The organism is Photobacterium sp. AWH4_225 (assembly GCF_056158405.1).
Genome location: NZ_JBSWTF010000001.1, coordinates 346,224 through 461,566, shown reverse-complemented (window position 1 = coordinate 461,566; position 115,343 = coordinate 346,224). Strand labels below are relative to the sequence as shown.

Sequence of the window (115,343 nt, the reverse complement as noted above, 5' to 3'; positions counted from 1 at the left end):
GCCGCAACACCAACCATCCACGTCTTGAGTGGCTACGCCAGTGTGTGGGCAATGCGGTTACCCAGCGGGTCGAAGTGCTTCGCAAAGCCAATTAGCAACCACAAAAAAGCGCAGAATCAACTGCGCTTTTTTCATTCCACAACCGATCACTTTTTCGATTCTGGCTCACTGATTTGGTAGAGCTTGTGTTCGTCACACGGCTCCTTGCAGCCGCATTCCTTGTCGACACCGACATTGGCCAGCCCGCCACAGCTTCCCTGGATCGCTTTCTTGCGAAATACCCAGCCGATGGCCATCGCACCAATCACCAGCAGAAAAATCAGTACTGTGAACAAATAGGTCATAGTTTCAAACCTCCAATCTTGGCCAGTCCCTGCAAGTTGGCATTACCGCTGACCGTCATACCAATTTTAGCGGGTTTCACGGTTTTCTTGCTGCCGCAGCCACAACCGCATGCGCCTTTCTCTCGCTTGCAAGGTCGGCCCTGTTCGGCAGACAGCAATGGCTCGCGGGTAACCTGGCCCATAAGGACGTCTTGAAGAGGTGCTCTATTTGGCACCCGAAACACCTCAAAGCCAGCGCCCAACAAACGGGCCAGCGAACGTTGGCCGACATTGCCTAGCAATAATGTCTTTACATTGTGGGCAGCTAACTGGGACTGGAGCTGCTTTTTATGTTTACAGCCAACGGCTTTGCGCCCTTGGTTAACCAATTCGGCGATCAGCTGCCCCTGCTCATCGTAAACAACAAAGCCGGCGGCTTTTCCGAAATGCCCAGCAACTTCATGGTTAGGGGTGACAGCAATAGCTATTGACATGATGGCTCCTTTTCTTGGTTTGGCCGGATCTGAGTATCCAGCTCTAATGCCATCCCCTTAACTAGGGCTGTTGCCACTTTGTGCCTTGCCGCTGACACGATATTGCCCAGTGTTTGGCGCGAGACGCCAAGCTCTTGAGCTGCGTCTTGCTGACTGAGTCCATTGAGATCAACCAGCCGCAATGCTTCTAGCTCATCGGCTGCCAACGGCAAGGCATCAAGCTCTGACATTGGCACCCCATTGGGTTTGAAACAACTGTAAGCTGGTCGGCATCTGATCCGACGCTGGATTTTCGGTCTAGGCATGGCTTGCTAATTAGTTGATGGCTAAAAAACGTTATTATTGGCATATGCCAATAATAATCTTTGATCCAAAGCAGCTTTCTTGCTGATCAGTCCAGTTATCACAATCAGCATTTTCCTCTATGTAGCACGACACCATACATTTTAACGCTTTCTTTTTTAGGCTGTTTTTTAACCGCTCAAACCGTTTTTTTTTACTAAATTTACCCAGTGATAATTCTAAGTATCTAAAAGTATTTAATTTAATGAATAAGATGCAGAAAAGGCTGAATAATATTCGCTCTCAACAACTTAATTCGCAAAATAAAACAAAAGAATAAATATCCAATTATCTCACCACAGAAAAAAGAATTAACAAATCTTTGGTTATTTAACATCCTTATTATGCTGAAGACATCACAAAAGCAACATGCGCATTGTTTTATAATTCATGCCGTCAAAAACAAAAGGAAAGGTTGGCTAACTATGCGGATGTTCAAACGCTACGTGCCCAAGATGATCGCAAAGCACGTAAGTCGTTTATTCAGTGGAAGGATCTACATTGACGGTCGAGGTGGCTATGAGTTCAATAACGGCCAGTTGCTAGTACCAGTGAAGGCGCAGCAACGCCATTACCAAACGGTAAGTGAAATCAATCAGGAAATTCGCCGCCTCAAAGACTGCTAATCTCGCAAGCAAAAGAAAAGCCCATTACGGGCTTTTCTTTTATCCGGCATCCGTAAAACGCTATTGGTTAATCATCATCTTCATCAACCAGATCTGAGTAGCCATCAGCATCGAGCAAATCCGCAAACTCACCCTCGTCTTCGACCTTGAGCTGGAACAACCAGCCATCACCGTAAGGATCGCTGTTGACCAACTCTGGCGAACCCTCCAAGTCTTCATTGATAGCAATCACAAAGCCTGATAGTGGTGCGTAGATATCCGAAGCCGCCTTGACCGATTCAGCCACAGCGCAGTCTTCACCCGCTTCTGTCGCGGCATCAATCTCCGGCAAATCAACAAACACCATATCACCCAGTAACGACTGGGCATGATCGGTAAGCCCAACGGTAAAGACCCCATCACCTTCGGGACGGACCCACTCATGGGTATTGGTATACTTCAACTCAGAGGGAATATCGCTCATAGTAAACTTCCTTATGAAAGCCTGCCTATCGCCACTCTCAATATGGGCCAGCAGTGTCAGTGATCGCACGGGTGAGCAAAAGCGAGTATCTCTGGTGGCTAACAAGCTGAAAACTAATGCCTGGACCGGTTACTGCCAGCTCTGTTTTTTCCTGATATTTAATGTAGGAGAAAATAGCAAAATTGGATAACAATTTTTTGTCATTTCCGTGAACCAAGCTAAGCCATCAATCTTAAATTATTGTTTTAAAGCAACTTAACAACCCTTTACCATAGTGATAAATGACACAAAAAAACCGCCTCGAAAGACGGTTTTCATTCATTGCCCAGCACTAAGGTTTGTCGGCCATTCGTATCAGTAACGAGCCAGCTCGGGCAGCTCTCCGCTTAATCCCAACGCACGGCGCATAAACTCATCCTTCAGGCCCGGCGCCTTGTCGGCAAACAGCATGCCCAAGTCCCGTACCAGCTTCTTGGCCGGATGACTACCGTCAAACAAGTCCCTGAAACCTTGCATCGCCGCAATCATTTTCGCCGCTTCCGCTTTACGCCAGCGCTCGTAGTGACGCAGGTGGTTCTGGCGACCGATATCTTTCTCTGCCAGCCATAACTGCTTGAGCTCCTGGGCCAAACTCGCAGCATCCAATAAGCCTAGGTTGACTCCCTGTCCCGCCAAGGGGTGAATGGTGTGGGCCGCATCACCGACCAGTGCCACACGCTCGCGGACAAAATCGCGGGCATAACGCATTTTCAGCGGGAAAGCCTGGCGTTCGCCTTCGACCTTACAAAGGCCCAAGCGGTTGTCGAATGCCGCAGTCAAACGCTTGTTGAACTCCTGCTCGGGCAACTCACACATCCGACTGGCTTCTTCTGGTGGCAGTGACCAAACGATAGAGCACAGATCCGGCTCAGCCAAAGGCAAAAAGGCCAATGGACCTTCCGGGCGGAAGATTTGACGGGCGGTATCTTGGTGCGCCTCACTACAGCGAATATTGGCGACTAAGGCACTATGACCGTAATCCCAGTGGGTCAGGGGGATGTCCAACTGCTGACGAACCCAAGAATTAGCACCATCAGCCCCCACCACCAGCTTGGCGGTAAGATTTTTGCCCGACTCCAAGCTCAGCCAGGCCTCGCTCTCGCCAAAGGCAATACTCTGACAACGCTCCGGCGCCAGCAGAGTGACATTAGGCAGCTGTTTAACACAGTCCATCAATGATAGCTGGATCACCCGGTTTTCAACGATATGCCCCAGATCCGGTTGCGCCAACCGCGCCGCATCAAAGGCAATATTTGCAAAGCTATCCTGCTCCCAGACCTGCATCTTGCTATACGGGGCCATCCGCCGGGCAGCTATCCCTTCCCAGGCGCCAACACGACGCAGGATACGCTCACTGGCGCGGCTCAGCGCCGATACGCGGACATCGGGAAGCGGTGCCAACTCAGGTTCTGGTAATTTACCTTCAATTACCGCTACCCGCAGTTCGGTATCCGCCAAGGCGGCCGCTAGAGTCAGACCGACCATTCCGCCGCCGATAATAGCGACATCAACACTTTGCATCATGATTATCTATCTACCTGTCCCATCGCCCGCCGAACCAGCGGGGCTTTCAATACATCTACACAGTCCATCGCCATCAGGCCAAGGTTACGGCCAGCAACGAAAGGCATGCTGTCATTGGCAAACACACCGACCAATCCCGCAGTCATCCCTACGGTAGCCTCGCGATCGGGCTCTCTGCGCTGGCGATAACAGCTCAAGGCTCGGGTATGTCCGGCATCCTTTGAGACAGCCCATTCCCGGCAAACCTCTTCGGCCAGGCTCATCACATCACGTAAGCCGAGGTTGAAACCTTGGCCTGCGATCGGATGTAGGGTCTGTGCCGCGTTACCAACCACTGCGATCCGGTGCGAAGTCAAACGTTGGGACTGGCGTAATAACAGCGGATATGCATGACGCACACCGGTTTGGCTCAAGCGCCCCAAACGCCAGCCGAATGCCTGCTGTAACTGAGCAAGGAATTCATCATCACTCCAGCCCATCACTTCAGCCTGAGCATCCGGTCGGATACACCAAACCAGAGAGCTGCGCCCTTCCGACATGGGCAGCAAAGCCACTGGGCCATGCGGGGTAAAGCGCTCGAACGCCCTGCCCTGATGTGCCTCGTCAGTGCTGACATTGGCAATCACCGCCACCTGTTCGAAATCGTGCTCACTACGGCCCAGCCCCAGCATCTCACAGACTGATGACAGGGCGCCGTCAGCCGCTACGACCAATCGGCTCTGCAGCGGCTCACCATTGTCCAGTACCAAATCAACACAGTGTTGGTGGCGATCGATCTCGGCGATCTTCGCAGGACAAAGTAGATCAACCTGATCCAACTCAGCCAATTTCTGGTGAAAGATCCGACCGGCATCGGCCAGCTCAACCACATACCCCAGGGCATCTACCGCCTGTTCACGGGCATCGAGGTGAACCATACCGGCATGACCACGATCGGAAACATGGATCTGTGAGATAGCTGTCGCTACAGCCGACAGTGTCTGCCAACAGCCAATACTGTCTAGCAGTTGCGCCGAGCCCAGTGACAGGGCAATGCTGCGCGCATCATAGCCGGGGTGGAGATCCAGTTTCGGTTCCACCGCTTCCACAACGGCAATCTTGAGCTTGCCGCCACCGAGTTTATCTAATGCAATTGCCAAGGTTGCGCCGGCCATTGCACCGCCGGCTATCACGACATCGTACTGCTTCACATCCGTCCCTTAACTGTCAATCCTGTGCTTAGTGGAGGGTAGGTTTGTCTGCGGCTTCGTCTTCAACATCACCGCGCTGGCTCAGGCCAACCAGACACGTCAGCACGCACTCCGGTACATAAGCCACCACGTTGTCGAACAGCATTGCCTGCTCCTGCATGTCTTCATCTTCGTCGATACCCAGCTGGGCAATCTCTTCCAGCGCTGCGACCGCTTCGGTCACATCGTCAGACAACTGCTTCTTGTCCATCCCCATCAGGCCAAGACCCGAAATAAAATTGGTCACCCACTCGCTTAGAGCTTCGCCACGCAGCATCAGCTCACTGCTTTCAGCTGGCAGCAGAAGCTCTACGGTGAACTCCATATCAGCCAGCTCTGCCGCCGTTGATGTGAACAGGGTTTGGGTCAAACCGCCCAACTCAGCCGAGGCTGCATCGAATACCGAGCGAACCACCATTTTCGCGCCATCGGTCAGCGTATCGCCCTGGTTGGCATAATCGCTAACCGGTGCCAGCCACTGCTCTCCGTCAACAGCCATACCACCGCAGATCATCCCGCAGAGAAGGCCATGCAGCTCCGACGGAGTCACGGCCAAACCTTGCTCTTTCAGCATTGGCTCCAGGGTTTCGTAGGCTGGAAGTTTTACGTCGCTCATGGGCTGTTCACCTTCATTGTCGTGGGTGTAAATCGTCTTTGTGGTATGCTACCACTTATACAAAAGATCAGTCACTCGCCATTTATATAGTCTGAGGCTGATGTTTGCCTCAATCTGGTTAATATCTGATTAATTAGACAGATTTAGGTCTAAAGCATGACGGGCCCGCTTGCATGTTGACAGGGCTTTTTCTATATTGGCCTCCTAGCGCATATCGCAGCAGAATGCCAAACTGGACGATCTGGCACGGAGCAGATTAAACATTTATGAGTAACCAGGCAGTAGAAATTCAGGTATATGGCCGCACCTTCAAGGTAAATTGCCCAGCAGGCCAGGAAGATGCCCTGCGCGCAGCAGCCGCCGATTTTGACCAACGCTTGAAAGATCTTTCAGAGCGCACCAAAATCACCAACGCCGAACAGCTGCTGATGTTTACCGGTTTGAACATTTGTAACGAGTTGCATAGCGAGCGCAATGAACAACAACGCAATGCTGAAAAACTATCCAATAGAATCAATGAGATGGAAGATTTATTGGAGAAAGCATTGCAATATCAGCCAAAGCGTTGATAATGAATTGACCCTGGGGTGTGCGTCAGCGGATTAACGTCCCCGAGCCGATAAGCAAAAACCCAGGATCAGCTTTGATTAGCTATTGAGCATGCTCGGCATGTACCGAGAAGCCTGCGGTTAATGTTGCTGATCCACCTTGAACATCTGGTTCAAGGGCCACAATTCGCAACGGCACCTTGGGGCATACCTTTTCAGATAAGGCCAGAAGCACAACCCGTGCTATGAGCCATCGACCTCTTTTCCACAGAACCTTTTGTCACTGGACGACCTATGAGATCTGCGGTACCTGCATCAGCCACCCGGCAACACCTTCGCAAGCAAACCAGAGAGCGCAGACGCCAGCTAACGTCTATCCAGCAAGCCGCTGCCGCACGGGATTTACTCGAACACTGCAAGCAGGCCACCAGCATTCTCAATGCCCAGCACATTGCCCTTTATCTTGCCAATGACGGCGAGCTCGATACGATGCCGATGATCGAATGGTTGTGGCAGCAAGGTAAAGATGTCTACTTGCCAGTCCTCCACCCTTTCAGCAAAGGACACCTGCTTTTTCTCCATTACACACCCACAACGCGCATGACCACCAACCGCTATGGGATCCAGGAGCCCGCGTTGGATATCCGGCTGGTCAAGCCAATCCCAGAACTGGATGTTATCTGCACCCCCTTGGTGGCGTTTGACAATACCGGCCAGCGCCTTGGTATGGGCGGCGGCTATTACGATCGTACCCTGAGCCTGTGGCACAGTGAGCAGCGTGGTCCGCGTCCGGTAGGTTTGGCCCATGATTGCCAGCAGGTCGACAGCCTGCCCTTCGAAGCCTGGGATGTACCGCTGCCGGAAATCATCACCCCGTCATACCATTTCCGCTGGTAAGTACCTGCTAACGGCACAGCCTTGCCAATATGTTGGTTGAATATCCCGCGCGCGACGCAAACGTTTGGTTTTTCTGTGCCACATTGCAGCACTTAACTCTATGTTATTAATAGAATTGTCTTTTTCTTCTCACTAAGGTTGCAGTTATCAAGCCAGATAGGGACTGACGCCAGACAGTGATTTGGCTATAATCAGCGCTCCGCGCAACGTTTGTCATCACTAGGAGATAAGCATGACACAAGATGAAATGAAAAAAGCTGCTGGCTGGGCTGCTCTAGAATACGTTAAGAAAGGCAGCATTGTCGGTGTCGGTACTGGCTCGACGGTTAATCACTTCATCGATGCTTTGGCTACCCGCAAAGAAGAAATCAAAGGTGCAGTATCAAGCTCAGTAGCTTCTACCGAGCGCCTTGAGCAAATCGGCATTCCTGTTTTTGATGCCAACGAAGTCTCTAGCCTTGATGTTTACGTTGATGGCGCTGACGAAATCAACGGCGAATACGACATGATCAAAGGTGGCGGCGCAGCCCTTACCCGCGAGAAAATCGTTGCTGCAATTGCCAAGCAATTCATCTGTATCGTCGATGACACCAAGCAAGTCGATGTGCTGGGTAAATTCCCGCTGCCTGTTGAAGTGATCCCAATGGCTCGCTCTTACATCGGTCGTGAGCTGGTTAAACTAGGTGGCGATCCGGAATACCGCGAAGGTTGCGTGACCGACAACGGCAACGTGATCCTGGATGTCCACAACATGGCTATCACCGATGCAAAAGCAATGGAAGACAAGATCAACGCCCTACCAGGTGTTGTGACCGTTGGTCTATTTGCCCACCGTGGTGCTGACGTATTGCTTGTTGGCAGCCCTGACGGCGTGAAAAAATTCGAAAAGTAATCGCCTAGCGCCTTTTTTGCCTTGGATCACCAGGGAAAAGGCGCTTTATGCGTTACCCACTTTCAAAACGGCATAATATATGCCGTTTTTTATTATCAATCCTGTAATATTCTTACCCATTCTGGTCATTTTTTGGTAACTTAACTGGCAGAGCATGTAAGCAAACGAATGTGGTGCTCATGGACAGCCCGTACACAGGAAATCTATTCCTTCCTTTTCCTGCCTCTGCCTGGCTCCCATGAGCCCCTCAGCCCCCAGCGTTAAGGATGAGTATCAATGGCTAAAGTTTCACTGGAAAAAGACAAAATAAAGATCCTGCTGTTAGAAGGCGTTCACCCTTCTGCAATTGAGGTACTACAGCAGGCAGGCTACAGCAACATCGAATACCACAAAGGCTCCCTATCCGGTGACGAGCTGCTTTCCGCCATTGAGGACGCCCATTTTGTCGGCATCCGCTCCCGAACCCAGCTGACCGAAGAAGTCTTCAGCGCCGCCCAAAAACTGATTGCGGTCGGTTGTTTTTGTATCGGTACCAACCAGGTTGATTTGGATGCCGCTGCCAAGCGCGGTATTCCGGTGTTCAACGCACCGTTCTCCAACACCCGAAGTGTGGCTGAGCTGGTGCTGGGGGAAATCCTGTTGCTACTCCGTGGGATCCCAGAGAAAAATGCCAAGGCCCACCGCGGCGAATGGTTCAAGTCAGCCGATCACTCCTTCGAAGCCCGTGGCAAGCGCCTGGGTATTATCGGTTATGGTCACATCGGTACCCAACTGGGTATCCTGGCTGAAAACCTCGGGATGAAGGTGTACTTCTACGACATCGAAAACAAGCTGTCACTGGGTAATGCCACCCAGGTACCATCGCTGACTGAGCTGCTCAACAAATGTGACGTGATCAGCCTGCACGTACCGGAAACGCCAGAAACCCAGGACATGATGGGCGCTGAAGAGTTTGCTCGCATGAAGCCTGGTTCAATCTTCATCAATGCAGCCCGCGGTACCGTGGTGGATATCGACTCTCTGTGCAGCGCACTGGAAAGCAATCATATTGCCGGTGCGGCTATCGACGTGTTCCCGGTTGAGCCGAAAACCAACAACGACCCGTTCGAAAGCCCATTAACAAAATACGATAACGTACTGCTGACTCCGCACATCGGTGGTTCCACCCAGGAAGCCCAGGCCAATATCGGTGTGGAAGTCGCAGGCAAGATGGCGAAATACTCTGACAACGGCTCGACTCTGTCTGCGGTTGGTTTCCCTGAAGTATCGCTGCCTGAGCATAAAGACTGCTCACGCTTGCTGCACATTCACGAAAACCGCCCGGGGATCCTAAACCAGATCACCACCATCTTTGCCGAGGAAGGGATCAACATCGCCGCCCAGTACCTACAAACCGGTCCTGAAATCGGCTATGTGGTTATCGATGTCGAAACCGAGCGCTCTGAGCATGCCCTTACCAAGCTAAAAGCGATCGACGGTACAATCCGCGCCCGTATCCTGCACTAAGCAAAAAAGACGGCCTAAACGACAAAGGAGAGCAGATGCTCTCCTTTTTGTTAGATCCTAGATACGAGTTCCTAGAACCTAGGCTCCAGGATCTAGGTTCTAGGTTCTATTACTCCTCAAGCTTAAACACTACCTCTACCCTATCGCGGATAGTGATTTCAGTATCCTGGTAGCTCACTGCACTCTCCGGCGCAGCGTCCATCGCCATACGCATCATCATCGGGCGTGGCTGGCTGGCTTGATAAGAGATCTGCCATACACCATCCAATGACTCGCCAAACCCTTTGGCCAGCGATTCTGCTTTGGCGATAGCATCTTTGATCGCAGCCTGGCGTGCTTGCTCTAAGTACTCGTCTTCGTTGCTGACTTTAAGCTCGATGTTGTTGATTCGGTTGATACCATCGCCCAACGCACTATCTAGGTAGGTGTTGAGGTTATCCAGTTCATTGACCGTCACCGTCACATGGCGGCTGGCACGGTAGCCCTTGAGCTCAGGCTCTTTGTCTTTCGGGTAATGGTACTGAGGCTGGAGGCTGATATTCGCGCTCTGGATCTGGTTACGCTCGATGCCTTCATCAAGCAAACGTGCAACGAAAGCTTCCACCGCTTTATCCACCGCTTGCTTGGCTTCTTTGGCTGTCGGACGGATTTCTTCTACAGCCACGGCAAATACTGCCATATCCGGCTGGGCAGTCACTTCACCGTTACCGGTTGTCTGCAAATGCGGAACACTGACCGAGGCCGCAGCGATACCACTGGTGCCCATTAAACCCAACCCTAACATCACTACGATAAGTTGTTTTTTCATCTGTCTTATTCCTGTTATCCGAGTCTGTTTTTTCATGCTTTGTCCATATGACAACAGGCCAAGACAAATAATTCCCTTAAATGAGATTTTTTTGTACATTGTTTTATTGGGGCAGTACCTTCCCTGCATATTGGGTCAGTTGCTCAGACAGATCTGACAATACCCCGCTCTCCAGTGCCCAGTGATGCCAGTACATTCGGCGGGTCAGAAAAATATCGGGGGTCAGATTGACCAGCGTGCCCGAATCGAGTTCCTGCTGAATTTGGATCCGTGGGATCAAACAATAGGCAATCCCTTCTACGGCCATCCTGACGAATGCCTCTGATGAACGTACGGTGTGTTTCATCACGCTGCCGAACGGCAAATTGAAATGCTGATGGATAAAACGCTCATGCATATCATCATGATGATCAAACGCCACCCCGGGTGCAGCCAGCAAGGTGTCGCGGTTTACCCCCTCAGCAAAATACTTGTCGGCAAAAGATGGGCTGGCAACACAGAGAAAGTCGACTCTACCGAGGTAATCGGCAACACAGCCCGGCATCGGGGTGGACTCCATGCTGATCGCCCCGACCACTTCACCACTACGTAGCTTATCCAGGGTACGGGCTTCGTCTTCAATCATTAAGTTGAGTTCAATTCGCCGTGAGCGCAGCAATGGACTGAGTGCCGGCAGCAACCAGGTTGCCAAGCTGTCGGCATTGGTGGCGATAGACACAGATAAGGGCTGGCTGCTGTCATCCGGTGTCAGTTCAGGTAACAACTCCTGTTCGAGTAACCTTACCCTGCGATACAGCCCCAGCATTTTTTGCCCTGCCGCAGTAGGCCGCGGCGGTTGTTCCCTTACCAGCATCGGCTGGGCCATTAATTTTTCCAGCTGTTTTATCCGCTGTGATACCGCCGACTGAGTGATACAGAGATACTCTGCCGCCCGCTCAAATCCCCGCTGCGATATCACCGCATCGAGCGCTTCAATCCACCGATAATCCAGTCCGCGCATCCTTTTTTTCCCCGTTTTATGGCTACAAAACCACCTCATTAGAAACTCTAATATTACATAAATTTTATTAGTTGTACTTAACAATAGAGGCAGGAGTATGCTTGCGCCATCACATTCACTACAGCCTCCCAGTGACGGGAGTTGCGGTAAAACACAAACGATAAGGTAAGCAGTAAAATGAGCATTTGGGCGTTATTACAAGGATTTGGACTCGGGGCATCGATGATTATTCCTATCGGGGCACAGAACGCCTTTGTACTCAATCAGGGGATCAAGCGTAACCACCATCTCACGACCGCAACGGTCTGCAGTATCCTCGATACCCTGTTCATCAGCCTGGGTATCTTCGGCGGTGGTGCGTTGCTATCAAGCAATGAAACCCTGCTGACCAGTGTGACAATCGGCGGTATCTTGTTCCTGACCTTTTACGGCTGCCTGTCACTGAGCAGTGCCCTGCGCAAGCCATCCGAGCAAGAGAAAAACAAAGAGGTGCTGGCCCGAGGCCGTCGAGCCGTAATTCTAGGAGCATTAGCGGTAACCGTATTGAACCCACATATGTACCTCGATACGGTAGTGATCCTCGGCTCAATCGGCGGCCAATTCGAGGGCAACGACCGTGTTGCTTTTGCCATCGGGACTATCATGGCCTCGTTTGTCTGGTTCTATACCCTATCGATGGGCGCCGCGAAATTAGGTCCGACATTATCAAAACCTAAGGTAAAGCGCGGAATTGATCTGGCCGTTGCCACTATGATGTTCTTCATCGCGATTCACCTGGCACAAGGATTATGGAGCCAATATGCAGCCTGAGAAAATAGAACACATCTACCAATCTAACCTGGAGTTATTCAGCCAAACCAATGTCAGCTACCAGCAATGGCAGCACGAGCCGATCCTAGACTTCGAAACCGACGAGAGGATCGGCAAGGAGCTCGGCTGGACAGCGGCCCCGACCAAAAGTCTGTTCATGAAGGTCAAAGGGGGCGGCCATTGCCTGCTGCTGACCCACCGTGACAGTCGACTCAACAGCAAATTGGTCAAGCAGGTACTGGGCAAGCGGGTATCAGTCTGTAGCCATGAAGAGATGATTGATGCCATTGGCTGCGCGCCGGGGGCAGTGTGTCCTTTCGGTCTACCTGCCGAGATCACCCTGCTGGTTGACCCTATCGTATACAGCTACCAGGACTTAATGTTCACACCGGGCAAGCCCGATATGACCTTTGCATTTGCCGCCTCAGATCTTGATAAGTTGCTGGAAGAACTGCCCAATACAGTGATCCCGTTACCGGGAGAATAGAGGCGAGAGGCGAGAGGCGAGAGGCGAGAGGCGAGAGGCGAGAGGCGAGAAAGTATATATACCAAGTGCCAAGTGCCAAGTGCCAAGTGCCAAGTGCCAAGTGCCAAGTGCCAAGCATGATCTGCACGAATAACCACACAAAAAAATGGAGCCTTGCGGCTCCATTTTTTATTGATACGTCTCTTACTGCTGTTCGAGAACCTTGTTGAGGTGGACATCCATCTGCGGATACGGGATCCCGATGTTTTCTTTGTCCAACTCTTCCTTGATAGCCTGCATCAAGTCGAAGTATACCGCCCAGTAGTCTACGGTATTCACCCACGGACGAACGGCGAAGTTCACCGATGAATCAGCCAATGCCAGTACACCCACGGTTGGCGCTGGATCTTTCAAAATACGATCATCAGCTTCAATCACCCGGTTCAATACCGCCTTGGTGTGCTTCAGATCGGCATCGTAAGACACACCAATCACCAAATCGATACGGCGGGTTTTATGACGTGAGTAGTTGGTGATCGGGCCACCAATGACGCCCGCATTCGGTACCACCACCATCTTGTTATCCGGGGTATTCAGAATAGTCGAGAACACCTGAATAGATTCGACCGAGCCAGACACACCGCCAATCTCGACAAAGTCACCGGACTTGAACGGGCGGAAGGCAACAATTAGCACACCGGCAGCAAAGTTTGACAGCGAGCCCTGCAATGCCAGACCAACAGCCAAACCGGCGGCACCGATCACAGCAACCACAGAGGCTGTCTGTACCCCAACACGGCCAAGAGCGGCGATTAGAACGATAACAAACAGCAGGTAGCGAACAAGCGAGTGCAAGAACTCAACGACCGCTTCATCCATGTCTTTTCTGCGCAGCACTTTGGCCACACCGTTTGCGATGCTCTTGGTAATAATATTACCGATAAACAGGATGACTAGCGCAGAGAGAATATTCACCCCGTACTGGATCAACAACTCCTGGTTGTCAGCGACCCAGGTACCTGCATTCAGCACACCTGTAGTTAGTTCATTATCCTTGATGGTATCCACCACCGTATCTGCAACACCGGTGACGGTATCCGTTACGGTATCTGTAACACTACTCTCACTCATACCTTTCTCATCCTGCAAATGTTATTTCCTTTCCCACAAAAAAATAGACCGCGGGAGCACAAATAATCATAGGCTCAATCATGTTAATTACTTATGCAATCACCACTATAACAGTGATTTATTAATTTTGTTGAGCCCTGAAAGCTCTTTTTCGCGCCGGATAATACTCCTAGGCTCAAAAAACGCCAACAAAAATTTGAGCGAGTTCACAAACAAATGACAGGCATAAAAAAACCCGCCGAAGCGGGTTTTTTACAAAGCTTTAAGCTAAACGTAACTTATAGTACGTCGATAGCATTAAGGTCTTTGAAAGCTTGCTCAAGACGGTTAACCATACCAACCTGACCAGCACGTAGCCATACGCGTGGATCGTAGTATTTCTTGTTAGGCGCGTCTTCACCAGTTGGGTTACCGATCTGACCCTGTAGGAAGTCACGGTTTTCAGCTTCGTACGCACGAACGCCATCCCATGTAGCCCACTGAGTATCAGTATCGATGTTCATTTTGATAACACCGTAGCCGATTGACTCTTCGATTTCTTCCTGAGAAGAACCAGAACCACCGTGGAATACGAAGTTCAGAGCGTTACCAGCGATACCGAATTTCTCAGCACAGTATGCCTGAGAGTCACGTAGGATAGTTGGAGTTAGAACAACGTTACCTGGCTTGTATACACCGTGTACGTTACCGAAAGAAGCAGCGATAGTGAAACGTGGGCTGATAGCGTTTAGTTTCTCGTAAGCGTAAGCTACGTCTTCTGGAGAAGTGTATAGCTCAGACTGATCCATATCAGTGTTGTCTACGCCGTCTTCTTCACCACCAGTACAACCTAGTTCGATCTCAAGAGTCATGCCCATCTTAGCCATGCGCTCTAGGTACTTACCAGAGATTTCGATGTTCTCTTCTAGAGACTCTTCAGAAAGGTCAATCATGTGAGAAGAGAATAGAGGCTTACCAGTTTGTGCGAAGAACTCTTCACCCGCGTCTAGTAGACCGTCGATCCATGGAAGAAGCTTCTTAGCAGCGTGGTCAGTGTGAAGAATAACTGGCACACCGTAAGACTCAGCAACAGCGTGTACGTATTTCGCACCAGCTACAGCACCCATGATCTGTGCTTCCTGACCTTCTAGTTTCAGACCTTTACCAGCGAAGAATGCAGCACCGCCGTTAGAGAACTGAACAACAACTGGTGCTTTAACTTTAGCAGCAGCTTCTAGTACAGAGTTTACAGAGTCAGTGTTAACAACGTTAACCGCTGGAAGAGCGAATTTGTTTTCTTTCGCTACTTCAAATACTTTCTGTACGTCGTCGCCAGAAATAACACCAGGTTTTACAAAATCGAAGATCTTAGACATAACAATAGTCCTATTTGCCTTGTTGTCTTATATAAATATAAATCTGTGCAATCGATTGCGATCGGCCATATTCTACAAAAACATGACCTTATTCACAATCAGATAAAAGGCGGAAGCTCTTTATTGGACGGAACTCCCGCACTCAAATTACTTAAGCTTTAGCACGCTCTTCTAGCATTGCAACCGCTGGAAGTACTTTACCTTCAACGAACTCAAGGAACGCACCGCCACCTGTAGAGATGTAAGAAACGTCAGCCTTGATACCGAACTTGTCGATAGCTGCTAGGGTGTCACCGCCGCCTGCTACAGAGAAGCCTGCAGATTCAGCGATTGCTTTAGAAATACCAGCAGTACCCGCTTCGAAGTTCTTGAACTCGAATACGCCTACAGGGCCGTTCCAAAGGATAGTTTTCGCGTTGCCGATGATTTCAGCAAGAGCAGCTGTTGACTCAGGACCTAGGTCGAAAATCATGTCGTCGTCAGCAACTTCAGTCACGCTCTTGATTTCAGCTTCAGCGTTCTCGTCGAATGCTTTTGCACAAGCAACATCAGTAGCAACTGGAATAGCACACTCTTTCATTAGCTTCTGAGCAGTTTCAACTAGGTCTGCTTCGTATAGAGACTTACCTACGTTGTGGCCTTCAGCTGCGATGAATGTATTCGCGATACCACCGCCAACTACTAGCTGGTCAGCAACTTTAGAAAGCGACTCAAGTACAGTTAGCTTAGTAGAAACTTTTGAACCACCAACGATAGCAACTAGTGGACGCTCTGGGTTGTCCATTGCTTTGCCTAGTGCTTCTAGCTCAGCAGCAAGAAGAGGACCAGCACATGCTACTGGTGCGTAAGTACCAACACCGTGAGTAGACGCCTGTGCACGGTGAGCCGTACCGAATGCGTCCATTACGAATACGTCACATAGTGCAGCGTACTGCTTAGAAAGTGCTTCTTCGTTCTTCTTCTCGCCTTTGTTGAAGCGAACGTTTTCAAGAACAACTAGCTCACCAGCGTTCAGCTCAAGACCGTCTAGGTAGTCTTTTGCTAGCTTAACTTCGCAATCTAGCGCGTCGTTTAGGTAGTTAACAACAGGCTGTAGAGAGAACTCTTCCGCGTACTCGCCTTCAGTTGGACGACCTAGGTGAGAAGTAACCATTACTTTAGCGCCAGCTTCTAGGCACTGCTTGATAGTAGGTAGAGACGCAAGGATACGCGCATCAGAAGTTACTTTACCGTCTTTCACAGGAACGTTTAGGTCAGCACGGATGAATACGCGTTTACCCGCAAGTTCCAGATCAGTCATCTTGATTACAGACATGGTTTGTCCTCTCAACATTAATTAATTTAAAATCAAAGTTTTTGTCGACCCAGCGTCACTGCCAAGCCCTAATAATTCTTTACTGCTTATCACTAACCGACGAGCTATTCTCACCAGCCGTATCGGCTAGTCCGGTTGCGTGCATTGCCAAAGCGGTATCTAGCATCCGGTTGGCAAATCCCCATTCGTTATCACACCAGACCAACAGCTTGATAAGGTGCTGGTTACTCACTCGGGTCTGGGTACCGTCAACAATCGCGCTATGGGGATCGTGATTGAAGTCTATTGAGACAAGCGGCGCTTCGGTATAGTCCACTATGCCATCTAATGTACAACGAGATGCCTCTGCCAGTGATTGATTTACGTCATTAACTTTCACATTTGTTTTTACAGTGACACTTAAATCCATCGCGGTGACATTAATTGTCGGCACGCGCACAGAGATGGCTTCAAATTTGTCAGAAAATTTCGGAAAGATACGACCAATACCCAGATGAAGTTTAGTATCAACCGGAATAATTGACTGACTGGCAGCTCGGGTTCGGCGTAAATCGCTATGGTAAGCATCAATGACCTGTTGGTCGTTCATTGCCGAGTGGATAGTGGTAATGGTGCCGGACTCTATGCCAAAGGCGTCATCCAGCAATTTGATCACTGGAACAATACAGTTGGTTGTACAGGAGCCATTGGAGACAATATGGTGGTCAGGCTTGAGCGAGTCGTGGTTAACACCATAGATAATGGTGTTGTCGATATCATTTGCAGCAGGGTGGGAAAACAACACTTTCTTGGCGCCCGCTTTGATATGGGCTTCGCCGTCAGCACGGCTACCGAAGATGCCGGTACAGTCCAGGACAATGTCTATGTCGAGGTCTTTCCAGGGCAATAGGTGAATGTCGCTTTGGTGGAGAATACGGATACTGTCCTTGTCGCCGTTTTCATGAGCAATAAACATGTGCTCCTGATCATGGCTGACAGGCTTGAAAAAGCGTCCATGGCTGGTGTCATACTGCAGCAGATGAGCCATTGCTTCCGGCTCAGCCAGTTCGTTGACCGCCACGACGTCGATGTGATGATCTTTACCGCTCTCGTACAGTGCGCGAAGCACACTGCGACCAATACGGCCAAATCCATTAATTGCGACTTTTAGTGTCATATCCGTGCTACAAAATTAATAAGCCGCGATAGTGTATAACAAGCCTTGCTGATAATCACCATAAATGTGAGCAGAATCACCCAACAGAACAAAAAGCTAATATTTCATAACCTTAGAGTTAAAACCTTGTATTTATGCTGGTCTTTGACAGCAAATTATGGCGTGACAGAGATCTCACTTCATATAAAAAAAGACCCCATCAAGGGGTCTTTTTTTCATCCTTCGAAATAAATCGCCTTGCGCAACGCGCTAAGCGGTTTAGTTCAGGCTAGGCTTATGCCAGCAACTCTTTGGCTGTGTTTACCACGTTTTCAGTGGTGAAACCGAACATCTTGAATAGCTCGCCAGCAGGTGCTGATTCGCCGAAGGTCGTCATACCGATGATACGGCCGTTGAAACCTACGTACTTGTACCAGAAGTCAGCAATACCCGCTTCGATAGCAACTCGAGCCGTCACATCTGATGGTAGAACCGCTTCACGGTAAGCCGCATCTTGCTTGTCGAATGCATCGGTAGATGGCATTGAAACAACGCGTACTTTCTTACCTTCTGCAGTTAGCTGTGCAGCCGCTTCTACCGCTAGCTCAACTTCAGAGCCAGTTGCGATAAGGATAAGCTCAGGCTTGCCTTCGCAATCTTTCAGGATGTAAGCACCCTTAGCGATGTCAGCAACCTGTGCTTCGCTGCGCTCCTGCTGAGCTAGGTTCTGGCGCGAGAAGATCAGAGACGTTGGGCCGTCTTTGCGCTCGATAGCCAGTTTCCATGCTACTGCAGACTCAACCTGGTCACATGGGCGCCATGTGCTCATGTTCGGTGTCAGACGTAGAGATGCCATCTGCTCAACCGGTTGGTGAGTCGGGCCATCTTCACCCAGACCGATAGAGTCGTGGGTGTAAACCTGGATGTTCTGCACTTTCATCAGTGCCGCCATACGCATTGCGTTACGCGCGTATTCCATGAACATTAGGAATGTTGCACCGTATGGTACGAAACCACCGTGTAGTGCGATACCGTTCATGATTGCAGTCATGCCGAACTCACGCACACCGTAGTGGATGTAGTTACCAGAGAAGTCGTTCGCTTCTAGCGACTTAGAACCAGACCACATAGTCAGGTTAGAAGGTGCTAGGTCAGCAGAGCCGCCCATAAACTCAGGTAGCATCTGGCCAAATGCTTCTAGTGCGTTCTGAGAGGCTTTACGAGAGGCGATGTTCGCTGGGTTAGCTTGCAGATCAGCGATGATTGCGTTTGCTTTTTCTTCCCACTGCGCTGGTAGCTCACCGTTTACACGACGCTTGTACTCAGCCGCTAGCTCAGGGTAAGCAGCTGCGTATGCTTCGAACTTCTCGTTCCAAGCCGCTTCTTTGGCTGCGCCTGCTTCTTTCGCATCCCACTCAGCAGCGATGTCTGCTGGGATTTCGAATGGGCCGTGATTCCAGCCTAGGAACTCGCGTGCAGCCGCGATTTCATCGTGGCCTAGTGGCGCACCGTGACAGTCGTGCGAGCCCGCTTTGTTTGGCGAACCAAAACCGATGATAGTCTTGGTACAGATAAGCGTAGGACGCGGATCAGCTTTAGCCGCTTCGATAGCCGCATTGATAGCGTCTGCATCGTGGCCGTCTACTGCTGGAATTACGTGCCAGCCGTATGATTCGAAACGCTTAGGCGTATCGTCAGAGAACCAACCTTCAACTTCACCGTCGATAGAGATACCGTTGTCATCCCAGAATGCGATCAGTTTGCCTAGACCTAGAGTACCGGCTAGAGAACACGCTTCGTGAGAAATACCTTCCATCAGACAGCCGTCACCCATGAACACGTAAGTGTGGTGGTCAACGATGTCGTGGCCTTCGCGGTTGAACTGGGCAGCAAGTGCTTTTTCAGCCATCGCCATACCCACACCGTTAGTGATGCCCTGGCCTAGTGGGCCAGTGGTTGTTTCAACACCCGGTGCGTAACCGTATTCTGGGTGACCAGGTGTTTTTGAATGTAGCTGGCGGAAGTTTTTCAGATCGTCGATAGACAGATCGTAGCCAGTTAGGTGAAGCAGAGAATAAATCAGCATTGAACCATGGCCGTTCGACAGGATGAAACGGTCGCGGTCAGCCCACTCAGGGTTTTGTGGGTTGTGGTTCATGTGGCCACGCCACAGTACTTCAGCGATATCAGCCATACCCATAGGTGCACCAGGGTGGCCTGAGTTAGCTTGTTGAACACCGTCCATGCTCAGGGCACGGATTGCATTAGCAAGATCTTTACGAGAAGACATGTCTGCTCCAGAAATTCGTAGACGTTGAATATTCGGCTCCCCTCACCGTCATTGGTTCAGGCAAGCCGCAGTTCGGCGGGCGGGTATTGTCGCAAAGACTAGGCTATGACTGCAAACGATTTCCTGAGAAAAATAAGTTCTATATCAAGGTAATGATGATATTAACCCCTCTATAAACAAGGCAACTAACTGTAATAAAAGCGTTACAGGGAAAACGTTTGCCTTGTGTTTTTGCGAGCAGCCCTACTTCTTGTAAGTTGATTTTCGAGCAACAAAGAGTATTATAGCCGTCTAGACGGAGGTAGCTCTATACATACAAACGTATATCCGTATGCAAGTATGTGACCATGGAACATGGTTTAGAGCCCGAGAACATCAACTAACACATAAATTTATGGGAGCGCTCATGTCGAAGCACCTGTTTACTTCTGAGTCAGTATCAGAAGGTCATCCAGATAAAATTGCAGACCAGATTTCAGATGCAGTATTGGATGCGATCTTAGAGCAAGATCCGAAAGCACGTGTTGCGTGTGAGACTTACGTAAAAACCGGTATGGTAATGGTTGGTGGTGAAATCACTACCTCTGCTTGGGTTGATATCGAAGAGCTAACTCGCGAAACCGTTCGCGAAATCGGCTACACCCACTCAGACATGGGCTTCGACGCTAACTCTTGTGCAGTACTAAGCGCAATCGGTAAGCAGTCTCCAGACATCAACCAGGGTGTTGACCGTGAAGACCCACGCGAGCTAGGTGCTGGTGACCAGGGTATCATGTTCGGTTACGCGACCAACGAAACTGACGTACTGATGCCAGCTCCTGTGACTTACGCCCACCGCCTAGTAGAGCGCCAGGCTAAAGTACGTAAGAACGGTGCCCTACCTTGGCTTCGTCCAGATGCGAAAAGCCAGGTGACGTTTGCCTACGACCAAGGCAAAATCGTTGGTATCGATGCAGTAGTACTATCTACCCAGCACTGCGACAGCATTGAACTACCAGTACTGCAAGAAGCAGTAATGGAAGAAATCATCAAGCCAGTTCTACCTTCAGAGTGGCTGAACAAAGACACCAAATACTTCATCAACCCAACCGGCCGTTTCGTTATCGGTGGCCCAATGGGTGACTGTGGTCTGACTGGTCGTAAGATCATCGTTGATACCTACGGCGGTGCTGCTCGTCACGGTGGCGGTGCATTCTCTGGTAAAGATCCATCGAAAGTTGACCGTTCAGCAGCTTACGCAGCACGCTACGTAGCGAAGAACATCATCGCGGCTGGCATGGCTGACCGTTGTGAAATCCAGCTTTCTTACGCAATCGGTGTTGCTGATCCAACATCTATCATGATCGAAACATTCGGTACTGAAAAAGTTTCTCACGACATCATCGTAGAAGCAGTACGCCAGCACTTCGACCTACGCCCATACGGCCTGATCGAAATGCTTGACCTTCTGAAGCCAATGTACAAGAAAACAGCGGCATACGGTCACTTCGGTCGTGAAGAATTCCCATGGGAAAAAACTGACAAAGCCGACATCCTACGCGACTTCGCTAACATCAAGTAAGCGTTTAGGCTCGGTAATAAAAAAGGAAGCTTCGGCTTCCTTTTTTGTTTTAAGTTCCAAGATCCTAGAAGCGAGTTCCTAGAATCGGAGGCAATATTCTCTCAAGGAACCTGAACCGAGGATCCAGGAACTAGGATCCCGAACCTAAACCACCTATACTCCACTGCTCCACCAGCCAGCCTTGGAATGAACATGACCACCCTGCAACACCAAGTAATCGACCGCGTTAAGCAATGTATTTCCCAGGCCAACCAACGCCTCAACAAGCGTTTGGTGATGCCTGACGTGCGCTTTACCCAACGCGGGAAGATTGCCGGCAGTGCTCGGTTGCAAGGTTGGGAGGTACGCTTCAATCCGGTACTACTGAAAGAGAATCCGGATGCTTTCCTTAATGAGGTAGTACCGCATGAAGTGGCCCACTTAGTGGTATTCAAGTTGTTTGGAAAAGTTCGGCCACATGGTCGGGAGTGGCAGGTCATCATGCAGGAAGTATTCGGGGTGGCACCACGTACCACCCACAGCTTCGATGTCAGCTCAGTTCAAGGCCAGACATTTCTCTACCGCTGCCAGTGCAGCGAACACCAAATGACGGTCCGCCGCCACAACAAAGTCCAGCGCGGCCAAGCCCACTACCGCTGCCGCCAGTGCGGTCACACACTGGCCTTCCAGCAGCAAGGAACACTTTAAGCTTGGTTACTCGCGACTGAAATCATCGCGGAAGAAAACCCGACTCTGAGCCTGTTGCACGCTTTTTACTATTGGCTTACCCGAAACAAAATACGATTGCGCCTCACACCAACCGGCACCAAAAGGTAATGAATCCGTTGTGTCATCGACACGGTTAAAGTCGGCGCTCAGATCACGTAATAAAATACGCTCAGCGACCTGCTTTGCCCTCGCCTTCACAAAACTATCAGCCAAACGGTCACGCTGCCCCCAACCTATCTTGTAATCATCACAATTAGGATCGGAAACTGTTGGCTCCACAAGGAATGCAACATCAGAAGTCGCTTGATATTCCTTATGCATCATAAAAGCCTCGAACAGCATGGCGACATCTTCAGCCTGACTGGAATAAGCGTAAAAATCAGCCGCACCATCAAACTCGAACTCGTTCCCCATAGTCGCAGCATCAAACTGAAGTTGTTCTTGGGTTGGCTTATCTCCACGGAAAGAGACTTGCGCCATTTGGTGAAGCATGGTCGAGCTTAGTGGTTGATCACGGTTGAGCTCACTGTTGACTGGGATCCGTCTCTGTATATTCCACCAAATCGTCTGGTTAGTATCCAAATCCACCAGTGTATCCTGTGGCAGATAGTCATTGGCATGTGCCAGTTCATGGGCCAGCAAGCGGTATAGCCCTCGGGTGATCTGGTCTAGATCCCGGCGGGCATTGTGATCCGCGTTGTAGCTATTGCTGGTCAGTACATAATCCCCATAGCGGTCGAGATATCGGTTGGCGGCGACAAAATTAAGCAGGGACTGATAAGCATCACGATAGTCATCTTGCTGATAAATATCCTGCCAATGGGAATGTGTTTGCCAGAGATAGCGCGGGTCAATATAGATACTGGCGGTACCTGAATGGTAAAACGAAGGACGAACCTCATAGCTCAGGACGATGGCATTGACCGAGCGAAACAGATTCAGCAGATCCTGAGGCATCTCACGCAAAGCCGCAATGAAGTTATCACCCATCCATTGGTGCGAAACTAACACTCGAGCTGCAATGTCATCAACAGTGATGTTCTCGCTATTTCCGTACCCTAGTGGGGCGATATCACTAACCAGACAAGATTGCTTCTGTTTATACAAAGTCACGCAATCAAGGCCCGCTGTCGCAATTAGGCTATCCGGCTGGTATGCATGCAAACTGTCGAGAGCGGGATCACCATTAACGTTAGAACGCTCCTGTGCTTTGTCACCTCCGCCACCACACCCTCCGAGCAACAGAAAACTGGTGAGCGTAGCAGCTATCCACGTCTTATCCATCTAAACATTCCTTGTTTTACAGATGCAATTACTCGCATATGCTACAAAAAAAGGACAGCTCCGCAACTAGCAAAGCGCAAAACTGCGATACCGCTAGATGCATCAAGTACGGTTTATTTCTCGTTTCCCCTTGTTTTTCTTCTTTCTGGCGTCCATTTCTTTATCCATGTACCTGCATGGTATGACCAACAACCTGCAATCAGCGGGAGAGTTGATATAATGCAGCCAGATTACAACCAACGGGTTACGAGATAGCCATGAGAATCCCACGAATTTACCACCCGGAGTTATTACCTAGCTCTGGAACCGTTATGCTCAGCGATGATGCTGCCAACCATGTCGGCCGCGTCATGCGTATGCAGGCTGGCCAGGAAGTCCTGCTCTTTGACGGCAGCAATGCCGAGTTCCCGGCCGTGATCACCAATGCCAGCAAGAAAAGTGTGGAAGTGGAGATCCAGGCCCGTAATGAAAACAGTGTCGAGTCGCCGCTGGATATTCATCTCGGTCAAGTGGTATCACGTGGTGAGAAGATGGAATTTACCATCCAGAAGTCAGTCGAGCTGGGCGTCAATACCATTACCCCGCTGATTTCAGAGCGCTGTGGCGTGAAACTCAATGCCGATCGTTTCGAAAAGAAACTCCAGCAATGGCAAAAAATCGCCATCAGTGCCTGTGAGCAATGTGGCCGCAATACCGTGCCGGAAATCCGCCCGATCATGAAACTGGAAGACTGGTGTGCCGAGCAATATGACGGCCTCAAGCTCAACCTGCACCCTCGTGCCCACTACTCAATCAACACCCTGCCAGCGCCTGTCAGTAAAGTACGTCTACTGATTGGCCCGGAAGGCGGTCTGTCTGCTGAAGAGATCAGCATGACCGAAGAATACAAATTTGACGAAATCCTGCTTGGCCCGCGCGTACTGCGAACCGAGACAGCCGCGATGACAGCAATCACAGCCCTGCAAGTCCGCTTCGGCGATCTAGGCTAACGCCCCCAAGGGAAGAAATTAGGAGAAAGCAATGATCAAACTGGGTATCGTGATGGACCCTATCGAGTCTATCAACATCAAGAAAGATTCCAGCTTTGCCATGATGTTGGAAGCCCAGCGCCGTGGTTGGGAAATTCACTACATGGAAATGAACGACCTGTCACTGGAGCAAGGCAAGGCCATGGCCCGCACCCGTGTCGTCAGCCTAAAGGAAGATCCAAATGGCTGGTTCGAATTCCATAGCGAGCAGGAAATCGCCCTGTCAGATCTAGATGCAGTATTGATGCGTAAGGATCCGCCATTCGACACCGAATACATCTACGCTACTTATATCCTTGAGCGTGCCGAAGATGAAGGCGCCCTTATCGTCAACAAACCACAGAGCCTGCGTGACTGCAACGAAAAGCTATTCACCGCTTGGTTCCCGGAACTGACACCGACGACAGTGGTTACCCGTCGTGCCGATAAGATCAAAGCTTTCCACCAGGAACACGGTGATGTGATCCTCAAGCCGCTTGATGGCATGGGTGGCTCGTCTATCTTCCGCGTGATGAAAGGCGATCCGAATGTCTCGGTGATCATCGAAACCCTGACCAACCATGGCGAAAACTACTGCATGGCCCAGACTTTCGTACCGGATATCAGCAACGGCGACAAGCGTATTCTGGTGGTCGATGGCGAACCGATGCCATACTGCCTGGCACGCATCCCGGCCAAAGGAGAAACCCGTGGCAACCTGGCAGCTGGCGGCCGCGGCGAAGCTCGCCCTATCAGCGAGACCGACCGCAAGATTGCCGAGACGGTTGCACCGGTTCTTAAAGAGAAAGGGCTGATCTTCGTCGGTCTTGATGTGATTGGTGACAAGCTGACTGAAATCAACGTTACTAGCCCAACCTGTATCCGCGAAATCGAAGCCGCTTTTGATATTTCTATCACCGGCAAGCTGATGGATGCTATCGAGCGCCGCATCAACGCATAATACGCTGATTCAATGCAGCCTGATCATTTCACCCTCTAGGTAAAATTGGTTAGGCTGCGTGAATAGTTAAAATCCTCTCCCTTTAATACCAATTCTGTTAATTAGTCGGCATACTGTAAGTAAGTCGATCGGTTGTAGGTATCTTCCCATGAACTTGACGAACCACTTTCTGGTAGCCATGCCGAGCATGCAAGATCCTAATTTCAAAGGAAGTGTTGTCTACATTTGTGAGCATAACGATGAAGGTGCAATGGGCATCGTCATCAACCTACCGATTGAAATTTCGGTAGGCAATATGCTCGACCAAATTGAAATTGAGCGTGAGTTACCCGTCAGGGATCACTCCTGCCTTGAGCAACCGGTATTCAATGGTGGCCCGGTATCTGCTGATCGCGGTTTTGTCCTGCACAACCGAGTCGGCCGTTTAAGCTCAAGCATCGATGTCACCGAAGAGGTTTCGATCACCACCTCTAAAGATATTCTCTCGTTGCTCGGTACCAGTGAATCACCTGATAACTTCCTGGTTGCTCTTGGCTATGCCGGTTGGGATGCGGGACAACTGGAACAGGAGCTCATTGAGAATGTCTGGCTGACAACAGAAGCCAACACCGATGTAGTGTTCAATACCCCGATAAATGAACGCTGGAACAAGGCCATTGCCCAGCTAGGTATCAGTGCCACTCACCTTTCCACAGAACAAGGACACGCATGAGTCAATCTCGCAGCGTACTAGCTTTTGATTACGGTACGAAAAGTATTGGTGTCGCTATCGGCCAAGAGCTGACCGGCACCGCTAGCCCGCTTGCCGCTCTGAAGGCACGGGATGGGATCCCTAACTGGGATGACATTGAAAAAATCCTCAAAGAATGGCAACCGGACTTGGTGGTTGTCGGCCTTCCGCTAGATATGCAGGGCGGCGAGCTGGAAGCGATCACGCCTCGGGCCAAGAAATTCGCCAACCGCCTGCATGGCCGCTTTGGCTGCCCGGTAGAATTGCATGACGAACGCCTGAGCACCGCCGAAGCCCGCTCAGATCTGTTTGATCGTGGCGGATACCGCAATCTCAGCAAAGGCAATATCGACTCGCAGTCTGCTGTCGTGATCCTAGAAAGCTGGTTCGAGCAGCAATACGGATAAATAGTAGAGCCTAGGTTCTAGATCCTGGAACCTAGGTATTTTTTCCCTCATTCCATACTCCTCACTACCTTCCAGCTCCAGCGTACAGCTTTTCCCTTTCTTATCACCAAAAAGCAATCGCCCGCCAAGATCTAGAATCATTGGCGCTATCTAGCCCACAAGGATCAAGGGATGATCAGCTTGTACAGCTTTTGGGCTATTTGAACCCAAAAGCTCATTTACCTGTACAACAAGATCAAAGCCATTTTAATAGCCTTTAATTTCAACGCCTTATTAAAAGTGATCAACAAAAAAAGCATTAGGATCATAGTAACCCCAATGCTTTTGGTTTATCGCTGGCTAATTAGTTGATTTAGCCCATATCGACAGTCACTCCGGACAGCGAGTTGTTGCTCAATTGGCTTTTACTACCAACTTTGATCATCAGGCGCAGATCATTAGCGGAATCGGCATGGTGCAAAGCATCCTGCTCGGTGATCTTACCCGTACTGTAAAGCTCATAGAGCGACTGATCGAAAGTCATCATGCCGGACTCGTTCGACTTGGCCATGGTCTCTTTGATCTCATGCAGTTCGCCCCGGCGGATCAAATCGGCCACCCGAGGCGTGTTGATCAAAAGCTCAAAGGCACCGTGACGACCAACACCATGGGCATCGGGGATCAACTGCTGGGCCAAGATACACTTGAGGTTCAGCGACAGATCAAACAAGAACTGCTCGCGCCGCTCCTTGGGTACCAAGTGCAGGATCCGCTCGAGGGCCTGGTTGGCATTGTTGGCGTGCAGGGTAGCCATGCACAGGTGGCCAGTTTCGGCAAAGTTCATCGCATACTCCATGGTCTCGGGCGTTCGGATCTCACCGATAAGGATCATATCCGGTGCCTGGCGCAGGGAGTTTTTCAGCGCGACTTCATAGCTTTCGGTATCCAACCCAACCTCACGCTGGGTGACGATACATTTGTTGTGCTTATGGACAAACTCAATCGGATCTTCCACCGTCAGGATATGCCCGCTACGGTTGGCGTTGCGGTAGCCGGTCATTGCTGCCATCGACGTCGATTTACCGGATCCGGTCGCGCCAACGACCAACACCAAACCGCGCTTGGCCAGCGCCATCTTCTGCATATCCATTGGCAGATTGAGCGAGAAAAAGTCAGGGATTTCGGTTTCGATACGGCGGATCACCATTCCTGGCAGTTCGCGCTGCCAAAAAGCACTGACCCGGAAACGAAACTCCCCTCTTACCAAGGCAAAGTTGGCTTCCTTGGAGGCACGGTACTCCGCTTCCTGTTCGCTATCCATTGCCTCGGTAAACATTTGCTCGACGGCTTTAAGATCAAGCGTTTCGCCAAGCGGGTGAAGATTGCCATCAATACGCAGCAAGCAAGGTGAATCTACCGTGATATAGAGATCCGACGCCTTGCGGCTGACCATCTCGTTGAGTGCATGTTGCAAAGTCATTGCTATCTATTCCCCGTTAAAACTGCGAAAAGCCAGAGTCGACCACGCGACGGCCTTCCTCGGCATCGACCAAGCCTTGGGCCACCAGCATCTTGACGCTCTGATCCATCGTCTGCATCCCCATCGCCGAACCGGTTTGGATCATCGAGAACATCTGGGCCACTTTGTCTTCGCGGATCAGGTTGCGGATCGCAGGCGTTGCCATCATCACCTCATGGGCGGCAATACGGCCACCACTGGTACATTTGAGCAGGTTCTGCGAGACCACGGCGCGCAGCGACTCGGATAGCATCGAGCGTACCATCGCCTTGTCGTTACCCGGGAACACATCGATGATCCTATCGACTGTCTTGGCCGCCGAGCTGGTATGCAGCGTGCCCAACACCAAATGACCAGTTTCGGCTGCGGTCAAGGCCAAGCTGATCGTTTCGCGGTCACGCAACTCACCCACCACAATGACATCCGGGTCTTCACGCAGCGAAGAGCGCAGGGCATTATGGAAACTATGGGTATCGCGGTGTACTTCACGCTGGTTGATCAGACAGCGTTTGCCGGTATGGACAAATTCCACCGGATCCTCGATGGTGAGGATATGGCGGTTGAAGTTCTCGTTAATGTAATCCACCAGCGCAGCAATGGTGGTGGACTTACCTGAACCGGTTGCCCCGGTGACCAGTACCAAGCCTCGCTGGCATTGTGCAATCTGATAGAACACATCGGGCACACCCAACGACTCTAGCGTCGGGATATTCACCGGAATAGTCCTAAACACTGCTGCACTACCACGGGCCTGCTTGAAAGCGTTGACACGAAAGCGACCGACATCGGGCAACTCGAACGAGAAGTCGACCTCCAACCTCTCTTCGAACTCCCGTCGCTGGGCGTCATTCATTATATCGAAGACCAAACGGTGTACTTCACCATGCTCGAGAGCCGGCAAGCTCAGCTTGCGCACATCACCATCAACACGGATCATTGGTGGAACACCCGCTGAAAGGTGCAGATCAGAGGCGTTATGCTTTACACTAAAGTCCAGTAGTTCGGTGATATCCATAAATTTTCCCCACAGAATCAATTATGAATAGTATCAAGCAAAATATTGAACAGGTCATCACCCAGATTGGCCTGGCAGCAGAAAAATGCGGTAGAGATGCCGAAACAGTGCAACTACTTGCGGTAAGCAAGACCAAGCCTATCGCCGCCATCGAGGAAGCGATTGCCGCTGGCCACACGGCTTTCGGTGAAAACTATGTCCAGGAAGGCGTCGAGAAGATCCAGTACTTTGCCACTCAGGACACACCATCCCCGCTGAGCTGGCACTTTATCGGCCCGATTCAGTCCAACAAGACCCGCCCGATTGCCGAGCATTTCGACTGGGTTCACTCGGTGGACCGCGCCAAAATTGCCCGTCGACTGAGCGAACAGCGACCAACAGAGATGGCACCGCTCAATGTCCTGCTCCAGATCAACACCAGCGGCGAAGACTCCAAGTCGGGACTGGCGTTCGATGAAGTCGCAGCACTGGCGGACGAAGTCGCAGCAATGCCGAACTTGGTACTGCGTGGCCTGATGTCTATCCCGCAGAAAGCCGATGATTACACCAGTCAGCTCGCGGCTTTCTCCAGCCTTGCCGAGGCGATGGAAAAGCTTAAGGCCAAGCACCCTCAGCTTGATACCCTATCAATGGGAATGAGTGGTGATCTCGATGCCGCTGTTGCTGCTGGCAGCACAATAGTCAGGATCGGTACCGCAATTTTTGGTGCCCGCGATTATTCAGCTAAACAGTAAGCTAAGCGCTGGCTATAATAGCCACACAATTATAACGTCTAGGAAGGACGTCAGCGTCCCTCCCGGCCTTGAATACACAGAGGATGTAACATGGAACAACGCTCGATTGCCTTCATTGGTGCCGGTAACATGGCCCGCTCTATCATCGCCGGCCTCGTTGCCAGCGGCTATGCGCCAGACAAAATCACCGCCACAGCACCAAGCTCAGCCCGTCGTGAACCGCTGGCCCGTGATTACGGAATCCACACCACAGACAACAACCTGAGCGCGGCATCAGACGCTGATGTTATTGTCCTGGCGGTGAAGCCCCAGCTAATGGAAGAAGTCTGCCGCCCACTACAGATCCTCGACTTTTCCGGCAAACTGGTGATCTCCATTGCCGCGGGCATCGGTGCCGAGCGCCTCAATGAGATGCTGGCCACCAACTTGAACCTGGTCCGCGTAATGCCAAATACCCCGTCGCTGATCGGCAAGGGCATGAGTGGCCTGTATGCGTCTAGCACCCTTAATCCTAACGACCGCCAATTTGCCGAAAACTTAATGCAGGCTGTCGGTGAAGTGTGTTGGGTTGAGCAAGAGTCTGGCATTAACAGTATTATTGCCGCTGCAGGTAGTGCCCCGGCCTATTTCTTCCTGTTTATGGAAGCGATGCAGGAAGAAGCTATCAAGCAAGGCTTCAGTGCCGAACAAGCCCGTACGCTGGTACAGCAATCTGCACTAGGTGCCGCAGAAATGGTGGTCGCCAACCCGGAAACCGACTTGGCAACACTCCGTGAACAGGTCACATCAAAGGGCGGCACAACCGCCGAGGCAATCCGTACTTTCAACGAATGCCAACTTAGTGATACCGTAGCAAAAGCAATGCGTGCTGCCGTTTCCCGCGCTGAAGAAATGGAAAAATTATTTTAAGGTTAGTATATGAACTCAATTGGTTTTCTAGTCAGTACCCTATTTGATCTCTACATTATGGTCGTGCTGCTGCGCATCTGGCTTCAGTGGGCGCGTGCCGATTTCTACAATCCGTTTTCCCAGTTTATCGTCAAGGCTACCCAGCCGGTGGTTGGTCCGCTGCGCCGCTTGATCCCATCTATTGGTTCCCTGGATGTCGCAACGCTTCTGTTTGCTTATGTCCTGAGCATGGGTAAATTCGTCCTCCTGCAGACGGTATTGGGTGGTGGCTTCATGTTCACCCCAGAATATTTCTGGATTGGTGCCCTATCGCTGCTTAAAGCTGCCGGTGGCCTGCTGTTCTGGGTATTGCTGCTTCGCGCAATCCTAAGCTGGGTCAGCCAAGGCCGCAGCCCGGTTGAATACGTCATGCATCAGCTAACTGAGCCAATGACAGCTCCGATCCGCCGCATTATTCCGGCAATGGGCGGCTTGGATCTAAGCGTACTGGTACTGTTCATTGGCCTACAGTTTGCCAACTTCCTGATCGGTGACTTTGTCGGCCCTATCTGGTTCCAACTATGAGCCAACAGGCCGCCTACCTTGATGGTGACGATCTGATCCTGCGGCTTTATATCCAGCCGAAAGCCAGCCGCGACCAAGTGGTTGGCCTGCATGGTGATGAGGTTAAAGTCGCGATCACCGCACCACCGGTAGATGGCAAGGCCAATGCCCATTTGGCGAAGTACCTGTCCAAACAGTTCAAGGTCGCCAAGGGGCAAATCGATATCGAAAAAGGGGAGCTGGGACGCCATAAACAAGTGCGTATCACCGCTCCGAAAGCAATACCCGAGCCCATTCAGGCTCTGCTGTAAGCGAAAGCAACTTCCAGCCCGGCGTCCTTCTAGACGCCGGGCTGTTTTTCATCAGAGCCTTTCATCATGACTCATTGGTCACAACTATTTTGGCCACAACTATAATGGAACTAAGCAATACCCACTTACAGTGCAGGGTAATACTCTGCCAGGTGCGTATAGAAGGATAATAAAATGACTCGTCTGTTCAGCCTATTTGCCTTACTCATTTCCTGCCTCGGCATCAGCCTTTCTGCCAATGCCGGACAATTCAAAGATATAGGAAATCTCGAAGTTCACTACTCCAGCTTTCCATCGACCTTCCTGACCCCGGAAGTGGCCAGTACCTACAAAATTCAGCGCAGCCGCTATTCTGCGGTTATCAATGTCACAGTGCTGAATAAAGACCAACAGGGTAAACCTGCAGTAACCGCGGTACTCAACGGTCAGGCCAAGAACCTACTCGGCACGGTGAAAAACCTCTCTTTCCGTGAAGTCAGGGAAGGTAATGCCATCTATTACATTGCTGAAATCAAACACGCCAACGAAGAGCGCTTCAGCTTTTCCATTGATGTCTCCCACAACGGCACCCGTGGAAATATCGAGTTTAACCAGACTTTTTATGTCGACTGATCAAAACATTTCACCGCATCCAGCGACAGCAATGACAGGGGAGCCTCGCGCTCCCCTTTTATTTTCCCGGCAGTGAGATAAGATAGCGCCCTCTTTATTGCGAGGAACTGTGATGAGCAAATTAGTACTGGCCACTGGTAACCAGGGCAAAGTAAAAGAAATGGCTAGCCTTCTGGCCGATTTTGGTTTCGATGTTGTCGCCCAGAGCGATTACAACGTCTCTTCGGTAGCCGAGACCGGTACCACCTTTATCGAAAATGCCATTATCAAAGCCCGTCACGCCGCCAAGGAAACCGGCCTACCAGCGATTGCTGATGACTCTGGCCTTGAAGTGGATTACCTCAAGGGTGCACCGGGGATCTACTCTGCCCGTTTTGCAGGCATTGATGCCTCTGATGAAGAAAACCTGCAGAAGCTACTCAAAGAAATGGAAGGCGTTGCGGATGAGCAGCGTACTGCCCGCTTCCACTGCGTACTGGTCATGATGCGCCACGAGAACGATCCAACCCCGCTTGTCTGCCACGGCAGTTGGGAAGGCAAGATCCTAACTGAAGCCCACGGTGAAAATGGCTTTGGTTACGACCCGGTTTTCTGGGTACCGGAAGATCAGTGCTCTTCTGCCGAGCTAGAGCCTGCACGCAAGAAACAACTGTCACACCGCGGCAAGGCCCTTGCCAAGCTGTTTGCTGCCCTGAAGGAAGCATAAACCATGCTAGTACCACCGCCACTGAGCCTGTATATCCATATCCCATGGTGTGTCCAGAAGTGCCCATACTGCGACTTCAACTCCCATGCACTGAAAGCGGATATTCCCGAGCTCGACTACATAGATGCGCTTATCGAAGATCTCGATACTGACTTGGCAAAATACGACTTGGCAAGCCAGAGCCGGGAGCTGCATTCCATCTTCATCGGTGGTGGTACCCCAAGCCTGATCTCCGCACCGGAGATCGGCCGCTTGCTCGACGCCGTCAAACAGCGGATCCCGTTCAGCGACGATATCGAAATCACCATGGAAGCCAACCCGGGGACTGTCGAGGCCGGCCGTTTCAACGCCTACCGCGAAGTTGGCGTCAACCGTATATCAATCGGCATCCAGAGCTTCCAGGACGAAAAACTCAAGCGCCTTGGCCGCATCCACGGTAGCCGCGAAGCTATCACCGCTGCCGGACTGGCCAAAGAAGCAGGGCTTGATAGCTTCAACATCGACCTGATGCACGGCCTGCCGGACCAGAGCATCGACGATGCCCTGTCGGATCTCAAACAGGCAATCGCCCTAGATCCGCCGCACCTGTCTTGGTACCAGCTCACTATCGAGCCAAACACCCTATTTTACTCCAAACCGCCAGTGCTGCCTGATGACGACGATCTGTGGGAGATCTTCGAACAAGGCCATAAAATACTGGCCGAAGCGGGCTACGTCCAATACGAGATCTCCGGCTACAGCAAACCGGGCCGCCAGTGCCGCCATAACCTGAATTACTGGCGTTTCGGGGATTACCTCGGCATCGGTTGCGGTGCCCACGGCAAGCTTAGCTTTGCCGACGGAACTATCACCCGTACCGTCAAGGTCAAGCACCCTCGAGGCTACCTCAATCCGAGCAAGCCATATCTGGATCAGGAAATCCAAGTTGATGCCAGCGAGCGCCCGTTTGAGTTCTTCATGAACCGCTTCCGCCTACTTGAGGCTTGCCCGAAACAAGATTATGTCGAACGTACCGGCTTGCCACTAACAAGCATTGAAGGGCCGATCAATTGGGCGCTTGAGCAGAACTACCTCGAAGACAGAGGTGATGAGTGGCAAATCACCGAGCACGGCAAACTATTCCTCAACGACCTGCTAGCGGCCTTTGTCGACGAAGAGGATGAATAGGGCTACCTCGAATTACTTTTGCCAATAAAGCTTTGGCAATTTAATAGGATAAGATTTCAAAGCTTACCCGCCATGGATGGCGGGTTAGAGCGACAAGGATGTCTTCACTGCGTCTTTGAAATCTTGTCCTGTTGAATTGTATACAGCGCAACTCAATCGAGCGTCACGCTCTGCCAACGCTTGAGGGCGGGGATTTGTGATTGGATTTCGCTTTCTTTAGCCTGGCGCATCGCCACCCGATCACACAGCTCCTGATCGATTAGCTGTGAATGGGATAAGGTGTAAGGTAAGTCATCGAGCATAAGGCGGTGGTAGTCAGCCAGCAATGCTGATTGATCATCACTGAGTTTCACTTTGTGGACACCGAAATAGAGCTGGCCACTAGGCTTAATCTTGAAGCTCTCACCTTCAAATTCCAAGTTCAGCGACCCGTCCTGCATACTCAGGCTATTGTGCCACTCCATCTGGCACACTGGCGCTTCATTGGCCTGCACGCCCAGTGACAAGGCAAACCCAACAGCAGCTAACTTGAACCCACAAACTCGCAACAGCATAAGCCTCTCCCCATAATCGGGGTAGGCCAAGGTTAAAGCGCCTTAGTTACCCCGTTAAAAGATTGAACGGCCGATCCGCTCGGCCAGCAATTCAAGGGCGGCCGTGCCAGCCAGAGAGTTACCCGAAGGATCCAGCTCTGGTGACCATACGGCGATGGTCATCTCACCCGGTACGATAGCGATGATCCCGCCACCGACCCCGGATTTGCCCGGCATACCAACCCGATATGCAAATTCTCCAGCACCGTCATACAACCCGCAGGTCGCCAGCAGTGCATTCATTTGCTTACACTGAGTTTGGGTGATAATTGTTTTTTTTGCGCCCAAAGGAAGCCCTTTATTTGCCAAGTAGCTGAAAGTCTTGGCCAAATCAACACAACTCATTTTCAGCGCGCAATAGCTGAAGTAGTTGGTCAAGACCGGCATTACTTCGTTGTCGAAGTTACCGAATGAGCGCATCAGGTACGCAATCGAGGCATTGCGGTCGCTGTGCTGCATCTCAGAAGAGGCAACAACCTTGTCATAGCAGATATGTGAGTTCTGGGCGAGCTTGCGCACCAGCTCCAGCATCCGGTATTGCGGAGCCGACAGACGGCTGTGCAGCAGATCCGACACTACCAGAGCTCCGGCATTGATAAACGGGTTACGCGGAATACCGTTTTCCAGCTCGAGCTGGATCATCGAGTTAAACGCATGGCCAGACGGCTCCTTCCCAACCCGCTGCCAGATCTCCTCCGGCTGGTACAGGGTCATTGCCAACGTCAAACTCAGCGCCTTGGAGATCGACTGGATCGAGAAACCTTCCTCGCTATCGCCAGCCTGGATAATTTCACCATCGTTGTAACACACAGCAATCCCCAACTTGTTCGACGGAACCTCCGCCAATGCCGGGATATAATCAGCCACCTTTCCTTTGCCGATTAGCGGTCTGACTTCATCTAAAATATCGTTTAGCAATTGCTCTGTTGGTTTCATTACTTATCTCCAAGGATAAAAAAGCCAACACGAGGTTGGCTTTTTTCGAACATCTGGTGCACCCATTGGTGCTTGGCAATACCTTGCCTCAATACGCCTGAAAACTTACTCAGTGCGCTCGTATTTCATGTCCCATACGCCGTGGCCCAAACGGTGGCCGCGAGCTTCGAATTTAGTCAATGGACGATCTTCTGGACGAGGGATGTAAGGACCTTCAGTCGCCGTGTTGCGGTAACCCGGTGCTGCGTCCATTACTTCAACCATATGCTCTGCATAATTTTCCCAGTCTGTCGCCATGTGGAAGATACCACCGATTTTCAGCTTCTTGCGTAGCATCTCTGCAAATGCTGGCTGAACGATACGACGTTTGTGGTGGCGTGCTTTGTGCCATGGGTCTGGGAAGAACAGCTGCACACAGTCAAGGCTGCCGTCCGGGATCATGTGCTCGAACACTTCCACACCGTCATGGCACATAACGCGTAGGTTAGTCAGACCCGCTTCTTCTGCACCCATCAAACAAGCACCCACACCCGGGCTGTGCACTTCAATACCGATGAAGTTCTTCTCTGGTGCGTTCTTTGCCATCTCAACCAGAGAGGCACCCATACCAAAGCCGATTTCCAGCGTTACAGGGCCTTCGTTGTTGAACACTTCTTTCCAGTCCAGCATCTGCTGAGCGAAGTCGATACCCATTGCCGGCCAGTTATTTTCCATGGCCGCTTCTTGGCCCTTGGTCAAACGACCTTCACGACGAACAAAGCTACGTACCTTACGTACCAGTTTGCCGTCTTCGGTAAATTCGTTCAGGGTAACCTCACCTGACTTCTTTGAAACTTCGCTCATGCTTACTATCCAAACAAAAAAGAAACGGAACGGCATTATCCAAAGTTACAGCGCAAGTGCAAGTCTATCGATTGCGACGTCCCTAACTTTGTGGTGCAATCAAGGCCAAAAATAAGACAGGCGAAGACGGCTGTCAGTAAAGTGAGCTTGAAACTGTGACCAATACCTTCTCTGATGCCATTTTAGCGTGGTATGACAAATTTGGCCGGAAAACCCTGCCATGGCAGCAACAAAAGACCCCCTACAAGGTTTGGCTGTCAGAAATCATGCTGCAGCAAACCCAAGTCGCCACGGTGATCCCTTACTTCGAGCGCTTTATCGAGCGCTTCCCAACCGTTGCCGATCTTGCTGCTGCCGACCAGGACGAGGTGCTTCATCTCTGGACAGGCCTTGGCTACTACGCTCGTGCCCGTAACCTGCACAAGGCCGCCAAGTTTATTGTCGACCATCATGGCGGCGAATTCCCGACAGATATCGAACAGGTGATTGCCCTACCGGGTATCGGCCGCTCGACTGCTGGTGCCGTCCTGTCACTGTCGCTCAAGCAGCACCACCCAATTCTTGATGGCAACGTAAAGCGGACCTTGGCCCGCTGTTATGCGGTCGAAGGCTGGCCGGGGAAAAAGCCAGTAGAAAACCAACTCTGGGACATTGCCGAAGCCAATACCCCTGCACAGGGAGTAGAGCGCTACAATCAAGCGATGATGGATATGGGAGCGATGATCTGCACCCGCAGCAAACCCAAGTGCGAGCTTTGTCCGATCGCCGAGCAGTGCGAAGCCAAAGCCCAGGGTCGCCAAAGCGACTTCCCAGGTAAGAAGCCCAAGAAAACCCTGCCAGAGAAACAGGCTTGGTTTGCGATCTTCCAGTACGGTGAATATGTCTGGCTGGAAAAGCGTCCGCCAGCTGGGATCTGGGGCGGCTTGTGGTGCTTCCCGCAGCAGGATCAGGCTGATCTTACTCCAGTGATTGAACAGCGGCTGGGCCAGCAGGAAATTATCCGCGAGCAGGAGCAACTGATCGGCTTCCGTCATACATTCAGCCACTACCATCTGGATATTGTCCCGGTAAAGCTGAGCCTGTCGCAGCAACCAGATTGCATCAGCGAAGCTGGCAACGGCCAATGGTACAATCTCAACCAGCCTGCAGAGATCGGTCTGGCTGCGCCTGTACAGCAGATCCTCGAGAGCCTGCGCTACGAGCTGAACAAATAGCAACATTCCCCTAGGTAAACTGGGTGTATCCCCCTGTGACTTCAAGTTAACCGTAACTGGAAGTTACTTGGGTTTTTAAGCATGGTATAACTATACCCAAGCTACCGAATCAACGTTATAACGAAGGAGCTCCCCGATGAGCCGTACAGTATTTTGTGCCCGTCTTAAGAAAGACGCTGAAGGTCTTGATTTCCAACTATACCCGGGTGAACTGGGCAAGCGTATTTTCGACAACATCTCGAAAGAAGCGTGGGCAGAGTGGCAAGGCAAGCAGACTATGCTGATCAACGAGAAAAAACTGAACATGATGGATCCGGAGCACCGCAAGCTACTGGAGACTGAGATGGTGAAATTCTTGTTCGAAGGCCAGGACGTAATCATCGACGGTTACACGCCGCCGAGCGAATAATTCCGCTAATGCTTCCCCTTTGCTTGGTCGTTTATTTCAAGGGAAGCACCTTAGTCATTCATTCAGGCATCTTTTGTAACTGGTTAGAAAACTAGGCAAACGGTGCCTTTTTCATATTTTGGGAACTATGAAATTACACGCGCTGTTTTTGTCCCTGCTCCTGTTGAGCGGCTGTAGCCGGGAGTTTATCGAACAACTCTACGATGTCGACTACACCACCACTAACCGTTTTGCCAACAACCTCGCCCCGCTGCCCGGCCAGTTCACCCAGGATACTGCTGCGCTCGACAGGTTGATGAATTCTTTTAACGGCCAGGTAAAACGCTATTGGGGCGATAACGACTCGCTGGTCGCCAGCAAACGCCAGTATGTAAAATACACCGATGGCTACCAGAGCCGCGCCCATGTTGATTTCGAACGTGGTGTCGTCATTGTCGAAACCGTGGCCAAAACCGAGCCGACCAAGCACCTCAAAGAAGCGATCACCACTACCCTGCTGACGCCGGATAATCCAGGTGGCGTTGACCTCTATTCAGACTCCGCTATTGAGCTGAGCGGCAAACCGTTCCTGTATGGCCAGGTTCTCGATAACGAGGGCAAGCCTATCGAATGGTCGTGGCGTGCCAACCGCTTCGCCGACTACCTGATCGACGGCAAGTTGAAGAAGCGCTCCGAGCGTTTCCACCAGGTTTACTATGTTGAAATCCCTATGGTGGCCGACCACGCCAACAAACGTAGTTACAAGTACGCCAGTATTGTCCGCGACGCCTCACGCCGCTACGGGATTGCCGAGGATCTGATCTATGCCATTATCAAAACCGAGAGCAGCTTCAATCCTTATGCCGTCAGCCATGCCAATGCCTATGGTCTGATGCAGGTGGTGCCAAAGACCGCCGGGGCAGATGTGTTCAAGTTAGTGAAAAACAAACCCGGCATTCCGACTCCTGAGTATCTATTTGATCCAGCTAGGAATATTGATACCGGTACAGCTTACTTCTACATCTTGCGCACCCGCTACCTGAAGGATGTCCGTGATCCATTGTCACTGCACTACAGTATGATCTCTGCATACAACGGCGGAACAGGAGGAGTGCTCAATACCTTCCACAGAACCGACCGCAAACGGGCAATGAACGATCTGAACAGTTTACAGCCAAATCAGGTCTACTGGGCGCTAACCAACAAGCACCGTAATGCCGAGGCACGACGTTATCTAGAGAAGGTGACCGCGTTCCAGAAAGAGTTTAACCAAGGAAAAAATCTCACGCAGTGACAAGGAAATAGTCACAACTGGCATTTCTGGGCAAAAAGCAGGCAACCGAGTGCGACATTGAAATTTTTCTCAAAAAAATGGTTGACGAAAAGAACGAAAAACCGTTTAATAGCGCTCCGTTGCCTCGATAGCTCAGTCGGTAGAGCAGAGGATTGAAAATCCTCGTGTCGGTGGTTCGATTCCGCCTCGAGGCACCATATTCATATTGTGGTGCTTGATAGCAACATGATTTAAAAGATAATTCCCCCTTAGTTCAGTTGGTAGAACGGCGGACTGTTAATCCGTATGTCGCAGGTTCGAGTCCCGCAGGGGGAGCCACTTTTAGTGTGCCGACTTAGCTCAGTAGGTAGAGCAACTGACTTGTAATCAGTAGGTCACCAGTTCGATTCCGGTAGTCGGCACCATTTATTATTCTTACTTCGGTAAGAGAAAGTAGAGACTTACCATCGCTACTTTTGCCTCGATAGCTCAGTCGGTAGAGCAGAGGATTGAAAATCCTCGTGTCGGTGGTTCGATTCCGCCTCGAGGCACCATATTCAATTGTGGTGCTTTAGATAAGCAACATGATGTAAAAAGATAATTCCCCCTTAGTTCAGTTGGTAGAACGGCGGACTGTTAATCCGTATGTCGCAGGTTCGAGTCCCGCAGGGGGAGCCAATTTAGTGTGCCGACTTAGCTCAGTAGGTAGAGCAACTGACTTGTAATCAGTAGGTCACCAGTTCGACTCCGGTAGTCGGCACCATTTATTTTCTTGCATTAGCAAGAATGCAAAGCAGAGTCTTAACCGCTCTTGCTTTTGCCTCGATAGCTCAGTCGGTAGAGCAGAGGATTGAAAATCCTCGTGTCGGTGGTTCGATTCCGCCTCGAGGCACCATATTTTTCCCCCTTAGTTCAGTTGGTAGAACGGCGGACTGTTAATCCGTATGTCGCAGGTTCGAGTCCCGCAGGGGGAGCCACATTAAGAAGCCAAGTCGAAAGACTTGGCTTTTTTCTTATGTAACTGCGACTTACTCGTGCCGAGTAATTGTCTCAGACCTAGTCGGCCACAGCTGGGCGCCCCCGTTGTGTCCCAACAGGGGAGCCACATTAAGAAGCCAAAACTAGGCGTTCCCGTCATTTCACACAGCTTTTCGTATCTACCCTGCTCTCCTTCGCCCCAATCCCAAATCCTTTTTTGGGCTCCCCACCCAACATTGCTGCACCCGATGCAACTTTCCTCCCACCAAGCTTAAACGCTCCCCAACACTGACATTTCAGATTTGTCGCTATCGCTTACCTGGGCAAACCATTGCCATGAGTGTAGGAGGAGCCAGCTACGGTCCTAGCAACGGCTATGGCCCGTAAATAGCCATCTAACCCATACTTCCACGGCCTGTGACATGCAGGCCGTCTGTTTTTTGCTAACTTTAATTACAACAAAATAAAAAAACCAAGGAAGATAAGATGATCACCCTTTACGGCTACCCGCGCACCCGCTCCCTCCGAGTCTCCTGGCTGCTTGAAGAACTTAGCCTCGATTGGCAGTACCGCTTGGTGAATTTTGCCAAGAATGATCATCGCTCCCCCCAATTTCTCGCCCTCAACCCGCAGGGCAAAGTGCCCTGCCTGATTGATGATGACATCACCATCTGTGAGTCCTCGGCGATTTGTCTATATCTTGCCGAAAAATATGGTCACCATTGGCTGCCTGCCCCGGGAACAGCTGAATCCGCCACTCACCATGAATGGATCAGCTATATCATTACCGAGCTGGAGCAACCTTTATGGAGTATGGGCAAGCACCGTTTCGCTCTTCCCGAATCAATCCGCTTACCTGAAATGCTTGCCGTTGCAGCCTGGGAATTCAAAAAAGCACTAAAAGTGGCAGAGAGCCGCCTCAAAGGTGATGAGTATTTGCTCGGCCATTTCCCTACCGTTGCCGATATCTTGCTTGCCCACACCCTGAACTGGGCGGTGAAGTTTGATCAGAAGTTACCGCTAAAACTAGAGAAATACCGCCAATTTGTCAGCCGTCGGCCGGCGCTGTCACGTGCACTAGACCGGGAAAATCGTACCCTTTTAGATGGCGATTAACTTGGCTAAAAGCCGTTTAGCGTTGGCAATAAGTTCAAAAACCGAGCGATCAGAGCAAAAAAGGCAAAGTCAGCGTATTTTTCTAAAAAAACCGTTGACGCAAAGGCCGAAAACCTTTTTAATGCGCCCCGTTGCCTCGATAGCTCAGTCGGTAGAGCAGAGGATTGAAAATCCTCGTGTCGGTGGTTCGATTCCGCCTCGAGGCACCATATTCATATTGTGGTGCTTGATAGCAACATGATTTAAAAGATAATTCCCCCTTAGTTCAGTTGGTAGAACGGCGGACTGTTAATCCGTATGTCGCAGGTTCGAGTCCCGCAGGGGGAGCCACTTTTAGTGTGCCGACTTAGCTCAGTAGGTAGAGCAACTGACTTGTAATCAGTAGGTCACCAGTTCGATTCCGGTAGTCGGCACCATTTATTCCTTACTTCGGTAAGAAGAAGCATTGAGCTTAACTGCTCTGGCTTGTGCCTCGATAGCTCAGTCGGTAGAGCAGAGGATTGAAAATCCTCGTGTCGGTGGTTCGATTCCGCCTCGAGGCACCATATTCAGTTATGGTGCTTGAAATTAGCAACATAGCGTAAAAAGATAATTCCCCCTTAGTTCAGTTGGTAGAACGGCGGACTGTTAATCCGTATGTCGCAGGTTCGAGTCCCGCAGGGGGAGCCACTTTTAGTGTGCCGACTTAGCTCAGTAGGTAGAGCAACTGACTTGTAATCAGTAGGTCACCAGTTCGATTCCGGTAGTCGGCACCATTTATTAACTTACCTCGGTAAGTGCAAGCAGAGTCTTAACCGCTCTTGCTTTGCCTCGATAGCTCAGTCGGTAGAGCAGAGGATTGAAAATCCTCGTGTCGGTGGTTCGATTCCGCCTCGAGGCACCATATTTTTCCCCCTTAGTTCAGTTGGTAGAACGGCGGACTGTTAATCCGTATGTCGCAGGTTCGAGTCCCGCAGGGGGAGCCACTTTTAAATTTAAGCTTTGCAATAAGCTTGAATAATAAGAATAAATTGCCGACTTAGCTCAGTAGGTAGAGCAACTGACTTGTAATCAGTAGGTCACCAGTTCGATTCCGGTAGTCGGCACCATCCTTTGAAACCTCATCTTTGATGAGGTTTTTTTTCGCCTGTCGTTTAGCTCTAGCCTCAAGCACAATAAGCAACCTTGGTCATATTGGGGAAATATTCTCGGTTAGGTAGAATTGCACTCCATTATCAACACGTTGCACGGACGTCATGGCCAGTATCAAACTTTCAGTAGAGCGCTTAACCGAAGGCCTGTATATCAAGCTGCCAGTGCAATGGACTGATCACCCTTTTCTGCTGAACCATTTCAAAATCAAAGATAGCCAACAAATCAGGCTGATAAAAAACCTAGGGATAAAGCACGTTTTTCTGATCCCGGAAAAGAGTGATACCCAGCCCCTTGAGCCTGACAATGCCTTAGAGGCCATCAGCGAGCATGAGAGCCGTTTTCTCGACCAGCAAGCGGAAAAGCTATGGCAAGAAAAACAAGGCCGTATAGAGAAGCTGAAGAACTACAAACGCAAACTGCAACGTTGTGAAAAGAACTTCTCTCGCTCAATGGCACAGCTGCGCTCGATTGTTGGAAAAATAAAGAGCCGCCCGGTAACCGCCGTAAAAGAGGCTGAACTGCTGGTCGAGGAGATGGTCGACGCCCTGTTAGAAACGGACAATGTCGCCCTTCACCTGATGAATGAGGGCAGCGACAATGAAGATATCTACAGCCATTCGCTCAATGTCGCTATCATGTCGATGATGCTGGCCCGCTCCAATGGTATGGATGGGCAGGACATCAAGACTATTGCTATCGGCGCCCTGTTCCATGACATGGGCAAACTCAAGGTACCGACAGCCATTATTCGCAAGACCACGCCGCTCACCGAACCAGAAGAGAACTATTTAAAACTCCACCCAAAATACAGTGTCGATTTGGCAGACTTATCAGACAGCTTTCCCAAGCAAGCTAAACCTATCCTTAGCCAGCACCATGAGCTGCTTGACGGTAGCGGCTACCCCAAACAACTCACAGCAGAGCAAATCGATCCCAAGGCTCAGCTGGTAGCTGTAGTCAATGCCTACGATAATCTCTGCCACCCCCAAGATCCGGCCAAAGCGCGGATCCCCTACAGCGCCCTCTCCTACTTGTTCAAGCACAAGAAAGAGCAATACAACAATGATTATCTGGCGCTACTCATCCGTCTACTTGGTGTCTACCCTCCGGGCAGCGTGGTCCAACTTTCAAACCAACAGCTGGGGCTGGTGATATCGGTCAATTCGGAGAGCCTGCTGACACCCAATATCTTGCTCTACGATCCAACCGTACCTTCAAACGAAGCACCTATCATTGACTTGGAAGAGAGCCACCTGCGCATCGAGCAGGTTATCCATCCAAGCAAGCTGCCGGACAAAGTCCATGCTTACCTCAATCCCCGCAGCCGGATCTCTTTCTACTTCGATCCTGATGACTAGTTTTTCTTGCGAAAATACAAAACGCCCCTGTCACGGAAATCCGTAACAGGGGCGTTTGGGTTTAACAATATCTGCCGTTAGGCTTACCAGCTGAACATCTCTTTGATCCAGCCTGCTGGTTTGCTGCCGTCGCAGTAGCCTTTGACCGAACCGTCCTGATCCCACATTGGTAACGAGTGCTGGCCCGCACAGTCCCTCACCAGGGTACCATTGGGCATCTGGCTGAACTTGGCCGTCGTAAGCTTCTGCGGCCATGGCAGCGCCAATCGCTCGGGCTGACGACGTTTGAGGTAATCACCATACAAACGCAGCGCGCCGGCAGAGCCCGTCAGGTTAACCGGTTTATTGTCATCCCGGCCAACCCAGACGGTCACGACTTCACGGCCATCAGCACCGACATACCAACTATCGCGGTTTTTATCTGTAGTACCTGTTTTACCGGCCAAGGCCGCCCAGCCAAACTGCGGCTGAAGAAAACGTGCTGTACCCTGCGAGACGACATTCTTCATACCGTATGTGGTTAGCCATGCAGCCTGCTCCGGCACCGCCTGGCTGGCCCTTGGCATCCATCGGTAAAGCTGGTTGCCCTGTTGGTCGACAACAGCACTTAAAGCCGTCAGATCGGCCTTGAGCCCACCGCTGGCAACCGACTGGTACATCTGGGTCACTTCAAATGGTGTCAGGGTGAAAGCGCCCAACAGGATAGAAGGCAGTTTAGGTACTTCGCCACGATCCCCCCCTAGATCGACCATGGTATCAATCACCTCGTTAAGCCCTACCTGCATACCCAAGTTAACCGTTGGGACGTTGAGCGACTTGGCCAGCGCGTAATAGAGTGGCACTTCCCCCCGGAACTTGCGATCGTAGTTACGTGGCTGCCAGTTTTTCCCTTTGCTGCCACTGAGCATGATTGGCTTATCTTCAACCGTAGTGGCCAGAGAAAAGGTCTCTGGGTGGCGCAATGCTGCCAGATACACCGCCGGTTTGACCAACGAGCCGATCTGTCGGCTGGCATCCAGTGCCCGGTTGAAACCGGCATAGCCCGGATTGCTGCCACCAATCATCGCCCGGATCTCACCCGTTCTGCGATCGGCAGCCACCAAAGCAGTTTCAAGCCCTACACCAGCTTTTTGCTTGAGCTTGGGCACCATGCTGACAACCGCTTCTTCGGCCTCTTTTTGCGACAGAGGATCTAAGGTACTGAAAACCCTCAAACCAACCCCTGGAGTATAGTTATTGCCTACCCGTTGCTGTAATTCACGACGCAACTGTTGGAAATAGGCTGGCTGGCGGCGCGCAATCATTGGCCGGGACTGGATGTCCAACGGCCTCGAGGCGGCCAGCTCGTAATCCGCTCCAGATAGGATCCCGCTATCCATCATCAGTCTCAGTACTAAGTCGCGGCGCTGCTTGGCACGCTCAGGGTTACGCCATGGATTGTAGTAGGATGGACCTTTGGCCATTGCCACCAGCAAGGCCTGTTGATCGATTCTAAGCTCCTGCAGCGGACGGCCGAAATACAACCTGGCACCCAGGCCAAAACCATGAACTTCCTTGCCGCCGTTTTGCCCCAGATAAATCTCATTGAGATAGGCTTCGAGGATCTGATCTTTGCTGTAACGGTAGTCAAGAATAATGGCAATGTAAGCCTCCCTGATCTTTCGCCACAGCGAACGCTCACGGGAGAGGAACATATTCTTGGCAAGCTGTTGGGTCAGGGTACTTCCCCCCTGCACAGTCCTGCCTGCCTTGAGGTTCACCACCATAGCGCGGGCTATCGCCAGAGGCGAGACGCCATCATGATGATAGAAATCCCGGTCTTCGGTAACCAGCAAGGCATCAACCAGCACTTCAGGGAATTGCTCTCGCGGTAGGAACAAACGCTGCTCGCTCTCTCCGGTTTCCAGCATACCCAACATCTTCGGCTCAATTCGCAAATAGCCTAGCTGGCGCTTGGACTCAGCTTCCTGAATACTTTTCAGCTCGCTGCCGTCAAAAGTCAGCATGATATGCCGGGCGCCCTCGAAGCCATCGACAAAATCAAACGGACGGCGGATCAGCTCGATACGGGTCGATGACGAAGAATACTCACCGTTACGCTGCGGAGTTCGTACTTTGTGGTACTGCAAGATATCCAGCTCACGGCGAACTTCCTCCAGGGTGATCGCCTGTCCCGGTTGCAAATCTAGTACCCGGCCATAAACAACCGCAGGCAAATTCCATAGCTGGCCGTCAAAACGGTCACGAACAATATTATCGAGGTATATGCCGACTACCAGCAGGACCGCAAGTACGGCAACTGATAACTTCAGGCCAAAGCCAAGCAGCCACTTGAACCAGCCCGGCAGTCCCTGGCGTTTCCCTTTCGGACTCTTCTTGCGCCCTCGGGTCGATTTGGCCGTGCGCTTCTTGGCTGGTGCCTTGGCCTTACTGGCTGCCGCTGGTTTGCGCTTGCGTACCGGTTTCTTGGTACCGTCCTTGTCCGCAGCGGGCTTTTTGGGTGCCGGCTTTTTCGGAGCCTGCTGTTTAGATGGCTGATTATTAGCGGCCTGTTTTTGAGCTGCCTGCACCACCGAGCGCCTTACTTGCTCTGTCATCATGATCTTCTATTTCTACATGTATTTTTTAGTTTTTTTGGTCGGCTCATGGTTCGCTGGATCATCCGGCCACGGGTGTTTAGGGTAACGCCCTTTCATCTCTTTTTGCACCTCGCGGTAAGATCCCTGCCAAAAAGCCGCCAAGTCGCGAGTGATCTGCAATGGTCTCTGAGCCGGCGACAACAACTCCAGCACCACCGCCACCTTGCCATTGGCAATCATCGGCGAGGCTTTCTCACCAAACATTTCCTGTAATTTCACCGCCAGCACAGGGTACTGCCCGGGCTGGTAGCGAATGGCATAGCGCGAGCCTGTCGGTACACTGTAATGGGTTGGCAGCGCCTGATCGATCTGCTGTTTTTTATCCCAGCCCAAGCGAGTTTCCAGTGCTGCCACCAGATCAATACGTTCAAGAGCCTTAAGGGTTTTCATCCCGTTCATGTAAGGCAACAGCCATTCATCCGCAGCAGCCAGCAAGGCCTCATCATCCATCGCTGGCAAATCCAGCTCAGGTAGCCATTCGGCAGCACAGCGGGCACGATTGAGCAGCCCCTCTGCGGCCTTGCTCCATGGCAAAACACCCAGCCCCTTGCGCTGGACGGCATTGAGCAGGGCTTCGCTGGCCTTGGCCGGATCCGGCTCGCCCATCAACTGACGCTCGATGATCAATTTACCACAGCACAAATGCTTCTCTGCGGTCAGGCGACCTTTCTTGTCATCCCAATCGAGCCATTCACGCCAGACGAAAAGATGCGGCAGTTTGTCTTGCAGTTCCGCGAGTTGGGCTGGCACCGCAGAGAAGATCCGGCTATCCCCCTGGCGGGTCTTGACGATATCGGCCACCACCAGTAACTCTTCATCTGCCAGCGGCTCATCAGGCATCATCATTGCCCCCTGACCATTCGCGAGCTGATAGCGGCTATCTTTACCGCGAGACAAGGCGATACGGTCCGGGAAACCTGCCGCCAGCAAAGGGGCGACCCACTCACCCGCCACTTTGATAGCGGCCTTGTTTGTAACAGGCTTGTTATTGCCCAATTTAGCCAAATGCTGCGACGCCCGCTGCAGGTAAGCCCTGCTCCGTGACTGCTTGCCACTTTCAACCAAGTTGAGCTGGAACTGCAAATCAGGGTTGTTATTGCCTCGAGGCGGCTCTTCAAGCAAGGCAACCAACAGTGCAGCGGTGCTCATCGCCTTCTCACCGTGCTGTTTGGCCAACAATAACATTGCGGCATGACGGGGCTCGACACCGAGTTTTTGTATTTTGCTGCCCATTTCGGTCATCCTGCCGCCCTCATCCATTGCTCCCAGAGCGACCAATAGCGCATGAGCTTGTTTCAAGGCTGGGGCTGGAGGCAGATCCAGCCAATGCAGCTCAGCGGCAGACTGGCAGCCCCATTGGGCCAGTTCCACCGCCAGCGAGGTCAGATCGGCCCGCAGAATCTCTGGCTGAGGCGTGGCAGGCTGACGCGCCAACATCTCTTCGCTGTACAATCGCAGGCAGATCCCCGGCTCCAAGCGGCCGGCACGACCTGCCCGCTGTTCGGCAGATGCGCGGGCAATACGCACCGACTCAAGCCGGCTGATCCCTGTTTTCGGATCCCACTGGGCGATGCGCTCCAAACCACAGTCCACCACCATCCGGATCCCCTCGATGGTCAAACTCGTTTCGGCAATGTTGGTGGCCAACACTACCTTGCGCTTGCCTTTGGGCGCCGGCGTAATGGCTTGCTGTTGCTGGCTGCCGGTAAGCTGGCCATAGAGCGGGCACACCAGCACATCATCACCGAGATGGCCTTCAAGCTGCTCTGCCAGACGACGGATCTCACCGGCTCCCGGCAAAAAGACCAGCATCGAGCCAGACTCCGAAGACAGCAGGGTTGAAATCTCCCTTGCTGTCGCGTCAATAAGGTGGGTATTTTCAGCTAGCTTTTTGTAGCGTAACTCAACCGGGAAGCTACGGCCTTCCGACTCGATATAGCCAGCCTCTGGCAATAGCCCCGTCAGGGCATCTTCATCCAGTGTCGCCGACATCACCAGCAGCTTGAGATCGTCACGCAGCGCTTCTTGCACCTCCAGTGCCAGAGCCAGCGAGGTATCGGCATGAATACTGCGCTCATGGAATTCATCGAAAATTAGCAGATCAATACCGGTCAACTCCGGATCTTGCTGCAGCATCCGGGTCATCACGCCCTCGGTGACAATTTCCAGCTTGGTCTTGCTGCTAACACGAGTCTCCCCTCTCACCCGAAGGCCCACGGTATCCCCCACTTGCTCACCGAGCTGAGATGCCAGGTAGCGGGCAATATTCCTTGCCGCCAGACGGCGGGGCTCCAGCATCACTATCTTGCCGGCTACTGCCCCCTGCTGAAGCAGCACCAAAGGCAAACGGGTTGATTTACCGGCTCCGGGAGGAGCTTTGAGGATCAGTTGTGCGCGGGCATCAAGTTGGGTCAGCAGTGCTGGAAGCACATCATCAATAGGCAGCTGTGACAATGGGAACACCTTGTGTCATATTCAATTTAGGCTTGGCCATTGTAGCTTACTTAATATGTTCAAAGAGAAAAAACAGCGTTTGTTCTTTGCCTTATCGCCCGACCGTAGCAGCGAAGACTTCCAGCGACTCGCCCGGCTTTCTTCACAATGCGGCCACTTCGGCCGTTCGGTTGCCACCGACAATCTCCATATCACCCTCGCATTCCTCGGCATGGTGACTGACGAGCAGGCCGCGAGCGTCGTGGCAGCAACCGAGCAACTAGCGGCACCACGGGCTTTCTCCCTGAAACTGGATACATTGGGATACTGGAAGCGCAGCAAGGTCATCTGGTTGGCTCCAGAGCATCCTCCGCAGGCTTTGCTGACACTGGCACAGCAAATCAAGTCCCTCGCTATAGAATGCGGCCTGGAGCAGGAATCACGCCCCTACAAGCCCCATATCACTCTTGCCAAGTCAGTCGCAAGGCGTCCCGAGCAACTGCCGCCGCTTGGCAAAATAGATTTTCACTTCAACCACTTTGGCCTGTATATTTCAAACCCAGTCAGCCATAACGGCCGCCAAGGCGTGCAATACATCCAGCTTGGGAAGTGGCCCCTCGGCAATACATAGCAAGAACAATCAAAGGACAAGGCATGAAGTTCAACCCGCCACTGCAATCAGCCACCCTCATCAAACGCTACAAGCGGTTTCTCGCCGATATCACCTTGCCCGACGGCTCAACCACTACCATCCACTGTGCCAATACCGGTGCCATGACAGGGTGCGCCGAACCGGGAAATACGGTGTGGTATTCAACCTCTGATAACCCAAAACGAAAGTATCCGCATAGCTGGGAGCTTTCGCAAACCCAGGAAGGACACGCCATCTGCGTCAACACCGCACAAGCAAACCGGCTGGTGGTTGAGGCCATTAACAAGAATGCCATCACAGAATTGACAGGCTATTCATCACTTCGTACCGAAGTTAAGTATGGTAGTGAAAACAGCAGGATAGATGTTTTATTACAAGACGAATCAAAACCTGATTGCTATATTGAAGTAAAGAGTGTCACTCTGCTGGATCAAGGAAAGGAAGGACAAGGTTATTTCCCAGACGCGGTGACCACCCGGGGGCAAAAGCACCTGCGAGAATTAATCGAGGTGGCACAAAACGGTGAACGTGCCATACTTTTTTTCGCAATTTTGCATTCGGGGATTGAAAAAGTATCTGCGGCACACCATATAGACCCGGACTACTTTTCATTAATACAACAAGCAGAGCGGGCTGGCGTAGAGATCCTGTGTTACAAGGCGGTATTGAACCCAACGGAACTCTACCTCGCGCATCGCATAAAATTCAACCAGTAAGTACCACAAAGTGATGCTTTCTTCACATTGGTATAAAATTGAATATATGCAGCAATTGCCACACCACTCCCTTTCTGCTATAGATACCGCCCAATTTTAACCAGTGACGGTTATTAGGTATATTAGGAGATGCTATATGCCAGAGAGCAACGTTAAAAAATCGCTAGGCATCCTGGCTATTGCTGGGGTTGAACCTTACCAGGAAAAGGCTGGCGAAGAATACATGGGTGAAGCTCAGCTAGAGCACTTCCGTAAGATTCTTGGTGCTTGGCGCAACCAGCTACGCGAAGAAGTTGATCGTACTGTAAACCACATGCAGGACGAAGCAGCCAACTTCCCAGATCCCGTTGACCGCGCCGCTCAGGAAGAAGAGTTCAGCCTAGAGCTTCGCAACCGCGACCGCGAACGTAAACTGATCAAGAAAATCGAGAAGACCCTTCAGCGCATTGAAGATGATGACTTCGGTTTCTGTGAATCTTGCGGTATCGAGATTGGTATCCGCCGTCTGGAAGCCCGTCCAACAGCCGACCTATGTATCGACTGTAAGACGCTGGCTGAAATCAAAGAAAAACAGATGGCAGGCTAGTACGATTCGTACAGCACCATGATAGTCAAGAGGGAGCGCTAGCTCCCTTTTTCGTTTTAATTGATTTTCTTATGAGTACAAACAAACACTATATCGGCCGTTTCGCCCCATCCCCGTCAGGCCCGTTGCACTTCGGCTCGCTGGTTGCTGCCTTGGGTAGTTATTTGCAGGCCAGAGCCAAACAAGGCACTTGGCTAGTACGGATGGAAGATCTGGATCCGCCACGGGAAATGCCCGGTGCTGCGGATGATATCCTACACACCCTCGAAGCCTATGGCCTCGAATGGGATGGTGGGATCATGTACCAAAGCCAGCGTCACGACGCTTACCAGACCCAGATTAATGCGTGGCTTGAGAGCCATCAAGCCTATTACTGCCAATGTACCCGTAAGCAAATCAAGCAAGCCGGGGGCTTCTATCCGGGCCACTGCCGCGACAAGCAACTCGAGGCAGCAGGCAATGCCATCCGCCTCAAGGTGGATAGTCCCGTACTGGCCTTCGACGACCTACTGCATGGCCGTATCAGTATCCCGGCACCGCTGGCCGAGGAGGATTTCATTATCCGCCGCCGCGATGGCCTGTTCGCCTATAATCTGGCAGTAGTACTGGATGATATCGAACAGGGGATCACCGAGGTTGTCCGCGGCGCCGACTTGATTGAGCCAACCGGTCGCCAGATAGGGCTATACCGACTGCTCGGCCACCCTGAAGTCAGTTACCTGCATTTGCCACTGGCAGTGACCGAAAACGGCAACAAGCTCTCGAAGCAGAACCATGCCCCGGCCATCGACAAGGCCAACCCAAGACCGGCGCTGGTCGAAGCGATGCGATTCTTGGGCTTGCAGCCACCGGCAGATCTGGCAAGCTCGACAACCCACGAGATTTTGCGCTGGGGGATTGCCCACTGGCAGATAGCTAACCTGCCGGCAACCACAGCCATTACTTTCGACCCTTCACACGGTTGAAACCAAGTCTCTGCAGTATTGTTGCCCAGCTAAACGTTAACCGCCTTGCAGCCCCCGATATGCCCGCAAATTGCCGCCAAAATGCGGGGGAAACAAGCGCTAGGATTCTAAAATGGCCTGCCGTGATATATGATATGCGGCTGTTTGTTGAATCCGAACCACATAAATGAGGTGTATTATCTTTAATCGAGTCGCCAGCTTTTGCCGTAAGGTACTGAATCGAGACGCAAGTGATCTCGACCATGAGGAACTCGCCTTGCAAGTTTATCAGCGCCAAGAGCACGGTATTTCACGTAAAGATATCAGCGAGAATGCGCTGAAAGTCCTTTACCGCCTAAATAAAGCCGGATATGACGCATATCTGGTCGGTGGTGGTGTTCGCGATCTCCTGTTGGACAAACAGCCAAAAGACTTCGACATTGCCACTAACGCTACGCCGGAAGAAATCAAGCAGCTGTTCCGCAACTGCCGCCTGATCGGCCGTCGCTTCCGCCTGGCCCATATCCTGTTCGGCAGAGACGTCATCGAAGTTGCCACTTTCCGTGGCCATCACGCAGATGCCAAACCGAGCCTCAAAGACAAGAAAAATGTCTCGGCCCAGAGTCAGGAAGGCATGCTGTTGCGTGACAATGTCTATGGCAGCATCGAAGAAGATGCCGAACGTCGTGACTTCACCATTAATGCGCTGTACTACAGCATCAAGGATTTCACCGTTGCCGATTACGTTAACGGGGTGGAAGATCTCGACAACCGTATTGTCCGCCTGATCGGTGATCCGGAAACCCGCTACCGCGAAGATCCAGTACGCATGCTGCGTGCAGTGCGCTTTGCCGCCAAGCTGGATATGGATATCGAACCGGCGACAGCGGATCCTATCAAGCCGCTGTCGACTCTGCTGCAGGACATTCCTGCTGCCCGTCTGTTCGAAGAGAGCCTCAAGCTGCTGCAGTCAGGTGACGGTGTACAGACCTACAAGCTGCTGCGTGAATACAACTTGTTCCAACAGCTGTTCCCGCTGCTGGCCGAACACTTCACCGAAGATCACAGCAGCCAGACCGAGCAGATGATCGAGCATATCCTGGCAGCCACCGACAAGCGTATTGCCGACGGCAAGCGTGTTAACCCGGCCTTCATGTTCGCAGCCATGCTGTGGTACCCGCTGGTTACCCGCGCCGAGGAAGTTGCCTTTGCCAGTGGCCTTGCCTATTACGACGCCTTCATGGTTGCCGCCAATGATATCCTTGATGAGCAGGTCAAGACGATTGCTGTCCCACGTCGTTTTACCACCACTATCCGTGACATCTGGCAGCAGCAGACCCGTTTCAATCGCCGCAGCGGTAAACGCGCCTTCAAGATGATGGAGCACCCGAAATTCCGCGCCGCCTTTGATTTCTTGGAGATGCGTGGCAATTTCGAAAGCGAAGATATTGCCGAATTGGCCCAGTGGTGGGATAAGTTCCAGCACGGTGACCGCAACCAGCGCAGCAAGATGGTGCAGCAGATCAACGAAGGTGGCTCTGGCGCACCTCGCCGTCGCCGCCGTCGCCCGCAGCAGCGCCGCAAGAAGCCACAGGCTAAATCGTCATGACGCTAGCCTATATCGCTGTCGGCAGTAACCTTGCCGATCCTGTCGCCCAGGCAAAAAGCGCGATCGAGGTGCTCAAGCAGCACCCCGATCTCAATGTGGTTGCCGTGTCCTCGCTCTACAGCAGCACCCCGATGGGGCCGCAGGACCAGCCTGACTACATCAATGCCGTTATCGCTGTCGAGACCGAGCTTAGCCCGCTGGCTTTGCTAGATTGCACCCAGTCCATCGAACAAGAGCATGGCCGGGTCCGCAAAGCCGAGCGCTGGGGGCCTCGTACCCTGGATCTCGATATCGTCCTGTACGGCGACCTTGAACACCACTGCGAGCGCCTGACCGTGCCGCATTACGGAATGAAAGTCCGCGAGTTTGTACTTTACCCGCTCGCGGAGATTGCCCCTGAACTGGTTCTGCCCGATCACACTCCACTGAAGATACTGCTGGAGCAGGTAGACCGCAACGGGCTGAGCATCTGGTCTCAGTAACCGTTTCTCAGGATTAAAGGGAGAACACATGAAAAAGATCACTATCAACGACCTGATGAAATGGAAGCAGGAAGGTCGTAAATTTGCCTCGGTTACCGCTTACGATGCCAGCTTTTCCCAGCTGTTCGAACAGCAAGGCGTACCAGTCATGCTGGTTGGCGACTCGCTGGGTATGGTACTGCAAGGCAAGCCTGATACACTGCCGGTTTCGGTAGAAGATATCGCCTATCACACCCGTGCGGTACGTGCCGGTAGCCCGAACTCGCTACTGATGGCCGATATGCCATTTATGAGCTATGCCACCCCTGAGCAGGCTTGTGAGAATGCCGCGACGCTAATGCGCGCCGGTGCCAACATGGTGAAGCTCGAGGGCGGTGCCTGGTTGGCAGAAACCGTAACCAAATTGACCGAACGTGCTGTACCTGTATGTGCGCATTTGGGGTTAACCCCTCAATCTGTCAATATTTTTGGCGGCTATAAAGTGCAAGGACGTGACTCCGACCACGCTGAGCAGATGGTAAAAGATGCTATCCTGCTGAAAAACGCGGGTGCACAAATCATCTTGCTGGAGTGCGTACCAGCCAGCCTGGCAGAGCGTATCACCAAAGCCGTTGAAGTACCGGTGATCGGTATCGGTGCAGGTAATGTCACCGATGGCCAGATCCTGGTCATGCACGATATGTTCGGGATCTCAGCAAACTATATGCCCCGTTTCTCCAAGAACTACCTGGCAGAAACCGGCGAGATGCGCGCAGCCGTCACCAAATACCTAGAAGATGTCGAGGCCGGAACCTTCCCGGGCCCAGAACATACCTTTGAATAAGGAATAAAAATGCAAACATTCGCCGAGATTGCCCAGATCCGCGAGCAGATCCGAAGCTGGCGCCGTGAAGGCCGTCGGATTGCTTTCGTTCCGACCATGGGAAACCTGCATGAAGGCCACCTGACACTGGTCCGCAAGGCCCGTGAAATGGCAGACGTGGTCGTGGTTAGCATTTTTGTCAATCCGATGCAGTTCGACAAAGCAGACGATCTCGACAACTACCCGCGTACTCTGGAAGAAGATCTGGCCAAGCTGAACAACGAAGGCGTGGAGCTGGTCTTCACCCCAACTCCGGACATCATGTATCCGGAAGGTCTGGATCGCCAGACTTTCGTTGAAGTCCCTGGCCTATCGACCATGCTTGAAGGTGCCCTGCGTCCAAGTCATTTCCGAGGCGTTTCGACGATTGTGACCAAGCTGTTCAACATTGTTCAGCCGGATATCGCCTGCTTTGGCGAAAAAGACTACCAGCAGCTAGCCCTGATCCGCCAGATGGTGATCGACCTTGCGATGGATATCGAAGTAGTCGGCGTTGCCACTGTCCGCGAAATGGACGGCCTGGCCATGAGCTCACGCAACGGTTACCTGACTGTCGATGAGCGCCAGCGTGCACCAGTATTGGCCCGCACCATGCGCTGGATCAGCAGCCAGATGCGCGGTGGCCGCACCGACTACGCCGAGATCGTGGTCGATGCCAACGACCAGCTACGAGCCGCAGGCCTACAACCGGATGAAATCTACATCCGCGATGCTGTCAGCCTGCAGCCAGTCAGCGAAGAGACACAACAGGCAGTGATCCTGATGTCCGCCTTCCTCGGCAAAGCCCGCTTAATCGACAACCAGGTAGTTGAGCTGAGCACGGCAACAGCCTCGGCGACAGAAGAATAAGCAGCTGTTTAGAGATAAAAAAATCCCGGCTTTGGCCGGGATTTTTTTATATCTAAAGCTTAGATTCTTCTATAGGCTAAACGTTAAGAGCGCAAGCCAATACCGCGGGAAATCAAGTAGTAGCAGATGCTATACAAGATGATAGTGAACACACCCAATACCGCAAACGACGTACCAATGCCGACATCCGACACACCGAGGAAGCCGTAGCGGAACGCATTGACCATGTAAACAATCGGGTTCAGTTTCGACACGCCCTGCCAGAACTCCGGCAGCAAGCTCAGTGAGTAGAACACCCCGCCAAGGTAGGTCAGCGGCGTCAACACGAAGGTCGGGATAATGCTGATATCATCAAACGTCTTGGCAAAGACAGCATTGATCAAACCGCCTAGCGAGAACACCACCGAGGTCATCAATACGGTTGCGACAATAACGCCGAAGTGGGCGATCTGCAGGTCGACAAACAGCAGTGAAACCACCGAGACAATCACGCCAACACCGAGGCCACGCAGTACCCCGCCACCGACAAAGCCAGCAATGATGATGTAGTTCGGCACTGGTGCCACCAGCAACTCTTCGATATTGTGCTGGAACTTAGCACTGAAGAACGACGACGCCACATTGGAGTATGAGTTGGTGATCACCGACATCATAATCAAACCGGGTACGATGTATTCCATGTAGCTGAAGCCGCCCATCTCGCCAATCCGGCTTCCGATCAGGCTACCGAAGATCACGAAGTACAAGGTCATGGTTATCGCCGGCGGCACCATGGTCTGCACCCAGATCCGGGCAAAGCGGTTCACTTCTTTGGTGATCAGGCTCTTGAAGGCAATCCAGTACTGCCGGTTCATGATTGGGCTCCTTGCTTGCTCTTGCTGTTAGCCACCAAGGTGACAAACAATTCTTCAAGGCGGTTAGCCTTATTACGCATTGAGATAACATCAATCCCCTGCTCAGTCAGCAGGCTGAACACATGATTGAGGCTATCGCCTTTGTTGATATCAACCTCAAGGGTGTGGTTATCCGGCAGCTTCCAGTTGATACCTTCCAGCACCGGTTTGTTGCCGTTCAATTTGACATCCAAGATGAAGGTTTCAACCTCCAGCTTGCCCAGAAGCGCTTTCATCGAGGTGTTCTCGATCAGCTCACCGTGGTTGATGATGCCGATATTGCGGCACAGCATCTCGGCTTCTTCCAGGTAGTGGGTGGTCAGGATAATCGTCACCCCTTGGCGGTTGATTTCACGCAGGAAGTCCCACATTGAGCGGCGCAGCTCGATATCCACCCCAGCCGTTGGCTCATCGAGGATCAGCAGGCGCGGCTCGTGCATCAGCGCACGGGCAATCATCAGGCGGCGTTTCATCCCCCCCGAAAGGTTACGGGCGCGCTCTTTGCGCTTGCCCCACAAGTCCAGCTGGGACAGGTACTTTTTCGCCCTCTCCTTGGCCAGCTCCTTCTCAACCCCGTAATAACCGGCTTGGTTGATCACGATCTGCTCGACGGTCTCGAACTGATTGAAGTTGAACTCCTGCGGCACTAGCCCTAGCTGTTTTTTGGCCTCGACCAACTGGGTGTCCAGGTCGTAGCCGAACACCTTCACCCCGCCCGAGCTTTTGTTAACCAGCGAGCTAATAATGCCAATTGTGGTTGATTTACCAGCACCGTTTGGGCCTAGAAGCGCAAAAAAGTCACCTTCTTTAACACATAGACTCATGTTTTTCAGTGCATTAACGCCACCTTTATAGGTTTTGTTTAAATTTTGTATTTCCAAAGCGTTCATAAAATGCGATCTTAATGTTAGAAACTTTCTTCGGACAACTACTCCGATTTGATATCGAGACAGCTTGTGTATAGTTACATCCGGTTTACATAGGTCTCAGGACTGAAAGCAGGACTGATACCTATGTAAATTTGTTTATCCCCAGCCTCCGGGAGCTTCCCTGAACTGTGGGTATAAAATATCAGAGAAAGGCATCATCATGGCAGATATTAAACAGCTATTCGCAAATAACGTAGCTTGGTCAGAGAACATCAAGGAAGAAAAACCGGAGTTCTTCAGCCATCTTGCGAAAGCCCAGCACCCTGAGTACCTCTGGATCGGTTGTGCCGACAGCCGAGTTCCCGCCGAGCGACTAACCGGATTGGATTCCGGTGAGCTCTTTGTTCACCGTAACGTGGCCAACCAGGTCATCCATACCGATCTTAATTGCCTGTCAGTGGTCCAGTACGCCGTCGACGTACTGAAAGTTCGCCACATTATTGTCTGCGGCCACTACGGCTGTGGCGGTGTCACTGCCGCTATCGAAAACCCACAGCTTGGCCTTATCAACAACTGGCTGCTGCATATCCGCGATCTGTTCATGAAGCACCGAGATGATCTTGCCCAGCTGCCACGTGAAGAGTGGGACGATAAGCTTTGTGAACTCAATGTCGCCTACCAGGTCTACAACCTTGGCAACTCGACTATCATGCAGCAAGCCTGGGAACGTGGTCAGCAAGTGAAAATCCACGGTTGGATTTACGGTATCGGCAATGGCCAGCTACGCAACCTCGGCGTAACCGCCACCAGCCGCGAGTCGTTGGAAGCCTCATACAACGCCGCGATGGCTGAGATCCTGCCGCACAAAGGCTAACAGCCCCGGTATCCAATACAAAAAAAGCGACTGTAGCCAGTCGCTTTTTTCATGCAGTAAGATCAGTATTAATCTTCCTGCGGAACCACTTTACCGATGAACGGCAGGTGACGGTACTTCTGAGCGTAATCGATACCTACACCAACCACAAACTCATCAGGAATTTCAAAGCCGACCCACTTCACGTCAACATGGACTTCACGGCGCTCCGGCTTATCTAGCAGGGTACAGATCTCAATCGAGTTTGGCTCACGCAGAGAAAGGATTTCACGTACCTTGTTCAAGGTATTACCGGTGTCGATAATATCTTCAACCAACAGTACATCCTTACCCTTGATGTCATCATCCAAGTCTTTAAGGATGCGAACATCACGGCTACTTTCCATGGTGTTGCCGTAGCTTGATGCGGTCATGAAGTCGACTTCATGAGGCAGTTCAATTGCACGAGCCAGATCAGCCATAAATACGAACGAGCCACGTAGCAGACCCACCATGACGAGATCTTTGGAATCTTTATAATGTTCAGTGATTTGCTTTCCCAGCTCTGTTACACGTGCCTGAACGTCCTGCTCAGAAATCATTACTTCAATGGTATGTTTCATCTTTATCTCCATCAGTACGGCTGATCTGCCGCCTGTCGGCTTGCGGTAAAACGGAGCCTTATTCTATCACCACTACAAAGTAATAGTTATTTTATCGACACTGTCAATTATATGATACAGAATGAATAAAACATGATTGAATATAGACAGTTGCTGCTGTAAAGTGAACACGCGTACAAATCATAACCAAAATAATGACAATTGAGCTAGGAATCAGAGACATGGATACGATCGCGAAAAGAACAAGGACTCGTCTATCCCCAGAAAAACGTAAAGAACAGCTACTCAACTTCGCTTTGGATGTATTTGCCAGGCGTGGCATCGGCCGTGCAGGACACGCAGATATCGCCGATATGGCAAACGTTTCCGTGGCAACCGTCTTTAACTATTTCCCGACTCGTGAAGCCTTAGTCGAAGAAGTCTTGACCCAGGTTGAGCAGAATTTCAAAGCCATGATGGACGAGAACTTAGCCAGTGACCAGCCTTTCGAGCAGCAGCTTACAGCTATTTGCTATCACCTGATCGAGGAAGTCGTCGAGCAAAAAGACTGGCTAAAGGTATGGTTTGAGTGGAGTACATCGGTCCGAGAAGAAATCTGGCCGCATTTTGTCAGCAGCAACCAAGACAACTTCTCGAAAATTGCCGACAAGTTCGAACAAGCTAATTTATCGGAAGACTTTTCCGCCTGCGATCGTGCATGGCAGTTCCAGGGCCTATGCTACATTCTTTACCTGCAAACCAACATTAGTCCTGAGCGAGAAGACATGCAGGCATTGGCAGACAACCATATCAAAGCCCTTTTCAGAAAATAATCTGCCTCAACAGGTAACAAATAAAACAAGGCCGGTCATGATGACCGGCCTTGTTGTTTCTATTCAAAGCATTGTGATCGACGTCTAGCTTGCTGCAGCAAATACAACTGGCTCATGCGGCTCAAGGGTCACTGCCACACGCTCACCGATCTGCAAAATCAAATGCGAGTTAACAATCAGGCTATGGCCCTGGAACTCGACAGTATAGCGGCAGATATCACCCATAAACAGCTGCTCGGTGATCACCCCTGCACCATCTTCCGCCGGCTGTACATTAAGGTTCTGCGGGCGAAGCAACCATTCTGCATCACCGTTGCTAGCCAGCGCGCTATTAACATTAATCGCCCCGAACGGCGTAGACAGGGTCTGGTTATCAGCCAATGTCACCGGCAAGTATGAGCCAGTCCCAAGGAACTCGGCAACAAAGCGGCTACTCGGACGGTAGTAAAGCTCGGTCGCGCTGCCGAATTGCTCGATAACTCCGTTGTTCATTACCGCCATGCGGTCAGCAAAGGCAAAGGCTTCCTCGCGGCTGTGGGTAACGAAAATTGCCGTCACACCCTGAGCCTTGAAAATACGGCGGATCTCTTTGATCAGGCCATGACGCACCTGGGTATCGATATTGGAAAACGGCTCATCGAGCAAGATCAAATCCGGCTCGCAAGCCAAAGCCCGGGCAATCGCCACACGCTGCTGCTGGCCGCCAGATAACTGGTGCGGGTATCGGTCGTCAAGGCCGGTCAAACGCACCAATTCGAGCATTTGCTGGATCTTGGCAGCCACTTTTTCCTTGCTCCAGTCACGTAGGCCAAAGGCAATATTCTCGGCAACCGTCAAGTGTGGGAACAGCGCATAGTCCTGGAAGATCATCCCGATGTTACGTTTTTCAGGCGGCAACCAAGTATTCTCATCGGCAATCGTACGGCCATTGATATGGATAATCCCGCTTTCCAGCGGCAGCAGGCCAGCAATGGCCTTGAGCAGGGTTGTCTTGCCACACCCACTGGCACCGAGCAGACAGACAATTTCATTGTCTTTAACTGGCAGGGACAAGTTTTCCAATACGGCCTGACCGTTATATTTACAGGTCAGGTTACTAACAGATAATGCGTGAGTCATCAGTGTTTCTGCTCCAAAGAACGGTTAACCATCACCAGAGGGATCAGGCCAACAATGACCAGTAGGATCGCCGGTAAGGCAGCCAGCTCAAGCTGCTCGTCAGAAGCGAAATTATAGACATAGGTTGCCAATGTCTCGAAGTTGAACGGGCGAAGTAGCAAAGCGGCATTAAGCTCTTTCATCGACTCAATAAACACCAGCAGACCGGCAATCAGGCAACCACGACGGATCAAAGGAAGATGGACGCGGCGCAGCATCGCCATCGACGCATAGCCCATAGTTTTGGATGCCATATCAAGTGATGGCGGGATCTTGGCAAGGCTACTTTCGATACTCCCCACCGCCACCGCAGCAAAGCGAACCACGAAGGCAAAAACAATCGCGAACATAGTACCGGAGAAAATCAGCCCCGGCCTACCCAGCCCATTGGCAATAGTGAAATCATTAAGCAGGTGGTCGGCACTGGTCAACGGGATCATCACACCGATTGCCAGCACGGTACCCGGCACCGCATAGCCCAGAGACGAAATCCGGGTCGGCACCACAGTAATACTGCGGCCATCCAGGCGACGGTAGAAATTCACAATCAACGCTAGGGCAACAGCCAGCACAGCAGCAATCAGCGAGACCTTCAGGCTGTTGATACTGTACTGTTGGAATTGGCTGGTCCAGCTATCGCCGAAGTAATGCCAGGCATAGTAACAAAGCTGCATCAGCGGCATCAGGAAGGCAAAGCCAATCAATCCCCAACACCAACCTAGGGCCAGCCACTTTTTCCAACCACTGAGCGCATAGCGAACATCATCACCATGCTCGAACTCCTGCTGGAACATTTTTTGTTTACGGCGACTGAAACGCTCGGCGCTGATCAGCACAAAAATCACCAACAGCATGATGGCCGAAATCTTGGCGGCAGCATTAAGGTTGGAATACCCGAGCCAGGTATCGTAAACCGCAGTGGTCAGGGTGTTCACCGCAAAATAGCTAACGGTACCGAAATCTCCCAGCGTTTCCATCGCTACCAGCGACATCCCCACCGCGATAGACGGACGGGCAAGCGGCAGGGAAATACGGCGGAAACTGTCCAGCGGGCTGCATTTGAGCAAACGAGCCGATTGCAACAGGCTGGTACTTTGCTCCATAAACGCCGCACGGGCCAGTAGATAAATATAAGGGTAAAGCACCAATGCAAGGACTAGGCAGGCACCACCCAGCGAGCGGATATTCGGGAACCAGTAGTCATGGATAGTTTGCCAGCCAAAAATATCACGCAGCAGAATTTGCACCGGGCCGGCATAATCGAACCAGTCGGTATAGATATAACCGATGATATAGCCAGGCATGGCCAAAGGCAGCACCAGCGCCCACTGCAGTACCCGCTCACCGGGAATACGGCACATTGCCATGATCCAGGCGGCAGGCAAACCAAACAGCAGAGCCAAAATCAGGGTACCTGCCACCAACCAAAACGTATTGGCGGCATAGGTCGACATCACGGTTCCCATCAAGTGGGAGAAGACGTCATCGGTTTCACCGAGAGCGGTGTAAAAAATGGCCAGAATAGGCAAAACCAGCAGCAGGGAAAAGCCCCAACCGCTGGTTCGCCAAAAGAGATATTTTTCTTTCATTGCTAACTACTTAGTACCTTTTGCAATCAAGATGTGGCACTGCTGCACGTCTTCTGCAGCTGATTTTCGCCTAAGGGGAAAAACCTTGCTACAGGAGGGGAGAAACTACCACAACTTATTGGAAAAAGTACTTAGCCTTGAGCAATAAATGGGGCATTACGCCCCATTTTTTGTAACCAATTACAGATCAAACTTCACTTCATCTAGAAGCTTGATAGCTGTGCTGTGGTACTCGGCTACTTTATCCAGAGAAACTTCGTCTGCTTTGAAGTCACCCCAAGAAGCCACTAGCTCAGAACGCTTAACACCTTCTTTCACTGGGTATTCGTAGTTCACTTCCGCGTACATCTGCTGTGCTTTGTCGCCAGTCAGGAATTCCATCAGTTTCAGGGCGTTTTCCTGGTTAGGCGCGTATTTCGCCATTGCCATGCCACTTACGTTTACGTGGGTGCCGTTGTTTTCCTGGCCTGGGAAGTTGATGTATACCGCTTCAGCCCAAGACTTCTGCTTGTCATCGTTAACCATTTTGCCTAGGTAATAGCTGTTACCGATAGCCAGATCACACAGACCTTCTTTCACTGCTTTCACCTGCGCACGGTCGTTACCCTGCGGCTTGCGAGCTAGGTTTGCTTTGTAACCTTCTAGCCACTCTTTAGTTTCAGCTTCACCGTAGTGGGCAATCATCGAAGAGACTAGAGAAATGTTGTATGGGTGCTTGCCAGAACGAGTACAGATTTTGCCTTTCCACTCAGGCTTAGCAAGATCAGCGTAATCGAAATCAGCTGGTAGACGGCCTACACGGTCACGTGAAGAGTAAACGTTACGCGTACGTAGCGTTAGCGCGAACCACTCGTCTTCGTTATCGCGGAACTGTGCCGGTACGTTGGCGTCAATCACTTTGCTGTCAACTGCCTGTACCAGTTCTTTGTCTGAAAGCTCAACCAAGCGGCTGATATCCGTTGTCAATACGACGTCTGCAGGGCTGTACTGACCTTCCTGCTGTAGCTTTTCTGCCAAACCTTCTTTAGCAAACTTAACGTTTACTTTAATGCCCGTTTCAGCAGTAAATTCCTTGAACATTGGCTCAACCAAGAATGGCTGACGGTAAGAGTAAACATTCACTTCTTCAGCCGCGATTGCCGCCTGAGGAGCCGCCAAGCCTACTAGAATTGCCGATGCCAACAGCTTTTTCATTATAATCCTTCCCTTAAACGCAAAATGTAATGATAACGGTTATCAATATCGCTCAATTATACTGTAGACGAAAAGCAAAACAATGCGCAAAAGCAAGAAAAAACAAAAAACGCCGCCTTTCGGCAGCGTTTTTTTAAAGATGTGAACTAAATATATGTTACTTATTTCACACTGACAAACTCAGGGTAAGCATCAATACCACAGTCGTGAAGGTCCATACCCGCCAGCTCTTCTTCTTCGGTTACTCGGATACCTACTGTGTACTTAAGCACTGCCCATACCGCCAAGCTTGCCGCGAATACCCAGCCGAAGATAACGGCTGCACCCAGCAGCTGAGCACCGAAGGTCGCATCGCCGTTGCTGAATGGAACAACCATCAGGCCGAAGAAACCACACACACCGTGTACCGAGATAGCACCTACAGGATCATCAATCTTGATCTTATCGAAGCCGATGATGCTGAATACCACTAGCGCACCTGCAATCACACCGATAATCACAGAAGCAATTGGTGATGGAGACAGTGGGTCTGCCGTGATGGCAACCAGACCAGCCAGCGCACCGTTAAGGATCATGGTCAAGTCAGCCTTACCCCAAGTCGTCTTACACACTGCCAGTGCAGCAATAGCACCTGCCGCCGCTGCCGCATTGGTGTTCAGGAAGATTTGGCCAACCGCTGTTGCGTTCTCGAAGTCAGAAACCATCAGCTGCGAGCCGCCGTTGAAGCCGAACCAGCCCAGCCACAGGATGAAAGTACCCAGCGTTGCCAGCGGCATGTTAGAACCCGGGATTGGGTGAACCGCGCCGTTCTTGCCGTATTTACCCTTACGAGCACCCAGTAGCATCACACCTGCCAGCGCTGCCGCAGCACCTGCCATGTGAACAATACCTGAGCCAGCGAAGTCACTGAAGCCTGCTTCAGACAGGAAGCCGCCGCCCCATGTCCAGTAACCTTCCAATGGGTAGATGAAGCCAGTCAAAATGACAGAGAAAATGAGAAATGACCACAGCTTCATACGCTCGGCAACCGCACCCGAGACAACAGACATGGCCGTTGCAACGAATACCACCTGGAAGAAGAAGTCAGACTCCAACGAGTGATCTGCACCTTCCGCCTGGGTACCAATCAGGGCACCAATCGATGGCAGCCAGCCGCCTTCACCGTTGTCGACATACATAATGTTGTAGCCAACAATCAGGTACATGGTACAAGCGATGGCATACAAGCAGAAGTTCTTGGTAAGAATCTCTGTGGTGTTCTTGGAGCGCACCAGACCGGCTTCCAGCATGGCAAAGCCCGCTGCCATCCACATCACCAGTGCACCAGAAATCAAAAAGTAAAAAGTATCGAGTGCGTAACGCAGCTCACTTACAGTTGTTGCTAGTTCCATAATCTTCGTCCCCTACGCTTAATTCTTATAAAGCTTCTAAATCCGTTTCACCGGTACGAATACGTACTGCATGGTCTAGGTCGTAAACAAAAATCTTGCCGTCACCGATTTTGCCGGTCTGTGCAGCCTTTGAAATGGCCTCGATAATGGCTTCTAGGTTTTCTGCCTGAGTCGCAATTTCCAGCTTCACTTTTGGAAGGAAATCCACCTGATACTCCGCCCCGCGGTATAGCTCGGTATGGCCTTTCTGGCGACCGAAACCCTTAACCTCTGAGACTGTCATCCCCTCAACACCAACATCTGCTAGCGCTTCACGTACATCGTCCAACTTGAATGGTTTGATTATTGCGTTGATCAATTTCATTGCCTGCTCCTCGAAAACAGAATTCCTTCTCAATACAGTTCAATAACAAACAAGCAACGTGCCAACTTTTTTAACTCTTTAATTTCAGCAACTTATAAAATAATGTGATTTTGATACAAAAAAGGCCGCACCTAAATAGTGCAGCCTTTTCACTAAAATGTAGCATTTTTAGCCACTAGGGGACATCTGAGATCAAAAACGGGTAACGAACGCACGCCATGCCGTCAAAACCTGTGCAAAGTCCTCGAACCCACACACAGCCACGGCTTCTTCATCATAGAAATCAAGATTGTCTTCCAGCTCGGTTTCATCCTCTGAAAACAGATAGTTAGCCTGTACCACGGCTTCATTGTCCTGCAAGCTCAAGGTCAGCTCGTCACCAATAATGCGCCACTCCTGGGTGCTGTTTTTCAATGCACCAAGCTGGGACATCACGGTATCTATCTTATCGAAGTCCTTGCCGATCTCTTCCACCAGCCAGCGCCCCAAGGCTTCATGCCCCATAGAGAAAACCGCATGATAGCTACCGTCTAGGGTATTTTTCTTAAAGTCGTAGTCCATAGCTATCCTCTGTGTGATGTCAGTGATCTAAAGTGCAATGATGGTAAACTTGGTTGTGCGGGACGTTGATCCCGCCCTTCGCGCAAGAGCGCACATTTTCAGGATCTGACACAGAAATGCAACTCAATGCGACCATTGCCCGTCAAATTGTCGAGCGGGCAATGAAAATCATCCAGCACTCGGTCAACGTCATGGACGAATACGGCCGGATCATCGGCTCCGGCGATCCCAGCCGCCTCAACCAGCGCCATGAAGGAGCCGTCTTGGCGATCACCGACAACCGGGTGGTCGAAATTGATCCCGGTACCGCGCTGCAGCTCAAGGGGGTCAAACCCGGGATCAACCTGCCGATCGTGTTCCGCGACCAAATTATAGGTGTGGTGGGGATCTCCGGCACGCCGGATCAAGTGCGTAATTACGGCGAGCTGGTCAAGATGACCGCCGAGCTGATCGTCGAGCAGGAAGCCCTGATGTCGCAGGTGCAGTGGAACAAACGCCACCGCGAAGAGCTGGTACTGCAGCTGATCAAAGACACCGAGCTCAATGATGCCCAACTCAACTCGATCGCCCTGAAGCTGGATCTTGACCTGACCCAGCCACGTATTGCCGCCTTGGTCAAAGTGATCCCCGCCGCCGGTGAATCGCTCTCACTGGAGCACCTACAGAAAATGGTACACCTGCTCGAATACCCCGAGCGCGACAATCTAGTCGGGATCCATTCAGTCTCGCTCAATGAGATCGTGGTGCTCAAACCGATCACTCTGGAAGATTCAGGCTGGTCACGGTCTATCGAACAGAAGCGGATCAACAAACTGATGCGACGAGTCGCCAAGGAGAGCCACTTCTCAATCCAAATGGCACTGGGCGACTACTTCCCCGGGCTTCAAGGGCTGTCTCGCTCTTTCCAAACCGCCCAGGCCACCCTTAATGCCGGCAACAGTGAAGAGAGTGTGTTGTTCTACCAAGATCATCTGCTCCCCGTACTGCTCAGCGGCCTAAAAGATGATCCTTGGCGCTATGAGCAGCTTATGCAACCACTGGAAACCCTTAAGGCCAATGACCCCAAGGGCACCCTACTAAAGACCCTGAAGGTATTTTTTGCTCAGAATTGTGATTTAGCTCAAACGTGCGAAACACTCCACATTCACCGCAATACCCTGCGTTATAGGCTCGACCGCATCGAACAAGAAACAAATTTAGACATCAATAACTTATCCGATAAAACTCGGTTATACCTCGCCCTCTCCTGCTAGTTCACAAAAACCTTAAATTGTGCAATTGCACAAAAATTTCATTTTGAGGTGATGATTTTTCGTCACCTCGCCTAAAGCCAAACGCTGCTTGCCCGAGTACATTCCACCGCAGTTAGGAATTTTGATTTTTTCTTTTTTAATTTTGACGTGGAATAGAACATGGTAGAAGTATCAACACTGGGCGCGTTAGCCGCGCTGGTAGTGGCCATTAGCCTGATCCTGAAAAAAGTCCCGCCAGCCTACGGCATGATCATCGGTGCCCTTGTCGGTGGTATCGTCGGTGGCGTCTCGCTGACCGATACCGTAAACCTAATGATTGGCGGTGCGCAGGGCATTGTCACTGCAGTATTGCGTATCCTGGCAGCCGGTGTCCTGGCTGGTGTCTTGATTGAGTCTGGTGCCGCGACGTCTATTGCTGAAACCATCGTCAAAAAAGTCGGCGAAACCCGTGCCCTACTGGCACTGGCTGTAGCCACCATGATTTTGACTGCTGTCGGCGTCTTCGTTGACGTGGCAGTAATCACCGTTGCCCCAATTGCCCTGGCGATTGCCCGCCGCGCTGATCTATCAAAAATGGCTATCCTGCTGGCCATGGTCGGTGGCGGTAAAGCCGGTAACATCATGTCTCCGAACCCGAATGCCATCGCCGCTGCAGATGCCTTCAATGTCCCACTGACTTCTGTCATGGCTGCCGGTGTGATCCCTGGCCTTTGCGGTATGGCTTTCGCTTACTTCATTGCCAAGAAACTGGTTAACCGCGGTAGCAAGGTTGCTGAGCATGAAGTCGTCGAAATCGACCACAGCCGCCTACCAAAATTCGGCGCGGCGATTGTTGCTCCGCTTATCGCCATTGCCCTGTTGGCGCTACGCCCTATTGCAGGTATCAATGTTGACCCACTGATCGCCCTGCCTCTTGGTGGCTTGGTCGGTGCCGTTGTCATGGGTCGCTTCCGCGATACCAACCACTTTGCTGTATCTGGCTTGACCCGAATGGCCCCTGTTGCGGTCATGCTTTTGGGTACCGGTACACTGGCTGGCATCATTGCCAACTCAGGCCTTAAAGATGGTCTGATTGATCTGCTAACGGCTTCTGGCCTGCCATCTTACCTACTTGCACCTATTTCTGGTTCTATGATGGCACTGGCTACTGCTTCAACCACTGCCGGTACTGCCGTTGCTTCTAGCGTATTCAGCCACACCATCCTTGAACTCGGCGTCCCTGCGCTAGCCGGTGCGGCGATGATCCACGCCGGTGCAACTGTACTGGACCACATGCCTCACGGTAGCTTCTTCCATGCCACAGGTGGCGCAGTTCATATGGATATCAAAGAGCGCCTCAAGCTGATCCCTTACGAATCAGCTGTCGGCCTGATGATTGCCGTCGTCTCAACTCTTATTTTCGGTGTATTCGGTTTCTTCGTTTAAGGATTTAAAGTCATGAAAATTGTTATTGCCCCAGATTCATACAAAGAAAGTTTGACGGCCATGGAAGTGGCAACGGCTATCGAAGCGGGTTTCCGCCAAGTCCTGCCAGAAGCGGAGTACCACAAGCTACCTATGGCTGATGGCGGTGAAGGCACCGTGCAGTCTCTGGTTGATGCCACCAACGGCTCTATCATCGAGCAGTCTGTTACCGGCCCACTGGGCAAGCAAGTAGACGGCTTCTACGGTGTCATGGGTGACGGCCGTACTGCGATTATCGAAATGGCAGCGGCATCTGGCCTGCACCTTGTTGAACCTGAATTACGCAACCCACTGAAAACGACAACTTTCGGTACCGGCGAGCTTATCAAAGCCGCTCTAGACAAAGGGGTTGAACACATCATCGTCGGTATCGGCGGCAGTGCCACCAACGACGGTGGTATCGGTATGGCCCAGGCGTTGGGTATCCGCCTGCTTGACGAAAACGACGAAGAGATTGGTTTCGGCGGTGCTGAGCTAGCCCGTATCGTAACCATCGACAAGACCAACCTAGACCCTCGCCTTGCGACTGTGAAACTAGAAGTAGCCTGTGACGTCGACAATCCGCTATGCGGCCCGAAAGGCGCGTCTCATATCTTCGGCCCGCAGAAAGGTGCAACACCAGAAATGGTTGAGCAACTGGACGCCAACCTAGCCCACTACGCAGGTATCATCAAAGCCCAACTAGGTCGTGATGTGAAAGACATGGCGGGTGCCGGTGCCGCGGGTGGCCTCGGAGCTGCTCTGCTTGGCCTACTGGATGCCAGCCTGCGCCCGGGGATCGACATCGTAATGGATGCGGTGAACCTGCTGGACGTCTGCGCGGATGCTGACTTGGTGATCACCGGTGAAGGTCGTATCGACAGCCAAACTATCCATGGCAAAACCCCGATCGGTGTTGCCCGTACTGCCAAGCGTTTCCATATCCCAGTCGTAGGTATTGCAGGCTGTCTGGCAGCAGACTGTGACGCGGTTTACGACCACGGTATCGACGCGGTATTCAGTGTCACCCCACGCGCCATGGAACTTCAGACGGCAATGGAAGAAGCTGCGTTTAACGTCGAGATGACCGCACGCAACGTTGCCGCCATGCTGACTGTCGGCAAGCGCTAATCCGTCATAGTACTCACCTACTACGAATAGTCTTAGGGAAATAACTTCAAAACTTACCCGCCAAGGAGGGCGGGTCAGAGCTACATGGACGTATTCATGCGTTTTTGAAGTTATCACCCTGCGGCTAATCAGATACCTGTTACCCACCCCACAAAACCACTATCCCGAAACTGTGTTAGCTCGCTCACAGAACCACATTTTGATCGGCGTCATTCAGATTAAAGTCATCTCCCTCGTAGTCTAATAGAGCAAGCTACTCTTTCTCTTTAAAGGATCCTGTCATGGACAAACTACTTGCTCTCTTATCCGGCCGCAACGGATCTCACCGCATTGAAGATCTGCTTCTGCTATTGCTCCGTTTGGCTATCGGTGGTGCGATGCTGACCCACGGTATCGGCAAGATCATGAACTTCAGTGAGCTAGCACCGACTTTTATCGACCCGTTTGGCATTGGCTCTACCCCAAGTCTGGTGTTGGCTATGCTGGCCGAAGTACTGGGCTCTATCGCCCTGATGTTGGGTGTGCTGACTCGTATCAGTGCGTTGGTATTGCTATTTACTATGGGCACAGCAACCTACGCGGTAGGGATGCTGAAAGGCTGGGCTGGCGCCGAGCTGGCCTTTATCTACTCGCTGGTCTACCTGACCCTTATGGTACAAGGCGGCGGCCGTATCGGCCTAGAGCACTTCTGGCTCAGCAAACGCCGTAAAGCCAAGGCATTAGCGAAAGAAAAGAGCGCTTAATTCCCTTTGTCACAAACAAAGCTCCATAAACAAAAACGCCTCCAACTGGAGGCGTTTTTATTAGTAACAACTAACCCTTAGGCTGGCTGCTGGATAATCACATCATCCGCTTTCTTGGTGTACTGATCCATGCGGTGGAAGTTGAGGTAACGGTAGGTGTCCGCTGCCGTCGCATCGATTTGCTTGGCGTACTCCAAGTACTCTTCCTTGGTCGGGATACGGCCAAGAATTGCACCCACTGCCGCCAACTCTGCTGAAGACAGGTACACATTGGCTCCAGTACCCAGACGGTTCGGGAAGTTACGGGTCGAGGTCGACATCACCGTTGCCTTGTCGGCTACGCGGGCCTGGTTACCCATACACAGCGAACATCCCGGCGTTTCGATACGTACACCAGCACGGCCGAAGATACCGTAATAGCCTTCTTCGGTAAGCTGGTCTTTATCCATCTTGGTCGGTGGGGCAACCCACAGGCGGGTATCAAGCGTACCGCCAAACTTCTCAAGCAGTTTACCTGCCGCACGGAAGTGGCCAATGTTGGTCATACACGAACCGATGAACACCTCATCGATAGATGTACCCTGTACGTCTGATAGCAGACGCGCATCATCCGGATCATTCGGTGCACACAAGATAGGCTCATTAATTTCAGCCAAATCGATTTCGATAACATGCGCGTACTCGGCATCGCCATCGGCTTCCATCAACTCAGGATTTGCCAACCACTCTTCCATCGCCGTGATACGGCGCTCGATGGTACGGCGGTCGCCATAACCTTCGGAGATCATCCATTTAAGCATCACGATGTTCGAGTTCAGGTACTCGGCAATCGACTCTTGCGATAGCTTAACAGTACAGCCTGCCGCACTACGCTCGGCAGATGCGTCAGATAGCTCGAAAGCCTGCTCAACCGTTAGGTGCTCAACACCTTCGATTTCCAGTACACGGCCTGAGAACTCATTGATCTTACCGGCTTTCTCAACGGTCAGTAGTCCCTGCTTAATACCGTAATAAGGGATGGCATGAACAAGGTCACGCAGGGTAATACCTTCTTTCATCTCGCCCTTGAAGCGAACCAGAATTGATTCAGGCATATCAAGTGGCATCACACCAGTTGCCGCGGCAAAAGCGACCAGACCAGAACCTGCCGGGAACGAAATGCCCAGCGGGAAACGGGTGTGCGAGTCACCGCCGGTACCTACGGTATCAGGCAGTAGCATACGGTTCAGCCACGAGTGGATAACACCATCACCCGGACGAAGTGACACACCGCCACGGTTCATAATGAAATCAGGTAGAGTGTGGTGAGTGTTTACATCCACCGGCTTAGGATATGCCGAGGTGTGACAGAACGACTGCATCGTCAGTTCAGCCGAGAAGCCCAGACACGCCAAATCTTTCAGCTCATCACGGGTCATAGGGCCAGTGGTATCCTGCGAGCCAACCGTAGTCATCTTCGGCTCACAGTATGTGCCTGGGCGAACGCCTTCAACACCGCACGCTTTACCGACCATCTTCTGGGCCAAGGTATAGCCTTTGCCTGAATCTTCAACCGCAACCGGGCGACGGAATACATCAGAAGATGCTAGACCCAGAGACTGGCGGGCACGGTCAGTCAGACCACGACCGATGATCAGAGGGATACGGCCACCGGCACGTACTTCGTCAATCAATACATCGGTTTTCAGCTCAAAGGTAGAAACGACATCGTCGCTGCCGTGAAGGCGGACTTCACCTTTGTAAGGGTAGACATCAATCACATCACCCATGTTAAGTGCGGTAACGTCTACTTCAATTGGCAGAGCACCGGCATCTTCCATGGTATTGAAGAAGATAGGCGCGATTTTACCGCCAAGTACGTAACCACCAGCACGCTTGTTAGGCACATTAGGGATATCATCACCCATGAACCACAGTACCGAGTTGGTCGCCGACTTACGGGAAGAGCCCGTACCGACCACATCACCCACATAAACAAGCTGGTGACCTTTCTCTTTCAGTGCCTCAATCTGCTTGATAGGACCGATTGAACCCGGCTGCTCAGGCTCGATACCTTCACGTTCATTCTTCAGCATCGCAAGGGCGTGCAGCGGGATATCAGGGCGCGACCATGCATCCGGTGCCGGAGACAGGTCATCGGTATTCGTTTCACCAGTCACCTTAAACACAGTCAGAGTGATCTTTTCAGCCAGCTCTGGCTTGGACAGGAACCACTCGGCATCGGCCCAAGATTGAATCACCTGCTTGGCAAACTCGTTGCCCGCTTTGGCTTTTTCTTCGACGTCATAAAAGGCATCGAACATCAGAAGAGTATGAGACAGCGCTTTAACCGCAATTGGCGCCAGAGCGTCATCGTCCAGCAATGAAATCAGCGGCTCGATGTTGTAACCACCTTGCATGGTACCCAACAGTTCGGCAGCTTTTTCCTTGCTGACGATTGGGGACTGCGCTTCGCCTGTTGTCAGTGCAGCAAGAAAGCCTGCCTTCACATAAGCAGCTTCATCCACACCAGGGGGAATACGATTTTCCAGGAGATCTAGCAGAAAGGCTTCTTCACCGGCTGGCGGGGTCTTCAGTAATTCAACCAGAGCGGCAACCTGCTCAGCATCGAGCGGCTTTGGAACAATTCCTTCTGCAGCACGTTCTTCGACGTGTTTACGGTAGGCTTCAAGCACGACATATTCCTCATTTTAGGTTTGGCCGCGATGGCCAAACATCCTTGGAAGTGATTGATCTGCCGTTAGCATGCTGGAAGGGCTTGTTATTCCTTCTGTCACATAAGAAATGTTAGTATTTCAGCCAACGGAGACCAAAACCGTTCATCGAGCATACCAGATTTAACGTAATATTAAAATCCAGTCGTTTTTTACAACATTCACAATTTTTGAATAAATGTAAGCAAGCGTAATAGCCACCGCTGACTTTCTTCCACTTATATCAGCCTGTTAAATTAGAGCGCACCACCAAAGAAGACATAAAATGCATGGTTCGACTGCTCGGTACGGCCATACGCCAAGATCAGCGGCCCCACTGGCGTAGTGATCCCCGAGTACAAGCTGCCTGCGGTATAGAGCGGCACATCCTTGAAGCTCAGATCAGAGTTGTTATATACCCCGCCATACTCCACCGATCCGCCAAAGAAGACCGAGGATTTGAACAATCCAAAGTCTTGCTCCATCAGGTTGTAGCGATAAATGGCCGCAGTGAATATTTTGTTGTTACCGGATAAGCTGTTTTTAGGAATACCGGACAGGTTGAGGAAACCGCCCAATTCCTTAGGATCCAGCCGCAGATCAAAGTCTGAACGCACCCGGCCATATTCCGCCTTGCCCATGAAGGTGTGGTCACCATAGGTCACCGCGCCCTTCCAGTTCATGTCAAGGTGCACCGAGAAGTCATCGATATCATCACCCAGAAAACGGCTATTATCATCCGATGCCGCGAACTCTAGCTCTAACAAATTACCTTGCTTTGGCAGCATAAAGTCATCCAAGGTATCGAGGCTGTAACGTATATAGCCAATTTGGCTCCTTCGTTTATCAACCCCAAGATCCGGTAAACCGAGTATTTCAGTCTCACCGCTGAGGTAGCGCATCCCGATCCGAAACTCCTGCCAAAGTGTTGGCTGCCAACCAAACGAAGCATCAAAAACAGTATCGGTGTAAGTGGCAGGCAGGAAGGTATCAATATCTTCCAAAGCAGGCTCTTCGCCGAATGTCGGGATATTGTAATCAGTATTTTTATACTCAGCGGTTATCAAAGAAAACCAGTCGTTGTCTTTGACAAACGGTAGGTACAGCCCGGTTGCAATACGCTTATCCGAGCCGTATTCCAACTCGGTACGCCACTCCGCCCCAGCTCGGCTAAGACCGGTAACATTGAATGCAATACCGAAGGAATAATCGGTACTGTTTTCAAAGTCATCTTCGAGGGCAAAGCGAAAATCGATAAAATTCGGCCCCCAGCTTTTTTCCCGGACATTAAGCAAGACGACATTTTCATCATCGATTTGCTCAATTCGGTAGTCGACTCGCTCAAAACGATCCAAGGCATAGAGGCTGCGCACACTCTCGTCCAGCTCTTCAGAGCTGATCACCTTACCGGCCTCCAGCTGCATGCGCTCAAGCAATACTTCATCAGAGTAGCTACTGTTGTTTTTCAACCGTATCTCATCAACTACCATCTCATCGAGCGGGACAAGATGGCGGCGGCGCAGCTGCTTGTGGTCGACATAGTCCTGGAACCAAGTACTGCGACCAAGATGAGCAAGCTCATCGGCCATTGCCATCACTTCGACATAGCCACTTTCAAACGCCAGTGGCATACGGGCAAAATCGGCGGTTTTGATCCCGCGAATATTGGGACGGATCAAAAAGTCTTCATCTGACAGCAGGGCAATCTGGCGGTCAGCATTATCACGCACCATAAAGTCCGTCAGCTGATCCATCACCGCAAAATAGTTGCTTAGCTCATCACGCTTCTTGAACTCATTACTAATATCAACCGCGATAATGATATCGGCCCCCATATTGCGGACCACTTCAATCGGCAGGTTATCGGTGATCCCACCATCGACCAATAGCTTGCCATTAAGCTCTTTGGGCGGCAGCAGGCCGGGGATAGACATACTGGCCTGCATCACTTCAGCCAAATCACCCTTATCAAGCACCACAGGCTCTAAGTTTTCGATATCTGTTGCCACTGCACGGTATGGGATCACCATGTTGTCAAAGCTATCAAACACCGGCAGGTTGCCCGAGGTCGTCCGTAGGATCTCCCCCATGGTCTGGCCCTGAACAATACCTCTCGGCGCTTTTAGCTCCCAGAAGCCAAAGCCCAACTCACTGGTCACTTGGTATCTGTCTTCCTGCTGCTTTTCCCGTACCCGGCGGTCGCCACGCATCACCCTATCTTGATAACCCTGCTCCCAGTCGACACTGGTCAGCAAGGCTTCAATTTCATCGGCACTCATCCCGGTTGCGTACAAACCGCCGACATACGCTCCCATACTGGTACCGGCAATATAGTCCACGGGGATCTGCAAATCTTCCAACGCCTTGAGCACACCAATATGGGCCGCGCCTTTGGCACCACCGCCACCGAGCACCACCCCGACCTTAGGCCGCTCTTCGGCAAACACGGAAGAAGAAAAAGATACGCTGAACAAGCACAAAAATGTGATACTAAGCACTAAAGTTCTGCAACAGGACTGCAGATAACACAATACGCTGTGAGTTGCCGCAAATGGCTGTTCTTGGGTCATGGGCTACTTATTCCGTGAACGCACGCTACGTTCACATCTTCAGACAAAACTATAAAGACTATGAAGTTCAACCAATTCACAATCAAACAAAAGCTGATCCTAGCTATGGTCCTCGCGGTTCTCGCTTCAACCTTGCTAGTTGGCATCATAAGCCAAAAGCAAGCAAGGCAAGTGGTCGAAAACCGCTTAATGCAGTCGGAGCTTCCGGCTACCCTGCTGCAAGTTCGCAATACCATTGATAAAGAAGTGTCGCTGATGCTGGCTGCTGCCGAGCAGTTGGCCACCAGCCATTTTATTACCGACCTTTATCATGATGGCAGATCGCAAGCCGATGAAAACAAAATCATCCAGCGGCTGAATGATATCAAAAACCAGTACCAATTGTTCGATGCCTCAATTGCTGATCGTACCAGTGGCGATTACTGGAACCAGAACGGTTTCCTGCGCCGTTTGACGCCACAGCAAGATGCTTGGTTCTATAACTTCACCCAATCCGGCCAAGCCCGCTCGCTGAGCGTTTTCCGTGAGAATAACGGTGATGTAAAACTGTTCGTCAACTACCAGCAGCTGCACGGCAAAGGCATGGCCGGCCTATCGAAGTCGCTGGGCGAAATGGTGCGCTTTATCAACCAGTTCCAACTGGAACAAACGGGTTTTGTGTTCCTTACCGATAGCCAAGGCCTGGTCCAGATCCACCGTGACAAGGGGGTTATGGGCAAAATGAAGCTATCAAACCTCTATGGTGCCCAGGCAGCGGCAACTTTGATGGCAAAAGATGATTTCAATGTCGTCCAACATACTATCAATGGCAAAGATGTATTGGTGGCCACCAGTTACATCCCATCAATGGATTGGTATGTGGTTGCACAACTGCCGCTTGAGGAAGCGTTTGCCGAACTCAACCAAGCCCGCCAGCAAATCATGCTGTGGACCGCCGGTATTGCTGCCGTCTTCGTTCTACTGGCGATCTGGCTAGGTACCAATATCACCCAGCCGATTGCACGCCTGGCAGCAATGTTCAAAGATCTCGGTGAAGGCGAAGGCGATCTGCGCCACCGTATCGATGTCTCCGGCAACGATGAAATCGCCCAGCTATCGGCGGGCTTCAATAGCTTCATCGGCAAGATCCATTATTCGGTCAAAGAAGTCGCCGAAACCGGCAACAGCCTGCGCGAAGCCGCAGAATCTGTCGCCCACCAGGCTGAAGTTACGCTAGATACCAGCCACAGCCAGCGTGATCGTACTATCCAGGTGGTGACGGCGATTAACGAGATGGGTGCTACGGTTAACGAAATCGCCAACAATGCCGCACAAGCAGCCGATGCCGCGCAAAATGCCGAAAACGAAACCCAGAGCGGTCAGCAGGTAGTGACTCAGGCCCGCGATACTATCAATCAGCTGTCCAATGATGTTACTCAGGTCAGTGAAGTCATTGAATCACTGGCCAGCAACACCCAAGCAATCGGCAGCATCCTTGATGTGATACGCGGTATTTCCGAGCAAACCAATCTGCTGGCGCTTAACGCTGCAATAGAAGCTGCCCGTGCCGGTGAGCAAGGCCGAGGTTTTGCCGTTGTGGCCGATGAGGTTCGAAGCCTGGCCAGTCGTACCGCTGATTCGACTGATGAAATCCAGGCGATGATCAACCGCCTGCAGGAAGAAGCCAGCAATGCGGTTAACGCCATGGTGCAGAGCCGCCAGCTGACGTCCGACGGTGTCTCGGCTGCAGATGAAGCATCAGGTGCCCTATTGTCGATTTCTGATCGTATCACCCTGATTTCGGACATGAACACTCAGGTGGCAACCGCAACCGAAGAGCAGTCCACTGTGGTCAGCGATATCAATTGCAACATTGAAGATATCAACGAGACGACCCAACGAACCGCAGATACTGCTTCTCAATTGGCACAATCGAGCCAGGAGCTACGAGACCTATCCAAGCGCCTGGATGGTATGGTGGGCACCTTCAAGCTTTAATCTCGCAGCTTTCAAGTACGATTAAAGTCTGTACTTTTTTATCCAAAGGAGAGCAATTTGCTCTCCTTTTTTGTCCATTCATTTCAGCATTAACCTCCCCGGCTCCCGACAGAATGCGTCGCAAGATACAAAACTATTTCCTACGGCATACCAAGAAATTGCAAAAGTAACCCTCTACGCCATTAACAAAAATAACAAAAATCAATAAAAACAACAATTTAAAATCATGGCACCAAAGTTGATTTGAACACTCCAGACATAGGGGGATTTTTGTAATGGATAGAAAAATTTTACTTTCTGTAGTGCCTTTTTTGATGTGGAGCCACAACGCCAACAGCGCGGCCTTTGACACCTGCCCGTATACCGCCTTCCTGATGCAGGATTCACAGACCAATGTTTACGGTGTCAATCTGCTCACAGGTGCCTACCAGACCCTGCAAACGGATATTGGTCAGGCAGGGAACCTCAACGCTGCCGGATACAACGAAACCGATAACTTCATTTATGCCTTCAACACCACCCAGAAAAAAGTGGTTCAAGTTGGCAATGACTTCAAGGCAACCACCCTGCCTGTCACCGGCCTGCCGGATTCACCGTTCTATGTCGGTGATGTCGCCAACAATACCTATTACCTCTACCGTTCCGGGCTATACAAAATCCCACTCGACGAAAACGACCCAAATTTCCTCAAAGGCAGCAAAGTAGAGGGCAGTGATGGCAGTATGAAGCTGACCGATTTTGCCTTCCACCCCGAAGACGGCAACATCTATGCGGTCGATAATAAGCAGGGTCACCTCTATCGCATCAATCCTACCGATGGTAGCAAAGTGATTTTGGGCAATACCGGAGTGACCGGCACCTTTGGTGCCGCTTACTTCGAGGCCAGTGGCAATTTCTATTTCAGCCGCAACCAAGACGGTATCATTTTTACTGTCGATATCTCGGATCCCAACAATATAGACACCACCGCAACCCAGTTTGCCGCCGGTCCGAAGTCAGGGCTTAACGACGGGGTGCGATGTGCCTCAGCCCCGGTGGCCATCGAGTCTATCGACTTAGGAGACGCACCGGACAGCTACCAAACCTCGGTCGATAACAACGGTGCCAGACATGACCTCAGCAACAATACCCTATTCCTCGGTGGTGTCGCGCCAGACAGTGAATCCACTCCCGGTAGCAGTGATGATGTGACAGGGGTGGATGATGAGGACGGTGTGATCCTAACCACCTTGCAAGGGGGAGAGTCTGCCCTTGCCAACATCACAGCCAGTGGTGCGGGCTTCCTCAATGCCTGGATCGACTGGAATAAAGACGGTGACTTTGCCGATAGCAACGAGCAGATCTTTAGCGGTCAAGCACTAAGTGCTGGCATGAACACCCTGGTCATTAATATTCCCGGCTCAGTCACAGCTGGCGAAACTTGGGCTCGCTTCCGCTTCAGTAGCGCCGAGGAGCTTCCTGCCTTCGGTGGTGCACCAGACGGTGAAGTCGAAGACTATCAGGTAACACTTGAAGATGCCTTATTCAGTACTGCAAATTATGGTCCATTCACTGCCGCCTTTGAAGACAGCTGGCCGCGTGAAGGTGACTACGATCTCAATGATGTGGTAATGCGCTACCAGGTCGAGGTGAAATCCGACCAAGCCGATAACGTCAAGCAACTAAAAATATCAGGTACCCTGCAAGCGCTGGGGGCGGATTACCAGAACGGTTTCGGGATCCATATTCCATCTCTCGCCCGCAATGTCGCGGATGAAGGCAATATCGTTTTCCTCGTCAACGGACAGCCTGTTAGCCGTTCGCCGCTAGAGGCTGGGCAAGGCAACGTAGTATTGATCATCTCGGAGAACCTCACCGCAGATACCCAATCAAGCTGCCGCTTCCACCGCACCAAAGAGACCTGTCAGGAAGCCGAGCGCTTTAGCTTCTCTGTCACCGTACCACTGGAAGACGGTGTTAGCACCAGCTCTCTGCCCAATGCACCTTTCGATCCCTTTATTTTTGCTGTCGACGGGTTGCACCATGGTGAAGGAACGTCAATAGGCCGCGGTCTGGAAATCCACCTCGACGACTATGAGCCAACCCAACTCGGTAACCCTAGCCTAGAACTTATGGGCGACTACGACGACCGCAGCGACAGTGGCGCTGGCAGCCTGTATCGAACCGAGAACGGCCTGCCATGGGGTTTTATCCTCACGGAAAGCTGGGCCCACCCAGAGGAGCAGGTCGACATGCTACTCGCCTACCCCCGTTTCTTTGATTACTGCACGACAGGGGAGCATCCAGACTGGTTCGTTTCTGAAAAACGAGTCAGCCAACATCTATATGGTCTTGAGTAACCGCATAGCTTCGATTCACTAAGTTCAGAATAGAAAGAGGGTTTAACAATGAAACAATACAAGCGATTACTATGCGGATGGCTGTTGGCAATGGGGCTCAGCGCATGTGGGGGCGGCGGAGGCGGCGACAGTGCCTCTTCTGGCTCTTCCCCTGGAGATGATGCCGGAAGTAGCGAGGAAGAAACTGTGACCATGGCGAGTATTAAAGTGGCTCCCGGTTACGACTTCACCACCAGCCAGCAACTGGAAGTGGATGTTGATCTGCGCTCGATTACCGATCAGCGCGCCTTTGTTGGCTTCTACCAGCAGTGGAGCGGTGATAGCAGCGCCCCCACCCCCAACCCAGACGCCCAACTGCTATTGTTTGTCACCGACAGCGGTAAGCTAAGCCAAACCCTGACAATTGGCAAGCAGCAGGAATCGCTGCTGATGATGGTGATGTTTACCGATACCTCGATACCGCCAATCCTACAAGTCTTCGATATTGATACCGAGGGAGGGTTTAGGTTTTAGGGCTCCTGGCGATGGGCGATGGGCGATGGGCGATGGGCGATGGGCGATGGTGAATTGTCCATCCAAACAACCAAATACCACCACTAACGGCTCCTATCTTTTTGCCTATAGCCGTTTGCCAATAGCCTCTGGCCCAGGTAAAAACAAAAAAGCGCCCTAGGGCGCTTTTTCATATCTTTTACAGCTGCAAGAATTACTTCTTGCGCTTAACCGCTTTCGGGTTAGGAAGGTCAGTGATTGAGCCTTCGAATACCTCTGCAGCCAGACCAACAGATTCGTGTAGCGTTGGGTGAGCGTGGATAGTCAGAGCGATATCCTCTGCATCACAGCCCATCTCGATCGCCAGACCGATTTCACCCAGAAGCTCACCACCGTTAGTACCTACGATAGCACCACCGATAACACGGTGAGTGTCTTTGTCGAAGATCATCTTCGTCATACCGTCTGCACAGTCAGAAGCGATTGCACGGCCAGAAGCAGCCCATGGGAAAGTCGCCACTTCATAGTTGATGCCTTCTGCTTTCGCTTCTTTCTCGGTCTTACCAACCCATGCCACTTCTGGCTCGGTGTAAGCAATTGAAGGAATAACTTTAGGGTCGAAGTAGTGCTTCTTACCAGAGATAACTTCAGCGGCAACGTGGCCTTCATGCACACCTTTGTGAGCAAGCATTGGCTGGCCAACGATGTCACCGATAGCGTGGATGTGGGCAACGTTAGTACGCATCTGCTTGTCAACGTTGATGAAGCCGCGCTCATCAACTTCGATACCTGCTTTCTCTGCGTCGATCAGCTTACCGTTTGGTACACGGCCGATTGCCACAAGAACTGCGTCGTAACGTACAGGCTCAGCAGGTGCTTTCTTGCCTTCCATTGATACGTAGATACCGTCTTCACGCGCTTCAACAGCGGTTACTTTGGTTTCTAGCATCAGGTTGAATTTCTTCTTGATGCGCTTGGTGAAGACTTTAACGATGTCTTTGTCAGCGGCAGGGATAACCTGGTCGAACATCTCAACCACGTCGATCTCTGAACCCAGCGCGTGGTATACCGTACCCATTTCAAGGCCGATGATACCGCCACCCATGACAAGTAGCTTCTCAGGAACCTCTTTCAGCTCAAGCGCGTCAGTTGAGTCCCAGATACGTGGGTCTTCGTGCGGGATGAAAGGTAGCTCGATAGGACGAGAACCTGCCGCAACGATAGCGTTGTCGAAGTTGATAGTCGTTTGACCTTCTTCGCCTTCCACAACGATAGTGTTAGGACCAGTAAACTTACCGTAGCCGTTAACTACGTTAACTTTACGCATCTTAGCCATGCCGCCAAGACCGCCAGTTAGCTGGTTGATTACTTTTTCTTTCCATAGACGGATCTTAGAGATATCAGTCTGTGGCTCACCAAATACGATACCGTGATCGGCCATCGCTTTAGCTTCTTCGATTACTTTAGCAACGTGAAGCAGGGCTTTAGATGGGATACAGCCCACGTTTAGACATACACCACCAAGCGTGCTGTATTTTTCGATTAGAACCGTGTCTAGGCCTAGGTCGGCGCAACGGAATGCCGCAGAGTATCCTGCAGGGCCTGAACCCAACACCACTACCTGGGCTTTAATTTCTTTACTCATCATGACCTCGTTGTAAGTCTTTTATCCCTAACAGGCTAAGTATTCGTGTTCTACTTTTTTTGTTTCAGCTGGCTAACGATTTTACAGAGGTGTTAACAAACTGAAAAGTAAATTGCTATAGCCTGTGAGCTACACAACACTTCCATGCCCGCTTTTGCAGGCATGGAGGTTGGGTTAGGAAACCTTAAAGTACCAGACGGCGAATGTCAGACAGACACGCGTTCAGGTATGTGATGAAGCGAGCACCTTCCGCGCCATCGATCACACGGTGGTCGTATGATAGAGACAGAGGAAGTTGTAGGCGTGGTTCGAACTCTTTGCCGTTCCACACAGGCTTCATTTCAGACTTAGATACACCCAGGATACCAACTTCTGGTGCATTCACGATTGGTGTGAACGCAGTACCGCCGATACCGCCTAGGCTTGAGATGGTGAAACAGCCACCCTGCATGTCAGCAGCAGTTAGCTTGCCTGCACGTGCCTTCTTAGACACTGCCATTAGCTCTTCAGATAGCTCGTAAATACCTTTCTTGTTCACGTCTTTGAAGACAGGAACAACCAGGCCGTTTGGTGTATCAACTGCGATACCCACGTTTACGTACTTCTTCAGGATCAAGCTTTCGTTGTCTTCAGACAGCGAAGAGTTGAACGCTGGGAAGGCTTCAAGAGCTTTCGCTACCGCTTTCATGATGAATACAAGCGGAGTGATCTTCATGCCCGTATCTTTCTTCGCTTCGATAGCATTCTGCTCTTTACGGAATGCTTCTAGCTCAGTGATATCTGCGTTGTCCCACTGCGTAACGTGAGGGATCATTACCCAGTTACGGTGCAGGTTAGCGCCAGAGATCTTCTTGATGCGAGAAAGAGGCTTAGTTTCAGTCTCACCGAACTTGCTGAAGTCAACTTTCGGCCATGGTAGTAGGCCAAGTGCAGAGCCGTCGCCCTTGCCAGATGCCGCAGCACCAGACTCAAGACGCTTAAGCGCATCTTTAACGAAGTTTTGAACGTCTTCTTTCAGGATACGGTTCTTACGGCCAGTACCTTTAACCTTAGACAGGTTAACACCGAACTCGCGAGCTAGACGGCGAACAACTGGAGACGCGTGAGCGTACTCGTTGTTTTCCTGGAAGTCGCCAGCTGAAGCTGGTGCTGCCGCCGCAGGAGCTGCTGCTGGAGCAGGTGCCGCTGCTGGCGCTGGAGCTGCTGCCGCAGGAGCCGGAGCCGCTGCAGGTGCTGCGCCCGCCACTTCGAATACCATGATTAGCGAGCCAGTTGACACTTTGTCGCCAGCTGCAATCTTGATTTCTTTAACCTTACCAGCGAACGGTGCAGGTACTTCCATAGAAGCCTTGTCACCTTCTACAGTGATAAGAGACTGCTCTTCTTCAATCATGTCGCCAACAGCTACCATGATTTCAGTCACTTCTACTTCGTCGCCACCGATGTCCGGTACGTTAACTTCTTGGTCAGCTGCCGCTGCAGGAGCTGCCGCTGGCGCTTCTACTGCTGCTGGAGCTGCTGCAGGTGCAGAACCTGCAGTTTCGAAGATCATGATAAGAGAGCCAGTCGATACTTTATCGCCTGCCGCTACTTTGATCTCTTTCAGAGTACCGGCGAATGGTGCAGGTACTTCCATTGATGCCTTGTCGCCTTCAACAGTAAGAAGAGACTGCTCTTCTTCGATGCTGTCGCCAACTGCAACCATGATTTCAGTTACTTCTACTTCGTCGCCACCGATATCCGGTACGTGAACTTCTTTAAGCTCTGAAGTAGCAGGAGCCGCTGCTGCTGGAGCTGGAGCAGCAGGCGCTGCTTCAGCCGCAGGAGCAGGTGCTGCAGCTGCAGCACCCTCGGCTTCGAAAATCATGATTAGAGAACCGGTAGAAACCTTGTCGCCTTCAGCCACTTTGATTTCTTTAACGATACCCGCCTGAGAAGCTGGTACTTCCATAGAAGCCTTGTCGCCTTCTACAGTGATCAGAGACTGCTCTTCTTCAACCTTGTCGCCAACGCTAACAAGAATCTCAGTTACTTCAACCTCATCCGCACCGATGTCAGGTACATTAATTTCGATTGCCATGTTTAATTTGCCTCTTACGCGTATAGCGGGTTGATCTTGTCAGCGTCGATGTCGAACTTCGCGATTGCTTCAGCAATTACAGATTTCTCAACATCACCACGCTTAGCCAGTTCAGTCAGTGCAGCAACAACTACGTAGCCAGCGTTAACTTCGAAGTGGCGGCGTAGGTTCGCACGGCTGTCAGAGCGGCCGAAACCGTCAGTACCAAGTACTTTGAAAGACTCAGAAGGCATGAACGCGCGAACTTGTTCTGCGTAGTTCTTCATGTAGTCAGTTGCAGCGATTGCAGGCTCAGTGCCCATAACCTGTGCGATGTACGGTACTTTCGCTTCAGCTTCTGGGTGAAGCATGTTGAAGCGCTCTACGTCTTGACCTTCACGGGTTAGTTCGTTGAAAGACGTCACAGAGTAGATGTCAGAAGCGATACCGTAGTCGTCGCTTAGGATCTGTGCTGCTTTACGAACTTCGTTCATGATTGTGCCCGAGCTCATTAGCTGAACTTTAGACTTATCACCCGCGTAAGATTCTAGCTTGTAGATACCCTTACGGATGCCTTCTTCAGCGCCTTCTGGCATTGCTGGCATCGCGTAGTTTTCGTTCATTACCGTTAGGTAGTAGAACACGTTCTCTTGCTCGCCGTACATGCGACGGATACCGTCTTGCATGATCACAGCAACTTCGTAAGCGAACGTTGGGTCGTAAGAGATACAGTTAGGAACAGTGTTAGCCATGATGTGGCTGTGACCGTCTTCGTGCTGTAGACCTTCGCCGTTCAGGGTAGTACGACCTGCTGTCGCACCTAGTAGGAAACCACGTGCCTGCTGGTCACCTGCCATCCACGCCATGTCGCCCACACGCTGGAAGCCGAACATTGAGTAGTAGATGTAGAACGGGATCATTGGAAGATCGTTGGTGCTGTATGACGTTGCCGCAGCAACCCATGAAGACATTGCACCTAGCTCGTTGATACCTTCCTGTAGTACCTGGCCCGAAGTTGCTTCTTTGTAGTAAGAAACGATGTCACGGTCCTGCGGGGTGTACTGCTGGCCGTGCGGGTTGTAGATACCGATTTGACGGAACAGACCTTCCATACCGAAAGTACGTGCTTCGTCAGCAATGATAGGAACGATGTTCTTACCAATGTTCTTGTTCTTAAGTAGAACGTTTAGCGCACGAACGAATGCCATTGTTGTAGAGATGTCACGCTTCTGCTCTTCTAGCAGCGGCTTGAACTCTTCAACTTCAGGGATCACTAGTTCTTCAGTGAAGTTTGGCAGACGCTGTGGCGTGTAGCCGTGAAGTGCGTTACGACGAGCGTGTAGGTACTCGTGCTCTTTCGAACCTTCTTCCAGTTTCAGGTAAGGCAGGTTCTTCACTTCTTCGTCAGATACTAGGTCTTGTAGGCCTAGGCGGTCACGCAGGTGCATAACAGAAGACATATCCATCTTCTTAACCTGGTGCGCAATGTTCTTACCTTCAGCTGCTTCACCCATGCCGTAACCTTTAACAGTCTTAGCCAGGATAACAGTTGGACGGTCTTTGGTTTCTGCCGCGTTCTTGTATGCCGCGAACAGCTTAGATGACTCATGACCACCACGCTTAAGCGCGAAGATTTCGTCGTCAGTCATGTCTGCAACTAGTGCAGCTGTTTCTGGGTATTTACCGAAGAAGTGCTCACGTACGTAAGCGCCGTCTTTCGACTTGAATGTCTGGTAGTCACCGTCGATAGTCTCGTTCATAAGCTGAAGCAGCTTACCAGAGGTGTCTTTCGCCAGTAGAGAATCCCAGTTGTTACCCCAGATAACTTTAACCACATTCCAGCCAGCACCTTTAAATAGGCCTTCTAGCTCTTGGATGATCTTGCCGTTACCCATTACCGGGCCGTCAAGACGCTGTAGGTTACAGTTGATTAGGAAGCATAGGTTGTCCAGTTTCTCACGCGCAGCGAAAGAAATAGCACCACGTGATTCTGGCTCATCCATCTCACCGTCACCCAGGAACGCGTATACGCGCTGCTCTTTGGTATCTTTCAGGCCACGGCCGTCTAGGTACTTAAGGAAACGTGCTTGGTAGATAGCAGAGATTGGACCCAGACCCATAGATACGGTCGGGAACTGCCAGAACTCAGGCATTAGTTTAGGGTGCGGGTATGAAGGGATACCTTTACCATCTACTTCCTGACGGAAGTTGTCTAGCTGCTCTTCAGTCAGACGACCTTCAACGAATGCACGAGAGTAGATACCAGGGGCAATGTGGCCTTGGTAATAAACTAGGTCACCACCGTCCTTCTCGTTCGGAGCACGGAAGAAGTGGTTGAAACACGTCTCGTAAAACGCAGCAGCAGACTGGAATGAAGCCATGTGACCGCCAAGCTCTAGGTCTTTCTTAGAGCCGCGCAGTACGATCATAGCTGCGTTCCAACGGATGATCGCGCGGATACGGCGCTCAAGCGTTGTGTCACCAGGGTAAGCTGGTTCTTGATCTGATGGGATGGTGTTGATGTAGTTGGTAGTGATACCGGTTGGCATATCTACGCCATCAAGACGAGCCTTGTCCAGTACTTGCTCAAGTAGGTACTGGGCGCGTTCTACACCTTCTTCACGAACGACTGACTCAAGGGCTGCTAGCCACTCTTGAGTTTCCAGTGCGTCCACGTCATTTTTCATGACTTCAGACATGCGATCTATCCTTTCGTTGATAATCTACAAAACTAACAATGTCGCGACTGTTTACTAGTGCCCTCGGCTTATATGAGGGGTACTAATCCAGCCCGTCCTTGCGTTGTTGAATGCGTCGAAGAGAGCGTTCTCGTCTACTGTCTTCACGCGATAAATCCAACAAGGTTTCCTCGATATAAGCCAAATGTGCATGCGATGCTTCGCGGGCCTGTACGGGCTCACCCGAAACAATCGCCTGGACAATGTTGGCTCGATGATTGCGCACCTTTTCCACCACTTCTGGGCGACGGTTCAGGAGCTCAAAGTTTTGTAATACGTTTTGCTCCAGCAGAGGGGCAAGGCTGCGGATGATATGGAGCAATACCACGTTGTGAGCGGACTCGGTCACCGCTATTAGGTATTGCATCACGGCGGCGGCTTCGGCCGGCAAATCACCTTGCTGCTGGGCGTCCTGTATACGTGAATGGCAGTCACGGATACGGGTAAAATCTTCTTCGTTGCCGCGAAGGGCGGCGTAGTAGGCAGCCAGGCCCTCAAGGGCGTGGCGTGACTCCAGTAAATCTAGCTGGGTCTCTGGGTGGGCGGATAGGAGTTCCAACAATGGCTCGGAAAAGCTCTGCCATAGCTTTTCGGTCACAAAGGTACCGCCACCCTGGCGGCGCGTGAGCAGTTTTTTTGCTTCTAGGCGCTGGATAGCTTCACGGACAGACGGGCGAGAAACATCGAATTGCTTGGCAAGCTCACGCTCAGGCGGCAGCTGCTGACCCGGGGATAGGATTCCCTCGAGGATCAGATGCTCCAGTTCCTGCTCGATAGCATCGGAGAGCTTGGGTTGGCGGATTCGTTTATAAGTCATTCGTTATTCGTTCTTGGTTGTACTTATACGTTTCAAGGTAGTCCGGAATGCGGATAATTGGTATTACCAATTTAACTATGGAAGGAAAGTTTACAGAAATAATTGAGGATGTCTACCGACAACTTGATTGAAATCATAGAATGAGGGGTGATTTAACAAAAATTTCAAATTATGAAAACTTGTTAAAACATGACAAACACTAGTAGTCAACAGGGGTTAGGGCAATGTTTGACGAGAAAACAACCAATGGTCAGACCAATTATTTGTTACATTTTCTCGCCAGTTTTCCCATCAGCAGTCGCCCTGATTGGCGATTACTTGAGCAATATTGAAGACTTATAGGCAAGCCAATCAAATGCTAAGCCCGGGTCGGTTTTGCGACCGGGGGCGATGAACTCATGGCCGGTGATCCGGCTGGCTTCCATGCGGGGGTAGTTTTCAAGCAGCACCCGGGTGAGTACGGCAAGGGTATCGTACTGGGCTTGGGTATATGGCAGGGTGTCCGTTCCTTCCAGTTCAATTCCGATCGAATAGTCATTGCACTTGTCACGGCCTGCAAATGTCGACACACCCGCATGCCAAGCCCGACAGTCAAACGGAACAAACTGGATAATATCGCCATTTCGCCTGATTAGACAGTGAGCCGAGACTCGAAAACCGGAAATTAACTCGAAATAGGGATGTTCGTCAGGTTTTAGGGTGCCGGTAAATAGCTGTTCGATATACGGCCCACCGAACTGGCCCGGCGGCAAGCTGATATTATGTACAACTAGCAGCGATATATCGTCACTATCCGGCCTGGCATCATGAAATGGCGAAGGCACATGCTTGATCCCTTCCAGCCAGTGGTCTTGGTTAATTGTTAACATTTTATTGAGATCCTAGAGGCGAGATCCTGGTTCCTAGAGAGGTCCTTGGTCCTTGGTCCTTGGTCCTTGGTCCTTGGTCCGTAAAGCATTTACTGATCGTGATTATACGTCAAGCTCCTCGCTCTTATTTATTGCCCTTCCTACTTTTCCTAGGAACTGCACCTCCTAGGTCCTAGCACCATCTTTCCCCGCTTTTCCCAGGAACTAGGAACTCGCACCTAGGATCTCGCCCCACATCGCGGTATCATCTGCGCCAGAAAACACAAGGGCACTCCCCGCCCCTCTTCAGCAGCTAACCTTGCTACGGATTTGTCATGACTCAAATGGAAAAGAAGCACGACAGCGAATCGCGCTTGAATTACCTTAAACAGCAGCTTCCCCTCGAAATTACCCGCGCCGTTGCCGACACCCTGCGTGAAGACCTCGGTGGCGAGATAGATGCCAGCCGCGATGTGACGGCCGGCTTGATCCCGGCGGATGCCCAAGGGGTCGCCACTATCATCACTCGCGAGCACGGTATTTTCTGCGGCCAGATGTGGGCCGAGGAAGTGTTCCGCCAGCTTGGCGGTGAAGTCAGCATTGAGTGGCATGTTCAAGACGGCGACAAGGTCGAGCCGAACCAGACCCTATGCACCCTGCGTGGCCCATCTCGCATTCTGCTGACCGGCGAGCGTAACGCAATGAACTTCATCCAGACCCTGTCAGGCTGTGCCACCACAGTAGCCGAGTACGCCAAGCAGTTGGAAGGGACGGATTGCCGCCTGCTGGATACCCGCAAGACGATTCCGGGCCTTCGCAGCGCACTAAAATATGCCGTAACCTGCGGCGGCGGCTACAACCACCGTATCGGTGTGTTCGATGCCTACCTGATCAAGGAAAACCACATCATCGCCTGCGGCGGTATCGAGCAAGCGATCAGCACCGCCAAGCAACTCAACCCGGGCAAACCAGTGGAAGTGGAAACCGAGTCACTGGAAGAGCTACAACAAGCCATCGATGCCGGTGCCGACATCATCATGCTCGATAACTTCACCACCGACATGATGCGCGAAGCCGTCAAAATCAACGCAGGCCGCGCAGCGCTGGAGAACTCCGGCAACGTAACGCTAGAAACCATCCGCGAGTTTGCCCAAACCGGTGTCGATTACATCTCCGTTGGTGCGCTGACCAAGCATCTCAAGGCAATGGATTTGTCCATGCGTTTCAAATAAGCGGTTTAAGTAACTCAGGCTAGAGGCAAGTGGCTATTGGCGCTCGGCGTCGTACTACCGGACTTAGTATGAAGTCCTTGCCTCTGGCTTAACGTTTATTTAATAGGCTCTAATCTCACCTTCAGCTTCCATTGCCCCTTCTCCCTTCCTTGATATTTTGCTCACTTTCTCGGCGGCTGTAAGCTCTTCTCCACTCGCCTAGCGCCAATAGCCCCTAGCTACATTCCTTCTCGCAAAACTCTCTGCAACAACTGTAAGTCTTTGATCATTTTTTCAAAGTATTTCCAGCAACTCCTCGCCACCATTAAAACCCGTTGCATATCAGGCGTATGCTGAACCCACAGAAAAATCATGGCAACAAAAACAAGGACAACAACAATGAAAGGACAAAAAGGCTTTACGCTGATTGAGTTGATGATAGTGGTGGCGATTATTGGCGTACTGGCAGCATTTGCAATGCCCGCTTACCAAAACTATACCAAGCGAGCCCATGCCACAGAAATGTTGAATGCTACTACAGCAATGAAAACAGCTGTAGGTGTCTGCCTATTAAATGGAAACATTTCTGTTTCATCAGGGGGAAACACCATTGACTGTACAAGCGGAAATAATGGAGTTCCAACAACACAAACTTTCGATAAAGGGGATGGGGATAAGTTCCAAATAGCCTCAACAGTTACGGCAACAATTAATAACACAGGTGTTGTGTCAGTTGTTGATGGTACCTTTGTTTTAGCGGATATTCCTGCCAATAGTACTAAAGGACCATTACCAATAGATGCTGAAATTAGAGTAACTCCTAAGTCAGATTCCAGTGGTGTTGTATGGAAGATTACTTGTGACGGCACAGGAAAAGAAGACTTCTGTCCTAAGAGCTAATCAATGCACACCAACCTCGCTTCAATTCTGCACCAGGCTGAGCTGATCAGCCCGGTGCAGCTGCAACAGGTGATTGATCAGGTACAGGCAGAGAAACTGTCTGTACCTGCGGCGTTAATTGGCCTCGGGATCATGACCAGTCAGGATTTAGCCCGCCAGCTGGAAATCATTTTTGCCGTCGCGCTAGTTGACGCCCACCAATATGACTATGCTGAATGCTGCAAGAGCCTTAACCTGCGTGATTTGATCTTGCGTCACCGGGTGCTGCCATTAAGTGCTACCGACAACACCCTGTTTATCGGCTTGGCTGATCCCACCTACCTTGATGCCCTCGACGAGTTTCGATTTGCCACTGGCAAGCATGTCGAACCGATGTTGCTCGAATACAAGCAGCTCGAAGCGGCAATCCGCAGAGTCTACGGTAGCGAGCTCAAAGGGACTGAGCAACATGCACCGCAGCGCGGGATCAGCGAAACCGAGCTGACTGAACTGGTTGAGCTCAGTGATGGCGAGCTGGTTGATGAAACTACAGATCTCAGCAACGACAATGCGCCGGTAACTCGTTATATCAACCAAACCCTACTTGATGCCCTGCGCAAACAAGCTTCAGATATCCATTTCGAGCCTTACGAGAAACACTACCGGATCCGCTTTCGCTGCGACGGCATTTTGCACCAGTATGCGACGCCTCCGGCTAATCTATCCCGTCGCTTGTCTACCCGTCTCAAGGTGATGTCGCGGCTCAATATTGCCGAGCGGCGAGTTCCGCAGGATGGCCGGATCAAACTCAAGCTCTCCGATACCGTATCGATTGATCTTCGGGTATCGACCCTGCCAACCATGTGGGGCGAGAAAATCGTATTACGGATCCTCGATGGTAGTAGCAGCAAGTTAGATATCGACCACCTCGGTTATAACGAGGGTCAAAAACAAGCCTACCTTGATGCATTAAACCAGCCGCAAGGGATGATCCTGATGACCGGACCAACCGGAAGCGGCAAAACTGTTTCGCTCTATTCGGGGCTGAAAATTCTCAATACCGAAGCACGCAACATTTCGACCGCCGAAGATCCAATTGAGATCAACTTACCGGGGATCAACCAGGTCCAGATCAACCCAACCACAAGGCTTGGTTTTGCCGAGGCGCTCAGGGCTTTTCTGCGTCAGGATCCGGATGTGGTGATGGTGGGGGAGATCCGCGATCTCGAAACCGGCGGTATTGCGGTTAAAGCAGCACAAACCGGTCACTTGGTGCTATCAACCCTGCATACTAACTCAGCGGCAGAAACTATTACTCGCCTGACCAATATGGGGATCGAGGATTTCAATTTGGCGTCATCGCTTAGCCTGATCATCGCCCAGCGCCTTGCCAGACGGCTATGTCACCTTTGCAAAGAACCGGACGATCTCGACCCGTTACTGCGCGCAAAACTAGATATCCCAACCGATGCCGAGCTGTTCAAAGCCAGTTCGAATGGTTGCGATGACTGCAACAAAGGCTATCTGGGGCGGGTCGGCATTTATGAAGTTATGCCCTTCTCAAGGCCGCTGTCACAAGCACTGATGCAAGGTGCCAGTACCTTGGAGCTGGAAGATATTGCCTGCCAGCATGGCATGATCACCCTTAAACAAGCCGGAGTCGAAAAACTCTGCCAAGGCACAACCAGCCTCGCTGAACTACAACGTGTCCTGCATTTCGCTTGAACACGCTCTCGAAAAATAAGAATCACGTCTAGCAACATAAGGAACTCCCCATGGCCAAGGACAGAAAAATACGTTACTACCGCTGGCGTGGGATCAACCCGACCGGAAGACGCTTGTCAGGTGTAATGCTAGGCTTTCAAGAGCAAGAAATTCGCGCCAAGCTTAGCGAGCAGCAGATCATCGTCAAGAAAATCAAGCGCCACCAGCCTTCAACGTTGAGCAAACGCAGAAACCAACTCAAGGCCGCCGATATCACCGCCATTACCCGCCAGCTTGCCACTATGGTCAACTCCGGCGTCCCGGTGGTACAGGCACTCAAGCTGATTTCCACCAGCCACCATAAGGCCGAAGGACGGGCGACCCTTGCGATGATCACCACTCAGGTCGAAGCTGGTTCAACCCTATCCCGCGCGATGCATACCAGCTCACCGCTGTTCGATGATTTCTATTGCGATCTTGTTGCGACCGGTGAGCAGACCGGCCACTTGGCCGAGGCATTCAACCGCCTTGCCACTTACCGTGAAAAAAGCGAAGCCATGCGCAAGAAAATGGTCAAGGCGATGATTTACCCGACCATGGTGACTCTGACAGCCATTATCGTCACTGTGATGATGCTTATTTTCGTGATCCCGCAGTTTGCCAATATCTTCAAAAGCTTTGGTGCTGATCTACCATGGTTTACCCAGCGGATCATCGACACTTCGAACCTCATGTTCAGCCACGGCCCCTACCTCGCACTAGGCTTGTTGCTGGCGATCATCTTTGCCATTACCGCCTATCGTAAATCAGACAAACACAAGCTGCGGGTGCACCGCTTCCTGCTGGTGATCCCCATAATGGGGCCCATCATGCGCAAAGCTGCCATCGCCCGTTTTGCCCGTACCCTTGCTACCACTTTCTCGTCGGGGATCCCGCTGCTGACCGGATTGGAAGCGGCCGGAAGAACGGCGGGCAACCGCTTTATCGAGCAAGCCATACAAGGCGCCCACGGCAATACCGCTGCCGGCATGCCATTGAACTTGGCCCTGCGCCATAGTGAGGTATTTCCCGAGCTGATGCTGCAAATGGTGATGATCGGCGAAGAGTCCGGGTCTATCGATGACATGCTCAACAAAATTGCCATCACCTACGAGGATGATGTCGACAACACCGTCGATAACCTCGGCAAAATTCTCGAACCGCTGATCATCCTGTTCCTCGGCGGCCTGATCGGCGGTTTGCTGATCGCCATGTATATGCCGGTGTTTAAGTTGATGAGTGTGGTTGGGTAGAAGTAAGGTGCGAGATCCTGGATCCTAGCTCCTGGGAATTGGGAATTGGGAATTGGGAATTGGGAATTGGGAATTGGGAATTGGGAATTGGGAATTGGGAATTGGGAATTGCAGAACATTCCAATAGGTTTGGATTTAATTTCAATCTCTTAAGTCTTTTTCGCTTTTCTTTTTCCTAGGATCCAGAGCCATTTCCTCCCAGAACCCGCTTCTGCCAGCATCAAAGAACTAGGTTCTAGGATCTAGGCTCTCTTTCCCCTACAATATCCCCATTGAGTTATATGAGAGTTTTTTCATGACGCTGCTGTCTGTGTACCCTTGGTTATTTCCTGTTTTTGCTGCAATTTTCGGATTGCTAGTAGGTAGCTTCCTCAACGTGGTGATCTACCGACTGCCTATTATGATGGAACGCCAATGGAGAGCCGACTGCATCGAGTATTTCCCTGAACTGGACCAACAGACAGACACCGGTACCTTCAACCTCAGCATTCCGCGTTCGCGCTGCCCGCATTGCCAGCATCAAATCAGCATGTGGGATAACATTCCGGTGATCAGCTGGCTGCTACTCAAAGGTCAATGCCGCAACTGCAAGGCAAAAATCAGTGCGCGCTATCCGGCAATCGAAGCCTTTACCGCCGTGATCAGTGCCACTATCGCTTTCACCCTTCCGGCTTCAACCTGGTCTTTTGCGGTGATCCTATTCAGTTTTGCCCTGATCGCCCTGACCTTTATCGATATCGACAAAATGCTGCTGCCGGATCAAATCACCCTGCCACTGATGTGGGCGGGTTTGATGCTATCGCTGCTGGGGATCTCCCCTGTCAGCCTTCAAGATGCCGTTATCGGTGCCATGGCCGGTTACCTTTCTTTATGGAGTTTATACTGGGCTTTCAAACTGCTGACCGGCAAGGAAGGCATGGGCTATGGCGACTTCAAACTCCTAGCTGCGCTGGGTGCATGGCTGGGCTGGCAGCTACTGCCGTTTGTAGTACTGCTTTCCTCTCTGGTCGGGGCTATCTGCGGTATTATCATGATGCGCCGCCAGCAAACAGACGGCCAGCAGCCGTTTTCTTTCGGCCCTTACCTAGCCATTGCCGGCTGGGTGGCCATGTTATGGGGTGAGCTTTTGCTCAACTGGTACCTAACTGCTTATCTGGGGCTGTAAACTATGTCTTTAGTAATTGGATTAACTGGCGGGATCGGCAGTGGTAAAACCACGGTTGCCAACTTGTTTGCCGCCCAGCAGATCGAGATCATCGATGCCGATATCGTGGCCCGTGAAGTGGTCGAGCCCGGTAGTGCAGGTTTGCAAGCCATTGTTGAGAAACTGGGTTCTGACATCTTGCTGACAGATGGCACGCTTAATCGCAGTAAGCTGCGTGAAGCCATCTTCAGTGATAATCAATTAAAAGAATGGCTTAACCAATTATTGCACCCGATGATCAGGGAGAAAATGCAGCAAGATATTGCCGCCGCCCAATCACCGTATTGCTTGCTGGTTGTGCCGCTTATGGTGGAAAATAACCTACAGGCAATGACTGATCGCCTGTTGGTGGTCGATGTCGATGAAGAGATCCAAATCGCCCGAACCCAGCAGCGAGACAATGTTCCAGCCGAACAGGTTCGTAGCATCCTGGCGTCTCAGGCCAGCCGTGAACAACGCCTTGCTGCTGCCGATGATGTGATTTGCAATAATGGCAATGGTGACAACCTTGAGCAGCAAGTTACCAAACTGCACCAAGAATACCTGGCGCTGAGCCGCCAGCAGAACAACACACCGCAGTGCTAACTAATTTGGGTAGGTTGATATGCAAACAAATCGCTTTGAACACCCGCTAAACGAGAAGGTACGGATTTACCTTCGCCTCGAATATTTGATCCGTCAGATGCAGCATGCCAGCGAGCTGACGGATCCGTGGCAGCATCAGCTATTCTTCCGCGCTCTGTTTGATTTGCTGGAAATTCTTGATCAGATCCAGCTCAAGTCTGAGCTCGCCAAGGATCTGGAAAAGCAACGTGGCCGCCTCAAGCAATGGCTTAATATCGAAGGGGTTGATCAAACTGCCCTACTAGGCCTTCTCGATCAATTAGAGTTAGCCCAGCACCAGCTGCTAACTTCCAATCGCCTTGGTCAGGCCCTGCGTGAAGACCGCTTCCTCGGCGGGATCAAACAACGCCTGTCGATCCCTGGCGGCAGCTGCTGCTTTGACCTACCAGCCCTGCACCACTGGCTGCACCTGCCACTGGCCCACAAGCAAAATGATCTGACCAACTGGCTCTCGCAAATCAAAGAGCTGAGTGTTGCGCTCAACCTATGGCTCAAGCTGGTAAGGGAAACCGGCCAGTTCCAAGATCAGGTGGCTCGCGGGGGGTTCTTCCAGCATGAAGCGGAAGAAGCCAGTTTGATTAGGCTCGAGATTTGCCCCAGCCATGGTGTCTACCCTATGATATCAGGGCACCGCAGCCGGTTTGCCATCCGCTTCATGCCATTTGAAGAAGGCGCCGGTATTGCCGAGACGATAGAATTTAAACTAGCGATTTGCTGAGGTAACTAGTGACGCAATCCAACACGCCAACCACACCGATCACTGTGGTGAAATGCCCGACCTGCCAGACCGACGTTGTTTGGGGTGAGCAGAGTCCATTCCGTCCGTTCTGCTGCAAGCGCTGCCAGCTGATTGATCTGGGTGAGTGGGCCGAAGAAGAGAAGGCGATCCCGGGCGCACCGGATATGTCGGACTCCGACGGCTGGTCGGAAGATATGGGATACTAAGAATCGATCCTATGGCGCTGTGGCCCTATGGTATTCAAACGCTATAGGTCCACAGAACCACAGAACCACAGAACCACAGAACCACAGAGCCACAGAACCACAGAACCACAGAACCACAGAACCACAGAACCACAGAACCAGTTTATAGGCTCATCAGCTTTTCTAGCACTACCTCATTCGCCTCTGGGAATGCGTAGTTGGTTAGTTCTTCCAGACGCACCCACTCGCTTGGCTGGCCTTCTTTACCATAAGCCTTGCCCTCGAAAGCGCGTACCAAAAAGAAATCAAACTTCAGCGACTTCTCTGGGTAGTCGTGCTCCAGTGCCATAAAGTGTTCCAGCTCTGTTGCCTGAATACCTACTTCCTCGTGAAGCTCCCTGATCACTGCCTGTTCGGCCGTTTCGCCAACTTCGACCTTGCCCCCGGCAAACTCCCAAAAGCCGCCCTTGTGCGCCTTGGCAGCGCGCTGGGTAATAAAAACCTTGTCCTGCTCGGCATTGAGGATGATCCCCGCCGAAATCCACACTTGTTTCTTTTCCAAAGCTGTTCCTTTCTCTTTCGTTGTCTGCTGAGCAGATCTCTTCTTTAAGCAAATACCCGGTGCTTGATAACCAATATCATACACCCAGAGATAAAGGCTCTATTACCTTATCTCGGTATAGAAAAAAGGCCGCAGTAGCGGCCTTTTGTATGGGTTAAGCAGCCCGGTTAGTTGATTTTACCGTGGCATTGCTTGTACTTCTTGCCAGAGCCACATGGGCAAGGCTCGTTACGGCCTACCTTGCGCTCTTCACGCTGGTAAGGTGCCGCTTCGTCGCTCTCCTGGCTTTCGTCAGCAATTTGATTTTCCGCATTCTGGTGCTGGAACTGCTGGCGGCGAGCAAGCTCTTCTGCCTGACGGCGGCGCTCTTCTTCAACACGCTCAACTTCTTCCTGCTGCTGAACACGTACCTTGCTCAGAATCGCAATCACGTCAGACTTCAGGCTTTCCAGCATACCTTCAAACAGTTCAAACGACTCGCGCTTGTATTCCTGTTTCGGGTTCTTCTGGGCGTAACCACGTAGGTGGATCCCCTGACGCAGGTGGTCCATTGCCGCTAGGTGTTCTTTCCATAGCGTATCCAGGTTCTGCAGCATTACCGTCTTCTCGAAGTTACGCAGTACTGGCGCACCAACCACTTCTTCTTTGTGACGGTAGATCTCAACCGCTTTCTCGACGATACGCTCACGCAATGCTTCTTCGTAAAGCTTATCTTCGCTGTCTAACCACTCCTGGATAGGTAGCTCCATGTCGTAGTCGGCCTTCAGGCGCTCTTCCAGACCCTGGATGTCCCACATCTCTTCCAGCGACTGCGGTGGGATGTAGCCATCGATAACGGCTTGGATCACGTCTTCGCGGTTCTGCTCGATCATCTCGCTGATGTCTTCAGCGTTCATCAGCTCGTCACGTAGCTCGTAAACCACCTTACGCTGGTCGTTTGCCACGTCATCGAATTCAAGCAGCTGCTTACGGATATCGAAGTTACGGCCTTCAACTTTACGCTGGGCGTTCTCGATAGCCTTGGTCACCCATGGGTGCTCAATGGCTTCACCTTCTTCCATACCCAGCTTTTTCATCATGTTAGATACACGATCCGAAGCGAAGATACGCATCAGGCCATCTTCCATCGATAGGTAGAAACGTGAAGAACCGGCATCACCCTGACGGCCAGAACGACCACGTAGCTGGTTATCGATACGGCGAGATTCGTGACGCTCGGTACCGATGATGTGCAGACCACCTGATGCTAGAACCGCATCGTGTTTAACCTGCCAGTCAGCTTTGATCTTAGCAATCTGATCGTCTGTCGGGTTGTCCAGCTTGGCAACTTCGCTCTGCCATGAACCACCCAGTACGATATCCGTACCACGGCCTGCCATGTTAGTCGCGATAGTCACTGCTTTTGGTGCACCCGCCTGAGCAACGATGTCTGCTTCACGCTCGTGGAACTTGGCGTTCAAGACTTCGTGCTTGATACCTTGCTTCTTCAGCGACTTAGACAACAGCTCAGATTTTTCAATCGATACCGTACCGACAAGAACAGGCTGGCCGTTCTCGACACGGTTCTTGATGTCTTCGCTGATCGCGGCAAATTTTTCCAGCTCGGTCATGTAAACCAAGTCACCCATGTCATCACGGATCATCGGCTTGTTGGTTGGTAGTACTACGGTTTCAAGGCCGTAGATAGACTGGAATTCGAATGCTTCGGTATCGGCTGTACCTGTCATACCTGACAGCTTGGTGTACAGACGGAAGTAGTTCTGGAACGTGATCGACGCCAGCGTCTGGTTTTCGTTCTGGATCTTCACACCTTCTTTGGCTTCAACAGCCTGGTGCAGACCTTCAGACCAGCGGCGGCCCGGCATGGTACGGCCGGTGTGTTCATCAACGATGATCACTTCGTCGTCTTTAACGATGTAGTCAACGTCACGCTCGAACAGTACATGGGCACGCAGCGCAGCGTTAACATGGTGCAGCAGGCTGATGTTGGCAGGAGAGTAAAGGGTATCGTCCTCTTCCATCATGCCATTTGTCTTGAGCAGCTCTTCAACAAATTCCTGACCGTTTTCGGTTAGGTGGGCCTGCTTCGACTTTTCATCAACCGTGTAGTGGCCTTCGCCACGGTATTCTTCACTGTCTTCCTGATCCTGTCTCACCAGCTGAGGGATCAGGGTGTTGATCTTGGTGTATAGCTCAGAGCTATCTTCCGCAGGACCCGAGATAATAAGCGGGGTACGGGCTTCATCGATAAGGATGGAGTCAACTTCATCGACTACCGCAAAGAAGCGCTCGCGCTGTACGCGGTCTTCCGGGCGGAATGCCATGTTGTCACGCAGGTAGTCAAAACCAAATTCGTTGTTTGTACCGTAAAGGATATCGGCAGCGTAGGCTTCTTTCTTCGCCTGAGGAGGCATGTTTGGCACGTTAACGCCAACGCTCATGCCAAGGAATTCAAATAGTGCACGGTTGGTTTCGGCATCACGCGCAGCCAGGTAGTCATTCACCGTAACGATGTGAACGCCTTTACCGGTTAGGGCATTAAGATAAGCAGGCAGGGTTGCCGTCAGGGTTTTACCCTCACCGGTACGCATCTCTGCGATTTGGCAAGCGTTCAGTACCATACCACCGATAAGCTGAACGTCGAAGTGGCGCATACCGAATACACGCTTGGACGCTTCACGTACTGTTGCAAAGGCTTCTGGCAGTAATTGGTCAAGGTTCTCACCCTGCTCCAGACGCTCACGGAACTCAACCGTTTTGGCCTTTAGTTCTTCGTCCTGCAAACTTTCGAATTGAGGTTCAAGCTTGTTGATTTGGTCAACAATTTTGCGCATACGACGCAGTGTGCGGTCGTTACGGCTACCGATAACTTTGGTCAGTAGTTTTGATAACATGGCGTTGCCGTTTTCTCTTAGTTATTTCAGCCTATCGAGGCTGAATTCTTAATCTGAATTTTTCAACCGGGATTATATCAGCAAGGCACTAGGCCAAGACTTGCGATTAATCATCCCTGTCCCGTCTAAATTCGCCACTGGTGTGACTACGGAAGCCGATACGAAAAACAATGGTTATTGATGATATTGTGGTACGAGTCGACCATTTCAAGGGATAAATGAAAACAATACCAGAAATTGAACACCATCGGCTATCCGTGGAGGGTGCAAACCCAAGCTGATCCAATAAGCCAAGCGACCTTGGTCAGTGCTCTCCCAAGCTTGATATAATAAGCCATATTGACAGTGTCGCCTATGGCAAATGACCCGACGAGGTTTTTCATATTCGAAAAATTAGAACTTAGCCACCACTTTTGGCCAAGAAAGCAGAGTTATGCTCTGCCATTGCCCACCAAGGCAGCCCAATGCAGAAATGAAAGCATAAAAAAACGCCGGACAATGTCCGGCGTTTCTGAAATCGTTTGATGCGCAATGACCGATTAGGCCAGTACCATTCCAGGCTGAGCAAAGGTTACAGGAACCTGCTGTTCATCCGTGAAGGTCGACCACTCATACGCTTCCTGATCAGCAAGCACTGCACGCAGTAGCTTGTTGTTAAGCGCATGGCCTGACTTGTAAGCCACCATTTCGCCAATGATATTGTGGCCACACATGTAAAGATCGCCAATGGCGTCCAGTACCTTGTGGGTAACAAGCTCGTTGTCGAAGCGTAGGCCTTCGTCATTGAGGATGCGGTAATCGTCAAGCACGATAGCATTGTCAAAGCTACCACCCAGACACAAGTTCTGTGACTGAAGGTATTCGATATCACGCATGAAGCCGAAGGTACGGGCACGGCTGATATCTTTAACAAATGACTGGCTGGAAAAATCCAATACCAAACGCTGCTGCTCTGATTCAATCGCCGGGTGGTTAAACTCGATAGCGAAATCCAGACGGAACCCGTTGTAAGGACGGAGTTCTGCCCACTTGTCACCATCTTCGACGCGAACAGTTTTCTTGATACGCAAGAAACGCTTAGGCACATTCAGGGTATCGATGCCGGCAGACTGCAGCAGGTAGATGAACGGGCTCGCACTGCCATCCATAATAGGGATTTCAGGTGCATCAACTTCGATAATAACGTTATCGATACCCATTCCTGCCAACGCAGCGTTAAGGTGCTCAACCGTTGAGATACGTACGCCTTGCTCATTGACCAGGGCAGTACACAACATGGTGTCGCGGACCGAATCTGCATCTGCTGGAAAATCAACAGGCGGATTCAAATCGGTACGGCGATAAATCACACCAGTGTTTGCAGCAGCAGGACGAAGAATAAGCGTCACTTTACGGCCAGAGTGAAGTCCCACCCCAGTCGTTTGCACAATGCTTTTCAGTGTACGTTGTCTTATCATCTGCTTTTCTCAACTATAAAATTGCCATGATATCGGCCCCTATCCTTCGTCAAATTAAAGACAGGGACGTACATCATATCACTTTTTAACCAGTTTCCCAAAATTAATTGCGCGCTTAGTCAGCTTGCTTGCGCAAAAATGCTGGGATATCCAAGTAGTCGTGATCCGCCTGAGGCTTAGGATTTGCTGCCGTTGCCGTCTGCTGGTTAGCCGGTTCCGCCGCCGGAGCTGGCTGGTTTAGTGGCGCAGCTTTAGCTTCTTCAGCAGGTGCTGCTGCAGGGGCTGGTTTCTCAGCAGCCACGGCCTGTACTGGCTTCGCAGTACCAGTTACCAAGGTGATATCTGGCTTGCATTCTTTGCCAATACCCGTAGCAACAACCGTTACACGTAGCTCGTCAGACATTTCAGGGTCAAGCGATGTACCGATAACAACCGTTGCGTTATCAGAGGCAAAAGCTTTCACCGTGTTACCTACAGTTTCGAACTCATCCAGGCGCATGTCCAGGCCAGCGGTGATGTTAACAAGCACACCGCGAGCACCAGCTAGATCGATATCTTCTAGTAGCGGGCTCGAAATCGCCATTTCAGCCGCTTCTTCAGCACGGTCGTCACCAGTGGCAACACCGCTACCCATCATGGCATGGCCCATTTCAGACATCACTGTACGAACGTCAGCAAAGTCGACGTTGATCATACCCGGACGGGTGATCAGCTCGGCAATACCCTGAACGGCGTTTTTCAGTACGTCGTTAGCCTTAGCAAACGCATCAAGCAATGTGATGCCACGGCCTAGTACTTTCAGAAGCTTTTCGTTAGGGATAGTGATCAACGAGTCAACGTGCTTAGACAGTTCCTCGATGCCCTGCTCGGCAAAAGCCATACGCTTTTTGCCTTCGAAGCTAAATGGCTTAGTCACCACCGCAACAGTCAGGATCCCCAGCTCTTTCGCTACCTCAGCAATAATTGGCGCCGCACCAGTACCGGTACCGCCGCCCATGCCGGCTGCGATGAAAATCATGTCAGAGCCTTCAAGCTCAGCTTTGATTGCTTCGCGATCTTCCAGTGCCGAGTCACGACCAACCTGAGGGTTGGCACCCGCACCCAGACCTTTGGTGATAGCCCCACCGATCTGGATCACTGTACTTACATTGGTTTTACGTAGTGCCTGAGCATCAGTGTTAACACTGATAAACTCAACGCCTTCGATTGATTCACGTACCATGTGATCGACAGCATTACCACCGCCGCCGCCAACGCCTATGACTTTAATTACCGCTTCGTCAGACATTTCCATCATCGGTTCAAACATGTGTTCTCTCCGTCCATCCTGTTCGCATCAGGTTTTAAAATTCTTTTCTTAACCAGCCACTTAGCTTAGAGAAAAAGCCAGAAACAGAACGTTTCTGCTCAATTTCGCTGTCATCAAATGTCTGACTATCCTTTCCGTAATGCAGTAGACCTACTGCAGTCGCATAATGTGGGAATTGCACATGTTCGGTCAGCCCTGTCACGTTAAGTGGCAGACCAACTCTAACCTGGTTGCTGAAGACACGCTCGGCGCACTCCACCAGGCCTTCCATCTGGGCCGCACCGCCAGTTAGGACAATGCCTGCTGCCAGCTGGTGCTTCACTCCCGCATTACGCAGTTGTTCTTGTACTTCTATCAGCTTCTGATTAACCAGTCCCAACAGCTCGCTGTAACGGGGCTCTATCACTTCCGCCAATGTTTGGCTCTGCAGGCTACGCGAAGGTCGACCGCCAACACTCGGCACATCTACCTTGGCATCCTTGCTAACAAGTTCGCTTAGCGCACAGCCATATTTCACTTTAATTTCCTCGGCATCGCCCAATGGGGTGCCGAACGCATAGGCAATGTCACTGGTTACCACATTGCCCGCATAAGGAATCACGGCCGCATGGCGCAATGCACCACCGGTCCAGACAGCGATATCCATAGTACCGCCGCCGATGTCGACCACACAGACACCCAGTTCACGCTCATCAGGCGTCAACACTGCGTGGCTGGCAGCCAAGCCGGAGAAAATAAGCTGATCGACTTTGAGGTCACAGCGCTCTACCGCCTTGACGATATTACGCGCCATGTCGTTATGGCAGGTGATCAAATGAACACTGGCTTCCATGCGTACCCCAGATAGACCAACAGGGTTTTTAATTCCCTCTTGATAATCAATAGCAAATTCCTGAGGAATTACATGCAAAACTTTATGTTCGTCACTAATTTTTACCGATTTAGCGGTATGGATGACATTGTCTACGTCATCCTGAGTGACTTCTTTATCAGAAATCGGCACCATGCCTTCTTCTGTCTGGCAGCGAATATGCTTGCCCGACAGAGACAAAAATACCGATGAAATCTGACAGTCAGCCATCAACTCAGCTTTGTAGATCGCGCCCTGTACCGATTTGACTACAGACTCGAGATCATTCACACCGCCTTTGTCCATCCCACCGGACGGACTGCTACCTTCACCGATGACGTTAACCTCGCCATCCGGTAGCACTTCACCGACCAAAGCACTGACTTTGGACGTGCCAATATCCAGGCCTACTATCAGTTTTTTATCTGCCGCCTTCGTCATAGCGCCTACTCTTATAGTTCTCTTAAGCCAAACAGGCTGCGGCCGAGCCGATCTATTTGGTCTCGCTTTGCTCTGGGTCAGTGACCCAGCCTACAGCAGCTCCGGTATCATAGCGTAAGTCTATGTACTCGATAGCCTTTCCTTGCTGTTCTAATTGCGGGGATAAGGTAATGAAACGTTCAATTCGCTCCATCCGCTCCTTACGCCCTAATTCAAGCCTGACGCCGTTGGTTAACCAAACCCGCCAAGCCCGACGTTCATTCAATGCCAGCGTAGCAATTTCAAAGCCCGCATGCTGTAACCTCGGTTGCATTTCGCGCAATGCGCTCAACACTTCGAGGCTAGTGCCATCCGGCCCTGCCAGCCCCACCAGCATTTGGCCGGACTGCTCAGGAGGAGCCTCAAAGACTTCCCCTTCCTGGTTGACCATCGCGCGGCCATTCCAAGAAGCCGCAGGCTCTTGCTCGACCAAAAATACCTTAAGGGTATCTGGCCATTGCTTGCGCACTGCTGCCCTGGCCACCCAAGGCATGGCCTCTAGAACATGTTGAATTTCATCAACGTCCTGGGTCATGAAACTGCCAAGCTGCTCAAGGTGCATAATCCCTTCCCGGACATCACCAGGCGTGAGGTAATGTAACTCACCTTGAATCACCAGCTGTGACAACGGCAGCCGGTTGGCATCTGTCATCCAGTTGATTGCCGCACTGAACAGCCAGGCAACAAACCCGATCACAAAGAGAAAAAAAGCCAGTTCCCCACGGTGGTGTAACGGCGCCGCAGAGGAAAACGATATTCTTTTTAGGACACTATCAGCCATAAATAGTTTAATCCCGATGTCATAGCCGATATTTACCTAGCAAAAGCGGCAAGGCCATTCCCTCAACCCTTTCCGCTTTCTCGCGTAAAGTTGACAGATTATAGCGAGCAAGCTCCGGCTCTCCAACATCTGAAAGCCGATTCCTCGCAGATCTCTGGCTATAAGCTTAAATCAAAGCAAAAAACAAGCCAAATATATATTTTTTATACAGTATTATTACTGGCTCATTTGCTCAATATTCAGTTGCATATCCGCAAGCTGTCGAGCAATCTTGCCAACATCGCCGGCACCTTGTGTCAGAACCAAATCATCATTTTGTAGAATATTTGCCAACGCTGACGGTAGAGCATCGATAGTCGGCACGAAAATCGGGTCCAATTTGCCACGGCCACGGATAGTTCGGCACAGGGCACGGCCATCAGCACCAGCAATCGGTACTTCACCAGCAGCATACACATCCAGCATGACAAGTACATCAACCTGCTCGAGTACATTGGCAAAATCGTCATACAGATCACGGGTGCGGCTGTAGCGGTGCGGCTGGAATACCATCACCAAACGCTTGTCTTCCCAACCTGCGCGCGCAGCCTGAATCGTCACGTCCACTTCGCTCGGGTGGTGGCCGTAATCGTCAACCAGCATCACTTTACCATTACCGGTCTCGAACTCGCCAAGGTGGTCAAAGCGTCGGCCTGTGCCTTCGAATTCTGCCAGTGCACGGGTGATCGCCTCATCAGCCACGCCTTCTTCAGTAGCCACGGCAACAGCGGCTGTCGCGTTTAGGGCATTATGCTTACCCGGGATGTTCAATTTCACCTCAAGGGCTGGCTTGCCTTTACGTAGTATCGAGAAATGTCCCTGCTGGCCGCGCTGATCATAATCAACCAAACGCACATCTGCATCCTCAGAAAAGCCGTAAGTGATCACCTGGCGGCCAATTCTTGGAAGAAGCTCACGCACGACAGGATCATCAATACACATAACCGCCAAGCCGTAGAACGGCAAGTTGTGCAGAAAATCGACAAACGTCTGCTTTAGGACCTCGAAGTCGCCGCCATAGGTATCCATATGGTCCGCTTCGATATTGGTCACCACACACACCATCGGCTGCAGATGCAGGAATGATGCATCACTTTCGTCGGCTTCGGCAATCAGATAACGGCTTGAGCCAAGACGGGCATTGGTCCCCGCACTTTTCACCAGACCGCCGTTGACGAATGTTGGATCCAAACCTGCTTCAGAGTAGATCTGGGTAACCAAAGCTGTCGTAGTGGTTTTGCCATGGGTACCGGCAATGGCAATACCATGGCGGTAGCGCATCAGCTCAGCCAGCATCTCTGCTCGGCGTACTACCGGAATACGCAGCTCTCGGGCAGCAGCCAATTCAGGGTTGCTCTGATCAATCGCCGTCGAGGCAACCACTACACTAGAGCCTTCGATGTTGCTCGCTTGGTGGCCAAAGAAAATCTCTGCCCCCTTGCTCGCCAAACGGTTAGTCACGGCATTCGGCGCCAGATCAGATCCGCTGACGTGGTAGCCTTCGTTTACCAAGACTTCTGCGATACCGCTCATGCCGGCACCGCCAATCCCAACAAAGTGGATACGCTCTACGCGGCGCATCTCTGGCACCATGGTTCTAATTTTTGCTAATTGCTGGTTATCCAGTTTACTCATCACTTTGTCTCGTCTTATTGCTTTGCCAACGACTTGATCACCTCCGCCACCCGGCGGTCAGCATCAATAATCGCTGCGTCCCGTGCCGCCTGCGCCATCTTGGCCAGCAGTGCACGGTCTAATTGTTGTAAAGTGTCGGCCAGCCCTTCAACCGTCAGATCAGGCTGTTCAATCATTTTCGCCGCGCCGCACTGCACCAGGTGATCGGCATTGAGCGCCTGCTGGCGATCCTTGTGCATGAATGGCACAAATACCGCACCAAGACCGGCAGCCGATAGCTCAGAGACGGTCAGGGCCCCCGAGCGGCAAACAACGATATCAGCCCAGGCATAAGCCGCGGCTACGTCGTCGATAAACTCTGTGACTTGGTAGTTGTCACCCTGCACATCGGCATACTGGGCGTAATCTTGTTCGGTTTGCGCCTGCGCACCTTTACCCGCCTGATGCCATACTGTGACTTTATCGCCCAGCATGCCCGCAACTTGAGGCAGAGTTTGGTTAAGGATGCGTGCCCCCTGGCTGCCTCCCATCACCAACACTCGAATAGCCCCGTCCCGATCGGCAAAGCGTTGCTCCGGCGCAGCCAAATCGACAACGTCCTGACGGACTGGGTTACCCACCACTTCGCGGTTCGGGAAAGCGCCCGGGAATGCCTGAAGTACACTCGCCGCAATGCGTGAAAGCCACTGATTAGTCAAACCGGCGACCGCGTTTTGTTCATGCAAAATCACCGGTACGCCCGACAGCCAAGCCGCGACGCCACCCGGCCCGCTGACATAACCGCCCATGCCGAGAACCGCATCTGGCTGCCACGCTTTGATATATTTTCTGGCCTGCAAAATTGCACCAACAATCTTGAAAGGCGCTGCCAACAAGCGGGTAATACCCTGGCCGCGCAAGCCCTTGACCTTGATAAAGTCGATGTCGATGCCGTGCTTTGGCACCAACTCGGCTTCCATACGGTCGGCAGTGCCGAGCCAGCGAATTTCCCAGCCTTCTTGCTGCAAACGCTTGGCAACGGCCAAGCCCGGGAAGACATGGCCTCCGGTGCCGCCCGCCATCACCAGCAAGCGTTTATTCTTGTTCATTGTCATTTTCTTCTACTTCCGGATCCGGCATCGCTTTAGCAGCGATGCGCTGCTCGTAGTCAATCCGGATCAAAATGGCAACCGCAGTAGCCATAATAAATAAACTGGAGCCACCGTAACTGATCAGTGGCAAGGTCAAGCCCTTGGTCGGTACCATGCCGGCGGCCGCGCCCACATTGACCAAGGTCTGGAAAGCAAACCAGAAAGCAAAGCCAAAAGCGAGGAAACCGCCGTATAACTGCTCGGTCTGCAAGCAGCGACGGCCAATCATCAAGGCTTTAAACACCAAAGCAAAGATAAGCAGCAGTACCACAGTGACCCCGATAAGGCCAACTTCCTCGGCCAGTACCGCAAAGACAAAGTCGGTGTGAGCCTCGGGCAAATATTCCAGCTTCTGGATTGAGTTACCCAAACCTTGACCCAGCCATTCACCACGGCCAAAGGCCATCAGGGATTGGGTAAGCTGGTAGCCGCTACCGAACGGATCATCCCACGGGTCGAGGAAAGAGGTAACACGACGCCAACGGTACGGCTCGAAATAAATCAGGGAGGCAATACCGACACCCGCCGTGGCTATCATCACGATGAATTGCCACAGTTTGGCACCGGCGATAAACAGCATGCCGACCGTGGTAACGAACATCACGACAAACGAGCCGAGATCGGGCTGTTCAAGAAGCAAGGCACCAAGCAGGACAAGCACCAGCAACGGCTTGGCAAAACCGACGAAGGTTTCACGTACTTGCTGGTACTGACGAACCAGGTAGCCGGATAAAAACAGAAACAGGGAAAGTTTGGCGACTTCGGCAGGCTGCAGGTTGAAAATCCCGAGAGGGATCCAGCGCGATGCACCGTTAACCGAGCGACCGACACCCAGTACCACAATCAATAGCACTATCGATACGATCAGCATCGGCACGCTGTACTGGCGCCACTTCTCTAGCGGGATCATCAGCACAAAACTGGCCAGCACCAGTGAGCAGAATAGAAAGAAGCCATGGCGCAGGGCAAAATAGAACGGCATATCCGTCAGGCGGGTCGCGATCGGCACCGAGGCAGACGTAACCATCACCAAGCCTGTTGCCATCAAGGCTAATGCAATCCAGACCAGTTGCCTGTCATACGGGCTCTGTGCTGCCGGTTTTGTCATCCAATCAAAAAACTGCCCCATCCCTTCCTTAACCGCTCCTGCCATCAGCTGTCCTTGCCTACCTGGTGCTGTAGCGTCTGTGCCAGTTCGACAAACGTATCACCACGCACCATAAAGTTAGCAAATTGATCGAAGCTCGCACAGGCCGGAGATAACAAGATCATATCTCCCGCACAGGCTGTTTGTGCAGCCTGTGACATGGCTTGCGCCATGGTCTCGACCATCACAGGGTTATCGACCAGCGGCGCAAAATGAGCGCCGTCGCGGCCAAAGCAGTACAACTGAGCATCTAATGTTGCCAGAACGGGTGCCAGTTCTGCAAAGTCGGCCCCCTTTCCATCACCGCCTACCAGCAAATGAAGCTTGCCATTAAGCTGCAAACCATTGAGTGCTGCCAAAGTACTGGCAAGATTGGTGGCCTTGGAGTCATTGACCCATTTCACGCCATGTTGCTCAGCTACCAGCTGGCAACGATGGGCCAAGCCGTTGTAGCGACGCAGCGCACGGCACGAGGCCTCGCGGTCAATACCTACTGCATCCGCCAGCGCCAAGGCCGCCAGGCTGTTGGCGACATTGTGGCGGCCGACCAAGGCTATCTCGTTGCTTGGCATTACCGGCTCGCCAGCGATAGCCAGCCACTCTTCGCCTTGGTGCTCGGCCAAGCCGTAGCGCTCGGTGCTCTCACTGTTACCGGTGTTGTTACCGGTATTGAGGCCAAAGCTGACCAGCTCAATCTCACGACCATCAGTATCTGGCTTGGTCGCCAGATCTTCGCGGTTGAAAACCGCCAGCTCGGCATTGTTGAAAATACGCATCTTGGCCGCGCTGTACTGAGCCAGGCCGCCGGGGTACCTGTCCATATGATCTTCAGACAGGTTGAGGTAAGCCGCCGCTTTGAGCGACAGGCTCGAAGTGGTTTCCAGCTGGAAGCTGGACAGCTCGAGGACATACAGGTCGTGATCGTCTGCCAGCATATCCAGCGCAGCAAAGCCGATGTTGCCACCAACACCAACGTTGATGCCGGCCTCTTTGGCCATTTCGCCAACTAGGCTGGTCACAGTGCTCTTGCCGTTGGAGCCTGTGATCGCGACCACGGGCTTCTCTACCGCACGGGCAAACAGTTCGATATCACCGACAATTTCAATCCCCGAAGTAGCTGCTTGCTGCAGCTGCGGAGTAGCCAGGGCGATGCCCGGGCTTGAAACAATCAAGTCGGCAGTCATCAGCCAGTCCATCTGCCACTGACCACTGCAAAGTTGAACCGAGTCAGGGAGCTGTTCGCGGCCCGGAGGGTGCTCACGGGTATCAATGACCTTGATGTCCAACGGCTGAGTTGCCCTCAGCAGATGGTTCACCACCGACAGGCCGGTCATACCCAGCCCGATCACTACCACCTGTTTTACGCCTTCCAAGCCTTTCATCTTATCGTACCTTCAGGGTTGCCAGCGCGATCAGTACCAGCATCAGGGTAATGATCCAGAAGCGCACGATAACGCGTGGCTCCGGCCAACCTTTCAATTCATAGTGGTGGTGAATTGGCGCCATACGGAAGATACGCTGGCCACGCAGTTTGTATGAGCCAACCTGCAGGATCACCGATACCGTTTCCATCACGAACACACCGCCCATGACAACCAGCAATAGTTCCTGGCGAACCAAAACGGCGATAGTGCCCAATGCGCCACCTAGTGCCAACGAGCCTACATCGCCCATAAAGACCTGAGCCGGATAAGTGTTGAACCACAAGAAGCCCAGACCTGCACCGACAATCGCGGTACAGACAACCACTAGCTCACTGGCATCTTTGAGGTAAGGAATGTGCAGGTAGTTGGCAAAGTTAACGTTACCGGTCGCCCAAGCGATGAACGCCATGCCACCAGCTACCATTACGGTCGGCATAATCGCCAAGCCATCAAGGCCATCAGTCAGGTTAACAGCATTACTGGTACCGACAATCACGAAATAGGTGAAGACGATGTAGAACAAGCCAAGTTGTGGCATCACATCTTTGAAGAACGGTACCACCAGTTGAGTGGCAACGGTGTCCTGGCCATGAACATACAGTGCAAAGGCCACACCCAGTGCAATCACTGACTGCCAGAAGTATTTCCAACGGGCGATCAGGCCATCGGTATTCTTGCGTACCACCTTGCGGTAGTCATCAACAAAACCAACTGCACCGTAGCCCAGCATCACGGTCAGTACCGCCCAAACATACGGGTTAGTCAGATCAGCCCAAAGCAATACCGTGATCGCAATGGAGGCCAGGATCATGATCCCGCCCATTGTCGGGGTACCACGCTTGCTAAAGTGTGACTCAGGGCCATCGTGGCGAACCACCTGGCCGATCTGCAGCATCTGCAGGCGGGCAATCAAACGCGGGCCCATCCACAACGACAGCATCAACGCCGTCAAGATGCTGATGATGGCGCGGAAAGTCAGGTATTCAAACAGTCGAAAAAATGGAAATGTCGATTCCAGTAAATCAGCTAACCAGTAAATCATTCTTTATGTTCCTGCAGTGCAACAATCACATCTTCCATGCGGGAGCTACGCGCTCCTTTTGCTAGCACTGTCACTTGGATGTTGTCTTCATTGAGCAAAGGATCAAGCTGCTGATGCAACGTATCAATCAATGCTGTTTTATCGTTAAAATGTTGGCCGTTGTTGAGCGTACTGACGATTTGGCTCGCTTCGCCAAATGTCAGCACCTTGTCGAGACGACGCTCGCGCGCATACTCTGCAACTTCTTGGTGCAGTGCTGCACTGTCATCACCCAACTCAGCCATATCCCCCAGTACAAACCAGCGCTGGCCATCAAAACCGGCCAGCAAGTCAATCGCGGCCTTTACAGACGCAACACTGGCATTGTAGGTATCATCGACCAACCTTAGGTTAAGGCGCGGCTCGGTCACATCAGCACGACCTTTCACATTTGCCACGCCACCCAGGCCAGCCTTTACCTGCTCTGGTGTTGCCCCCATCGCCATAGCCAACGCTGCGGCAGCAAGAGCATTGGCGACATTATGACCACCTGCCAGCGTCAAACTGACCGGAAATGTTGCCAAGGGGGTGCGCATTGTAAAGCAAGCGCGTCCCATACTGTTAATGTTTATGTCAAGTGCGTGAAAATCTGCGTCAGCTTGAGTCGCAGAAAACGTCTGCAGCTGATGCTTGTCCAGCATTGACTGCCATTTTTCCTGGGCATTAGAGTCTAGATTGATAATCGCGACGGCGTCTTTACCGCGCGTTTCCAAGCCTTCGAAGATCTCCCCTTTAGCTTTCGCCACCCCGTCCAGCGAACCAAACCCTTCCAGATGGGCGGCAGCCAGGTTGTTAATCAAGGCCACTTGAGGCTTGACCAGATTGGTGGTGTAGGAAATCTCTTTCTGGTGGTTGGCACCGAGCTCAATCACCGCAAACTCATGCTTGGGCTCCAAGCGAAGCAGGGTCAGCGGAACGCCAATGTCGTTATTGAAGTTGCCGCCCGTTGCCAGCACCTTGCCTTTTTGCGCCAAAATAGCCGCCGTCATCTCTTTGACCGTGGTTTTTCCACAGCTACCGGTCAAAGCGACCGTCTTCAGGCCGTGATGCTGCTCCATCTCGGCTTTTAGCCAAGCGCCAAGCTGGCCTAACGCCTGGTGGGTATCATCAACCACCAGCTGTGGGAGCTCAACCGGTAAGTGCTTGCTTACTAGCAATGCTGCTGCACCTTGCTCTTTGGCGTTCTGGCAGAAATCATGGGCATCAAAGCGTTCGCCGATCAAAGCAATAAACAGGGTATCATCCGCGATCTGGCGGGTATCGGTCGAGACAGCCGAGATAGTCGTGTCAGCGCCAATCAGTTGGCCATCCAATACGTCAGCCAATAGAGAAAGTTGAACCGGGATCATCCCTTTACCTCCAGCAATTCGGCGACCGTCTCACGGTCGGAGTAATGAATAGTGCGGTCAGCCAAGATTTGGTAATCCTCATGGCCTTTACCCGCAACCAGAACGATGTCATCGGCGCCGGCTTGGGTAAGTGCCCACTGACATGCTTCGCGGCGGTCATGAATGGTATGGGCGAGTTCCGGCTTCGCCAAACCTGCCAGCATATCTGCCATAATCGCTTCCGGCGCTTCGCTACGCGGGTTGTCATCGGTCAGGATCACCTGATCTGCCAGATTTTCCGCCGCCACGGCCATCAAAGGGCGCTTGCCGCGATCACGGTCGCCGCCACAACCGAAAATGCACCAGAGTTTGCCATGGCAGTGTACGCGCAGCGCCTGCAGGGCTTTTTCCAGTGCATCTGGGGTGTGAGCATAATCAACAACCATCATAGGTTTGTCAGGCGTTTGAAAAACTTCCATGCGCCCGGTTACCGCCTGAAGCTGCGGTGCCGCAGCCAATAAAGCCGCCATTTCATGGCCTGTCGCCAGCAAGGTGGCCAGTGATAACAGCAAATTAGTGACATTAAACGCGCCAACCAAAGGTGCGGTAAACTGCCCTGCCCCCCAGCTGGAATCAAAAGCAACAGTCACGCCCTTTGCGCTGTATTCAACCGATTCCAGCCAAAGTGTCTGACCTTGATGGCCTGCAACATTTTCCTGCGCCATGGCAACTGCGACTGCCTGCGGCAGATCAGCAAGCCATTCACGACCAACGTCATCATCGGCATTGATCACCGCTACACCACTCTGGTGCTCGGTAAACAGGGTTTTCTTCGCTGCGGCATAACTTGCCATGTCACCGTGGTAATCAAGGTGGTCACGGCTCAAATTAGTAAAAATACTGGCCTTGAACGCAAGGGCTTTCACTCGCCCCTGCACCAAACCATGGGAGGAGACTTCCATCGCAGCAAAACTGGCACCTTGGCCTGCCATCTTGTTCAGCTCGCAAGGGATTTCCAATGCGCTGCCCGTGGTATTGGTCGCAGGCTGGATTTGTCCCAACAGACCATTACCTGTGGTCCCCATCACTCCCGCAGGCTTGCCCAACAGCATTGCCCACTGCGCCAGTATCTGGCTGATGGTGGTTTTACCATTGGTTCCCGTTACGGCAACCACTTCGATCTGTTCATCCGGAGCGCCATAAAAGCGCTTGGCAATAGCCGACAGCGAGTCACCAAGAGCAGGGAGATAAATCACGGCACCGCCGTCGGTATGCTCAAGAGAAGGCTGCTCGGTATCGGCCTCTGCCAATACAACAGCCGCACCGGCTTGCTGCGCTTTGGTGATGAACTTGCGGCCATCTACAGTGTGGCCCTTCACGGCTACGAACATCTCACCGGCACTGATCTGCCGGCTATCAAGGGTCATCCCAGAAATGGTCTCTGCCGCCAAGAATTCTGGCAGGCAAAGGCCTTCCAGCCATGGTGACAACAGCTCACCAACAGCATGTATTTGTTTAGGTTCCGGCATGGGTATTGCCTCTGTGGTTCACAACGGTTAAATCTTCAAGCGTTCCCGCATCCGGCGGGATATTCAAAATCTGTAAAGCGCTCTCCATTACTTCGGAGAAAATCGGGGCAGCAATCGCACCACCGTAATAAGCATCACCCTGAGGCTCGTTGACCACCACAACCATCGCCAGTCGTGGGTTGCTGATCGGGGCCAAGCCAGCAGTCATCGCCACATATTCATCGCTATAGCCACCGGCGGCAGCTTTTTTCGCCGTACCCGTTTTGGCACCGACACGATAGCCAGGAACAGCCGCTCGGCGGGCACTGCCCCCTTTATGGGTAACCAGCTCAAGCATATTGAGCAGTTTGCGGGTATTTTCAGCCGATACCACCTGGCGCCCTGGCACCACAGCCTCGGTCTTGAGAATAGATAGCGGTCGGTTTACACCCATTGCGCCAAGCGTGGCGTAGGCACGAACCAACTGAATTGGGGTAACAGATATACCGTAGCCGAAAGACAACGTCGCACGCTCAAAGTCGGACCAACGACGGCGATCAGGGAAGAAGCCTTGTGCCTCACCGATCAGGTTGATACCCGACGCATCGCCCATACCGACGCTGCTGTACATCCCCAGCACAGCATCAACCGGCATCGCCAGCGATAGCTTACTGACACCTATATTACTGGATTTCTGCAAGATTTTGGCAAGGTTCGCTTTGCCGACACGGGATACATCGCGCACCCGGCTACCACCGATCTGCATCAGTCCGTTGCCGGTATCGATCACAGTCTCTTCATCGGCAACGCCGTTTTCCATCGCCGCCAATACCACAAACGGTTTGATGGTCGAGCCCGGCTCCATCGCATCAGTGATAGCACGGTTACGCATCCTGAAGCTCTGCAGCTGGTCACGGTTGTTCGGGTTGTAGGACGGCGCATTGACCATCGCCAGCACTTCACCAGTACGTACATCGACCATCACCACCGATGCGGAGGTCGCCTGATAATCAGCAACGGCCTGTTTTACTGCACGGTATGCAACAGCCTGTAAGCGCTGGTCGATACTCAAGCTAAGTGACTGGCCCGGCTCACGCTTCTTGAGGGAGATATTCTCAACCACCCGGCCATAGCGGTCTTTACGCACGGTACGGCGGCCCGGCTCCCCGGTCAGCCAGCCATCGTAGGTTCGCTCTACACCTTCAAGGCCGTGGCTGTCGATACCCGTCACACCGATCAGGTGAGCGCTGACTTCACC

The 115,343-nt window shown here is 51.7% G+C and carries 103 protein-coding genes, 17 tRNA genes and 1 other RNA gene (2 of these 121 cut by a window edge); 69 read left to right on the top strand and 52 right to left on the bottom strand.

What is annotated here, in order from left to right; genetic code table 11:
• A protein-coding gene (locus tag ACXAD4_RS02375; RefSeq protein ID WP_475238398.1) for a LysR family transcriptional regulator crosses the window boundary here: on the top strand, window positions 1-95 show its end. Its footprint begins 844 nt before the window's first position; 95 of the gene's 939 nt are visible here — the last part of the coding sequence; the start codon falls outside the window, past its left edge; it ends in the stop codon at window positions 93-95.
• Between the two features lie 51 nt (window positions 96-146).
• On the opposite strand, the gene nqrM is transcribed toward ACXAD4_RS02375, so the two are convergent.
• The 3 genes from nqrM to ACXAD4_RS02360 are packed head-to-tail and all read right to left on the bottom strand — an operon-like array spanning window position 147 to window position 1,122.
• A complete protein-coding gene (nqrM, locus tag ACXAD4_RS02370; RefSeq protein WP_317524308.1) occupies window positions 147-344 on the bottom strand; it encodes a (Na+)-NQR maturation NqrM in 198 nt (65 codons plus the stop codon).
• On the bottom strand, window positions 341-817 hold the full coding sequence (locus tag ACXAD4_RS02365; RefSeq protein ID WP_475238397.1) for a NifB/NifX family molybdenum-iron cluster-binding protein: 477 nt from the start codon (window positions 815-817) through the stop codon (window positions 341-343). The genes nqrM and ACXAD4_RS02365 overlap by 4 nt, the downstream gene beginning before the upstream one ends.
• Window positions 808-1,122 (bottom strand): DUF134 domain-containing protein, encoded by a 315-nt coding sequence (locus ACXAD4_RS02360; protein WP_475238394.1) that lies wholly within the window; start codon window positions 1,120-1,122, stop codon window positions 808-810. The genes ACXAD4_RS02365 and ACXAD4_RS02360 overlap by 10 nt, the downstream gene beginning before the upstream one ends.
• Before the next feature lie 462 nt (window positions 1,123-1,584).
• On the opposite strand from ACXAD4_RS02360, the gene ACXAD4_RS02355 reads away from it, so the two are divergent.
• Window positions 1,585-1,785 carry a DUF1107 domain-containing protein gene (locus tag ACXAD4_RS02355; protein ID WP_107300926.1) on the top strand — a complete coding sequence of 67 codons (201 nt, stop codon included), beginning with the start codon at window positions 1,585-1,587 and terminating at the stop codon, window positions 1,783-1,785.
• A gap of 67 nt (window positions 1,786-1,852) precedes the next feature.
• On the opposite strand, the gene gcvH is transcribed toward ACXAD4_RS02355, so the two are convergent.
• The 4 genes from gcvH to ACXAD4_RS02335 form a co-directional block, all read right to left on the bottom strand.
• Window positions 1,853-2,239: a glycine cleavage system protein GcvH gene (gene gcvH / locus ACXAD4_RS02350; RefSeq protein WP_475242689.1), complete on the bottom strand. Its 387-nt coding sequence runs from the start codon at window positions 2,237-2,239 to the stop codon at window positions 1,853-1,855.
• 363 nt (window positions 2,240-2,602) lie between these two features.
• Window positions 2,603-3,811, bottom strand: a complete 1,209-nt coding sequence (locus ACXAD4_RS02345; RefSeq protein WP_475238391.1) for an FAD-dependent 2-octaprenylphenol hydroxylase — start codon at window positions 3,809-3,811, stop codon at window positions 2,603-2,605.
• Between the two features lie 2 nt (window positions 3,812-3,813).
• Window positions 3,814-5,001, bottom strand: coding sequence for a 2-octaprenyl-6-methoxyphenyl hydroxylase (gene ubiH, locus ACXAD4_RS02340; protein ID WP_475238389.1), 1,188 nt, complete (start codon window positions 4,999-5,001; stop codon window positions 3,814-3,816).
• A 28-nt stretch (window positions 5,002-5,029) separates the two neighbouring features.
• On the bottom strand, window positions 5,030-5,656 hold the full coding sequence (locus tag ACXAD4_RS02335; protein WP_475238387.1) for a UPF0149 family protein: 627 nt from the start codon (window positions 5,654-5,656) through the stop codon (window positions 5,030-5,032).
• Between the two features lie 266 nt (window positions 5,657-5,922).
• Here ACXAD4_RS02335 and zapA point away from each other — a divergent pair, with 266 nt between their 5' ends.
• From zapA to serA, 5 genes are all read left to right on the top strand, one after another.
• On the top strand, window positions 5,923-6,225 hold the full coding sequence (gene zapA, locus ACXAD4_RS02330) for a cell division protein ZapA (protein ID WP_317524301.1): 303 nt from the start codon (window positions 5,923-5,925) through the stop codon (window positions 6,223-6,225).
• Window positions 6,226-6,232: 7 nt separating this feature from the next.
• A non-coding RNA gene (gene ssrS, locus ACXAD4_RS02325) (6S RNA) lies at window positions 6,233-6,415 on the top strand.
• Window positions 6,416-6,498: 83 nt separating this feature from the next.
• Window positions 6,499-7,101 carry a 5-formyltetrahydrofolate cyclo-ligase gene (locus tag ACXAD4_RS02320; RefSeq protein ID WP_475238384.1) on the top strand — a complete coding sequence of 201 codons (603 nt, stop codon included), beginning with the start codon at window positions 6,499-6,501 and terminating at the stop codon, window positions 7,099-7,101.
• A 232-nt stretch (window positions 7,102-7,333) separates the two neighbouring features.
• Complete coding sequence (gene rpiA, locus ACXAD4_RS02315; protein ID WP_317524299.1) at window positions 7,334-7,993, top strand: ribose-5-phosphate isomerase RpiA; 660 nt, start codon at window positions 7,334-7,336, stop codon at window positions 7,991-7,993.
• A 276-nt stretch (window positions 7,994-8,269) separates the two neighbouring features.
• A complete protein-coding gene (serA, locus tag ACXAD4_RS02310; RefSeq protein WP_475238382.1) occupies window positions 8,270-9,499 on the top strand; it encodes a phosphoglycerate dehydrogenase in 1,230 nt (409 codons plus the stop codon).
• A gap of 109 nt (window positions 9,500-9,608) precedes the next feature.
• Here serA and ACXAD4_RS02305 read toward each other — a convergent pair whose 3' ends face one another.
• Complete coding sequence (locus tag ACXAD4_RS02305) at window positions 9,609-10,307, bottom strand: oxidative stress defense protein (protein ID WP_475238380.1); 699 nt, start codon at window positions 10,305-10,307, stop codon at window positions 9,609-9,611.
• A 103-nt stretch (window positions 10,308-10,410) separates the two neighbouring features.
• Window positions 10,411-11,307: a LysR family transcriptional regulator ArgP gene (locus ACXAD4_RS02300; protein WP_317524296.1), complete on the bottom strand. Its 897-nt coding sequence runs from the start codon at window positions 11,305-11,307 to the stop codon at window positions 10,411-10,413.
• A gap of 177 nt (window positions 11,308-11,484) precedes the next feature.
• Between ACXAD4_RS02300 and ACXAD4_RS02295 the strand changes: the two genes are divergently transcribed.
• On the top strand, window positions 11,485-12,117 hold the full coding sequence (locus ACXAD4_RS02295; protein ID WP_475238378.1) for a LysE/ArgO family amino acid transporter: 633 nt from the start codon (window positions 11,485-11,487) through the stop codon (window positions 12,115-12,117).
• On the top strand, window positions 12,107-12,604 hold the full coding sequence (locus ACXAD4_RS02290; RefSeq protein WP_475238377.1) for a YbaK/EbsC family protein: 498 nt from the start codon (window positions 12,107-12,109) through the stop codon (window positions 12,602-12,604). Before ACXAD4_RS02295 ends, ACXAD4_RS02290 begins: the two co-directional genes overlap by 11 nt.
• A gap of 183 nt (window positions 12,605-12,787) precedes the next feature.
• Here ACXAD4_RS02290 and mscS read toward each other — a convergent pair whose 3' ends face one another.
• The 5 genes from mscS to tkt all read right to left on the bottom strand — a co-directional run bounded on the left by mscS (window position 12,788) and on the right by tkt (window position 19,809).
• Entirely contained in the window at window positions 12,788-13,714 is a 927-nt protein-coding gene (gene mscS, locus ACXAD4_RS02285) for a small-conductance mechanosensitive channel MscS (protein WP_475238375.1), read from the bottom strand.
• Window positions 13,715-13,992: 278 nt separating this feature from the next.
• On the bottom strand, window positions 13,993-15,069 hold the full coding sequence (fbaA, locus tag ACXAD4_RS02280; RefSeq protein WP_475238373.1) for a class II fructose-bisphosphate aldolase: 1,077 nt from the start codon (window positions 15,067-15,069) through the stop codon (window positions 13,993-13,995).
• A gap of 151 nt (window positions 15,070-15,220) precedes the next feature.
• Window positions 15,221-16,384, bottom strand: coding sequence for a phosphoglycerate kinase (locus ACXAD4_RS02275; RefSeq protein WP_475238370.1), 1,164 nt, complete (start codon window positions 16,382-16,384; stop codon window positions 15,221-15,223).
• A gap of 79 nt (window positions 16,385-16,463) precedes the next feature.
• Complete coding sequence (gene epd / locus ACXAD4_RS02270; RefSeq protein ID WP_475238369.1) at window positions 16,464-17,540, bottom strand: erythrose-4-phosphate dehydrogenase; 1,077 nt, start codon at window positions 17,538-17,540, stop codon at window positions 16,464-16,466.
• 274 nt (window positions 17,541-17,814) lie between these two features.
• Window positions 17,815-19,809: a transketolase gene (gene tkt / locus ACXAD4_RS02265; protein ID WP_475238367.1), complete on the bottom strand. Its 1,995-nt coding sequence runs from the start codon at window positions 19,807-19,809 to the stop codon at window positions 17,815-17,817.
• Between the two features lie 406 nt (window positions 19,810-20,215).
• On the opposite strand from tkt, the gene metK reads away from it, so the two are divergent.
• Window positions 20,216-21,370: a methionine adenosyltransferase gene (gene metK / locus ACXAD4_RS02260; protein ID WP_107300889.1), complete on the top strand. Its 1,155-nt coding sequence runs from the start codon at window positions 20,216-20,218 to the stop codon at window positions 21,368-21,370.
• 192 nt (window positions 21,371-21,562) lie between these two features.
• Complete coding sequence (locus tag ACXAD4_RS02255; protein WP_475238364.1) at window positions 21,563-22,057, top strand: SprT family zinc-dependent metalloprotease; 495 nt, start codon at window positions 21,563-21,565, stop codon at window positions 22,055-22,057.
• Between the two features lie 6 nt (window positions 22,058-22,063).
• Here ACXAD4_RS02255 and ACXAD4_RS02250 read toward each other — a convergent pair whose 3' ends face one another.
• On the bottom strand, window positions 22,064-23,362 hold the full coding sequence (locus tag ACXAD4_RS02250) for a hypothetical protein (protein WP_475238362.1): 1,299 nt from the start codon (window positions 23,360-23,362) through the stop codon (window positions 22,064-22,066).
• Window positions 23,363-23,619: 257 nt separating this feature from the next.
• Between ACXAD4_RS02250 and rsmE the strand changes: the two genes are divergently transcribed.
• From rsmE to ruvX, 4 genes are all read left to right on the top strand, one after another.
• Entirely contained in the window at window positions 23,620-24,351 is a 732-nt protein-coding gene (rsmE, locus tag ACXAD4_RS02245; protein WP_317524285.1) for a 16S rRNA (uracil(1498)-N(3))-methyltransferase, read from the top strand.
• Window positions 24,352-24,382: 31 nt separating this feature from the next.
• A complete protein-coding gene (gene gshB, locus ACXAD4_RS02240; RefSeq protein WP_475238360.1) occupies window positions 24,383-25,330 on the top strand; it encodes a glutathione synthase in 948 nt (315 codons plus the stop codon).
• Between the two features lie 148 nt (window positions 25,331-25,478).
• Entirely contained in the window at window positions 25,479-26,042 is a 564-nt protein-coding gene (locus ACXAD4_RS02235; RefSeq protein WP_475238358.1) for a YqgE/AlgH family protein, read from the top strand.
• On the top strand, window positions 26,039-26,467 hold the full coding sequence (gene ruvX / locus ACXAD4_RS02230) for a Holliday junction resolvase RuvX (RefSeq protein ID WP_475238355.1): 429 nt from the start codon (window positions 26,039-26,041) through the stop codon (window positions 26,465-26,467). Before ACXAD4_RS02235 ends, ruvX begins: the two co-directional genes overlap by 4 nt.
• Window positions 26,468-26,819: 352 nt before the next feature.
• Here the strand turns inward: ruvX and ACXAD4_RS02225 are convergent, their stop codons facing one another.
• Window positions 26,820-27,926, bottom strand: coding sequence for a PilT/PilU family type 4a pilus ATPase (locus tag ACXAD4_RS02225; protein WP_475238353.1), 1,107 nt, complete (start codon window positions 27,924-27,926; stop codon window positions 26,820-26,822).
• Between the two features lie 16 nt (window positions 27,927-27,942).
• Window positions 27,943-28,980, bottom strand: coding sequence for a type IV pilus twitching motility protein PilT (locus ACXAD4_RS02220; RefSeq protein ID WP_475238351.1), 1,038 nt, complete (start codon window positions 28,978-28,980; stop codon window positions 27,943-27,945).
• A 23-nt stretch (window positions 28,981-29,003) separates the two neighbouring features.
• On the opposite strand from ACXAD4_RS02220, the gene ACXAD4_RS02215 reads away from it, so the two are divergent.
• The 7 genes from ACXAD4_RS02215 (at window position 29,004) to hemW (ending at window position 33,962) form a co-directional block, all read left to right on the top strand.
• The gene (locus ACXAD4_RS02215; RefSeq protein ID WP_475238349.1) at window positions 29,004-29,714 is read left to right on the top strand and encodes a YggS family pyridoxal phosphate-dependent enzyme; all 711 of its coding nucleotides are present in this window, start codon (window positions 29,004-29,006) and stop codon (window positions 29,712-29,714) included.
• 90 nt (window positions 29,715-29,804) lie between these two features.
• Entirely contained in the window at window positions 29,805-30,623 is an 819-nt protein-coding gene (gene proC, locus ACXAD4_RS02210) for a pyrroline-5-carboxylate reductase (RefSeq protein WP_475238347.1), read from the top strand.
• A 9-nt stretch (window positions 30,624-30,632) separates the two neighbouring features.
• Complete coding sequence (locus ACXAD4_RS02205; RefSeq protein ID WP_475238344.1) at window positions 30,633-31,187, top strand: YggT family protein; 555 nt, start codon at window positions 30,633-30,635, stop codon at window positions 31,185-31,187.
• The gene (yggU, locus tag ACXAD4_RS02200) at window positions 31,184-31,477 is read left to right on the top strand and encodes a DUF167 family protein YggU (RefSeq protein WP_475238342.1); all 294 of its coding nucleotides are present in this window, start codon (window positions 31,184-31,186) and stop codon (window positions 31,475-31,477) included. The genes ACXAD4_RS02205 and yggU overlap by 4 nt, the downstream gene beginning before the upstream one ends.
• Window positions 31,478-31,651: 174 nt before the next feature.
• Window positions 31,652-32,089: a DUF4426 domain-containing protein gene (locus ACXAD4_RS02195; RefSeq protein WP_475238340.1), complete on the top strand. Its 438-nt coding sequence runs from the start codon at window positions 31,652-31,654 to the stop codon at window positions 32,087-32,089.
• Between the two features lie 112 nt (window positions 32,090-32,201).
• The gene (locus tag ACXAD4_RS02190; RefSeq protein WP_317524274.1) at window positions 32,202-32,795 is read left to right on the top strand and encodes an XTP/dITP diphosphatase; all 594 of its coding nucleotides are present in this window, start codon (window positions 32,202-32,204) and stop codon (window positions 32,793-32,795) included.
• Between the two features lie 3 nt (window positions 32,796-32,798).
• Complete coding sequence (gene hemW, locus ACXAD4_RS02185) at window positions 32,799-33,962, top strand: radical SAM family heme chaperone HemW (RefSeq protein ID WP_475238338.1); 1,164 nt, start codon at window positions 32,799-32,801, stop codon at window positions 33,960-33,962.
• A 152-nt stretch (window positions 33,963-34,114) separates the two neighbouring features.
• On the opposite strand, the gene ACXAD4_RS02180 is transcribed toward hemW, so the two are convergent.
• From ACXAD4_RS02180 to trmB, 3 genes are all read right to left on the bottom strand, one after another.
• Window positions 34,115-34,516 (bottom strand): hypothetical protein, encoded by a 402-nt coding sequence (locus ACXAD4_RS02180; protein WP_475238336.1) that lies wholly within the window; start codon window positions 34,514-34,516, stop codon window positions 34,115-34,117.
• 54 nt (window positions 34,517-34,570) lie between these two features.
• On the bottom strand, window positions 34,571-35,491 hold the full coding sequence (gene glsB, locus ACXAD4_RS02175) for a glutaminase B (protein ID WP_475238334.1): 921 nt from the start codon (window positions 35,489-35,491) through the stop codon (window positions 34,571-34,573).
• Between the two features lie 105 nt (window positions 35,492-35,596).
• Window positions 35,597-36,334 (bottom strand): tRNA (guanosine(46)-N7)-methyltransferase TrmB, encoded by a 738-nt coding sequence (gene trmB / locus ACXAD4_RS02170; RefSeq protein ID WP_187464167.1) that lies wholly within the window; start codon window positions 36,332-36,334, stop codon window positions 35,597-35,599.
• Window positions 36,335-36,489: 155 nt separating this feature from the next.
• Here trmB and mutY point away from each other — a divergent pair, with 155 nt between their 5' ends.
• From mutY to ACXAD4_RS02060, 22 genes are all read left to right on the top strand, one after another.
• Window positions 36,490-37,548 (top strand): A/G-specific adenine glycosylase, encoded by a 1,059-nt coding sequence (gene mutY, locus ACXAD4_RS02165; RefSeq protein ID WP_475238330.1) that lies wholly within the window; start codon window positions 36,490-36,492, stop codon window positions 37,546-37,548.
• A 136-nt stretch (window positions 37,549-37,684) separates the two neighbouring features.
• Window positions 37,685-37,957 (top strand): oxidative damage protection protein, encoded by a 273-nt coding sequence (locus tag ACXAD4_RS02160; protein WP_039459659.1) that lies wholly within the window; start codon window positions 37,685-37,687, stop codon window positions 37,955-37,957.
• A gap of 127 nt (window positions 37,958-38,084) precedes the next feature.
• Window positions 38,085-39,230 carry a membrane-bound lytic murein transglycosylase MltC gene (mltC, locus tag ACXAD4_RS02155; RefSeq protein WP_475238327.1) on the top strand — a complete coding sequence of 382 codons (1,146 nt, stop codon included), beginning with the start codon at window positions 38,085-38,087 and terminating at the stop codon, window positions 39,228-39,230.
• 121 nt (window positions 39,231-39,351) lie between these two features.
• Window positions 39,352-39,427: transfer RNA gene (locus ACXAD4_RS02150), tRNA-Phe, on the top strand.
• Window positions 39,428-39,472: 45 nt separating this feature from the next.
• Window positions 39,473-39,548: transfer RNA gene (locus ACXAD4_RS02145), tRNA-Asn, on the top strand.
• Between the two features lie 10 nt (window positions 39,549-39,558).
• Window positions 39,559-39,634: transfer RNA gene (locus ACXAD4_RS02140), tRNA-Thr, on the top strand.
• A 53-nt stretch (window positions 39,635-39,687) separates the two neighbouring features.
• A tRNA-Phe gene (locus ACXAD4_RS02135) sits at window positions 39,688-39,763 on the top strand.
• Between the two features lie 48 nt (window positions 39,764-39,811).
• A tRNA-Asn gene (locus ACXAD4_RS02130) sits at window positions 39,812-39,887 on the top strand.
• 9 nt (window positions 39,888-39,896) lie between these two features.
• Window positions 39,897-39,972: transfer RNA gene (locus tag ACXAD4_RS02125), tRNA-Thr, on the top strand.
• 56 nt (window positions 39,973-40,028) lie between these two features.
• A tRNA-Phe gene (locus ACXAD4_RS02120) sits at window positions 40,029-40,104 on the top strand.
• Between the two features lie 6 nt (window positions 40,105-40,110).
• Window positions 40,111-40,186 (top strand) — tRNA-Asn (locus ACXAD4_RS02115).
• A 487-nt stretch (window positions 40,187-40,673) separates the two neighbouring features.
• Window positions 40,674-41,303, top strand: a complete 630-nt coding sequence (locus tag ACXAD4_RS02110; protein WP_475238325.1) for a glutathione S-transferase family protein — start codon at window positions 40,674-40,676, stop codon at window positions 41,301-41,303.
• Between the two features lie 133 nt (window positions 41,304-41,436).
• Window positions 41,437-41,512 (top strand) — tRNA-Phe (locus ACXAD4_RS02105).
• A gap of 45 nt (window positions 41,513-41,557) precedes the next feature.
• Window positions 41,558-41,633, top strand: a tRNA-Asn gene (locus tag ACXAD4_RS02100).
• A gap of 10 nt (window positions 41,634-41,643) precedes the next feature.
• Window positions 41,644-41,719: transfer RNA gene (locus ACXAD4_RS02095), tRNA-Thr, on the top strand.
• Between the two features lie 53 nt (window positions 41,720-41,772).
• A tRNA-Phe gene (locus tag ACXAD4_RS02090) sits at window positions 41,773-41,848 on the top strand.
• Window positions 41,849-41,896: 48 nt separating this feature from the next.
• Window positions 41,897-41,972, top strand: a tRNA-Asn gene (locus ACXAD4_RS02085).
• A gap of 10 nt (window positions 41,973-41,982) precedes the next feature.
• Window positions 41,983-42,058: transfer RNA gene (locus ACXAD4_RS02080), tRNA-Thr, on the top strand.
• 52 nt (window positions 42,059-42,110) lie between these two features.
• A tRNA-Phe gene (locus ACXAD4_RS02075) sits at window positions 42,111-42,186 on the top strand.
• A gap of 6 nt (window positions 42,187-42,192) precedes the next feature.
• Window positions 42,193-42,268 (top strand) — tRNA-Asn (locus ACXAD4_RS02070).
• Between the two features lie 47 nt (window positions 42,269-42,315).
• Window positions 42,316-42,391, top strand: a tRNA-Thr gene (locus ACXAD4_RS02065).
• Between the two features lie 147 nt (window positions 42,392-42,538).
• The gene (locus ACXAD4_RS02060) at window positions 42,539-43,795 is read left to right on the top strand and encodes an HD-GYP domain-containing protein (RefSeq protein ID WP_475238324.1); all 1,257 of its coding nucleotides are present in this window, start codon (window positions 42,539-42,541) and stop codon (window positions 43,793-43,795) included.
• Between the two features lie 83 nt (window positions 43,796-43,878).
• On the opposite strand, the gene mrcB is transcribed toward ACXAD4_RS02060, so the two are convergent.
• Together mrcB and hrpB are read right to left on the bottom strand one after the other, a co-directional pair.
• Entirely contained in the window at window positions 43,879-46,392 is a 2,514-nt protein-coding gene (mrcB, locus tag ACXAD4_RS02055) for a penicillin-binding protein 1B (RefSeq protein WP_475238321.1), read from the bottom strand.
• Between the two features lie 15 nt (window positions 46,393-46,407).
• On the bottom strand, window positions 46,408-48,888 hold the full coding sequence (hrpB, locus tag ACXAD4_RS02050; RefSeq protein ID WP_475238318.1) for an ATP-dependent helicase HrpB: 2,481 nt from the start codon (window positions 48,886-48,888) through the stop codon (window positions 46,408-46,410).
• A gap of 55 nt (window positions 48,889-48,943) precedes the next feature.
• Between hrpB and thpR the strand changes: the two genes are divergently transcribed.
• The 8 genes from thpR (at window position 48,944) to panC (ending at window position 55,567) form a co-directional block, all read left to right on the top strand.
• Window positions 48,944-49,498: an RNA 2',3'-cyclic phosphodiesterase gene (gene thpR / locus ACXAD4_RS02045; protein WP_475238316.1), complete on the top strand. Its 555-nt coding sequence runs from the start codon at window positions 48,944-48,946 to the stop codon at window positions 49,496-49,498.
• A gap of 23 nt (window positions 49,499-49,521) precedes the next feature.
• Window positions 49,522-50,235, top strand: a complete 714-nt coding sequence (sfsA, locus tag ACXAD4_RS02040; RefSeq protein WP_475238313.1) for a DNA/RNA nuclease SfsA — start codon at window positions 49,522-49,524, stop codon at window positions 50,233-50,235.
• A 136-nt stretch (window positions 50,236-50,371) separates the two neighbouring features.
• Window positions 50,372-50,821, top strand: a complete 450-nt coding sequence (dksA, locus tag ACXAD4_RS02035; protein ID WP_107301166.1) for an RNA polymerase-binding protein DksA — start codon at window positions 50,372-50,374, stop codon at window positions 50,819-50,821.
• A gap of 71 nt (window positions 50,822-50,892) precedes the next feature.
• Window positions 50,893-51,786, top strand: coding sequence for a tRNA glutamyl-Q(34) synthetase GluQRS (gluQRS, locus tag ACXAD4_RS02030; RefSeq protein ID WP_475238311.1), 894 nt, complete (start codon window positions 50,893-50,895; stop codon window positions 51,784-51,786).
• Window positions 51,787-52,000: 214 nt separating this feature from the next.
• A complete protein-coding gene (gene pcnB / locus ACXAD4_RS02025; RefSeq protein ID WP_475242688.1) occupies window positions 52,001-53,374 on the top strand; it encodes a polynucleotide adenylyltransferase PcnB in 1,374 nt (457 codons plus the stop codon).
• Window positions 53,371-53,856, top strand: a complete 486-nt coding sequence (gene folK / locus ACXAD4_RS02020; RefSeq protein WP_475238308.1) for a 2-amino-4-hydroxy-6-hydroxymethyldihydropteridine diphosphokinase — start codon at window positions 53,371-53,373, stop codon at window positions 53,854-53,856. Before pcnB ends, folK begins: the two co-directional genes overlap by 4 nt.
• A 28-nt stretch (window positions 53,857-53,884) precedes the next feature.
• Window positions 53,885-54,679, top strand: coding sequence for a 3-methyl-2-oxobutanoate hydroxymethyltransferase (gene panB, locus ACXAD4_RS02015; RefSeq protein WP_475238307.1), 795 nt, complete (start codon window positions 53,885-53,887; stop codon window positions 54,677-54,679).
• A 9-nt stretch (window positions 54,680-54,688) separates the two neighbouring features.
• Window positions 54,689-55,567 (top strand): pantoate--beta-alanine ligase, encoded by an 879-nt coding sequence (gene panC / locus ACXAD4_RS02010; RefSeq protein ID WP_317523665.1) that lies wholly within the window; start codon window positions 54,689-54,691, stop codon window positions 55,565-55,567.
• An 83-nt stretch (window positions 55,568-55,650) separates the two neighbouring features.
• Here the strand turns inward: panC and ACXAD4_RS02005 are convergent, their stop codons facing one another.
• Both ACXAD4_RS02005 and ACXAD4_RS02000 read right to left on the bottom strand, forming a co-directional pair.
• Window positions 55,651-56,421: an ABC transporter permease gene (locus tag ACXAD4_RS02005; RefSeq protein ID WP_475238304.1), complete on the bottom strand. Its 771-nt coding sequence runs from the start codon at window positions 56,419-56,421 to the stop codon at window positions 55,651-55,653.
• Complete coding sequence (locus ACXAD4_RS02000) at window positions 56,418-57,350, bottom strand: ABC transporter ATP-binding protein (RefSeq protein ID WP_475238302.1); 933 nt, start codon at window positions 57,348-57,350, stop codon at window positions 56,418-56,420. The genes ACXAD4_RS02005 and ACXAD4_RS02000 overlap by 4 nt, the downstream gene beginning before the upstream one ends.
• A gap of 199 nt (window positions 57,351-57,549) precedes the next feature.
• Here ACXAD4_RS02000 and can point away from each other — a divergent pair, with 199 nt between their 5' ends.
• Window positions 57,550-58,203, top strand: a complete 654-nt coding sequence (can, locus tag ACXAD4_RS01995; RefSeq protein ID WP_475238299.1) for a carbonate dehydratase — start codon at window positions 57,550-57,552, stop codon at window positions 58,201-58,203.
• Window positions 58,204-58,271: 68 nt separating this feature from the next.
• Here can and hpt read toward each other — a convergent pair whose 3' ends face one another.
• Complete coding sequence (hpt, locus tag ACXAD4_RS01990; protein WP_317523669.1) at window positions 58,272-58,805, bottom strand: hypoxanthine phosphoribosyltransferase; 534 nt, start codon at window positions 58,803-58,805, stop codon at window positions 58,272-58,274.
• 221 nt (window positions 58,806-59,026) lie between these two features.
• On the opposite strand from hpt, the gene ACXAD4_RS01985 reads away from it, so the two are divergent.
• On the top strand, window positions 59,027-59,617 hold the full coding sequence (locus ACXAD4_RS01985) for a TetR/AcrR family transcriptional regulator (RefSeq protein WP_475238296.1): 591 nt from the start codon (window positions 59,027-59,029) through the stop codon (window positions 59,615-59,617).
• A gap of 84 nt (window positions 59,618-59,701) precedes the next feature.
• On the opposite strand, the gene ACXAD4_RS01980 is transcribed toward ACXAD4_RS01985, so the two are convergent.
• From ACXAD4_RS01980 to ACXAD4_RS01955, 6 genes are all read right to left on the bottom strand, one after another.
• Entirely contained in the window at window positions 59,702-60,736 is a 1,035-nt protein-coding gene (locus ACXAD4_RS01980; RefSeq protein WP_475238294.1) for an ABC transporter ATP-binding protein, read from the bottom strand.
• A complete protein-coding gene (locus tag ACXAD4_RS01975) occupies window positions 60,736-62,364 on the bottom strand; it encodes an ABC transporter permease (protein WP_475238291.1) in 1,629 nt (542 codons plus the stop codon). Before ACXAD4_RS01975 ends, ACXAD4_RS01980 begins: the two co-directional genes overlap by 1 nt.
• A 180-nt stretch (window positions 62,365-62,544) precedes the next feature.
• Window positions 62,545-63,558: a Fe(3+) ABC transporter substrate-binding protein gene (locus tag ACXAD4_RS01970; RefSeq protein WP_222551822.1), complete on the bottom strand. Its 1,014-nt coding sequence runs from the start codon at window positions 63,556-63,558 to the stop codon at window positions 62,545-62,547.
• Window positions 63,559-63,719: 161 nt separating this feature from the next.
• Complete coding sequence (locus tag ACXAD4_RS01965; protein ID WP_107301152.1) at window positions 63,720-64,949, bottom strand: ammonium transporter; 1,230 nt, start codon at window positions 64,947-64,949, stop codon at window positions 63,720-63,722.
• Between the two features lie 25 nt (window positions 64,950-64,974).
• A complete protein-coding gene (locus ACXAD4_RS01960; protein ID WP_107301151.1) occupies window positions 64,975-65,313 on the bottom strand; it encodes a P-II family nitrogen regulator in 339 nt (112 codons plus the stop codon).
• 192 nt (window positions 65,314-65,505) lie between these two features.
• Window positions 65,506-65,874: a YacL family protein gene (locus tag ACXAD4_RS01955; protein ID WP_475238288.1), complete on the bottom strand. Its 369-nt coding sequence runs from the start codon at window positions 65,872-65,874 to the stop codon at window positions 65,506-65,508.
• A gap of 116 nt (window positions 65,875-65,990) precedes the next feature.
• Here ACXAD4_RS01955 and ACXAD4_RS01950 point away from each other — a divergent pair, with 116 nt between their 5' ends.
• From ACXAD4_RS01950 to ACXAD4_RS01935, 4 genes are all read left to right on the top strand, one after another.
• Window positions 65,991-67,127: a sugar diacid recognition domain-containing protein gene (locus tag ACXAD4_RS01950; RefSeq protein ID WP_475238285.1), complete on the top strand. Its 1,137-nt coding sequence runs from the start codon at window positions 65,991-65,993 to the stop codon at window positions 67,125-67,127.
• Between the two features lie 159 nt (window positions 67,128-67,286).
• The gene (locus tag ACXAD4_RS01945) at window positions 67,287-68,552 is read left to right on the top strand and encodes a GntP family permease (RefSeq protein ID WP_475238283.1); all 1,266 of its coding nucleotides are present in this window, start codon (window positions 67,287-67,289) and stop codon (window positions 68,550-68,552) included.
• Window positions 68,553-68,564: 12 nt separating this feature from the next.
• On the top strand, window positions 68,565-69,701 hold the full coding sequence (locus ACXAD4_RS01940) for a glycerate kinase (RefSeq protein WP_475238280.1): 1,137 nt from the start codon (window positions 68,565-68,567) through the stop codon (window positions 69,699-69,701).
• Window positions 69,702-69,982: 281 nt separating this feature from the next.
• Complete coding sequence (locus tag ACXAD4_RS01935) at window positions 69,983-70,444, top strand: DoxX family protein (RefSeq protein WP_475238277.1); 462 nt, start codon at window positions 69,983-69,985, stop codon at window positions 70,442-70,444.
• 77 nt (window positions 70,445-70,521) lie between these two features.
• On the opposite strand, the gene acnB is transcribed toward ACXAD4_RS01935, so the two are convergent.
• Together acnB and ACXAD4_RS01925 are read right to left on the bottom strand one after the other, a co-directional pair.
• Window positions 70,522-73,119, bottom strand: coding sequence for a bifunctional aconitate hydratase 2/2-methylisocitrate dehydratase (gene acnB / locus ACXAD4_RS01930; protein ID WP_475238274.1), 2,598 nt, complete (start codon window positions 73,117-73,119; stop codon window positions 70,522-70,524).
• A 275-nt stretch (window positions 73,120-73,394) separates the two neighbouring features.
• On the bottom strand, window positions 73,395-75,707 hold the full coding sequence (locus tag ACXAD4_RS01925; protein WP_475238272.1) for a patatin-like phospholipase family protein: 2,313 nt from the start codon (window positions 75,705-75,707) through the stop codon (window positions 73,395-73,397).
• Window positions 75,708-75,767: 60 nt separating this feature from the next.
• On the opposite strand from ACXAD4_RS01925, the gene ACXAD4_RS01920 reads away from it, so the two are divergent.
• From ACXAD4_RS01920 to ACXAD4_RS01910, 3 genes are all read left to right on the top strand, one after another.
• On the top strand, window positions 75,768-77,684 hold the full coding sequence (locus tag ACXAD4_RS01920) for a methyl-accepting chemotaxis protein (protein WP_475238269.1): 1,917 nt from the start codon (window positions 75,768-75,770) through the stop codon (window positions 77,682-77,684).
• Window positions 77,685-77,959: 275 nt separating this feature from the next.
• Window positions 77,960-80,023: an LruC domain-containing protein gene (locus ACXAD4_RS01915; RefSeq protein ID WP_475238268.1), complete on the top strand. Its 2,064-nt coding sequence runs from the start codon at window positions 77,960-77,962 to the stop codon at window positions 80,021-80,023.
• A 48-nt stretch (window positions 80,024-80,071) separates the two neighbouring features.
• Window positions 80,072-80,536, top strand: coding sequence for a hypothetical protein (locus tag ACXAD4_RS01910; protein ID WP_475238267.1), 465 nt, complete (start codon window positions 80,072-80,074; stop codon window positions 80,534-80,536).
• Between the two features lie 193 nt (window positions 80,537-80,729).
• Here the strand turns inward: ACXAD4_RS01910 and lpdA are convergent, their stop codons facing one another.
• The 5 genes from lpdA to ampD form a co-directional block, all read right to left on the bottom strand.
• A complete protein-coding gene (gene lpdA, locus ACXAD4_RS01905) occupies window positions 80,730-82,160 on the bottom strand; it encodes a dihydrolipoyl dehydrogenase (RefSeq protein ID WP_107301141.1) in 1,431 nt (476 codons plus the stop codon).
• Between the two features lie 184 nt (window positions 82,161-82,344).
• Entirely contained in the window at window positions 82,345-84,240 is a 1,896-nt protein-coding gene (gene aceF, locus ACXAD4_RS01900; protein ID WP_475238264.1) for a pyruvate dehydrogenase complex dihydrolipoyllysine-residue acetyltransferase, read from the bottom strand.
• A gap of 14 nt (window positions 84,241-84,254) precedes the next feature.
• Complete coding sequence (aceE, locus tag ACXAD4_RS01895) at window positions 84,255-86,918, bottom strand: pyruvate dehydrogenase (acetyl-transferring), homodimeric type (RefSeq protein WP_475238261.1); 2,664 nt, start codon at window positions 86,916-86,918, stop codon at window positions 84,255-84,257.
• Between the two features lie 82 nt (window positions 86,919-87,000).
• Complete coding sequence (gene pdhR, locus ACXAD4_RS01890; RefSeq protein ID WP_107300054.1) at window positions 87,001-87,774, bottom strand: pyruvate dehydrogenase complex transcriptional repressor PdhR; 774 nt, start codon at window positions 87,772-87,774, stop codon at window positions 87,001-87,003.
• Window positions 87,775-88,088: 314 nt separating this feature from the next.
• Window positions 88,089-88,643 carry a 1,6-anhydro-N-acetylmuramyl-L-alanine amidase AmpD gene (gene ampD, locus ACXAD4_RS01885; RefSeq protein ID WP_475238258.1) on the bottom strand — a complete coding sequence of 185 codons (555 nt, stop codon included), beginning with the start codon at window positions 88,641-88,643 and terminating at the stop codon, window positions 88,089-88,091.
• A gap of 323 nt (window positions 88,644-88,966) precedes the next feature.
• Here ampD and nadC point away from each other — a divergent pair, with 323 nt between their 5' ends.
• The 8 genes from nadC to yacG all read left to right on the top strand — a co-directional run bounded on the left by nadC (window position 88,967) and on the right by yacG (window position 96,481).
• Window positions 88,967-89,854, top strand: coding sequence for a carboxylating nicotinate-nucleotide diphosphorylase (nadC, locus tag ACXAD4_RS01880; protein ID WP_475242687.1), 888 nt, complete (start codon window positions 88,967-88,969; stop codon window positions 89,852-89,854).
• 378 nt (window positions 89,855-90,232) lie between these two features.
• Complete coding sequence (locus ACXAD4_RS01875; protein WP_475238256.1) at window positions 90,233-90,733, top strand: pilin; 501 nt, start codon at window positions 90,233-90,235, stop codon at window positions 90,731-90,733.
• A gap of 3 nt (window positions 90,734-90,736) precedes the next feature.
• Window positions 90,737-92,437: a type IV-A pilus assembly ATPase PilB gene (pilB, locus tag ACXAD4_RS01870; protein ID WP_475238254.1), complete on the top strand. Its 1,701-nt coding sequence runs from the start codon at window positions 90,737-90,739 to the stop codon at window positions 92,435-92,437.
• A gap of 50 nt (window positions 92,438-92,487) precedes the next feature.
• Window positions 92,488-93,708, top strand: a complete 1,221-nt coding sequence (locus ACXAD4_RS01865; protein ID WP_475238252.1) for a type II secretion system F family protein — start codon at window positions 92,488-92,490, stop codon at window positions 93,706-93,708.
• Window positions 93,709-94,003: 295 nt separating this feature from the next.
• Entirely contained in the window at window positions 94,004-94,873 is an 870-nt protein-coding gene (locus ACXAD4_RS01860) for a prepilin peptidase (protein WP_475238250.1), read from the top strand.
• A 3-nt stretch (window positions 94,874-94,876) separates the two neighbouring features.
• The gene (gene coaE, locus ACXAD4_RS01855; RefSeq protein ID WP_475238247.1) at window positions 94,877-95,497 is read left to right on the top strand and encodes a dephospho-CoA kinase; all 621 of its coding nucleotides are present in this window, start codon (window positions 94,877-94,879) and stop codon (window positions 95,495-95,497) included.
• Window positions 95,498-95,516: 19 nt separating this feature from the next.
• On the top strand, window positions 95,517-96,254 hold the full coding sequence (zapD, locus tag ACXAD4_RS01850; RefSeq protein ID WP_475238244.1) for a cell division protein ZapD: 738 nt from the start codon (window positions 95,517-95,519) through the stop codon (window positions 96,252-96,254).
• An 8-nt stretch (window positions 96,255-96,262) separates the two neighbouring features.
• Window positions 96,263-96,481 (top strand): DNA gyrase inhibitor YacG, encoded by a 219-nt coding sequence (gene yacG / locus ACXAD4_RS01845; protein WP_039459319.1) that lies wholly within the window; start codon window positions 96,263-96,265, stop codon window positions 96,479-96,481.
• 142 nt (window positions 96,482-96,623) lie between these two features.
• Here yacG and mutT read toward each other — a convergent pair whose 3' ends face one another.
• The 14 genes from mutT to ftsI all read right to left on the bottom strand — a co-directional run.
• A complete protein-coding gene (gene mutT, locus ACXAD4_RS01840) occupies window positions 96,624-97,022 on the bottom strand; it encodes an 8-oxo-dGTP diphosphatase MutT (RefSeq protein WP_475238240.1) in 399 nt (132 codons plus the stop codon).
• Window positions 97,023-97,189: 167 nt separating this feature from the next.
• Complete coding sequence (gene secA, locus ACXAD4_RS01835; protein WP_475238239.1) at window positions 97,190-99,916, bottom strand: preprotein translocase subunit SecA; 2,727 nt, start codon at window positions 99,914-99,916, stop codon at window positions 97,190-97,192.
• Window positions 99,917-100,455: 539 nt separating this feature from the next.
• Window positions 100,456-101,373: a UDP-3-O-acyl-N-acetylglucosamine deacetylase gene (lpxC, locus tag ACXAD4_RS01830; RefSeq protein WP_317523698.1), complete on the bottom strand. Its 918-nt coding sequence runs from the start codon at window positions 101,371-101,373 to the stop codon at window positions 100,456-100,458.
• 115 nt (window positions 101,374-101,488) lie between these two features.
• Window positions 101,489-102,682 carry a cell division protein FtsZ gene (ftsZ, locus tag ACXAD4_RS01825; RefSeq protein ID WP_475238237.1) on the bottom strand — a complete coding sequence of 398 codons (1,194 nt, stop codon included), beginning with the start codon at window positions 102,680-102,682 and terminating at the stop codon, window positions 101,489-101,491.
• Between the two features lie 34 nt (window positions 102,683-102,716).
• Window positions 102,717-103,973 carry a cell division protein FtsA gene (ftsA, locus tag ACXAD4_RS01820; RefSeq protein ID WP_317523700.1) on the bottom strand — a complete coding sequence of 419 codons (1,257 nt, stop codon included), beginning with the start codon at window positions 103,971-103,973 and terminating at the stop codon, window positions 102,717-102,719.
• A 52-nt stretch (window positions 103,974-104,025) separates the two neighbouring features.
• A complete protein-coding gene (locus ACXAD4_RS01815) occupies window positions 104,026-104,793 on the bottom strand; it encodes a cell division protein FtsQ/DivIB (RefSeq protein ID WP_475238235.1) in 768 nt (255 codons plus the stop codon).
• 216 nt (window positions 104,794-105,009) lie between these two features.
• Window positions 105,010-106,467: a UDP-N-acetylmuramate--L-alanine ligase gene (gene murC, locus ACXAD4_RS01810; RefSeq protein WP_475238233.1), complete on the bottom strand. Its 1,458-nt coding sequence runs from the start codon at window positions 106,465-106,467 to the stop codon at window positions 105,010-105,012.
• Between the two features lie 14 nt (window positions 106,468-106,481).
• Complete coding sequence (gene murG / locus ACXAD4_RS01805; RefSeq protein WP_475238231.1) at window positions 106,482-107,555, bottom strand: undecaprenyldiphospho-muramoylpentapeptide beta-N-acetylglucosaminyltransferase; 1,074 nt, start codon at window positions 107,553-107,555, stop codon at window positions 106,482-106,484.
• A complete protein-coding gene (ftsW, locus tag ACXAD4_RS01800) occupies window positions 107,542-108,750 on the bottom strand; it encodes a cell division protein FtsW (protein WP_317523704.1) in 1,209 nt (402 codons plus the stop codon). Before ftsW ends, murG begins: the two co-directional genes overlap by 14 nt.
• Window positions 108,750-110,126: a UDP-N-acetylmuramoyl-L-alanine--D-glutamate ligase gene (gene murD, locus ACXAD4_RS01795; protein WP_475238229.1), complete on the bottom strand. Its 1,377-nt coding sequence runs from the start codon at window positions 110,124-110,126 to the stop codon at window positions 108,750-108,752. The genes ftsW and murD overlap by 1 nt, the downstream gene beginning before the upstream one ends.
• A gap of 1 nt (window position 110,127) precedes the next feature.
• Window positions 110,128-111,210: a phospho-N-acetylmuramoyl-pentapeptide-transferase gene (mraY, locus tag ACXAD4_RS01790; RefSeq protein WP_317523706.1), complete on the bottom strand. Its 1,083-nt coding sequence runs from the start codon at window positions 111,208-111,210 to the stop codon at window positions 110,128-110,130.
• Window positions 111,207-112,598: a UDP-N-acetylmuramoyl-tripeptide--D-alanyl-D-alanine ligase gene (gene murF / locus ACXAD4_RS01785; protein ID WP_475238226.1), complete on the bottom strand. Its 1,392-nt coding sequence runs from the start codon at window positions 112,596-112,598 to the stop codon at window positions 111,207-111,209. The genes mraY and murF overlap by 4 nt, the downstream gene beginning before the upstream one ends.
• A complete protein-coding gene (murE, locus tag ACXAD4_RS01780; RefSeq protein WP_475238224.1) occupies window positions 112,595-114,106 on the bottom strand; it encodes a UDP-N-acetylmuramoyl-L-alanyl-D-glutamate--2,6-diaminopimelate ligase in 1,512 nt (503 codons plus the stop codon). Before murE ends, murF begins: the two co-directional genes overlap by 4 nt.
• Window positions 114,093-115,343, bottom strand: the 3' portion of a protein-coding gene (gene ftsI / locus ACXAD4_RS01775; protein WP_475238222.1) for a peptidoglycan glycosyltransferase FtsI. The gene runs 528 nt beyond the window's last position; only the last 1,251 of its 1,779 coding nucleotides appear in the window; the start codon falls outside the window, past its right edge; the stop codon is at window positions 114,093-114,095. The genes murE and ftsI overlap by 14 nt, the downstream gene beginning before the upstream one ends.

Bases quoted from the DNA above. Each gene is read 5' to 3' on its own strand.
- ACXAD4_RS02225 (WP_475238353.1), bottom strand. From the start codon at position 27,926: ATGACTTTGCAACATGCACTCAACGAGATGGTCAGCCGCAAGGCGTCG.
- ruvX (WP_475238355.1), top strand. From the start codon at position 26,039: ATGAGTCAATCTCGCAGCGTACTAGCTTTTGATTACGGTACGAAAAGT.
- secA (WP_475238239.1), bottom strand. From the start codon at position 99,916: ATGTTATCAAAACTACTGACCAAAGTTATCGGTAGCCGTAACGACCGC.
- zapA (WP_317524301.1), top strand. From the start codon at position 5,923: ATGAGTAACCAGGCAGTAGAAATTCAGGTATATGGCCGCACCTTCAAG.
- ACXAD4_RS02255 (WP_475238364.1), top strand. From the start codon at position 21,563: ATGACCACCCTGCAACACCAAGTAATCGACCGCGTTAAGCAATGTATT.
- rsmE (WP_317524285.1), top strand. From the start codon at position 23,620: ATGAGAATCCCACGAATTTACCACCCGGAGTTATTACCTAGCTCTGGA.
- panB (WP_475238307.1), top strand. From the start codon at position 53,885: ATGAAAAAGATCACTATCAACGACCTGATGAAATGGAAGCAGGAAGGT.
- mraY (WP_317523706.1), bottom strand. From the start codon at position 111,210: ATGATTTACTGGTTAGCTGATTTACTGGAATCGACATTTCCATTTTTT.
- mltC (WP_475238327.1), top strand. From the start codon at position 38,085: ATGAAATTACACGCGCTGTTTTTGTCCCTGCTCCTGTTGAGCGGCTGT.
- trmB (WP_187464167.1), bottom strand. From the start codon at position 36,334: ATGAGCGAAGTTTCAAAGAAGTCAGGTGAGGTTACCCTGAACGAATTT.
- lpxC (WP_317523698.1), bottom strand. From the start codon at position 101,373: ATGATAAGACAACGTACACTGAAAAGCATTGTGCAAACGACTGGGGTG.
- ACXAD4_RS02355 (WP_107300926.1), top strand. From the start codon at position 1,585: ATGCGGATGTTCAAACGCTACGTGCCCAAGATGATCGCAAAGCACGTA.
- ACXAD4_RS01815 (WP_475238235.1), bottom strand. From the start codon at position 104,793: ATGGCTGATAGTGTCCTAAAAAGAATATCGTTTTCCTCTGCGGCGCCG.
- fbaA (WP_475238373.1), bottom strand. From the start codon at position 15,069: ATGTCTAAGATCTTCGATTTTGTAAAACCTGGTGTTATTTCTGGCGAC.
- ACXAD4_RS02345 (WP_475238391.1), bottom strand. From the start codon at position 3,811: ATGATGCAAAGTGTTGATGTCGCTATTATCGGCGGCGGAATGGTCGGT.
- murF (WP_475238226.1), bottom strand. From the start codon at position 112,598: ATGATCCCGGTTCAACTTTCTCTATTGGCTGACGTATTGGATGGCCAA.
- ACXAD4_RS02160 (WP_039459659.1), top strand. From the start codon at position 37,685: ATGAGCCGTACAGTATTTTGTGCCCGTCTTAAGAAAGACGCTGAAGGT.
- ACXAD4_RS02110 (WP_475238325.1), top strand. From the start codon at position 40,674: ATGATCACCCTTTACGGCTACCCGCGCACCCGCTCCCTCCGAGTCTCC.
- coaE (WP_475238247.1), top strand. From the start codon at position 94,877: ATGTCTTTAGTAATTGGATTAACTGGCGGGATCGGCAGTGGTAAAACC.
- ACXAD4_RS02195 (WP_475238340.1), top strand. From the start codon at position 31,652: ATGACTCGTCTGTTCAGCCTATTTGCCTTACTCATTTCCTGCCTCGGC.
- ACXAD4_RS01865 (WP_475238252.1), top strand. From the start codon at position 92,488: ATGGCCAAGGACAGAAAAATACGTTACTACCGCTGGCGTGGGATCAAC.
- ampD (WP_475238258.1), bottom strand. From the start codon at position 88,643: ATGTTAACAATTAACCAAGACCACTGGCTGGAAGGGATCAAGCATGTG.
- ACXAD4_RS01980 (WP_475238294.1), bottom strand. From the start codon at position 60,736: ATGACTCACGCATTATCTGTTAGTAACCTGACCTGTAAATATAACGGT.
- ACXAD4_RS01875 (WP_475238256.1), top strand. From the start codon at position 90,233: ATGAAAGGACAAAAAGGCTTTACGCTGATTGAGTTGATGATAGTGGTG.
- ACXAD4_RS02360 (WP_475238394.1), bottom strand. From the start codon at position 1,122: ATGCCTAGACCGAAAATCCAGCGTCGGATCAGATGCCGACCAGCTTAC.
- zapD (WP_475238244.1), top strand. From the start codon at position 95,517: ATGCAAACAAATCGCTTTGAACACCCGCTAAACGAGAAGGTACGGATT.
- ACXAD4_RS02275 (WP_475238370.1), bottom strand. From the start codon at position 16,384: ATGTCTGTAATCAAGATGACTGATCTGGAACTTGCGGGTAAACGCGTA.
- ACXAD4_RS01985 (WP_475238296.1), top strand. From the start codon at position 59,027: ATGGATACGATCGCGAAAAGAACAAGGACTCGTCTATCCCCAGAAAAA.
- ACXAD4_RS01935 (WP_475238277.1), top strand. From the start codon at position 69,983: ATGGACAAACTACTTGCTCTCTTATCCGGCCGCAACGGATCTCACCGC.
- mrcB (WP_475238321.1), bottom strand. From the start codon at position 46,392: ATGACAGAGCAAGTAAGGCGCTCGGTGGTGCAGGCAGCTCAAAAACAG.
- ftsZ (WP_475238237.1), bottom strand. From the start codon at position 102,682: ATGTTTGAACCGATGATGGAAATGTCTGACGAAGCGGTAATTAAAGTC.
- ACXAD4_RS01960 (WP_107301151.1), bottom strand. From the start codon at position 65,313: ATGAAATTGATCAACGCAATAATCAAACCATTCAAGTTGGACGATGTA.
- gluQRS (WP_475238311.1), top strand. From the start codon at position 50,893: ATGAGTACAAACAAACACTATATCGGCCGTTTCGCCCCATCCCCGTCA.
- lpdA (WP_107301141.1), bottom strand. From the start codon at position 82,160: ATGAGTAAAGAAATTAAAGCCCAGGTAGTGGTGTTGGGTTCAGGCCCT.
- ACXAD4_RS02335 (WP_475238387.1), bottom strand. From the start codon at position 5,656: ATGAGCGACGTAAAACTTCCAGCCTACGAAACCCTGGAGCCAATGCTG.
- ACXAD4_RS02190 (WP_317524274.1), top strand. From the start codon at position 32,202: ATGAGCAAATTAGTACTGGCCACTGGTAACCAGGGCAAAGTAAAAGAA.
- ACXAD4_RS01950 (WP_475238285.1), top strand. From the start codon at position 65,991: ATGCAACTCAATGCGACCATTGCCCGTCAAATTGTCGAGCGGGCAATG.
- tkt (WP_475238367.1), bottom strand. From the start codon at position 19,809: ATGTCTTCTCGTAAAGATCTTGCTAATGCAATCCGTGCCCTGAGCATG.
- can (WP_475238299.1), top strand. From the start codon at position 57,550: ATGGCAGATATTAAACAGCTATTCGCAAATAACGTAGCTTGGTCAGAG.
- ACXAD4_RS01920 (WP_475238269.1), top strand. From the start codon at position 75,768: ATGAAGTTCAACCAATTCACAATCAAACAAAAGCTGATCCTAGCTATG.
- ACXAD4_RS01970 (WP_222551822.1), bottom strand. From the start codon at position 63,558: ATGAAAAAGCTGTTGGCATCGGCAATTCTAGTAGGCTTGGCGGCTCCT.
- murD (WP_475238229.1), bottom strand. From the start codon at position 110,126: ATGAAAGGCTTGGAAGGCGTAAAACAGGTGGTAGTGATCGGGCTGGGT.
- ACXAD4_RS01910 (WP_475238267.1), top strand. From the start codon at position 80,072: ATGAAACAATACAAGCGATTACTATGCGGATGGCTGTTGGCAATGGGG.
- ACXAD4_RS02300 (WP_317524296.1), bottom strand. From the start codon at position 11,307: ATGCGCGGACTGGATTATCGGTGGATTGAAGCGCTCGATGCGGTGATA.
- ACXAD4_RS02005 (WP_475238304.1), bottom strand. From the start codon at position 56,421: ATGAACCGGCAGTACTGGATTGCCTTCAAGAGCCTGATCACCAAAGAA.
- epd (WP_475238369.1), bottom strand. From the start codon at position 17,540: ATGACACTAAAAGTCGCAATTAATGGATTTGGCCGTATTGGTCGCAGT.
- murC (WP_475238233.1), bottom strand. From the start codon at position 106,467: ATGAGTAAACTGGATAACCAGCAATTAGCAAAAATTAGAACCATGGTG.
- murG (WP_475238231.1), bottom strand. From the start codon at position 107,555: ATGAACAAGAATAAACGCTTGCTGGTGATGGCGGGCGGCACCGGAGGC.
- ACXAD4_RS02305 (WP_475238380.1), bottom strand. From the start codon at position 10,307: ATGAAAAAACAACTTATCGTAGTGATGTTAGGGTTGGGTTTAATGGGC.
- aceE (WP_475238261.1), bottom strand. From the start codon at position 86,918: ATGTCTGAAGTCATGAAAAATGACGTGGACGCACTGGAAACTCAAGAG.
- hpt (WP_317523669.1), bottom strand. From the start codon at position 58,805: ATGAAACATACCATTGAAGTAATGATTTCTGAGCAGGACGTTCAGGCA.
- ACXAD4_RS01965 (WP_107301152.1), bottom strand. From the start codon at position 64,949: ATGGAACTAGCAACAACTGTAAGTGAGCTGCGTTACGCACTCGATACT.
- rpiA (WP_317524299.1), top strand. From the start codon at position 7,334: ATGACACAAGATGAAATGAAAAAAGCTGCTGGCTGGGCTGCTCTAGAA.
- ACXAD4_RS02295 (WP_475238378.1), top strand. From the start codon at position 11,485: ATGAGCATTTGGGCGTTATTACAAGGATTTGGACTCGGGGCATCGATG.
- aceF (WP_475238264.1), bottom strand. From the start codon at position 84,240: ATGGCAATCGAAATTAATGTACCTGACATCGGTGCGGATGAGGTTGAA.
- sfsA (WP_475238313.1), top strand. From the start codon at position 49,522: ATGAAGTTCAACCCGCCACTGCAATCAGCCACCCTCATCAAACGCTAC.
- mscS (WP_475238375.1), bottom strand. From the start codon at position 13,714: ATGAGTGAGAGTAGTGTTACAGATACCGTAACGGATACCGTCACCGGT.
- ACXAD4_RS02220 (WP_475238351.1), bottom strand. From the start codon at position 28,980: ATGGATATCACCGAACTACTGGACTTTAGTGTAAAGCATAACGCCTCT.
- ACXAD4_RS01945 (WP_475238283.1), top strand. From the start codon at position 67,287: ATGGTAGAAGTATCAACACTGGGCGCGTTAGCCGCGCTGGTAGTGGCC.
- ACXAD4_RS01955 (WP_475238288.1), bottom strand. From the start codon at position 65,874: ATGGACTACGACTTTAAGAAAAATACCCTAGACGGTAGCTATCATGCG.
- ACXAD4_RS02290 (WP_475238377.1), top strand. From the start codon at position 12,107: ATGCAGCCTGAGAAAATAGAACACATCTACCAATCTAACCTGGAGTTA.
- folK (WP_475238308.1), top strand. From the start codon at position 53,371: ATGACGCTAGCCTATATCGCTGTCGGCAGTAACCTTGCCGATCCTGTC.
- ftsW (WP_317523704.1), bottom strand. From the start codon at position 108,750: ATGGCAGGAGCGGTTAAGGAAGGGATGGGGCAGTTTTTTGATTGGATG.
- nadC (WP_475242687.1), top strand. From the start codon at position 88,967: ATGGAAAAGAAGCACGACAGCGAATCGCGCTTGAATTACCTTAAACAG.
- dksA (WP_107301166.1), top strand. From the start codon at position 50,372: ATGCCAGAGAGCAACGTTAAAAAATCGCTAGGCATCCTGGCTATTGCT.
- ACXAD4_RS02235 (WP_475238358.1), top strand. From the start codon at position 25,479: ATGAACTTGACGAACCACTTTCTGGTAGCCATGCCGAGCATGCAAGAT.
- ACXAD4_RS02000 (WP_475238302.1), bottom strand. From the start codon at position 57,350: ATGAACGCTTTGGAAATACAAAATTTAAACAAAACCTATAAAGGTGGC.
- ACXAD4_RS02250 (WP_475238362.1), bottom strand. From the start codon at position 23,362: ATGGATAAGACGTGGATAGCTGCTACGCTCACCAGTTTTCTGTTGCTC.
- thpR (WP_475238316.1), top strand. From the start codon at position 48,944: ATGTTCAAAGAGAAAAAACAGCGTTTGTTCTTTGCCTTATCGCCCGAC.
- ACXAD4_RS01975 (WP_475238291.1), bottom strand. From the start codon at position 62,364: ATGAAAGAAAAATATCTCTTTTGGCGAACCAGCGGTTGGGGCTTTTCC.
- ACXAD4_RS01860 (WP_475238250.1), top strand. From the start codon at position 94,004: ATGACGCTGCTGTCTGTGTACCCTTGGTTATTTCCTGTTTTTGCTGCA.
- serA (WP_475238382.1), top strand. From the start codon at position 8,270: ATGGCTAAAGTTTCACTGGAAAAAGACAAAATAAAGATCCTGCTGTTA.
- ACXAD4_RS02205 (WP_475238344.1), top strand. From the start codon at position 30,633: ATGAACTCAATTGGTTTTCTAGTCAGTACCCTATTTGATCTCTACATT.
- ftsA (WP_317523700.1), bottom strand. From the start codon at position 103,973: ATGACGAAGGCGGCAGATAAAAAACTGATAGTAGGCCTGGATATTGGC.
- metK (WP_107300889.1), top strand. From the start codon at position 20,216: ATGTCGAAGCACCTGTTTACTTCTGAGTCAGTATCAGAAGGTCATCCA.
- ACXAD4_RS01940 (WP_475238280.1), top strand. From the start codon at position 68,565: ATGAAAATTGTTATTGCCCCAGATTCATACAAAGAAAGTTTGACGGCC.
- ACXAD4_RS02365 (WP_475238397.1), bottom strand. From the start codon at position 817: ATGTCAATAGCTATTGCTGTCACCCCTAACCATGAAGTTGCTGGGCAT.
- pilB (WP_475238254.1), top strand. From the start codon at position 90,737: ATGCACACCAACCTCGCTTCAATTCTGCACCAGGCTGAGCTGATCAGC.
- panC (WP_317523665.1), top strand. From the start codon at position 54,689: ATGCAAACATTCGCCGAGATTGCCCAGATCCGCGAGCAGATCCGAAGC.
- hemW (WP_475238338.1), top strand. From the start codon at position 32,799: ATGCTAGTACCACCGCCACTGAGCCTGTATATCCATATCCCATGGTGT.
- ACXAD4_RS02180 (WP_475238336.1), bottom strand. From the start codon at position 34,516: ATGCTGTTGCGAGTTTGTGGGTTCAAGTTAGCTGCTGTTGGGTTTGCC.
- glsB (WP_475238334.1), bottom strand. From the start codon at position 35,491: ATGAAACCAACAGAGCAATTGCTAAACGATATTTTAGATGAAGTCAGA.
- ACXAD4_RS01925 (WP_475238272.1), bottom strand. From the start codon at position 75,707: ATGACCCAAGAACAGCCATTTGCGGCAACTCACAGCGTATTGTGTTAT.
- proC (WP_475238347.1), top strand. From the start codon at position 29,805: ATGGAACAACGCTCGATTGCCTTCATTGGTGCCGGTAACATGGCCCGC.
- gshB (WP_475238360.1), top strand. From the start codon at position 24,383: ATGATCAAACTGGGTATCGTGATGGACCCTATCGAGTCTATCAACATC.
- nqrM (WP_317524308.1), bottom strand. From the start codon at position 344: ATGACCTATTTGTTCACAGTACTGATTTTTCTGCTGGTGATTGGTGCG.
- ACXAD4_RS01915 (WP_475238268.1), top strand. From the start codon at position 77,960: ATGGATAGAAAAATTTTACTTTCTGTAGTGCCTTTTTTGATGTGGAGC.
- yggU (WP_475238342.1), top strand. From the start codon at position 31,184: ATGAGCCAACAGGCCGCCTACCTTGATGGTGACGATCTGATCCTGCGG.
- ACXAD4_RS02320 (WP_475238384.1), top strand. From the start codon at position 6,499: ATGAGATCTGCGGTACCTGCATCAGCCACCCGGCAACACCTTCGCAAG.
- pdhR (WP_107300054.1), bottom strand. From the start codon at position 87,774: ATGACTTATAAACGAATCCGCCAACCCAAGCTCTCCGATGCTATCGAG.
- murE (WP_475238224.1), bottom strand. From the start codon at position 114,106: ATGCCGGAACCTAAACAAATACATGCTGTTGGTGAGCTGTTGTCACCA.
- ACXAD4_RS02060 (WP_475238324.1), top strand. From the start codon at position 42,539: ATGGCCAGTATCAAACTTTCAGTAGAGCGCTTAACCGAAGGCCTGTAT.
- ACXAD4_RS02215 (WP_475238349.1), top strand. From the start codon at position 29,004: ATGAATAGTATCAAGCAAAATATTGAACAGGTCATCACCCAGATTGGC.